The sequence below is a fragment of the Alteribacter natronophilus genome (assembly GCF_006007885.1).
In the GTDB taxonomy this organism is placed as follows: Bacteria; Bacillota; Bacilli; order Bacillales; family Salisediminibacteriaceae; genus Alteribacter; species Alteribacter natronophilus.
In genome coordinates, this window is the sequence record NZ_VCRO01000005.1 from 1 (window position 1) to 114956 (window position 114956).

122 protein-coding genes and 1 pseudogene (1 of these 123 running past the window's edge) are annotated in these 114956 nt (G+C 48.1%); 23 read left to right on the forward strand and 100 right to left on the reverse strand.

Annotated elements, in window-relative coordinates; translation table 11 throughout:
- Positions 1 to 378: 378 nt before the first annotated feature.
- Complete coding sequence (locus tag FGB90_RS15095; protein ID WP_138811694.1) at positions 379 to 1257, reverse strand: nucleotidyltransferase-like protein; 879 nt, start codon at positions 1255 to 1257, stop codon at positions 379 to 381.
- A gap of 186 nt (positions 1258 to 1443) precedes the next feature.
- Between FGB90_RS15095 and FGB90_RS15100 the strand changes: the two genes are divergently transcribed.
- Positions 1444 to 1791 (forward strand): YgzB family protein, encoded by a 348-nt coding sequence (locus FGB90_RS15100; protein ID WP_138811695.1) that lies wholly within the window; start codon positions 1444 to 1446, stop codon positions 1789 to 1791.
- A gap of 131 nt (positions 1792 to 1922) precedes the next feature.
- Here the strand turns inward: FGB90_RS15100 and perR are convergent, their stop codons facing one another.
- The 8 genes from perR to FGB90_RS15135 form a co-directional block, all read right to left on the reverse strand.
- Positions 1923 to 2357 carry a peroxide-responsive transcriptional repressor PerR gene (gene perR, locus FGB90_RS15105; protein WP_138811696.1) on the reverse strand — a complete coding sequence of 145 codons (435 nt, stop codon included), beginning with the start codon at positions 2355 to 2357 and terminating at the stop codon, positions 1923 to 1925.
- A gap of 97 nt (positions 2358 to 2454) precedes the next feature.
- On the reverse strand, positions 2455 to 2766 hold the full coding sequence (locus tag FGB90_RS15110; RefSeq protein ID WP_138811697.1) for a cyclic-di-AMP receptor: 312 nt from the start codon (positions 2764 to 2766) through the stop codon (positions 2455 to 2457).
- Positions 2767 to 2817: 51 nt separating this feature from the next.
- A complete protein-coding gene (locus tag FGB90_RS15115; RefSeq protein ID WP_138811698.1) occupies positions 2818 to 3777 on the reverse strand; it encodes a D-2-hydroxyacid dehydrogenase in 960 nt (319 codons plus the stop codon).
- 186 nt (positions 3778 to 3963) lie between these two features.
- The gene (locus FGB90_RS20150) at positions 3964 to 4089 is read right to left on the reverse strand and encodes a hypothetical protein (protein WP_281280062.1); all 126 of its coding nucleotides are present in this window, start codon (positions 4087 to 4089) and stop codon (positions 3964 to 3966) included.
- 30 nt (positions 4090 to 4119) lie between these two features.
- Complete coding sequence (locus FGB90_RS15120; RefSeq protein WP_138811699.1) at positions 4120 to 5319, reverse strand: hypothetical protein; 1200 nt, start codon at positions 5317 to 5319, stop codon at positions 4120 to 4122.
- A gap of 6 nt (positions 5320 to 5325) precedes the next feature.
- Positions 5326 to 5784, reverse strand: coding sequence for an RNA polymerase sigma factor (locus tag FGB90_RS15125; protein ID WP_138811700.1), 459 nt, complete (start codon positions 5782 to 5784; stop codon positions 5326 to 5328).
- Positions 5785 to 6015: 231 nt separating this feature from the next.
- Positions 6016 to 7125, reverse strand: coding sequence for an aminopeptidase (locus FGB90_RS15130; RefSeq protein WP_138811701.1), 1110 nt, complete (start codon positions 7123 to 7125; stop codon positions 6016 to 6018).
- A 21-nt stretch (positions 7126 to 7146) separates the two neighbouring features.
- A complete protein-coding gene (locus tag FGB90_RS15135) occupies positions 7147 to 7680 on the reverse strand; it encodes a hypothetical protein (protein WP_138811702.1) in 534 nt (177 codons plus the stop codon).
- A 161-nt stretch (positions 7681 to 7841) separates the two neighbouring features.
- Here FGB90_RS15135 and FGB90_RS15140 point away from each other — a divergent pair, with 161 nt between their 5' ends.
- A complete protein-coding gene (locus FGB90_RS15140; protein WP_138811703.1) occupies positions 7842 to 8654 on the forward strand; it encodes a hypothetical protein in 813 nt (270 codons plus the stop codon).
- A gap of 32 nt (positions 8655 to 8686) precedes the next feature.
- On the opposite strand, the gene FGB90_RS15145 is transcribed toward FGB90_RS15140, so the two are convergent.
- Entirely contained in the window at positions 8687 to 9181 is a 495-nt protein-coding gene (locus tag FGB90_RS15145) for a hypothetical protein (RefSeq protein WP_138811704.1), read from the reverse strand.
- A gap of 107 nt (positions 9182 to 9288) precedes the next feature.
- Between FGB90_RS15145 and FGB90_RS15150 the strand changes: the two genes are divergently transcribed.
- Positions 9289 to 10077 (forward strand): hypothetical protein, encoded by a 789-nt coding sequence (locus FGB90_RS15150; RefSeq protein WP_138811705.1) that lies wholly within the window; start codon positions 9289 to 9291, stop codon positions 10075 to 10077.
- Between the two features lie 48 nt (positions 10078 to 10125).
- Here FGB90_RS15150 and FGB90_RS15155 read toward each other — a convergent pair whose 3' ends face one another.
- The 39 genes and pseudogenes from FGB90_RS15155 to FGB90_RS15340 all read right to left on the reverse strand — a co-directional run bounded on the left by FGB90_RS15155 (position 10126) and on the right by FGB90_RS15340 (position 48962).
- Complete coding sequence (locus FGB90_RS15155; protein WP_138811706.1) at positions 10126 to 11133, reverse strand: metallophosphoesterase; 1008 nt, start codon at positions 11131 to 11133, stop codon at positions 10126 to 10128.
- Positions 11134 to 11145: 12 nt separating this feature from the next.
- Positions 11146 to 12933 carry an ABC transporter ATP-binding protein gene (locus tag FGB90_RS15160; protein ID WP_138811707.1) on the reverse strand — a complete coding sequence of 596 codons (1788 nt, stop codon included), beginning with the start codon at positions 12931 to 12933 and terminating at the stop codon, positions 11146 to 11148.
- An 11-nt stretch (positions 12934 to 12944) separates the two neighbouring features.
- Positions 12945 to 14111 (reverse strand): nucleotidyltransferase domain-containing protein, encoded by a 1167-nt coding sequence (locus tag FGB90_RS15165; protein WP_171051865.1) that lies wholly within the window; start codon positions 14109 to 14111, stop codon positions 12945 to 12947.
- Entirely contained in the window at positions 14089 to 14589 is a 501-nt protein-coding gene (locus tag FGB90_RS15170) for a lasso peptide biosynthesis B2 protein (RefSeq protein ID WP_138811709.1), read from the reverse strand. The genes FGB90_RS15165 and FGB90_RS15170 overlap by 23 nt, the downstream gene beginning before the upstream one ends.
- A 2-nt stretch (positions 14590 to 14591) precedes the next feature.
- Positions 14592 to 14885, reverse strand: coding sequence for a lasso peptide biosynthesis PqqD family chaperone (locus FGB90_RS15175; RefSeq protein ID WP_138811710.1), 294 nt, complete (start codon positions 14883 to 14885; stop codon positions 14592 to 14594).
- Positions 14882 to 15814, reverse strand: coding sequence for a phosphoenolpyruvate carboxykinase (ATP) (locus FGB90_RS15180; protein ID WP_138811711.1), 933 nt, complete (start codon positions 15812 to 15814; stop codon positions 14882 to 14884). Before FGB90_RS15180 ends, FGB90_RS15175 begins: the two co-directional genes overlap by 4 nt.
- 76 nt (positions 15815 to 15890) lie before the next feature.
- Complete coding sequence (locus FGB90_RS15185; RefSeq protein ID WP_138811712.1) at positions 15891 to 16061, reverse strand: paeninodin family lasso peptide; 171 nt, start codon at positions 16059 to 16061, stop codon at positions 15891 to 15893.
- Positions 16058 to 18022 (reverse strand): asparagine synthase-related protein, encoded by a 1965-nt coding sequence (locus FGB90_RS15190; protein WP_138811713.1) that lies wholly within the window; start codon positions 18020 to 18022, stop codon positions 16058 to 16060. The genes FGB90_RS15185 and FGB90_RS15190 overlap by 4 nt, the downstream gene beginning before the upstream one ends.
- Before the next feature lie 86 nt (positions 18023 to 18108).
- Positions 18109 to 18261, reverse strand: coding sequence for a paeninodin family lasso peptide (locus tag FGB90_RS15195; protein ID WP_138811714.1), 153 nt, complete (start codon positions 18259 to 18261; stop codon positions 18109 to 18111).
- Positions 18258 to 20198 carry an asparagine synthase-related protein gene (locus FGB90_RS15200; RefSeq protein WP_138811715.1) on the reverse strand — a complete coding sequence of 647 codons (1941 nt, stop codon included), beginning with the start codon at positions 20196 to 20198 and terminating at the stop codon, positions 18258 to 18260. The genes FGB90_RS15195 and FGB90_RS15200 overlap by 4 nt, the downstream gene beginning before the upstream one ends.
- A 128-nt stretch (positions 20199 to 20326) precedes the next feature.
- Entirely contained in the window at positions 20327 to 21361 is a 1035-nt protein-coding gene (galE, locus tag FGB90_RS15205) for a UDP-glucose 4-epimerase GalE (protein ID WP_138811716.1), read from the reverse strand.
- Positions 21358 to 22116 (reverse strand): hypothetical protein, encoded by a 759-nt coding sequence (locus FGB90_RS15210; RefSeq protein WP_138811717.1) that lies wholly within the window; start codon positions 22114 to 22116, stop codon positions 21358 to 21360. Before FGB90_RS15210 ends, galE begins: the two co-directional genes overlap by 4 nt.
- Before the next feature lie 14 nt (positions 22117 to 22130).
- Positions 22131 to 23894 carry an ABC transporter ATP-binding protein gene (locus FGB90_RS15215; RefSeq protein ID WP_138811718.1) on the reverse strand — a complete coding sequence of 588 codons (1764 nt, stop codon included), beginning with the start codon at positions 23892 to 23894 and terminating at the stop codon, positions 22131 to 22133.
- A 5-nt stretch (positions 23895 to 23899) separates the two neighbouring features.
- Complete coding sequence (locus FGB90_RS15220; RefSeq protein WP_138811719.1) at positions 23900 to 24949, reverse strand: glycosyltransferase family 2 protein; 1050 nt, start codon at positions 24947 to 24949, stop codon at positions 23900 to 23902.
- A gap of 27 nt (positions 24950 to 24976) precedes the next feature.
- Positions 24977 to 26155 (reverse strand): glycosyltransferase, encoded by a 1179-nt coding sequence (locus tag FGB90_RS15225; RefSeq protein ID WP_138811720.1) that lies wholly within the window; start codon positions 26153 to 26155, stop codon positions 24977 to 24979.
- Positions 26121 to 27362, reverse strand: coding sequence for a glycosyltransferase (locus tag FGB90_RS15230; protein ID WP_138811721.1), 1242 nt, complete (start codon positions 27360 to 27362; stop codon positions 26121 to 26123). Before FGB90_RS15230 ends, FGB90_RS15225 begins: the two co-directional genes overlap by 35 nt.
- Before the next feature lie 22 nt (positions 27363 to 27384).
- Positions 27385 to 28374, reverse strand: coding sequence for a hypothetical protein (locus tag FGB90_RS15235; protein WP_138811722.1), 990 nt, complete (start codon positions 28372 to 28374; stop codon positions 27385 to 27387).
- A gap of 14 nt (positions 28375 to 28388) precedes the next feature.
- On the reverse strand, positions 28389 to 28805 hold the full coding sequence (locus FGB90_RS15240) for an FAD synthase family protein (RefSeq protein ID WP_138811723.1): 417 nt from the start codon (positions 28803 to 28805) through the stop codon (positions 28389 to 28391).
- Positions 28802 to 29974: a CDP-glycerol glycerophosphotransferase family protein gene (locus FGB90_RS15245; RefSeq protein WP_246056220.1), complete on the reverse strand. Its 1173-nt coding sequence runs from the start codon at positions 29972 to 29974 to the stop codon at positions 28802 to 28804. The genes FGB90_RS15240 and FGB90_RS15245 overlap by 4 nt, the downstream gene beginning before the upstream one ends.
- A gap of 18 nt (positions 29975 to 29992) precedes the next feature.
- The gene (locus FGB90_RS15250) at positions 29993 to 31006 is read right to left on the reverse strand and encodes a glycosyltransferase family 2 protein (RefSeq protein WP_138811724.1); all 1014 of its coding nucleotides are present in this window, start codon (positions 31004 to 31006) and stop codon (positions 29993 to 29995) included.
- A 12-nt stretch (positions 31007 to 31018) separates the two neighbouring features.
- A pseudogene (locus FGB90_RS15255) lies at positions 31019 to 32201 on the reverse strand (glycosyltransferase).
- Entirely contained in the window at positions 32198 to 33325 is a 1128-nt protein-coding gene (locus FGB90_RS15260) for a glycosyltransferase family 1 protein (RefSeq protein WP_138811725.1), read from the reverse strand. Before FGB90_RS15260 ends, FGB90_RS15255 begins: the two are co-directional and overlap by 4 nt.
- Positions 33312 to 34451, reverse strand: a complete 1140-nt coding sequence (locus FGB90_RS15265) for a DegT/DnrJ/EryC1/StrS family aminotransferase (RefSeq protein ID WP_138811726.1) — start codon at positions 34449 to 34451, stop codon at positions 33312 to 33314. Before FGB90_RS15265 ends, FGB90_RS15260 begins: the two co-directional genes overlap by 14 nt.
- Before the next feature lie 28 nt (positions 34452 to 34479).
- Complete coding sequence (locus FGB90_RS15270; RefSeq protein ID WP_138811727.1) at positions 34480 to 35139, reverse strand: acetyltransferase; 660 nt, start codon at positions 35137 to 35139, stop codon at positions 34480 to 34482.
- On the reverse strand, positions 35136 to 35759 hold the full coding sequence (locus FGB90_RS15275; RefSeq protein ID WP_281280063.1) for a sugar transferase: 624 nt from the start codon (positions 35757 to 35759) through the stop codon (positions 35136 to 35138). The genes FGB90_RS15270 and FGB90_RS15275 overlap by 4 nt, the downstream gene beginning before the upstream one ends.
- A 4-nt stretch (positions 35760 to 35763) precedes the next feature.
- Positions 35764 to 35916 carry a hypothetical protein gene (locus FGB90_RS19765; RefSeq protein WP_171051866.1) on the reverse strand — a complete coding sequence of 51 codons (153 nt, stop codon included), beginning with the start codon at positions 35914 to 35916 and terminating at the stop codon, positions 35764 to 35766.
- A gap of 12 nt (positions 35917 to 35928) precedes the next feature.
- On the reverse strand, positions 35929 to 37002 hold the full coding sequence (locus tag FGB90_RS15280) for an EpsG family protein (RefSeq protein WP_138811729.1): 1074 nt from the start codon (positions 37000 to 37002) through the stop codon (positions 35929 to 35931).
- Positions 37003 to 37027: 25 nt separating this feature from the next.
- Positions 37028 to 37924 (reverse strand): glycosyltransferase family 2 protein, encoded by an 897-nt coding sequence (locus tag FGB90_RS15285; protein ID WP_246056207.1) that lies wholly within the window; start codon positions 37922 to 37924, stop codon positions 37028 to 37030.
- 16 nt (positions 37925 to 37940) lie between these two features.
- Positions 37941 to 39047, reverse strand: a complete 1107-nt coding sequence (locus tag FGB90_RS15290; RefSeq protein ID WP_138811731.1) for a glycosyltransferase family 1 protein — start codon at positions 39045 to 39047, stop codon at positions 37941 to 37943.
- Positions 39032 to 40186, reverse strand: coding sequence for a glycosyltransferase family 4 protein (locus tag FGB90_RS15295; RefSeq protein ID WP_138811732.1), 1155 nt, complete (start codon positions 40184 to 40186; stop codon positions 39032 to 39034). The genes FGB90_RS15290 and FGB90_RS15295 overlap by 16 nt, the downstream gene beginning before the upstream one ends.
- 10 nt (positions 40187 to 40196) lie before the next feature.
- Complete coding sequence (gene galU / locus FGB90_RS15300) at positions 40197 to 41075, reverse strand: UTP--glucose-1-phosphate uridylyltransferase GalU (protein WP_138811733.1); 879 nt, start codon at positions 41073 to 41075, stop codon at positions 40197 to 40199.
- 30 nt (positions 41076 to 41105) lie between these two features.
- Entirely contained in the window at positions 41106 to 42950 is a 1845-nt protein-coding gene (locus tag FGB90_RS15305; protein WP_138811734.1) for a nucleoside-diphosphate sugar epimerase/dehydratase, read from the reverse strand.
- A 295-nt stretch (positions 42951 to 43245) separates the two neighbouring features.
- Positions 43246 to 43911 (reverse strand): CpsD/CapB family tyrosine-protein kinase, encoded by a 666-nt coding sequence (locus FGB90_RS15310; protein WP_171051867.1) that lies wholly within the window; start codon positions 43909 to 43911, stop codon positions 43246 to 43248.
- Positions 43892 to 44617, reverse strand: coding sequence for a YveK family protein (locus FGB90_RS15315; RefSeq protein ID WP_171051868.1), 726 nt, complete (start codon positions 44615 to 44617; stop codon positions 43892 to 43894). The genes FGB90_RS15310 and FGB90_RS15315 overlap by 20 nt, the downstream gene beginning before the upstream one ends.
- A gap of 357 nt (positions 44618 to 44974) precedes the next feature.
- The gene (gene bcp / locus FGB90_RS15320) at positions 44975 to 45442 is read right to left on the reverse strand and encodes a thioredoxin-dependent thiol peroxidase (protein WP_138811737.1); all 468 of its coding nucleotides are present in this window, start codon (positions 45440 to 45442) and stop codon (positions 44975 to 44977) included.
- A 59-nt stretch (positions 45443 to 45501) separates the two neighbouring features.
- Positions 45502 to 45930 (reverse strand): potassium channel family protein, encoded by a 429-nt coding sequence (locus FGB90_RS15325; RefSeq protein WP_138811738.1) that lies wholly within the window; start codon positions 45928 to 45930, stop codon positions 45502 to 45504.
- Between the two features lie 433 nt (positions 45931 to 46363).
- Positions 46364 to 47149, reverse strand: a complete 786-nt coding sequence (locus FGB90_RS15330) for an ABC transporter permease (RefSeq protein ID WP_138811739.1) — start codon at positions 47147 to 47149, stop codon at positions 46364 to 46366.
- 3 nt (positions 47150 to 47152) lie between these two features.
- On the reverse strand, positions 47153 to 47944 hold the full coding sequence (locus tag FGB90_RS15335) for an ABC transporter permease (RefSeq protein ID WP_138811934.1): 792 nt from the start codon (positions 47942 to 47944) through the stop codon (positions 47153 to 47155).
- A gap of 4 nt (positions 47945 to 47948) precedes the next feature.
- On the reverse strand, positions 47949 to 48962 hold the full coding sequence (locus tag FGB90_RS15340) for an ABC transporter ATP-binding protein (protein WP_138811740.1): 1014 nt from the start codon (positions 48960 to 48962) through the stop codon (positions 47949 to 47951).
- Between the two features lie 179 nt (positions 48963 to 49141).
- Between FGB90_RS15340 and FGB90_RS15345 the strand changes: the two genes are divergently transcribed.
- Both FGB90_RS15345 and FGB90_RS15350 read left to right on the forward strand, forming a co-directional pair.
- Entirely contained in the window at positions 49142 to 50428 is a 1287-nt protein-coding gene (locus FGB90_RS15345; protein WP_138811741.1) for a glutamate-1-semialdehyde 2,1-aminomutase, read from the forward strand.
- A gap of 271 nt (positions 50429 to 50699) precedes the next feature.
- A complete protein-coding gene (locus tag FGB90_RS15350; protein ID WP_138811742.1) occupies positions 50700 to 51779 on the forward strand; it encodes an aromatic acid exporter family protein in 1080 nt (359 codons plus the stop codon).
- Positions 51780 to 51967: 188 nt separating this feature from the next.
- Here the strand turns inward: FGB90_RS15350 and FGB90_RS15355 are convergent, their stop codons facing one another.
- The 6 genes from FGB90_RS15355 to fabL form a co-directional block, all read right to left on the reverse strand.
- The gene (locus FGB90_RS15355) at positions 51968 to 52510 is read right to left on the reverse strand and encodes a hypothetical protein (RefSeq protein WP_138811743.1); all 543 of its coding nucleotides are present in this window, start codon (positions 52508 to 52510) and stop codon (positions 51968 to 51970) included.
- Between the two features lie 194 nt (positions 52511 to 52704).
- Positions 52705 to 54450: an ABC transporter ATP-binding protein gene (locus tag FGB90_RS15360; RefSeq protein WP_138811744.1), complete on the reverse strand. Its 1746-nt coding sequence runs from the start codon at positions 54448 to 54450 to the stop codon at positions 52705 to 52707.
- A gap of 137 nt (positions 54451 to 54587) precedes the next feature.
- Complete coding sequence (ntdP, locus tag FGB90_RS15365) at positions 54588 to 55115, reverse strand: nucleoside tri-diphosphate phosphatase (RefSeq protein WP_138811745.1); 528 nt, start codon at positions 55113 to 55115, stop codon at positions 54588 to 54590.
- A gap of 70 nt (positions 55116 to 55185) precedes the next feature.
- Positions 55186 to 55650, reverse strand: a complete 465-nt coding sequence (locus FGB90_RS15370) for a DUF3939 domain-containing protein (RefSeq protein ID WP_138811746.1) — start codon at positions 55648 to 55650, stop codon at positions 55186 to 55188.
- A gap of 659 nt (positions 55651 to 56309) precedes the next feature.
- Complete coding sequence (locus FGB90_RS15375) at positions 56310 to 56525, reverse strand: gamma-type small acid-soluble spore protein (RefSeq protein WP_138811747.1); 216 nt, start codon at positions 56523 to 56525, stop codon at positions 56310 to 56312.
- A 127-nt stretch (positions 56526 to 56652) separates the two neighbouring features.
- Positions 56653 to 57405, reverse strand: a complete 753-nt coding sequence (fabL, locus tag FGB90_RS15380; RefSeq protein ID WP_138811748.1) for an enoyl-[acyl-carrier-protein] reductase FabL — start codon at positions 57403 to 57405, stop codon at positions 56653 to 56655.
- 137 nt (positions 57406 to 57542) lie between these two features.
- Between fabL and yfhS the strand changes: the two genes are divergently transcribed.
- Both yfhS and FGB90_RS15390 read left to right on the forward strand, forming a co-directional pair.
- The gene (gene yfhS / locus FGB90_RS15385) at positions 57543 to 57764 is read left to right on the forward strand and encodes a mother cell protein YfhS (RefSeq protein ID WP_138811749.1); all 222 of its coding nucleotides are present in this window, start codon (positions 57543 to 57545) and stop codon (positions 57762 to 57764) included.
- 134 nt (positions 57765 to 57898) lie between these two features.
- Entirely contained in the window at positions 57899 to 58861 is a 963-nt protein-coding gene (locus FGB90_RS15390; RefSeq protein ID WP_138811750.1) for an NADPH:quinone reductase, read from the forward strand.
- Between the two features lie 78 nt (positions 58862 to 58939).
- Here the strand turns inward: FGB90_RS15390 and FGB90_RS15395 are convergent, their stop codons facing one another.
- From FGB90_RS15395 to ggt, 3 genes are read right to left on the reverse strand one after another with little or no spacing between them, the layout of a single operon-like run.
- The gene (locus FGB90_RS15395) at positions 58940 to 59473 is read right to left on the reverse strand and encodes a chromate transporter (protein WP_138811751.1); all 534 of its coding nucleotides are present in this window, start codon (positions 59471 to 59473) and stop codon (positions 58940 to 58942) included.
- On the reverse strand, positions 59470 to 60018 hold the full coding sequence (locus FGB90_RS15400; RefSeq protein WP_138811752.1) for a chromate transporter: 549 nt from the start codon (positions 60016 to 60018) through the stop codon (positions 59470 to 59472). Before FGB90_RS15400 ends, FGB90_RS15395 begins: the two co-directional genes overlap by 4 nt.
- 25 nt (positions 60019 to 60043) lie before the next feature.
- Positions 60044 to 61660 (reverse strand): gamma-glutamyltransferase, encoded by a 1617-nt coding sequence (gene ggt / locus FGB90_RS15405; protein ID WP_138811753.1) that lies wholly within the window; start codon positions 61658 to 61660, stop codon positions 60044 to 60046.
- Between the two features lie 174 nt (positions 61661 to 61834).
- Here ggt and FGB90_RS15410 point away from each other — a divergent pair, with 174 nt between their 5' ends.
- Positions 61835 to 61993 carry a DUF1540 domain-containing protein gene (locus FGB90_RS15410; RefSeq protein WP_138811754.1) on the forward strand — a complete coding sequence of 53 codons (159 nt, stop codon included), beginning with the start codon at positions 61835 to 61837 and terminating at the stop codon, positions 61991 to 61993.
- 502 nt (positions 61994 to 62495) lie between these two features.
- Here the strand turns inward: FGB90_RS15410 and FGB90_RS15415 are convergent.
- The 3 genes from FGB90_RS15415 to FGB90_RS15425 are packed head-to-tail and all read right to left on the reverse strand — an operon-like array spanning position 62496 to position 64717.
- On the reverse strand, positions 62496 to 63257 hold the full coding sequence (locus FGB90_RS15415) for an SDR family NAD(P)-dependent oxidoreductase (protein WP_138811755.1): 762 nt from the start codon (positions 63255 to 63257) through the stop codon (positions 62496 to 62498).
- On the reverse strand, positions 63254 to 64351 hold the full coding sequence (mutY, locus tag FGB90_RS15420) for an A/G-specific adenine glycosylase (RefSeq protein ID WP_138811756.1): 1098 nt from the start codon (positions 64349 to 64351) through the stop codon (positions 63254 to 63256). Before mutY ends, FGB90_RS15415 begins: the two co-directional genes overlap by 4 nt.
- 48 nt (positions 64352 to 64399) lie before the next feature.
- Positions 64400 to 64717: a hypothetical protein gene (locus FGB90_RS15425; protein ID WP_246056208.1), complete on the reverse strand. Its 318-nt coding sequence runs from the start codon at positions 64715 to 64717 to the stop codon at positions 64400 to 64402.
- Positions 64718 to 64876: 159 nt separating this feature from the next.
- Between FGB90_RS15425 and FGB90_RS15430 the strand changes: the two genes are divergently transcribed.
- On the forward strand, positions 64877 to 65857 hold the full coding sequence (locus FGB90_RS15430) for a metal-dependent hydrolase (RefSeq protein WP_138811758.1): 981 nt from the start codon (positions 64877 to 64879) through the stop codon (positions 65855 to 65857).
- A 110-nt stretch (positions 65858 to 65967) separates the two neighbouring features.
- Here FGB90_RS15430 and FGB90_RS15435 read toward each other — a convergent pair whose 3' ends face one another.
- Positions 65968 to 66249 (reverse strand): YfhJ family protein, encoded by a 282-nt coding sequence (locus tag FGB90_RS15435; RefSeq protein WP_138811759.1) that lies wholly within the window; start codon positions 66247 to 66249, stop codon positions 65968 to 65970.
- Positions 66250 to 66345: 96 nt separating this feature from the next.
- Between FGB90_RS15435 and sspK the strand changes: the two genes are divergently transcribed.
- Together sspK and FGB90_RS15445 are read left to right on the forward strand one after the other, a co-directional pair.
- On the forward strand, positions 66346 to 66489 hold the full coding sequence (gene sspK, locus FGB90_RS15440) for a small acid-soluble spore protein K (protein WP_138811760.1): 144 nt from the start codon (positions 66346 to 66348) through the stop codon (positions 66487 to 66489).
- Positions 66490 to 66516: 27 nt separating this feature from the next.
- On the forward strand, positions 66517 to 66678 hold the full coding sequence (locus FGB90_RS15445) for a YpzG family protein (protein WP_138811761.1): 162 nt from the start codon (positions 66517 to 66519) through the stop codon (positions 66676 to 66678).
- A gap of 77 nt (positions 66679 to 66755) precedes the next feature.
- Here the strand turns inward: FGB90_RS15445 and FGB90_RS15450 are convergent, their stop codons facing one another.
- The 3 genes from FGB90_RS15450 to recX form a co-directional block, all read right to left on the reverse strand.
- Positions 66756 to 67070, reverse strand: coding sequence for a YfhH family protein (locus FGB90_RS15450; protein ID WP_138811762.1), 315 nt, complete (start codon positions 67068 to 67070; stop codon positions 66756 to 66758).
- 185 nt (positions 67071 to 67255) lie between these two features.
- On the reverse strand, positions 67256 to 68929 hold the full coding sequence (locus tag FGB90_RS15455) for an L-lactate permease (protein WP_138811763.1): 1674 nt from the start codon (positions 68927 to 68929) through the stop codon (positions 67256 to 67258).
- A 210-nt stretch (positions 68930 to 69139) separates the two neighbouring features.
- Complete coding sequence (gene recX, locus FGB90_RS15460) at positions 69140 to 69967, reverse strand: recombination regulator RecX (protein ID WP_138811764.1); 828 nt, start codon at positions 69965 to 69967, stop codon at positions 69140 to 69142.
- 123 nt (positions 69968 to 70090) lie between these two features.
- Here recX and FGB90_RS15465 point away from each other — a divergent pair, with 123 nt between their 5' ends.
- From FGB90_RS15465 to FGB90_RS15485, 5 genes are all read left to right on the forward strand, one after another.
- Entirely contained in the window at positions 70091 to 70996 is a 906-nt protein-coding gene (locus FGB90_RS15465) for a TIGR01777 family oxidoreductase (RefSeq protein WP_138811765.1), read from the forward strand.
- Positions 70997 to 71369: 373 nt separating this feature from the next.
- Entirely contained in the window at positions 71370 to 71495 is a 126-nt protein-coding gene (locus tag FGB90_RS15470; protein ID WP_138811766.1) for a YfhE family protein, read from the forward strand.
- Between the two features lie 19 nt (positions 71496 to 71514).
- Positions 71515 to 71688, forward strand: coding sequence for a YfhD family protein (locus tag FGB90_RS15475; protein WP_138811767.1), 174 nt, complete (start codon positions 71515 to 71517; stop codon positions 71686 to 71688).
- Between the two features lie 130 nt (positions 71689 to 71818).
- Complete coding sequence (locus FGB90_RS15480) at positions 71819 to 72016, forward strand: PLDc N-terminal domain-containing protein (protein ID WP_246056209.1); 198 nt, start codon at positions 71819 to 71821, stop codon at positions 72014 to 72016.
- Positions 72017 to 72105: 89 nt separating this feature from the next.
- Positions 72106 to 72978, forward strand: coding sequence for a hypothetical protein (locus FGB90_RS15485; RefSeq protein ID WP_138811768.1), 873 nt, complete (start codon positions 72106 to 72108; stop codon positions 72976 to 72978).
- Positions 72979 to 73094: 116 nt separating this feature from the next.
- Here the strand turns inward: FGB90_RS15485 and treR are convergent, their stop codons facing one another.
- The 5 genes from treR to FGB90_RS15510 all read right to left on the reverse strand — a co-directional run bounded on the left by treR (position 73095) and on the right by FGB90_RS15510 (position 78961).
- Positions 73095 to 73811, reverse strand: coding sequence for a trehalose operon repressor (gene treR / locus FGB90_RS15490; protein WP_138811769.1), 717 nt, complete (start codon positions 73809 to 73811; stop codon positions 73095 to 73097).
- 61 nt (positions 73812 to 73872) lie between these two features.
- Complete coding sequence (gene treC, locus FGB90_RS15495; RefSeq protein ID WP_138811770.1) at positions 73873 to 75555, reverse strand: alpha,alpha-phosphotrehalase; 1683 nt, start codon at positions 75553 to 75555, stop codon at positions 73873 to 73875.
- A 207-nt stretch (positions 75556 to 75762) separates the two neighbouring features.
- Positions 75763 to 76512: a FixH family protein gene (locus FGB90_RS15500; protein WP_171051869.1), complete on the reverse strand. Its 750-nt coding sequence runs from the start codon at positions 76510 to 76512 to the stop codon at positions 75763 to 75765.
- Positions 76513 to 76657: 145 nt separating this feature from the next.
- Entirely contained in the window at positions 76658 to 78064 is a 1407-nt protein-coding gene (gene rlmD, locus FGB90_RS15505; protein WP_138811772.1) for a 23S rRNA (uracil(1939)-C(5))-methyltransferase RlmD, read from the reverse strand.
- 18 nt (positions 78065 to 78082) lie between these two features.
- Positions 78083 to 78961 carry a DNA-3-methyladenine glycosylase family protein gene (locus FGB90_RS15510; protein ID WP_138811773.1) on the reverse strand — a complete coding sequence of 293 codons (879 nt, stop codon included), beginning with the start codon at positions 78959 to 78961 and terminating at the stop codon, positions 78083 to 78085.
- Positions 78962 to 79244: 283 nt separating this feature from the next.
- On the opposite strand from FGB90_RS15510, the gene FGB90_RS15515 reads away from it, so the two are divergent.
- Entirely contained in the window at positions 79245 to 79610 is a 366-nt protein-coding gene (locus FGB90_RS15515) for a GAF domain-containing protein (protein WP_138811774.1), read from the forward strand.
- A 120-nt stretch (positions 79611 to 79730) separates the two neighbouring features.
- Here the strand turns inward: FGB90_RS15515 and pdaA are convergent, their stop codons facing one another.
- The 4 genes from pdaA to FGB90_RS15535 all read right to left on the reverse strand — a co-directional run bounded on the left by pdaA (position 79731) and on the right by FGB90_RS15535 (position 83368).
- On the reverse strand, positions 79731 to 80540 hold the full coding sequence (gene pdaA, locus FGB90_RS15520) for a delta-lactam-biosynthetic de-N-acetylase (protein WP_138811775.1): 810 nt from the start codon (positions 80538 to 80540) through the stop codon (positions 79731 to 79733).
- A 194-nt stretch (positions 80541 to 80734) separates the two neighbouring features.
- Complete coding sequence (locus tag FGB90_RS15525; protein WP_281280064.1) at positions 80735 to 82303, reverse strand: fumarate hydratase; 1569 nt, start codon at positions 82301 to 82303, stop codon at positions 80735 to 80737.
- A gap of 232 nt (positions 82304 to 82535) precedes the next feature.
- Positions 82536 to 83174 carry a histidine phosphatase family protein gene (locus FGB90_RS15530; protein WP_138811777.1) on the reverse strand — a complete coding sequence of 213 codons (639 nt, stop codon included), beginning with the start codon at positions 83172 to 83174 and terminating at the stop codon, positions 82536 to 82538.
- Entirely contained in the window at positions 83171 to 83368 is a 198-nt protein-coding gene (locus tag FGB90_RS15535) for an SE1561 family protein (protein WP_138811778.1), read from the reverse strand. Before FGB90_RS15535 ends, FGB90_RS15530 begins: the two co-directional genes overlap by 4 nt.
- A gap of 155 nt (positions 83369 to 83523) precedes the next feature.
- Between FGB90_RS15535 and yfkAB the strand changes: the two genes are divergently transcribed.
- On the forward strand, positions 83524 to 84663 hold the full coding sequence (gene yfkAB, locus FGB90_RS15540) for a radical SAM/CxCxxxxC motif protein YfkAB (RefSeq protein WP_138811779.1): 1140 nt from the start codon (positions 83524 to 83526) through the stop codon (positions 84661 to 84663).
- Positions 84664 to 85430: 767 nt separating this feature from the next.
- Here the strand turns inward: yfkAB and FGB90_RS15545 are convergent.
- The 3 genes from FGB90_RS15545 to FGB90_RS15555 all read right to left on the reverse strand — a co-directional run bounded on the left by FGB90_RS15545 (position 85431) and on the right by FGB90_RS15555 (position 88149).
- The gene (locus FGB90_RS15545; protein ID WP_138811780.1) at positions 85431 to 86261 is read right to left on the reverse strand and encodes a YfkD famly protein; all 831 of its coding nucleotides are present in this window, start codon (positions 86259 to 86261) and stop codon (positions 85431 to 85433) included.
- 71 nt (positions 86262 to 86332) lie between these two features.
- Complete coding sequence (locus FGB90_RS15550) at positions 86333 to 87652, reverse strand: MATE family efflux transporter (protein ID WP_138811936.1); 1320 nt, start codon at positions 87650 to 87652, stop codon at positions 86333 to 86335.
- A gap of 116 nt (positions 87653 to 87768) precedes the next feature.
- A complete protein-coding gene (locus FGB90_RS15555) occupies positions 87769 to 88149 on the reverse strand; it encodes an OsmC family protein (protein ID WP_138811781.1) in 381 nt (126 codons plus the stop codon).
- Positions 88150 to 88345: 196 nt separating this feature from the next.
- Here FGB90_RS15555 and FGB90_RS15560 point away from each other — a divergent pair, with 196 nt between their 5' ends.
- Entirely contained in the window at positions 88346 to 89557 is a 1212-nt protein-coding gene (locus FGB90_RS15560) for an MFS transporter (protein WP_138811782.1), read from the forward strand.
- Between the two features lie 156 nt (positions 89558 to 89713).
- Here the strand turns inward: FGB90_RS15560 and FGB90_RS15565 are convergent, their stop codons facing one another.
- From FGB90_RS15565 to FGB90_RS15640, 16 genes are all read right to left on the reverse strand, one after another.
- The gene (locus FGB90_RS15565; protein WP_138811783.1) at positions 89714 to 90994 is read right to left on the reverse strand and encodes a TRAP transporter large permease; all 1281 of its coding nucleotides are present in this window, start codon (positions 90992 to 90994) and stop codon (positions 89714 to 89716) included.
- Positions 90991 to 91479, reverse strand: coding sequence for a TRAP transporter small permease (locus FGB90_RS15570; protein ID WP_246056210.1), 489 nt, complete (start codon positions 91477 to 91479; stop codon positions 90991 to 90993). Before FGB90_RS15570 ends, FGB90_RS15565 begins: the two co-directional genes overlap by 4 nt.
- 30 nt (positions 91480 to 91509) lie before the next feature.
- Complete coding sequence (locus tag FGB90_RS15575) at positions 91510 to 92532, reverse strand: TRAP transporter substrate-binding protein (RefSeq protein ID WP_138811938.1); 1023 nt, start codon at positions 92530 to 92532, stop codon at positions 91510 to 91512.
- Positions 92533 to 92607: 75 nt separating this feature from the next.
- Positions 92608 to 93138 carry an FAD synthetase gene (locus tag FGB90_RS15580; protein WP_138811784.1) on the reverse strand — a complete coding sequence of 177 codons (531 nt, stop codon included), beginning with the start codon at positions 93136 to 93138 and terminating at the stop codon, positions 92608 to 92610.
- Positions 93139 to 93230: 92 nt separating this feature from the next.
- The gene (locus FGB90_RS15585; RefSeq protein ID WP_138811785.1) at positions 93231 to 94004 is read right to left on the reverse strand and encodes a 2-keto-4-pentenoate hydratase; all 774 of its coding nucleotides are present in this window, start codon (positions 94002 to 94004) and stop codon (positions 93231 to 93233) included.
- A gap of 13 nt (positions 94005 to 94017) precedes the next feature.
- Positions 94018 to 95037 carry a 4-hydroxy-2-oxovalerate aldolase gene (dmpG, locus tag FGB90_RS15590; protein ID WP_138811786.1) on the reverse strand — a complete coding sequence of 340 codons (1020 nt, stop codon included), beginning with the start codon at positions 95035 to 95037 and terminating at the stop codon, positions 94018 to 94020.
- Positions 95034 to 95948, reverse strand: a complete 915-nt coding sequence (locus tag FGB90_RS15595) for an acetaldehyde dehydrogenase (acetylating) (protein WP_138811787.1) — start codon at positions 95946 to 95948, stop codon at positions 95034 to 95036. The genes dmpG and FGB90_RS15595 overlap by 4 nt, the downstream gene beginning before the upstream one ends.
- A 66-nt stretch (positions 95949 to 96014) precedes the next feature.
- Positions 96015 to 96797, reverse strand: a complete 783-nt coding sequence (locus FGB90_RS15600; protein ID WP_138811788.1) for a 2-keto-4-pentenoate hydratase — start codon at positions 96795 to 96797, stop codon at positions 96015 to 96017.
- A 27-nt stretch (positions 96798 to 96824) separates the two neighbouring features.
- Positions 96825 to 98312 (reverse strand): aldehyde dehydrogenase, encoded by a 1488-nt coding sequence (locus FGB90_RS15605; RefSeq protein WP_138811789.1) that lies wholly within the window; start codon positions 98310 to 98312, stop codon positions 96825 to 96827.
- A gap of 106 nt (positions 98313 to 98418) precedes the next feature.
- Positions 98419 to 98880, reverse strand: a complete 462-nt coding sequence (locus tag FGB90_RS15610) for a RidA family protein (protein ID WP_138811939.1) — start codon at positions 98878 to 98880, stop codon at positions 98419 to 98421.
- The gene (locus FGB90_RS15615; protein WP_138811790.1) at positions 98873 to 99883 is read right to left on the reverse strand and encodes an amidohydrolase family protein; all 1011 of its coding nucleotides are present in this window, start codon (positions 99881 to 99883) and stop codon (positions 98873 to 98875) included. The genes FGB90_RS15610 and FGB90_RS15615 overlap by 8 nt, the downstream gene beginning before the upstream one ends.
- Positions 99880 to 100437 (reverse strand): 3-hydroxyanthranilate 3,4-dioxygenase, encoded by a 558-nt coding sequence (locus FGB90_RS15620; RefSeq protein WP_138811791.1) that lies wholly within the window; start codon positions 100435 to 100437, stop codon positions 99880 to 99882. The genes FGB90_RS15615 and FGB90_RS15620 overlap by 4 nt, the downstream gene beginning before the upstream one ends.
- 46 nt (positions 100438 to 100483) lie before the next feature.
- On the reverse strand, positions 100484 to 101233 hold the full coding sequence (locus FGB90_RS15625) for an IclR family transcriptional regulator (protein ID WP_138811792.1): 750 nt from the start codon (positions 101231 to 101233) through the stop codon (positions 100484 to 100486).
- Between the two features lie 66 nt (positions 101234 to 101299).
- Positions 101300 to 102784, reverse strand: a complete 1485-nt coding sequence (locus FGB90_RS15630) for a 4-hydroxyphenylacetate 3-hydroxylase family protein (protein WP_138811793.1) — start codon at positions 102782 to 102784, stop codon at positions 101300 to 101302.
- 13 nt (positions 102785 to 102797) lie between these two features.
- Entirely contained in the window at positions 102798 to 103280 is a 483-nt protein-coding gene (locus FGB90_RS15635) for a flavin reductase family protein (protein WP_138811794.1), read from the reverse strand.
- A 547-nt stretch (positions 103281 to 103827) separates the two neighbouring features.
- Entirely contained in the window at positions 103828 to 104619 is a 792-nt protein-coding gene (locus FGB90_RS15640; RefSeq protein ID WP_138811795.1) for a VLRF1 family aeRF1-type release factor, read from the reverse strand.
- Positions 104620 to 104865: 246 nt separating this feature from the next.
- On the opposite strand from FGB90_RS15640, the gene FGB90_RS15645 reads away from it, so the two are divergent.
- Positions 104866 to 105711 carry an AraC family transcriptional regulator gene (locus FGB90_RS15645; protein WP_138811796.1) on the forward strand — a complete coding sequence of 282 codons (846 nt, stop codon included), beginning with the start codon at positions 104866 to 104868 and terminating at the stop codon, positions 105709 to 105711.
- Between the two features lie 380 nt (positions 105712 to 106091).
- On the opposite strand, the gene FGB90_RS15650 is transcribed toward FGB90_RS15645, so the two are convergent.
- The 3 genes from FGB90_RS15650 to FGB90_RS15660 all read right to left on the reverse strand — a co-directional run bounded on the left by FGB90_RS15650 (position 106092) and on the right by FGB90_RS15660 (position 108546).
- Positions 106092 to 106568: a hypothetical protein gene (locus FGB90_RS15650; protein WP_138811797.1), complete on the reverse strand. Its 477-nt coding sequence runs from the start codon at positions 106566 to 106568 to the stop codon at positions 106092 to 106094.
- Positions 106569 to 106802: 234 nt separating this feature from the next.
- A complete protein-coding gene (locus tag FGB90_RS15655) occupies positions 106803 to 107774 on the reverse strand; it encodes an MBL fold metallo-hydrolase (protein WP_138811798.1) in 972 nt (323 codons plus the stop codon).
- Between the two features lie 319 nt (positions 107775 to 108093).
- Positions 108094 to 108546, reverse strand: coding sequence for a hypothetical protein (locus FGB90_RS15660; protein ID WP_138811799.1), 453 nt, complete (start codon positions 108544 to 108546; stop codon positions 108094 to 108096).
- 171 nt (positions 108547 to 108717) lie between these two features.
- On the opposite strand from FGB90_RS15660, the gene FGB90_RS15665 reads away from it, so the two are divergent.
- Positions 108718 to 108861: an FbpB family small basic protein gene (locus FGB90_RS15665; RefSeq protein WP_138811800.1), complete on the forward strand. Its 144-nt coding sequence runs from the start codon at positions 108718 to 108720 to the stop codon at positions 108859 to 108861.
- 203 nt (positions 108862 to 109064) lie between these two features.
- Here FGB90_RS15665 and FGB90_RS15670 read toward each other — a convergent pair whose 3' ends face one another.
- The 3 genes from FGB90_RS15670 to FGB90_RS15680 all read right to left on the reverse strand — a co-directional run bounded on the left by FGB90_RS15670 (position 109065) and on the right by FGB90_RS15680 (position 111094).
- Entirely contained in the window at positions 109065 to 109394 is a 330-nt protein-coding gene (locus tag FGB90_RS15670; RefSeq protein ID WP_171051870.1) for an SCP2 sterol-binding domain-containing protein, read from the reverse strand.
- Between the two features lie 294 nt (positions 109395 to 109688).
- Entirely contained in the window at positions 109689 to 109967 is a 279-nt protein-coding gene (locus FGB90_RS15675; protein WP_138811802.1) for a DUF4282 domain-containing protein, read from the reverse strand.
- Between the two features lie 374 nt (positions 109968 to 110341).
- Positions 110342 to 111094 carry a lysophospholipid acyltransferase family protein gene (locus FGB90_RS15680; RefSeq protein ID WP_246056211.1) on the reverse strand — a complete coding sequence of 251 codons (753 nt, stop codon included), beginning with the start codon at positions 111092 to 111094 and terminating at the stop codon, positions 110342 to 110344.
- A gap of 147 nt (positions 111095 to 111241) precedes the next feature.
- On the opposite strand from FGB90_RS15680, the gene FGB90_RS15685 reads away from it, so the two are divergent.
- On the forward strand, positions 111242 to 111520 hold the full coding sequence (locus tag FGB90_RS15685) for an acylphosphatase (RefSeq protein ID WP_138811803.1): 279 nt from the start codon (positions 111242 to 111244) through the stop codon (positions 111518 to 111520).
- A 294-nt stretch (positions 111521 to 111814) separates the two neighbouring features.
- Here FGB90_RS15685 and FGB90_RS15690 read toward each other — a convergent pair whose 3' ends face one another.
- Positions 111815 to 113134, reverse strand: a complete 1320-nt coding sequence (locus FGB90_RS15690) for a lysine N(6)-hydroxylase/L-ornithine N(5)-oxygenase family protein (RefSeq protein WP_138811804.1) — start codon at positions 113132 to 113134, stop codon at positions 111815 to 111817.
- A 232-nt stretch (positions 113135 to 113366) separates the two neighbouring features.
- Here FGB90_RS15690 and ade point away from each other — a divergent pair, with 232 nt between their 5' ends.
- Positions 113367 to 114956 carry the 5' portion of an adenine deaminase gene (gene ade / locus FGB90_RS15695; RefSeq protein ID WP_138811805.1) on the forward strand. 150 nt of this gene lie beyond the right edge of the window, so 1590 of the gene's 1740 nt are visible here — the first part of the coding sequence; the start codon lies at positions 113367 to 113369; its stop codon lies off the right edge, out of view.

The following is a 114956-nucleotide window of genomic DNA, read 5'->3' on the forward strand; positions in this document are numbered from 1 at the left end:
TAGGCACGCCGCCAGCGTTCGTCCTGAGCCAGGATCAAACTCTCCGTAGAAAGTTCGATGTCTCTGACATCAAAATGAAAATTTATTGACGGGATATTTAAAATATCCCATGTTTCGCTTGGCTTCTGTTTAGTTTTCAAAGGCCACTCGACATTTAACAGAAAAGAAGTAAAAACCCGCTGTTGAATGTCATTTTATTTTGTCGCTCTGTTTTGCGGCGACTTTTATAATTTAACACATCGGCAATCCCGAGTCAATAACTTTTTCAAAAAAAGTTTTGGTCTGTTTTGCCGCTGGTGCCCGTTGCGCTGATCTCTCAACGCGACGATATATAATGTACCACGCAGCAAAACGAACCGTCAACACTTATTTTTATTTTTATAAAAAAGTTTTACCCGCCTCGTAATAACGGTGATAGATTGCGTTCCCTTTCGTCTTTACACGAACGATATCCACGTACCCTTTCTGAACGAGATATTCCAGAAGAATAGTAAGGTCGAGGGAATACTCGCTTACTTCGAGACTTGTTTTAAGTTCTTCTATAGACCACGGTTCATCTTTAGAGGCCATCAGGTTCAATAAATGAGCACTGCCCAGCCTCGTTTTGGATGTCAGCTCAAATTCATTGGCAATCAGAAGGAGATCAAGTTTCTTTTCTATCGGCTCCTCCCCCGTTACAAGTTCTGAATAAAGCTTATGAATTTCAGGTTCGATCTGTTTAACCTGCTGCCAGACTGTCACTTCAGGATAAAAACCGTGTTCGATTACCGAAAGACGAGCCAGGTGGTGAAGAGCGTGAAGGATCTGATTGTAGGAATCAAGGTAGTGACCAGCCTGAAAGAGAGCCCTTCCGTCTGTAAAACGCCGGATCAGTTTGGCAAATTCCACTCCCATTCTTAATTGACGTTCCTCGACAGGGAAATCAAACATCTGCTCCCGGAACTCCCTGACGAATTCATTCCGGTCAAAAAGAACTTTTCCATTCATGACCCAGTCGAACACCCGGCGATTGCTGCTGTTAATCAGCCATACATTCAGCTGCTCGGTGTGCACGAGATGCATTGCCACCTTATAACCATCGTATGTGTAATGTTTCGTTTCCCACATAGGCTTGTCCTCGGATACAATGACCAGGAGCACGACATCAAAGTAGTCGGTAACCGCATCATTCATATCCTTTCCTTCTACAAGCATTACGCCCAGTGTATGTAAATCACTTGTTCTGTCCTGATAAAGCTGGCGCAGAAAATCATCCATAGTAAATCCTCCTGACTCTATATAAAAACAATTGTGCAGCTGCTTTAATGTAAGTTCGACGAAGGAAGGAAAATCCCTTCTCCCACATATAAGGAGCTTAAATTTTACAATAAGGTGAACACATCTGACCAGTAGTTATCCCTATTTGGCTTATGATATAATTATTTTTCGGGAGGTATCGTTTTCATGGGAGCAAAGTATACGAATAAAATAAACAGGATCCGGACTTTTGCACTTGTGCTTGTTTTCGCCGGAATCATTATTATGTATCTCGGGATTTTCTTTCAGACGAACGCCATGCTGATGACAGTGTTTATGCTGCTTGGTTTTCTTGCCATAATCGGGAGTACAGTAACGTATTTCTGGATCGGAATGCTTTCAACCAAAACCGTTCAGGTCGTCTGTCCCAATTGCGAAAGGCATACAAAGGTTCTCGGCAGGGTGGACGCGTGCATGTACTGCGATGAACCCCTTACGCTGGATAAATCACTTGAAGGTAAGGAATTCGACGAGTCATATAACGCAAAGAAATAGCAGTTCAGTTCAGACCCGGCTCAGGTGCCGGGTCTTTTCTTATGCTCAGTTATCCACGAAAACCAACAACAGACTTTAATAGAGCCTGAACAAAAAAACAGCCGAAGACAGTATGTCTACGACTGTTTATATTAATGCTTATGCTTCTGGCACTCGGGACACGTACCGTAAATTTCCATACGGTGATTTTTGACACGGAAATCCGTGACATGTGCCGCAAGTGTCTCTACTTCATTTAGACCAGGGTAATGAAAGTCCACAATCTTACCGCAGTCATCACAGATGACGTGGTAGTGATCGGTTGTGTTACTGTCAAACCTGCTGGAGGAATCCCCGTAAGTGAGTTCACGTACCAAGCCTGCTTCTTTAAAAACCCGAAGATTATTGTAGACTGTTGCGACGCTCATGTTAGGGAATTTCCCTTCCAGTGCCTTATAAATCTCATCCGCTGTGGGATGGCTTTCTGCATCGAAAAGAAATTCAAGTATAGCATGGCGTTGAGGCGTCATACGCACTTTCGTACTTTTTAAAGACTGCAAGGCTTCTTCCAGTCGATGATTGGCCATTTCTCAACACCTCTTCTTCATAAAAGCATTCTTACTTTATAATATTTATAATTAGTATAGCGAACAATTCCCATGCTTGTCAACGGATAGGGGCCGTTCAGCCATTTTTGCCATGAAAAGCCGTAAGAAGCGGCAGGCTGTCCTTTGCGTCAATGACAAAAGACGTGTAGCGGCTGTCTACATCTTTCGCTTTTCCTTTTTTCGCTTCGTGTTCCGTGCAGATCTCTTTCATGTCCTTTTTCAGGGCTGCTGCGTCACCGTCTTTCACCCCGAAGAGAAACGTGGTGCTGCCTTTTTTAAGGAAACCACCGCTGCTGGCAAGCTCTGTCATGCGGTATCCTTTCTTTTTCAATCCTTTTTCCAATGCGTCGCTGTACCGGTTGTGCACAACGCAGATGACCAGTTTCATTTCATCAACGCCCCTTTATGTTCATTCTCCAAGCGGCTTTCTGCGACTGCTTCAATACCCTTTAGAGACATCAATTTTATTGTGATAATTCTTCCCCGATCCAAGAAACTCCTTCAGGTTTTGCTCAAAAATTCCGATTGCCCTTGGCTGGTATCCAGGGGAAATACCGGATATGTGAGGAGTGACAGTGACGTTTTCCATAGTCCAGTAAGGGTGCCCTTTCGGTAGGGGTTCCTGTTCAAAAACGTCCAGTACGGCGTGGGCCAGGTCTCTGTCTGTAAGAGCCTCAATCAGATCCTCTTCTTTAGTAACGGTTCCCCTTCCCATATTAATGAATACAGCATTGTTTTTCATTTTCCGGAAAGCATCCCTCGTCAGAAGCCCTGCAGTCTCTTCTGTGTGTGGCAGAACAGACACGAGAAAATCCGAGTTCTTCAGGATGCGGTCTAATTCACTGAAGGTCAGTGTCTCATCGAAATGATCGGCAGGACGGCCACTCCGGTTAAGCCCAATCGTGTGCATCCCGAAAGCTTTTGCCAGGCGGGCTGTTTCACTGCCGATTGCTCCTGCCCCGAGAACCCCGAGGGTGCAGCCGTTCAGTTCTGTCATAGTCAGTTTACGGCTCCACACCTGATCTCGTTCCTGTGAAAGAAGTTCTTTTGCTTTTCTTGCTGTCTGGAGGATGACGGAGATGGCGTATTCCGCCATAGGAGTGGCATGAATCCCCCTCGCGTTGGTTACAAGGATCCCTTTTTCCCCGATCGCCTTAAACGGCATCTTCTCCATTCCTGCAGAAACGACCATAATCCACTTCAGATTACCGGCTTTTCTGATGTGATCAGGCGTGAGGTCTTCTCCGTATGTAATGAGTATATCCGCTTTTTTGAGGTCGCCTGACTGCTCGGTTCCTTCTATTGTATCGTGCCAGGTAAACGTGACTTCGGGAAAAGCACCGGTGAGCCCGTTTTTTAAATTCTCCTGAAAATCTGCTGATGTGGTGACAAGTGTCATTTGGCTCCAGACTCCCTTCTCCTTTTTACAGTACTTGGACAATTTTTATAATCGTATCATAATGCGCGTTACGAGGACAGACGAAGGCCGGCAGGAATCAGCCGTCCTGATGCAGAACGCCTGTCTGACCTGTAAAAAAAACAGCCGCCCCTCGCAGGGACGACTGTACTTAATTACTTAATACTTTCATCGTTCTTTACGGGGCTGCCGGCGGCTTTGCCTGATCTTTCGGGCAAAGCTGACTTCCCTGCACTCATCTTCCATTTCCTTCATTCTCATAAGAACCGTCTCCCGATCGTGATGGATCAGCATGATGTCCGCCTCCTTTTAATGATGAGGTGTCTAAAGTGACAGTTCACCAAAATTGGATATGGCCGGCCCTTCTTCCTTTTCACCAGCTGCATGTACATCGCCTTCTTTCAGTCGAAGCAGGGTCTGGACGGCACCTTTCACCTCTTTATTCGGAACTATAATAGAGCCCGCAAGATCGATGGCCTCCACATTCGAGCGTAGAATACCGGCATCTGTGCTGTCATCCAGTCGAAGCGTCCCGGTGACAACGAGCGTCACTTTTCCTTCAAACGCTTCAAAGTCTTCACGGAACCACTCTTCATCTTCGATTAATGCGTATTTTCCGCTGTACGTAAGCACCTCTGCCTCGAGCGGGTCACAGCGTTCGAAGACCAGGTCCTCAACATCTTCATGGCAGACGATAACCGAGGACGACCGGATATCGCTGATGGATGCCTCGAATGCCTCCCGGGTCACATCCCGGTCAAAAACCACAGGTTTCTTCGTAAAAATCCTGCCTTTTTTAAAGCGGCGGATCGAGCGGCCAGTAAGAACCAGCGTTTTTGAAGCGTACACATAACCATCCGGGATCACTTCTGTAACACCGTTAATGAGCGGATTTTTCCTGAACAGGTCCGGTTCCTGTGATTCATTCAGACGAACGATTCCATTCACTTGAAGATCTTCAATCTTTTCTGCAAAGAGATTCATATCGAGATCATCAGAAAGGGATAAAACCCCATTAACGGTCAGACTCACCTTCGTATCAACGGAATGGAGGTAGCGGTCAGTCAGTTCATGGCTTCCGTTAATTATACGGGGCCGGTCTCCTTCATACGTCCTCACTCCTCCAGCGGTGTCTTTTGTCCGCTCGTGCAGGGCACCGGACACAGCAGCCGGTGCAAAAAGTGATCCGTTAATAACAAGCCCCTCCACCTTATCCCTGATGTCTTCTGCCGTGACGTCCTTCGTAATCACAGCCTGCCCGTTCACGAGAAGAGTAAGGGGTTTTTCCACCGTGGAAAAATAACTGCGGTCGAGCGTTACCTGTCCGTTCAGCACCGTGAACTCCTTTTTTATTTCCATGGTTTTTCCGATGTTGCCAATATTAAGGGCCGTGATCAGGTGAGCCGTTTCCGGCTTATAAAGGACGCATCCAACGTTTTCGATCTTCCCGATATTTGCAATCGATGTTTCTGTTGCACTAGTTAAGTTAAGCAGTCCCACGTTTCCGATTCGCTGTTTTCCCATCGTTCATCACTCCTCCAGTTTTTTCCGAAGCTGTTTTACCGCCCTGCTGAGCTTATACCTGACCGTTGCCGGTGGCAGTCCCAGCTGGGATCCGATCTCCTGACTCGTTAGTCCAATCCAGTACCGCTTAAATACGATGTCGCGCTGTTCGTCGCTCAGGGAACTGAGCAGATCGGTGACCTCCACGGGACTCAGTGCCTGCTCCCGGATCGGAAAATCGTATTCCTCCTCCCACCCGGTGACCCGCTTTTCCCTGCGCCTCTCGTCAATCAGCTGATTTTTCATGACTCTGAAAAACCACGCCCGCTGTTTGTGAACCGGGAGCCCTGCAATTCCCGGGTTCGCCAGTGCTTTTTCCAGCGCCAGCTGAACGAGGTCATCGGCTTCCTGCCTGTGACGGGCGATAGATCGGGCAAAGCGGTGCAGGTCATTTTCAAGTGTGCGGTACATCGTTCTCACGTCCATCTGCTCCAACTCACTTCATTTTTTTGTGACCTGTCATTAAGATAACGGATGAGACGGCACAAGTGTTTGAAAAAAGTGAAGTTTTTTAAACCTGTCCACTTACGGGCAAAAAAAAGCGAGGCACAGAGGCCTCGCATCAAGATTTATTATTATTGAAGAGGGATTGGGATCACCTGTACTTTACTCTATGCCCCTATCCCGAAAGTGTCATGGTCAAGCGCCCTTAAGGGCTTATTTTAATTGATCAGGGTTCAGTCCGGCCAGTTCATCCAGGACAAATTCCCCGTCCTTTCTTACAAGGACATCATCAAAGTAGATCTCCCCGCCGCCGTACTCGGGACGCTGGATGAGCACCATATCCCAGTGGACAGCCGAGCGGTTTCCGTTATCCGCATCCTCATAAGCTTCCCCCGGTGTAAAATGCAGGCTGCCGCCGATCTTCTCGTCAAACAGAATGTCCCCCATAGGATGCAGGATGTAGGGATTCACCCCGATGGCAAACTCCCCGGCAAAACGTGCCCCTTCGTCCGTATCGAGGATCGCTTCAAGTTTTTCCTTCTGATCAGCGTCAGCTTCCACAATTTTCCCGTCCTTAAACGTGAGCTTCACGTTCTGGTACGTGACTCCGCGGTATGGGCAGGGAGTGTTGAACGCAATCGTGCCGTTAACGCTGTCCTTAACCGGTGCGGAGTAGATTTCCCCGTCCGGAATGTTCGCCTCGCCCGCACACGGCACTACAGGAATGTCTTTTATGGAAAAAGTCAGATCCGTACCCGGCGCGGTAATACGGACCCGGTCTGTCTTCTCCATAAGTTCCTTAAACGGTTCAAATGCCCGCTCCATTTTCCTATAGTCCGCCGTGCAGACGTCGAGAAGGAAATCGGTAAATGCTTTTGTGCTCATCCCTGCTTTCTGTGCCAGTGCCGGCGTCGGGTAATTGAGCAGCACCCAGCGTCGGTTATTTATGTAGAATTCCTGTACCGGCTTGAACACCTCTCCCCGGAGTTTAAACTTTTCGCTCGGCACTTCCGCCATTTCGGCGTCGTTTTCCTCGGCAATAATGGCGATCACGGCATCCACGTCCTCATAGCGCTTCATTGCCCAGGCAGCGGACGTTTCCAGCTGTTCTTTTTCGTACCCCATGCTGAGATGGCGGCCGATCTCGTCATCAAGGAGCTCAGTGTAGGGATAGGCTCCACGGGCGTAAACCTGGTCGATGAGTTCTGTCATGAGCGGTTTTGTGGCGTAATGGCCTTTGATCAGCACACGCTCGCCTTTATTTATTTTTATGGAATGGTCGAGAAGCACCCCGGCCAGTTTTTCAATCCGTGCGTCTTTCATGATGACTCGCTCCTTTTTTGGTCAATTCTCTTCTTCAGCGCTCCTCTGGAGGACCTTCTGGGGAAAGCTGAGTTCAGTTCCTGTCTCATATACGGCACCATCAGAGATCCATGACATCTCCATATAGCCTGAAATACCTGATCCGCCGAAACCGCCGAACCTCTCTTCCCATTCCGCCTGGGCTTTCTCTGTACAGAAGTCGCACACTTCATGGATGGCTACGGATCCGTCAAAGTCTTCGATCTCCAGCTCCTGATAATACATGACTCCGTAAGGGTTGTGAAACTGTATGAACACTTCAACTGCTTCCACTTCACCGGTACTGTCCTCATCTTTGTATGTCAGGTCAATCCCGATTACCGTTTCTTCTGCTTCCTCATAATCTGCCCAGTACGACAGATCCCATTTGCCCGGCCCGCCACCCATACTGTAAAGTGCCGGATTGGTTCCGGTCCAGTCCCGCTCTGCTTCCTCTTGAGCTGCAGGTTCCTGGAAAAAGAACATGGCACCGGCGATGATTCCTACAATCAGTATAATCGGTAAAAACTGCTTCACTCATGCCTCACCTCTTTTTTCCTTTCTCTATCCTATCAGAATTCATCTGGACTTTGGTGTTTTAAGGGAGTATTTATCTTAATTTTCCATAAGTGGTGTTACCGGGAACTGGAGGCGTGGTACGATGATAGGTGTAATAGAGAGAAAGGACTGACGAACTGATGAAACGTTTTTTTACATACATGCTCGTTCTGGGGGCAGGGGTACTGGCTTCAGGCTGCAGTGAGGATACGTCAGGAAGCGAACCTGACTTTGAAGGAAAACTCGTACCCGGTCATCAGGCAGGGAACATGGTTACAGTTTTCGTGGAGGACAGTGTGGACGGCACTGATTACGATCTCTCACATATACGGAGCGGCCGGCATGACGTGCTGGAAGACTACGAAGTGGAAGCCTACCGGGTTTTAATGGACGATGACACGGTCATAGCGTTTGCGGATTCCGATAGGGAAATCCCGTTGAACGGCCAGGATCTTCTTACTTATTCCTCATGGTTATTTACCATGGGGCAGGATGCATCCATTTCGGTACGGGAGGATTTTGAACCTGTCGTTTCCACTCACCTTGACTCCCGAAGTCCTTACTACTGGTCCCTGATCCCGATCCTGACCGCCGATGTGATTGAAGTTGAGCCTTTGGATCTCGATACTCTGATCGGCACGGTTACACACATACCCCATCACGAGGATGAAACTTACGTGAATATTCTTTCGTTCACGGAAGATTCCCTTTACGGAAACGCAGCCCAGGAGATTCAGACGAGGACTTATGAATATTCCGATCGCAATCAGCATGTCATGTACATTCAGGCAGCGGGAAAAGAAAACCTGGCCTTTTTTGACCATATGTTCGAGGAGTTTCCGAAGTACGTCGTTATAAAGAATGGGGAGAAATTGTATGAATCCGAGGATATTGAGGACATTTTCCGTTTTATTGAGGACGATCTCGGTCTGGAAAAAAACAATGAGTTCTAGCTTTGAAAAGGCGCCCTGATGCGGGGCGCCTTTTACTGTCCGTTCTGTTCAAGGTCGATAATTTCCCTGACTGGAATCGTTTTGCCGCCGTAACTGTTTCCGGTGACCTGCCCGCCTTCGGACCAGGTTAACTGAATATTTATTGGCAGGTTCTGCCGTTCAAAACGTTCCGGATCCTCGCAGAACTTGCAACGCTCCTGGTATTCAAAGACGCCGTCGAAATCCTCGGTGACGGTTTCCTGAATAAAGAACCCGTTTACAGGGTCAGCAATCGTCAGGATAAATTCGAACTGTTCCAGTTCCCGTGGCTCAAGATTGTACTCGAGGTCAACGCCAATATCGGCACCTTCCTCACCCTGGGCAAGAAAGACTGTAATGTCCCACGCATCGGCACCTGTTTCCGATGTGATCGTCCGCTCCCAGTGGCGCTCCTCTGTTGCTCCGTCTTCCATGGGGTCCTGAAAAAAGAAGATGGCACCTGCGATCAGGGCTGCAATCAGGATCAGGGGTAAAATCTGCTTCATCATTTCACCTCAGCACGAATTCAGTATGTATGATCTCCATAATAACAAAACATTTCGAATCTTGGTAATTTTTTGGTACGATGAAGCAAAAGGTGTTTTAGGAGGCAGTTATGAAGTGGATCGCAGCAGGAGCGGCACTCCTCTTACTCGCCGCATGTGCGGACAACGAGGAAGGAGAAAAAAATATCGAAGGTACATTAAATTCCATTTCCGTGAGGGACACCCTGCTTCCGGTTTTTGTCGGGGACAACCTGAGTGAAGAGGACTATCAGAATTTTCACGAAGACGCCACGATTGCCGATGATTATGAAGCAGAAATGTACCGGGTGATGGTGACAGAAGACACCGCTATTTTTATCGGTGACGATGAGGTTGAGATTGAAGCCGAGCTTTCGTATCCGGTTTCCGATTTCTTTAGGATATTTATGCAACAGGAGGTTTCGGCAAGGGTAAATACCGTTGAGGAATTCGAGGAGGAAGTCATGACAGATATTGATTACCTCGTCCATCAGCGTCCGGATTTTACTCCGATTTACACAGCAGAGGAAATCTACCTTGGGGCAATGGACATGGATCTGATTGTAGATGGCTATCAGGAGTATCTTGCGGATTGGGATGAGGCGTACAGCATTCTCGCTTTTGCCGACCTCCCCTACAGCCAGGCAAATATCGATGATGTACGTGGCGAATTTGAAGATTATCATTATACGGGTGAGGGTTTCCTTCTGGTGGATGTGTATTTCAATACAGAAGCAGGGATGTTTGAGGACGAGGTGGATGCGTTTCCGTACTACATGTTTTTAAACGACAGCCGCGTAATCCTGGAAACGTCCGATGCGGATGAGCTTCACCAGATGCTTGAGGAGGAAGGATTCGAAGAGATGAGAAGTATCAATTAAAAAGTGCACCACAAATAAGGCGCCTTCCATCCGTACTGGAAAGCGCATTTACTGTGCTCCGTTTACCTGAAGCAGACTGATTTCCGGAGGGTTGAACAGACGAAATCTGAGAAAAGGGACAGGTCCGCTGCTGCCGAGGCCGGCACTGGCATACTGCTTCGTGTTTTCATACTGCCAGGGACCTGTAATCCGGTCCTGTGGCGGAAAAAGACCGTACCGGTGAAAATAGGGCTCGGGAATAAACGGTGCACCAAGAAACGGAAAACGAAACTGCCCGCCGTGGTAGTGACCGGCTAATATCAGATCGAATTCCCTGTATTCGAGGTGGCCGTACTCCCTGATCTGGGTCATGCGCTCGTCCTGAACCGGGTAATGATTCAAAGCGATCACCACTTCTTCGCTGCCGGTGCGGCCGAGAAACTCCAGCTCTTCTGCCAGAGACTCGTGATGGGCCAGATAAGCATCATACTGAGGGTGGCCGACGTCGATCCGGCCGCCTTCAAGATGATTCAGACTCTGCCTCACGTTCCCGATCGCGTACTCAAAATACACAAAATGATAGGTAAAGCCGTCGGTGTGACTGAGCGAATAAACAGATTCCACAAGATCCACCCCGCGGCTCTCCATTTCCGTGATAAAGTTACTTTTCTCAACGGTCCCGTCTTCACGAAGCACATAACTGTACGGATCGGAATTTCCCGGGACGAACAGGGCATGATCCTTATTTTCAATCCGGTCGATCAGATCAAAATAGGGATCCGTGTTCGTACTTTCAAGTCCATCGAGCATATCACCGGTAAACACGATCACATCGTACTCCAGCCGGTTAATCCTGTCTGCAAGACGCTGCTGGTTTTCTCCGAATGTTTTTTCATGGAGATCGGTGACGTGAAGGATCCGGATCTCCGCTCCTCCTGCCACCCGGATCAGTTCAATCTCCTTTTCCGCCGTGACGATCCGAGTGTTGTCCCAAACAGTAAAAAGAACGAACACGATAACAATTACCGCTAACCCCAGCCACACCACCCGTTTTCCCCCTGCACGCTTCATTTTCATTTACACCACCGGTTATGTTGCCTGCATCTGGTTTCTGAGAAGACTTCTGAACACACCGCTCTTTTCACCTGCAAGCTTCGTATATTCCCCGTTCTGAATAACTTTTCCGTCTTCAAGGACGATCACCTGGTCGGCATTGCGGATCGTTGACAGCCGGTGGGCGATCACGACGATGGTCATCTTCCCTTTCAGACGGTCGATCGCCGCCTGGATTTTTTTCTCGTTCTCCGTATCCAGTGCGCTCGTCGCCTCATCGAGCACGAGAATCGACGGCTGGCGAAGAATTGCCCGGGCAAGCACGAGGCGCTGGCGCTCCCCGCCGGAAAGGCGGATCCCTCTATCCCCGATCAGGGAGTCGAGTCCGTCCTCAAGCTTGTCCACAAATTCAGCTGCCGAAGAAAACTCGAGCGCTTCCCAGATCTCCTCCTCCGTGGCATCCGGCTTCATGAGCATCATATTCTCCCGGATCGTCGCGTTAAACAGAAACGGATCCTGCGGCACATAGCTGATCGCTTTTCTTAGCGAAACGAGTGTGTCGGAGGTTAGCGGCTTTCCGTCAAACAGCACCTCGCCGGTTTCCGGCTGGTTCAGCCCCATCAGAAGGTCTATGAGGGTACTCTTCCCCGCACCCGAGCGGCCGACTACGGCCGTCATCCGGTTGGCAGGGAAAAAGGTGTTTACATCGTTCAGTGCGAGTTTATCTGCATCTCTGTTATAACGGAACATCACGTTCCGGCAGGTTATGCCCTGCTGAAGGTTCAGAGGTTCTGCATCGTCTGAATCAGAAAACTCGCGAGCATTTCTGCACTCGTGCTGCATGGCTTTGACAGCACGGAAGGCTGGGATCATCGTTGAGATTTGCTCCAGAGATGCCTGAATCCCGGCGACCCGTGGCCAAAGACGTCCGAAGATGACAAGAATAAGCATCAGTTGCGCAAGCTGTGCGGAAAAAAGCGTGATGGCCAAGTAAACAAATACGGCAATCAGAACTGCCGACGCTGTCTTGTAGTAAAGCTGTGAGGTGGTTTTCACTTTTGTAAAATCGATCTGCTCGTTGCGGATTCGATCTGTTAAATCTCTGTACCAGGACATTCTCGACTCTTCCAGTGTGTTACTTTTAATATCCTTGATCCCGTTTACCTGATCAGTTATTCCGGCTAGATAGGTCTTACTCAGTTCGTAATTCTGGCTCCCCAGAGCAAACGCCCGCTTTACAAACTTCCGCGAAAAAAATAACAGAATAAGACCAAATAACAGTACAAAAGACGTGATCGTTGGCGACAGCCAGAAAGCAAGACCAATCTGAATGAAAGTAAACACCAGACCCGCAAGAAACTGCAGAATGGAGTAGGTGCCGGCGCTTGCGCGTGCCAGTTCCGAGGTCAGTACATTTATCAGATCCGATTTACGATGCTTAATAAAAAAACGCCAGTTGGCATGCAAAATGGAATCATACGTCTGAATTCTCATATGCCTGAAAAAGCCGTGCTGAATTTTGGAGTTGCGTACCGTGATCAGCTTTTGCAGCACACTCTGTCCGATCGAAATCAGCACGTAGATGCCAAGAATTGCAGGAAGCCCCACTGCAGGAGGAATGGAGCCGATCGTGTCAAAAAGCCCAGCCACCGGCGTCCCCGCTGCGTCCAGTTCCACCAGACCTGTCATGGCGATCATCGGAATGAGCATCAGAATGCCGACACCTTCAAGCAGGCCGATTCCGGCCATGGCAAGCATATTTACATAAAGTCCTTTTCCTGCATAATCGTGCATCTGACGGACGAAATACAATAAGGCGTCCATTCTGATTCCTCCTAAGTAAGCGCCTGTTTTCTTTTCTTTCTCCAGAACCAGAGAAACGGCCGAAGCGGAAAGTACAAAAAGTGCAGCCCTTTTGGTAGATGAAAGAGATCTGCATCCTCCGGATAAGGGTACATAAAGCTGAGAGTAAAAAGCAGTTTCTGCCGTTGTGACATTAATGAAAACAAATACTGTTTGTGATAATCGGCTATCTTCTCAGCCAATGGCTCATCATGAATATTAATCATCGTTTCCATGTAGAAGGCTGCCTTTTTTGCCTGTTTCACAGCACGGATGGTTTTCAGCTTATGGATATCTGTCGGGCAATGTGTATTAAACAAACAAGAAACGAGCAGAAGAGCCTGTCCTCCTGTACTGGCTGCCTGATTGGCGGAAATAATCCGCCCGGCCAGCTTCCAGTCCATTTCCTTATCAATGAGCTGCCTGATATCAAAAAGCCACCGGAGTCTGGACCAGCCGTGCCGCGCTCCGTGTGTACTCAAATAGTAAAACAGATCCTCCTTGCTGAGCATATACACCGGGTGAGTTGTCAGAGTACTTGTCCGCCGCCTTTCCCAAAGCTCTTTGAAAGCCGGTTCCTTACCTGGTCCCGGGTGAAGACGCCAATGAATTTCCACTTTAACGCCAGTCTTCGGGTGGATAAAGATGGTATGGTAGTGCCGCCACTTCCAGTCACCGAGAATGGTGCGGATGAACTCCTTTTCGCGATAACCGAGATCAAGCACAGTCTCTTTCACTTTTTCATAGTCTTCGAGTTCCACAAGCAAATCTATATCATGGGACGTTCTCTCACTGGTACTGCCGTACAAATCCTGTGCCAAAACCGGCCCTTTGAGAAAAAGAGCCCGTAGGCGCCTTTCGGAAAAAGCTTTGCTGATCGTTTCCATCTGCGAGGTTAGAAACAGCATATTAAATGCATTTCGCTTATATTCCGCAGCGAGCGTCTGCCGGATCCTTTCGGGTACCTCAACAGCAGCTTCCTTCAGTCTTGTATGTACGAGCGGAAACAGACGGTGGTGAAAGCAATGGTGCAGAAATGAGTCCCAGGAAAAAGCATGATCATTGACTGCTTTTGAGCTGTCTTTTCCGTTAAGAAGATCGATCATCACGTTCAGTTCAGGCGTTAATCTGTTTTTGTCAATTACAGACTCTCTCTTCATGGGACTCTCCTTTCGTACTCGTTTTTTGTGCATACATCGCCACCACGGTAAACCGCTCTTTTCCTTCCTTCCCGGTAACGATAAAGGGCCCGCTTCTGAGCCAGGCATGAGCTGCCAGCTTCCCATCCGGATCCTTTGCCGTCCCCATGTATAGTGTACTATCTATGCCTCTGCGCTCCAGCATCCTTTTGGCAGCCAGCGCTTTGACCATACACTGACTCTCCCAGAAGGTATAACTGGTCATCGCATGAACGGCGACTGATACCTCTTTCACTGACTTTACCTGGGTTGCCTCAACCTCCCCCGGCGACTCTTCCATATATTTACCCAGAGTTGGAGAAAGGCGGGAAAACGGCCTCCCTTTCTGCCATCGTCCAAGGGCCAGGCACACATAAGCCTCTGCATATCTCTTCTTTGAAGGAAGCGGCAGATTCCAAAATGCCCTTAATTTACGAATCAATACAGCTGCTTTCCCCATCGCTACTTCACATCAATCAGGTTTTCTTCATCCAGCTGTGTCAGAAATGCCGTTACCTGTTTTACGCATTCCTCTTCGGAGACGTCGTACTCATTACAGAGACTAGTTACGACGTCACGCACAGCTGCCGGCTTTTCAATCAGCTCCCAGATTGCGCCTCCGGTTTCACCGAGGTTGTAATACTTTCCATTTTCTACACTAAGCATTACTTTATCCCCGTCCATATCACTGGCAATATTCCCGGGCTTCTGAGTTACCTGGTGATCAAGGGAAATAGTCTGTTTTGCAATCATCAGTCTGCCTCCTCATCAATGGTGGATAATATCGCTTCACATACTTCGTGAGCTGTAAAACCTTCAGACGGCCGTTCGAGAGCAAAGAAAGATATTCTACTCACCAGTTTGGCTGATGTCTTAAAATGCCAGTCCATTAACCCGGCCTCTGAAAGGAAAAAATTGCGGTACGTATGGCGAAACAGCAGGTTTAATCGTTCCAGTTTATTCACAGGCAGGATGGTGATTTTATCAATGTCTGTTTTGACAAGCTCCACTACTCCTGCGAGCGGAACGCTCTGTTTTGAAAATTGCGAGGTTACCGGAACAGCATACTTTGTATCCCGGTCCGCAAGCGGTCTGTAAAGTTCCGGGCTCTCCCCGAACGATAGGAGGCTTTCCTGCCAGAGCTTCTGTTGCGGGTAGGCAGGTGTAACATACGGCTGCCCATCTTGATTCATACTCACAGGAATCACATCGTCACTTACCAGGCTGAAGCCTTTTTTAAGAAAAGCTGTGGCTGTCGTGGATTTACCAGCACCGGAATGACCGACCACGGCATACGCTTTTCCGTTTATTTCAACCGCACTTCCGTGAAGAGGAAGGATTCTGCGGTGCATCAGCACTGTTCCCATACACGTTCCTAGAACGTAAAGACGGATTTGATCTTCAACCCCGTCCGCAAGCGGCATGACTGTGATCTCCCTGCCTTCGCTGATTGAAAATATGGCCACATCCGGAATTTTGAATCCAACAAGCCCTTCTTTTACAAAATAGGACCTATCCGAACTTGCATGCTCTTCCCATAACCTCGTCAAATCACCGATTTTAATTGTGATGTCTGCTTCATTCTCCTGTTTCACTTCTGTTTCTTTTGCCTCGGGAAGCGTGACCTCACTCAATATATTGAACCCGAATGCCTGATATGATGTTCGAGAAATTGTTTCAATCATTGCGATGCTTCCTTCCCCGCTTTCGTTTAGTAAATGGTTCCCTTATACTCAATAGCATAAGGGAAGCCCTGTTTTCTCAGCTGGTTGATGAGATACACCGATTATCAGGACGGTTGTTTGATCTGCCCTCGTGCGTTACAGGTGGGTCTTCAATGTCAGAACAATCCGGAATGGCATTCCCTTTACCTGTATAAGTATGAGTCACGTCCAAGACATCAAGTCCCGGCTCAATCCACTGCTTTTTCATAATTTCACCTCCTTTCGAGTTTTATGTAAGAACCGGTGCACTATAAGCACTCTTGTAACTGTTTTAAAGGCATCTGTAAACAGAACAGACTCATCGGAGCTGGCTTCCACTTTCTGAATGGCCAGCTCGAATTTTTCGCGATCTGCATATTCAAGAGTTACCGGATCCGTTGCGGCTTCGTAAAGTTCATTTATAAATATAGGCCATTTGTTTCTCATTCTGTGAATGACATCGGCGCCCTGAAGCCCCTTATTCTGCTGATTCATAAGAACACTGTCTGGAAGAAAGCCTTTCATCGCTCTCCTTAGGATCGAGCGGCTCAATCCATGATTCACGTACTGTTCAGGCGGGATGGACAGGCAGAACTTTACCACCCTCAAATCGTTGGTCGGATCCCGGTCCCAGACCCCGTAACGGTAAGACAGCTTCGAAAAAAGCGTGCCGGACTTATTCCAGCTGAACACGTTATTAAAATGACGCCTTCTATATTCGTCATCTGTAATAGAAGGAGAATAAATCTTGTTGATTCCAACCTCTTCAACTTTCTCAAATACATTTGTCTCTCGAGCCAGTTCTGGATTAATCCACGAGCCTGTTTCAACTTCTGCTTTCATTTTGCTCACAAGATTCACTGCGATCTGCCTTGCAAGAAAAGGAATCATCACTCTTTTACCGGTACTGAACTGGCGGCAGTAGTCAGTCAGTTCTCTGTTCAGGACACTCCACTGAAGTGTTTTCAGCAGCCTCTGATAATAATCGTAGGCCACATTCAGGTTCCCCCAGGAGATCGAGTAGTTTCCCCTCGCCCCGTTTAGAAGAACATTAACGCCTTTTTCTGCTGCTCTTTCAGGAATTCGTTTCATCCAGAAGGCATTTTCGAAAAACTTGTACGGCATTTCCATTACATCAAGCATGTCATCCAATTCCGAATAAGGGCTCATCCCCTCAAAATCAAGAAATTCCGGTTCTGTACTGCCGATGTGTGTGACCGTTGTTTTTATGTTGTCTGTTTCATCCGGCACAAAATAGGAAGGTGTCCAGTTTTCGAACTCAGCTACCGGAACGTAACTGAACGTGTACAGTTTTTTGTTCTGTTTTTTCAAACTCGGGGCTGCCAGGCTTGCCACGGACCCCGAATCAAGTCCGCCGCTCAGGTAGGAACCGATTCTGCCCCGGCTTCTCAGCCTGTCATTCACGGCCCTTCCCAGCACCTCCCGGAAGGCCTCCTCGTATTCACCATCACTGGAAAGATAGAGCTGTCTTCGGCTTTCAAATGTCCGGTACCTTCGAATGGTAATCCGTCCTCTTTCAGCAAGAAGGAAATGGCATGGAGGCACCTGACCAATATCCTCGTATACGGTCGCACTCATATCAATGGCTTCCACCAGGGTGGAAATCGCAATAAACTCCGCCATCCACTGTCTGTTGATCCGGTCAGACACACCGGCCATATGAAGCAGCGGTTTCATTGTCGATGAGAAGGCAATGCGTTCCTCGTTTTTCGTGAAATACAGCGTTCTTGTACCCGAGTAGTCTCTGGCAGCAAATACTCGTTTGTTCTTTTCATCCCAAATCAGGAACGCAAAGTCGCCTATCAGATGCTTCGGCGTCTCAACGCCCCACTTCCGGTAGGCCATCAATATGAGCCGGCAGTCGCTGATGAGGTGATGCATGTCCTTTTTTACCTGAAGACTGGCGAACAATTCATCCCGGTTATCCAGGATCACATCAGCAGCAATCGTGAGCCCGCTTTCTTTATCTGTGAGTGGCTGAAATTCTCCTTCAGACTCCGGTGTGATCCACTGGTTAAGAGAGCACATGAGTGCCGTATCACTCTGCCATGAAGAAGCCATTTCTTCATTGAACCTCGGTACAAAGGTAAAGAATGACCGTTTCCCCTGTTCTGCGGCATCTGTTCCCAGTAGACCTTTCAGCCTCGCCATACCGAAAATTGCACTCATCTGCTCTCTCACCACCTTTTATAACGAACACCCCACTTGAAAAAAATCCCCCCTACCCTCGGTCCGAATAGGGGAGGCAAATAAACTTAACTTCTTGAGATTAGAGGATTGCCGTTTTCATCCGTTGGGATATCAGTATCGTCCTCAAAATCACTATCAAATTTACTGTAATTCAGCCCGCCTGCTGTCATCTTTACGTTAAGTACATCCAGTTCCGGATCTGACCATCTTTTTTTCATATGCCCACCTCCTTTCGGTCAAAGGTTCTTAAAAAGCGATAGACGATCAGTGCACGCAGAAGAATCCTGCATTCAGGAGCATGAATACGCATCGCTGTAGCTCTTTGTGCGGTGCCTCCAGTGATCACCTCTTTCAGCGTTTCAGTATGGAAGTAGTCTGCAAAAGGGCTATCGATCAGACTTTGTACTTCCCTTCTGATCGCAGGCATATCGGCCTCAATCCGGTGCAGCCAGTCTGCGCTCTGCTGCCCCCGAGTGGTCTGGTCGAGCCTGATGGCATCTGGCAGAATGCCTTTTGTCGCCCTCCTGACAAGTGCTCTCCCCATTCCTCCCTGTACGTACTGCTCGTGTGGCAACGACAGACAAAACTCCACCACCCGGCGGTCATTTGTCGGATCCCGTTTCCACACCCCGTGGCGAAGTGACAGCTTCGTGCTCAGCGCGTTGCCCGTATTCCACGGATGAAGCCTGGTAAAAAGAGCACTGCGAAGCTTTCGGGGGTCCCTGGACTGAAACCACCCGTCTGCTTCGAAACCAAATGACCTGCACTTTTCGTCCATCTTAAACTGCCTTGAAAATTGGCGTTTCACTATTGTAAGCGGGTTTTCCTTAGTGCCTTTGTTAAACAGGGAAGGAAAACCGGTTTTCACAAGGTACGGAACGGTAGTGTATCTCGAGCCCCCAGCATTTTTACTGTAGGCATCCAGTTCTTTTGCGAGCCGGATCCACTTAAATTTCTTTAAAAGCGTTGAATAATAGAAATGTGCAGCCCCCCAGGAAATCGTAAAATTCCCCTTGTCTCCATTAAGCAGAACTTTAAGGTCGAGCTTCTCCGCCTCCTCAAACATTCCCTTGATCCAATAGGAGTTTTCATGAAACTTATAGGGCATCTCCATCACATTCAGGAAATCATCAATTTCCGAATAGCTGCTTTTTCCCTTGAAATCAAAGTAATGGTCTTCGATATTCCCGGCAAACGTAACAATCTTTTTGATGTTCGCTTTTTCATTCGGAACCAGATACCCCGGTGTTTCCAGGTGATAGTCAGATACGGGAACATAGCTGAGTGTAGTTAATGGCTCCTTTGACAGCTTTGAAGCAAAACCCACAACCGATCCGGAATCCAGCCCCCCGCTCAGCTGCGATCCTACTTTTCCTCTGGTGCGCATTTTTGAGCGGACCGACTTTTCAAACACGTCCTGAAAAGCTTCGATATACTCATCATTCGTTTTTAATTTCAGCTGTTTTTTAGGCTCAAACGATCCATATTTATCACTGAAGAGATTCCCGTCTTTCAGGGAGATTGTGTGAAAGGGCTGAATCTGTTCAATTCCTTTGTACGGCGTGGCTTTCGCATCCAGCGTGTCGTTCATGTTCACGAGCGTCAGATTTTCCGCCAGCCATTCCTCGTTTAATTCCTTCTTTATAATGGGCAGGGAAAGAATCGCCCATGCGGTAGTAGCAAAAGCAAAAATACCATTTTTAAACATGTAGTAGAGCGTCCGGTAGCCTGAAGGGTCTCTTGCGCCAATCAGCTTCTGCTCTTTTTCATCCCAGATTACGAAAGCAAAATCACCAAGCAGATAATCCGGACATCGGTCGTTCCACTTGGCATAGCTTAACAGAATCAGCTCGGTATCAGTGATCGTCTTCCGGCGGTGTTTTGGCACGTTCAACAGGGAAAACAGCACTTCGCGGTTATCAAGGATCGCATCTGCCGCCACTGCCAGTTGCCGTTCACTATCGTAATAGGGATTCTGCTCCTGAACCGACTCAGATGTGATCCACTGCTGATGACACCCCAGGAACACATTCTCGTTCTTCCAAACCTGCACATTATCAACGGGAATAGAGGGAAAAGAACCTGCCATTTTTTCAATATACTCTGGAGGTCCCGGTTGCCTGTCTAAATGAAACATGCCATAAATTGCGCTCATCGTTACCTCCTGACTGCCGTTCTACATTAAGCACCGATTTGTTCTTGATAAAGAACTATTTAAACTAAATTTATCACCATTCCGAATTGATGTCAACGAAGAATAGTGAACATTGTGAATCTTTTTTACTATACTGTAATTTCTTTTTTTGTGACTTCATAACCAGTCGGGTTAAGGGTCTGCCATTTCCATGTGCTCATGCACATATCATCAATTCCGAAGGTTGCTTTCCACCCGAGATCCCGTTCTGCTTTCGTTACATCTGCATAACACTCCGCAATATCTCCTGCTCGTCTGTCTGCTATTTTGAAAGGAATTGTCTTTCCGCATGCTGCTTCAAATGATTTAACAAGCTCCAGAACGCTGCACCCTCGACCAGTGCCTAAATTATAGGCTTCAATTCCTCTATCGGTTACAATTTTCTCAAGAGCTCTGACATGTCCAAGGGCCAAGTCGACAACATGAATATAATCCCTTACGCCGGTACCGTCCCGCGTAGGGTAATCATCACCAAAAACCTGAAGCTCAGGCAGCTTCCCGACAGCTACCTGGGAGATATAAGGCATAAGATTGTTCGGAACACCGCTCGGATCCTCACCGATCAGGCCGCTATTGTGGGCACCAACAGGATTGAAGTATCTGAGAAGCGCAACACTCCAGTTACTGTTCGACGCAGCAGTATCCCTGAGAATCTCCTCAATAATTAACTTTGATCTGCCATAGGGGTTGGTCGCTGATAGAGGGAGATCTTCAGTAAACGGCACCAGGTTGTTCTCCCCGTACACAGTTGCCGAGGAACTAAAAACGAGGTTACGGACATTGTATTTGTCCATAACCTCGCACAGAGTAACCGTTCCTGCTACGTTATTATGATAGTATTTCAGTGGCTTCTCCACAGACTCGCCGACTGCTTTCAAGCCAGCGAAATGAATCACGGCATCAATTTCGTTCTGATAAAAGATACTTTCCAGCGTTGCCCTGTCCTGAAGATCCGCTTCGCAGACTTCAATAAATTTTCCCGTTATCTCCCCTACCCGTTCCAGCGCTTCGGGCTTGCTGTTAGAGAAGTTGTCCAGCACGAGAATATCATGACCTGCGTTCAGGAGCTCAACGCAGGTGTGTGTGCCGATGTAACCGGCTCCTCCAGTGATTAGGATTTTCATTGCCTGCTTACCTCCTGCTCTTTATTTCGTTTTAATAAATTTTTTAACCTTAGCAGATCTTCTTCAAGTCTATATACATTATTTTGTTTGCTGGGTCTTTTATAAGTATAAAATCCTTCAACATCAATATTTATTATTTCATTCCTTTCTTTACTGAAAACTAGATTATGGAGCATCCAATCCCCACCAAATGAAACATGTGTACTACTAACTTTTTTAATATTAATTAAAAATCGCTCTATTGCATTAATTAGTATTATAGGATCTTGATGATATCGTCCTCTCTCTTCCTGAATCATCACTACTGCTAAGTTTTCTCCTTCTAGAAAAGGTGAAGTGTAACTACCAGATTTCCAAACCTTATTAACGGTTGCAACATGCATTCCTAAGCCAGCTTCTTTACTCATTTCCTTCAATAAGTTGGAATACTCGAAGTACTGATCTGCTGAGGAAATTCTTTTTGCCATATTATAGCTAAAGATATTATCTTTTCTTATTACTTTTACTATTGTTTTTCTGTCACTACTAATAAATATTTTGAATATACCGTTTTTAATGTCCTCCTCTAATTGAAGGTCTTTATAACCTCTAATTGTCCTCATATAAGTAAAATATAATGAGTTCCACACTTTACGTGAAATAAAATAAATCCTTAGTAATACTTTGTAAATTCTATTTTTAAGTTTGGAACTCATTAAATATATACTTGGGAAGTTATTTTTTAACTGCAACTTTTTTTTGTCCATTATTTCCATGTGCTACACCTCAACTAAATTACTTTTTTATTTTTCCTTTCCGTAGAAACAACTCCCCCTCGACTTACTTTAAATACAATGTCACAGTTTTCAATAGTAGATAACCTGTGAGCAATTATAATAAGTGTCTTTTCCCCTTTAAGACCGTCAATAGCTCTCATGATTTCTTTTTCCGTTTCGTTATCCAGTGCAGAAGTAGCCTCGTCCATAAAAAGAATCTCCGGGTTATGGTACAGGGCGCGGGCAATACCAATGCGCTGCCTCTGGCCACCGGAAATTCTTACTCCCCTTTCACCTACTTGAGTGTCGAGCTGATCAGGAAGTGATTTTACAAATTCTTTCAGCTGTGCCTGCTCCAGTGCTCGCCAAACCTCATTATCATCTACCATGTGACTCTCCAGTCCAAACGCTACATTCCCTCTAATTGAATCATCCGAAAGAAAAATATACTGTGGAATGTATCCGATCTTTTTCTGCCAGGTTGATTTGAGCTCTTTTAAAGGTCTATCATCTACAAGAATTTGTCCTCGCTGAGGCTCAAGCAGGCCAAGGATAATATCAACCAGAGTGGTTTTTCCTGCCCCGGATTCACCTACAAAAGCTACAGAATGACCAATTGGAACCGTGAGGGAAACATCATTTATTGCATTATTTTCCTGACTTGGATACCTAAAATCGATGTTTCGTAACTGAATGGATCTGTTAAAGTACCTTTTACCTTTATTGATTTTGATGGAAGTATTTTTTTGTTCGTTGTCTGAGGCATCTGCAATTAAGTCTTCATACACTACTGCTAGTGCTGGGTAGCTGTAGCGAATTGTCGTAATCATAGCGACAACACGATTAATCGATGGCATCAACCTAAAGGCAGCCATCGCGAACAGTGCCATTGTCGAAACTACCTGTGCTGTATTTGTTCCCTGAAAAATAATAATAAGCATTGTCAGAAGCACTACAGAAACGAGAAGAGTTTCAATAAACAGCCTTGGTACCTGTTCAAGCATTTTCATATAACGGCTGTTGTTCGCTTTAATCTGGCTTTGCTTCGTATAGGCATTAACAAAAAAGTTCTCCTTACCTGATACTTTGACCTCTTTACTGGCGCCCAGACCCTGATTGACCCATTTAATCATGGTACCACTAACTTTCTGCTGCTCACGGCCCAGCGTACTGATCTTCTTCCGGAAAATCCGGAAAAATAAAAAAACACTTCCACCCAAAAGGACTGAAGCGGTCAGTGTTGCCAATGGAGCTGTTATGAATAATAAGGTCAAAATACAGGCAATAACAAGGATCTCTGTGAACAACTGAAAGCTCGAAAGGAGAATTCCCTGAAACACCTTTGATACCTCGCCATTCACATTTCGGAGCAGATCAGCTGTGTTCCTCTGAAGATGAAATGTATATGGCTTGGTTAAATACTCTTTCAGCAAGTTTCTCGACATCTTAACCTGCTGATTCAGGATTACTCGGTACTGGGCATAATGAAAAAGCAGCAGATATGCGTTTTTAATAATAAATACACTGAGTAATCCTGCCACTGCAAATAGGAGAAATTGGTTAGCTGATTGAAAGTTGAATGCATTATAAATAAATGAAAGAACAGCCTGCTCCTGAATTAATGAAGGATTAGTAATGATACCAACAAAAGGTACTATTAAACCGATCCCAACAGTTTCAAGAATGGCAGCAAAAATCATCATGATAAATAACAGAGATAGTTTTTTCTTTTCTTTTTTGTTGAATAAGCGAAGAAGCTTCCTTGCATTATTTATCATTGTTTCTACACCTCTTGTAATGATTTTTGTGACCTTCTTAATCTATCCTGTAAATAAACTTTTGAGGAAACAGATAATCTAAAAAAACTCACTCTTTTTAACAAGATTAATAGTTTAAGATACCGATAATAAAAAGATGGGGCATGATAATGGTTCAAATCATGTTTAAATTCTTTACTGTTTATTATTGTGTTTATAATTGCTTTTTTCTCATTATCCGTGGGAATAGCAGAGCAGATAACTTCCTGCATGTAGGATAAAGTTACGTTTGTAAAATGGTTTTTTACTATTGCATGATGTTTAGTGAGATTATACTTTTCGCACAATTGCAGCATCATTCTTTTATTATCAGTAATATAGTCAAATAAATCCGGTCTGAATACTTCTGTTAAAGAGCCTCTCTGACGTCTGTAATATAAGTAATAAGGAAAATCTATGAACGCAATTTTTTTTACGACTTCAATCAAAGCAAAGTTTAAATGAGCATCTTCGCTGTGTGTTTTATCCGTATTAAAATAAATATTGTTCTTATTAAATATAGACCTCTTATACAGCTTATTAACACTGGAAATAAAACTGTAGGTCTTTCCCTCCAGCAATGATGGCAGCAACCGGTTCTTTATTTGCTCTTCGTTTAAGCACTTGTATTCATCCATAGTTTTGGATACAGAAGTTGTATTTAACACCAGGTTGATTGTTTTTATAGGGCATACTGTAATATCAGCATTGTGATTCTCAGCTGCATCACACAATTTTTCATACATTTCAGGATGGACTTCGTCATCAGGATCAATAAACGCAATATAATCCCCTTTGGCTTGTTTAATCCCGGTATTTCGAGCTGATGAGACGCCCTCATTTTTTTTATGAGTGACCTTAATTCTGCAATCTTTTAAACTATAATTATCACAAATAGTTCCACTATCATCCGTGGAGCCATCATTAATCAGTAAGATTTCAAGGTTAGGATAAGTTTGTTTCCTAATAGATTCAATGCATGCCCCAAGATATTGATCGACGTTATAAACGGGAACAATCACACTAATTAACCTCATTAACTCCCTCCTCTCAGGGACAAAACACTAAATAATCTTATCGAAGTTCATTTGCTCAATGTCTTTATTTTCAGCTAATCCATTCACAAGTCTTTGTTGAAGTAATTCATCCTTTAACAGTCGGACTATTCCCTGGTACAAACCTAGACTTGTAATTTCTACAATAAGTCCATTTCTGTTATCCTGGAACTGCTCTCTGGCTCCATTTACATCAGTTGTTACAATCGGTTTTTTAAAACGTGAAGCTTCCAGTGTAGTGATGCAATATCCCTCATAACGTGATGGCTGTACGTATAGGTCACAATCAGCCATATAGGGATAAGGGTTGGATTTCAGCCCTAAAAGAATAAAATGATTTTCAAGGTTTAACTCTCGAATCAGTGCCTGGTAATGACTCATTTTTTTTCCTTCTCCAACCCAATACCATTTAAATTCAATACCATCTTTAAGTAGTAAGGATGCTGCTTCTATTGCAAGATCAGGACCTTTCTCGTAAGAAAGTCTTCCCACAGTTAATATTTTTCTTCCATCAAATTGATCTGTATACCCCTCTCCTGCTTTTGAGAGCTGATTTAACATTTCCCCAGAAACGATATTAGGAAATATTACCGAATTATTTTTTATTGGAGGGATAATATCAATTAACTTATGACTCGCTTCTTCGGACACAACTAAAATTTTATCAAATTTTGGATAGTTCCTTTGAGCATAGAAAGCGCTAAACCCAATCTTGGTTATATCAAAGTGAATCCATTGATATTTCTTCTTGGCTTTTATTTTGCTCAAAACAAGATAGCTTATGAAGTCCATTGGACCTGCATAAGCTATCGCTGATTCATATTCCTTCTCATGTTTGAACTTTCTGGTCAAGTAGCTAAAAAATATCTCTTTTCGTTTCATTACTTTTGACAATAAATAAAATACTGAGAATGATACTCCCTTAACCCATTCTCCCTTTTTAACGAGTTTAAGAGCAGTTTGTTTTGGTGGGTCATTAATTAAAGGTTTGATATTTTTATAGCCGTCAACATATTCAACATTTACGTGACTCGGAACCTGATCCAGGAATCCACCGTACTTTTCAAGCAATAGTAAGGTAATTTCATATTTCTCTGTGGGCATCTCAGATACCATGTTTAGAAAAGCTCTTTCCGTACCACCGATATTCATATTAATGAGCATAAACAGCACTTTCTTTTTCTTCACTGTTATCAACTTCCTGTCCCTCAATTAGTTGATAAAACTTGTCCAGTTCTTCAATGTTTCCTTTCTTTTCTTTTTTCAGATACTCAACAATTTTCTTATACAGTGCTCTGTTGTTTAGTAATTCATTAATTCCCTCCGCAACACTCTCTCCGTCCATACCCGTCACCAAACCATTCTTCCTTTGCACCATCTGATTATAAACAGCATCAAATTCAGTAGTCACAACAGGTATGTTAAGCATTCGTGCCTCTGCAATAGCAAGGCCAAAACCCTCAAACCGAGAGGTCTGTACGTACAGATCTGCATTTGCGATGTAGGGGTAAGGGTTTGATTTAACTCCGAGTAAAATAAAGTGATCTGATAAACCATATTCCTTGATTTTATGCTCAATTTCCTGCTGCAAAGGCCCTTTTCCTAACGCATACCAGCGAAAATGGAGGCCGCTTTCCTTAAGTTGTTTGCAGGCATCCAGGGCAATATCGTAACCCTTTTGATTTGCGAGTCGCCCAATAGTCAAAATTCTTACACCATCAAAGCCATCCTCATATCCTGTGCCGATCTTAGCCATTCTATTGATAAATTCAGGGTTATTTATATCATAAATAACGTTCATTTTGTTTTTGTAGTTTGGAAAGGCTTCAAGAAAGACTTCTTTGGTTGAATCCGAAACTGCTACAATCCTGTCATAAACATCGTAATACTGCTTTTGAAACGCCTGTTCTTTTTCATCAAGCCTGTAGCTGACATTCACCCATGCAAATTTCTTCTTCGCCCTGATTTTTTCTGCTACATAAAAAGTCGGAACTCCCTGGGCGTAGCTAATCGCAATATCATACTCTTTTTTGTTTTGTTTAAAAGCCCGTGAAGTACTTTGCCAGAATATCCTGGCTTTTTGAGAGTTTCTATACTTTCCGGTCCTCAACTTGAGCGTAAACTCCAACCGTGAACAAAGGTTTCTGTATTCAGAGTTAATAAAAGTGTTAAACAATGCTATATTCATTGGTAATTTACTGTAAATCGAATAGGCGGCTGGATCTAAGAGGTTTACTTCTGGTGGAACTAATTCTTCAAGTTCCCCTCCATGACCAAACAGAAATAGATCAACTGAGTATTTTTCAAAATCCAATAAAGATAACAATGTTACAAGACTCTTTTCTGCTCCGGCACATTCTAGTGAGTCTATTACAAAAAGAATGTTTTCTTTCATTAAATCACCTCATTTCAAATACCTATTTTTTTGATAGTTGTTCATATTTCTCTATGCTATGTACAATGTGACTGGTAAAGTCACTTGCAAAATCTCTCTCATCAAATTGCTGCAACCTCAGCAGAACATCCTCTAAAAAAAACAATTTCATGTACCTTTTAGGCTCATCTTTATTGAACTCTAAAGCCTTCACATTTGGGTTTTCAACATCACCAATCTTTAAGTACTGGCCAAACCGGGGAAACCTTGTTAGAAATTTGATTAGATCAAAACGTGTACTTCTATATTCCGTAAACTCCCAATCAATTAATCTAAAGAATTTTTTATCTTCAATCATGTTATCAGGTTTTATATCACCATGGCTTAAAGATAAGTAAATCTTAAAATCATTACTACCAGCTAGGATTGAATCTTTTGTTTTATATAGAAAATCACTTACATAATTTACATCTGGTTTTTTAAGTAAATGCTGGTTCTTAGTCATTATCTCAAGCGACTTAAAAACAATACTATCAACATACTTATCGTTCTCAACAACTTTAATTCTGGATTGAACCTGGAGTCGGTTGAATGTTTGTTTTATCTTTTTGAGTTGTCTAATGTTATGTGGATTTAATATTGGATGATGTCCATTATAATAAATCCCCTTAACCCATTTCCCTTTAGGATCTACCCCTACGATTTCTTCAAACTCTTTATACCGATGCCGATATCTTAAAGCATTCTCCTGCTGTCTGGTTTCACTTTGAACAACCGTCAAAATGCTGCTATTGTTCAGATCAATCAACTTGTAATTGTTGTTTCCAGTTTTAAAAACTATATCACTTTTATATGGAATACTTTCTGTTACTCCAATCCAGTATTTAATAAGGTATATAAAGGTTGCTTTAATTCTTTTCATGTAGTTTTTTGGTACTAATGGTTTACAGTTAAAAATCACGAATGGAACTTTGTATTTGGGAATCTCTCTATTTATCATGACATTTTGAGTAAGAGCCCTATACTTATTCAATAATCTTTCACACCTTACACCCTCATTTTCTCTTTCACAATCGTCGACGACACGCCTTTCGTGTAAGGCAGGTAAACGAGCTCCACGCTGACCTCTTTAAATCGTGTCTCCAGTTCGCTGAACAGGTGACTGCCTTTCCAGTCGTCGCCGACGAACATGGCGTCGAAATTTAGGACTTCCCAGGCACCGAACTTATTGCGGTCCAGCTGGGGAACGACCATGTCGACGTATTTGATTTCCCGGACGATCTCTGCCCGTTCTTCAAAGGGAATGACGGGGGTTTTATGTTTATATTCCTGGACGAGTTCGTCGGTGCTCACACCTACAATCAGTGTGTCGCATTGCTCCTTGGCCTTTCTCAGGATGTTCAAATGTCCAACATGGAACAGGTCAAAGACCCCCGTTGTATAGCCGATTTTGTATTTTTTCACGATGGTAGTACCTCCCTGTTTTCGATTACTGCCTGCATGTGTGCGGTCAGTTTTTCGCTTGCCTCTCCCCGTTCGAAGGAGCCGATTTCCTTATGAAATAGTTCCATCCTCTGTTTGTAGGTATTTGAATCATACTGTTCAATGGCGGCCAGAAGCTGATCGGTTGTTTCGGTTTTAATGAACGGAAGCTGATTGATATCAAAATAAAAACGCCGGTCGTTTTTCACGTAATCGTGAAGATCCGGCGTGTACATGAAACATGGTCTGTTTGTGATGGCAAAGTCGAACATTAGTGACGAGTAATCTGTTATGAGAATGTCACTTACACTGAGCAGCTCCTGAATATCATCGTAGTCCGTGGCGTCTTTTACCCGTTCGCCGTATACGAGCTGGCTGGACATTCCCGCGAGGTGGGGATGCAGCTTTACTAAAAACGTCCACTCTCCGCCGAAATGTGCTTTCAGGCGGTGAAGCACCTGATCATATTGGATATCGTAAACATCGAGCCGATTGTCTTTTCGGAACGTTGGCGCGTAAAGGACGATTTTATCTTCTCTTTTCAGATTGAACCTTCTGCAGACCCGGTCTTTCACTTTTGAATCTCCTTTAATGAGAAGATCGTTTCGCGGTGTTCCGTGCTCAAATAGAAACCCCTCAAACCAGAAGGAGCGGTCGAAGATGGCTGTACTGTACCGGCATCCTGATAAGAGAAGATCAATTTTCTCAGAGTCTTTCTTCGCCGTCTCCACGTAGTGAGCAGGAAGTGATTTCTGCGCATCCTTTTCAATCTGTTTTAACCGCAGTGAACTGTGCCATGTCTGAATGTAGTACTGGTTTTTCCGCTTTACGAACAGATCTGTTGTCCGGAAGTTGGTAAGCACGATTTTAGACGTACAGAGTTCATAAAAGTACCGGAGCGACATGACTTTTACTTTTCTCACCCCTTCCTGAGGGCCTTTTTCCTCCGGACTGTTGAAGGCCCAGACGAGGTCAAAGGTTCCTTTCGGGTAGTGCTTCAGAATGTGTTCCGTTACGTACTTAGGGTTGCAGCCGTACTGACTGCCGTAATAGCTCGTAAGAAAAACTTTGTTCTTCCTGATCGGCAGCCGGTTGAAAACGGAAATCATAAAGAGCGCTGCTTTTTTTCTTACGTGATCTTTTATTCCCACCAAAAACCGCCCTCCTTATCATCTCACTTTTTCAAGTGGTACTTCTTTTTCCGGAAGAAGTTTCCGGAGCATTTTTCGACCGGCTAAAAAACCGATATTGGCATACGGATGAACGAGAAACAGTTTTAACTGGTTACTCAGTTCGCTGTCTCCGGAGACCGCTTCCCTGATCTGTTTCTGATGCTCCAGTATGCAGGACCGGATTTCCTTTCTCCGCTCGCTCCCTGTTCGTTTTAAAAACAGCAGGTTGTAGTGCATCAGGCTTGTCTGAAAGAGCATCCGGCAGGACTCTGGAAGAAAGTGAGGATAGTGCTGCTTCAGAAAAGCATGCCGTTCCTTTAAACCGTCCAGAATATCCAGGTTTCTCTCTGTATAGGAAGCGACGATGCTGTTCTCCCGCTGCCGGTAGTACACCAGCGGATCGTGCAGGAGCACAAACCGCTTCACCTTCTGCATAACGTGGTGGGCCCAGAATACGTCCTCAAAAAGGACGCCTTTTTTAAACGGGATGTCCTTTATGAGTGCGGTTTTGTAAAGCTTGCCCCAGGCAAAGTTCTTCACCTTTTCGTTGATCACAAGTTCGTACATGAGCCCGTCGTTTTCAAATACTTCCTCTCTTCCATTCTTGTCGTAGACGCGGTTGTCAAAGAGAGAGTAGAAGTTATGGGCGTAATAAAATGCCGACTGAACCACGTCTGCATCGTTTGACTTCAAAGTGGTGAGGAGATTTTCCACAGCCCGTTTTCCGAGCCAGTCGTCACTGTCGAGAAACATGGTGTAGGCCCCGGTCACATAAGTCATTCCGAAGTTCCTTGCATCCGAGAGGCCGCCGTTCTTCTTATGCAGGGCTATAATCCGGCTGTCCCGTTCTGCGTATTCGTCGATCATTTTGCCGCAACGGTCAGGAGAGCCGTCATTGACGAGAATAATTTCCAGATTTCTGTATGTTTGTCCAGTCACGCTGTTTATGCATTGATCGAGGTAGTTTTCGACTTTATAGACCGGGATGACGATGCTTATTTTTTCACTCATGACAGGCCTCCTTTACGCCAGCGTATAAAGCTTCAGCAGTTCCTCATGATTACGGTAGTCTCTCTGCAGGCAGTTGGCGGATAGTTTGTGACGGAGCTGCTCGTTTGTGATCATCACTTCGAGCCCGTCTGCAATGCCCTTCGGTCCCTGGTTGCAGACCAGACCGTCCACCCCGTCCCGTACCTGGCTGCCCGCTGTCGGATAGTTTGTGATCAGAACCGGTTTGCCGAGAATCTGTGCTTCCCCGACAGTAACGGCCTTCCCTTCGTAACGTGAGGGCTGCACGTAGACGTCAGCTTCTTTCATATAGGGATAGGGGTTTGTTTTTTTTGCCTAACAGAAAAAAGTGGTCCTCCAGACCATACGCGGCGATCGCCTCTCTGATGGCAGCTTCGTCGCCGCCGTAGCCGACAACGTACCATGCCACGTCCGAATAGCCTTTCTCGATCAGCAGTTTAAGTGCTTTTACCGCCTGATCGATGCCTTTCGCGTGGGAGAGGCGACCGACCGTGACAAACTTGAACCGGTTATCCCGGTTAAGGGGCTCAGGTTTCTCTTCACCGGCAAGGTTTCTGACCATGTCCGGGGATGTAATGTTTTCAACCACATGAACCTTCTTTTTCAGGATCGGATATTTTTTCAGGAAGGCGTGCCGGCACTGATCGGACACAGCTACGATCGCATCAAAAGCGCTCCAGGTTTTCAAATCCCGCTCAACGTCTGTATCCACGGTGGAATAATCGGTATGAATCCAGGCAATTTTCGTCTTTGCCTTCACTTTATATGCCACAAAGTCGTGTGGCCACAGGTAGCTGATGGCGATGTCGTACGGCTTCCCGACACTTGGCAGGTGAGGCAGCGCGTATTGCCACATGTACTGCATCTGCCGGTAGCCGGTTTCTTCGGCCCCTGACCTTGCTGCTTTGTACCTGGCACAAAGCCTGGCACTGGCGAGTGAGAAGAAGCCCCGTTTGAATGTTTCGCCAATCGAGAGGCGGAACGTTTTGTATTTCGGACATTCCTTTAACAGCCTTGGCCCCTGCGGAAGCAGATCCATAAAATCACCAGTATGGCTGTACAGCTTTAAATCCACATCATATCGGTCGTAATCGAAGTTTCTCAGCATACTGATGAGGCTTCGTTCCACGCCGCCCACTTCAAGATCAAAAGATGCAATCAATACGTTTTTCTTCATGGCTGCCTCCATGACTTGCGGTAGATTTTAGCGAGCGTCTGAATGCCCTGGTCCACGGAATAGGCGTTCTGCACAAACGCCTCGCTTATCTCATTCGGACCGGGTTTCAGCTTATTTTTAAATGCAAGAATCTGTTCTGCCCACTTTTCCGGTGCTTCGTGCAGAAACCGGCGGGCCATCAGACCGAGGTCCAGATCCGCTTCAGGCTGGATGGCTTCCGATACGACGCAGGAGACGCCGCTTGCCTGAGCTTCCAGAAGCACGAGGCCAAGCCCTTCGTAAATGGAAGGAAACACAAATGCATCCATTGCGTTAAGCAGATTCGGAATGTCGTTACGGAGTCCTGCGAACCGGACGTGCTCCGCAAGGTTCTCCTCGCTCACCTGCTGTTCAATTTCAAGCCTTAAGTCCCCGTCACCAACAAGAAGCAGCACGGCTCGCGGCTCTTTTTTCATCAGTTCCTTAAATACCTTAAGAAGAAAACTGTGGTTTTTCGGTTCGATCATCCTGCCTATGTGACCGACTACGAACCGGTTTTCCAGATCGAATTCCTGTTTCACCTTTTTCACAGCTTCAGCATCTGGATTCATGTACTGTTTAAATGGAATTACGTTTGGCAGGTAGCGGTAGTGATCGCTGCTGAGTACGTTTTCTCCAAACAAAAATCCTCCAGCGTGACTGCTGCAGGCCATGTAATCTGTCGAAGTGGCCCTGATTAGCCGCTTCATGCTTCCTGTATACAGTTTTCGGATGATCGTCTGCCGGTCATCATCTGTGGTGTGGGCGTGGGCAATTCTCACCTTTACCCCTGAAATTGCTGCGGCTGCATTGGCAATTCCGCAGTGAAACAGGGTGTGGGCATGCACCACGTCATATGGCCCGTACGTTTTCATCGCATGAACGAGGTCCATGATGCCGTACGTCTTCGACAGCCTGATTACCCTGCCGCCGAGTGATATGATCTCCCTGTCATAGTCAGCCTCTTCGCTGCTGTAGGACACGAAATCAAACATGATCTTGTTCCTGTCCATATGCCGAAAGACGTTCATGAGCATCGTTTCCGTACCTGCACGGTTCATCGCCCCCACCACGTGGAGGACTTTTAACGGCCTACGATGTTGCATATCTTATCTCCTGCAAATCAGCCATGTTGAATACACTCTTTACACACGAGATCACCCGCTGCTGATCCTCTGCCGGCATATTAGTCCCTGACGGCAGGCAGATGCCAGTTTCAAATAAACGTTCTGATACGCTCTGGTCACTGTGTGCATAGTAGCGGCACTTATCAAACAGAGGCTGAAGGTGCAGCGGCTTCCAGACCGGCCGGGCTTCGATATTTTCTTCGGCAAGCGCTGATAACATATCATGGGGCGTTACCGGACAAACTTCAGGATCAAGAGTGATCGCGGTAAGCCACCGGTTTGACATCGTACCCCCGGGCTCCGGCATAAACGTTACGCCTGGAATATGAGCGAGTTCAACAAAGTAACGTTCAAACACACGGCGTTTCTGGGCTACCCGCTGATCGAGAATGGCGAACTGGCCTCTGCCGACACCGGCGAGAATATTGCTCATCCGGTAGTTGTAACCCACCTGGCTGTGCTGATAGTGGGCGGCCCGGTCCCTGGCCTGCGTGGCAAGAAATCCGGCACGCTCAAGGGCATCGGTGTCATCTGATACGAGCATGCCTCCGCCTGAAGTGGTGATGATTTTGTTGCCGTTAAACGAAAATATCCCGAACTTCCCAAAGCTGCCACTAGCGCGCCTTCCGTAAGTGGCACCGAGGGATTCGGCAGCATCTTCTATGACCGGTACTTCATACTCCTCACAGAGCGCCGTTATTTCTTCCATCTTTGCGCTCTGTCCGTAAAGGTTCACAACGATGACGGCTTTCGGAAGCTCATTTGCCTCATAAGCCTCCTCCAGTGCCTGTTTCAATGCTTCAGGTGACATGTTCCATGTCTCGGGCTCTGAGTCAATGAAAACCGGTTCCGCTCCCTGATAGACGATCGGGTTGGCGCTTGCCACGAAAGTGAGCGACGAACAGAAGACCGTATCTCCCTTTTTTACATCAAGGAGAATAAGCGCCAGGTGAATCGCAGCGGTGCCTGAACTGACCGCCAGTGCTCCCTTCACCCCGATATAGTCCGCGATCTCTTTTTCGAAGGCATTAATATGGGGCCCTACCGGGGCAATCCAGTTTGTTTCAAATGCTTCATCGATATAGCGCTGCTCTGATCCGTTCATATGGGGGGCCGCCAGGTGAATTTTCGGTTTAGATGTAGTTTTTAACACCCTGGTTTTCACCTTCTTTCCTTGTATGTCGTGCCGGAACCCCTACTGCCGTACAGCCGGCGGGAACATCTTTAATGACCGTCGCCCCTGCCCCGACTGTGGTCCAGGTCCCGATATTAATCCCGGGGATCACGGAGGTTCCAGTTCCAACCTGTGTGCCTTCTTCAATCGTCACACCACCTGCAAGAGCAGCTTTCGGGCAGAGATGAACAAAATCTCCGATGATGTTATCATGCTCGACGATCGCACCGGTGTTAATGATCACGTGATTTCCAACGGAGGCATCCGCCTGGACGACAGCCAGCGGCATGACAACCGTCCCTGTCCCGATCCTGGCGTATGAACTGATAACAGCAGAAGGGTGGATAATTGTCGCGTACCGCTCATCGGGCAGTCCGAGCATGGAGACGATTTCCTGTCTGGACCGGTTGTTGCCGATTGCGACTGCAAGCTTCAGTTCCGGATTTTCCTCAAGGACTCTCTTTACCGCCTGAACCGGTCCTTTTACAATTCCATCCACCACAAGGACTTCCTGGTACAGATCATCGAAATAGCCGACAACTTTACCCGCATTGTTCTTTTCAATCATATCTGTAATGACCTTACTGTGGCCGCCCTGTCCGACCAGTACGATCTTCATGATGATCCCCCCCTCACTTTTGCTCCTTCTCCCCGAAAACGTTCTGCCGTGACATGTCCTGTCTGGTTAATCCCCTCGGAGCGGAACACTTTATACACCGTCATCAAAAGAATCTTCAGATCAAGGAAAAAAGACTGATTTGTTACATACCAGAGATCGTATTTGAATTTTCTTTCCCAGCTGATCCCGTTTCGCCCGTTCACCTGTGCCCACCCTGTGATTCCCGGTTTTACGTCGTGACGCCGTCTCTGCTCATGTGTATACAGCTCCAGGTACTCCATCAGGAGCGGCCTCGGTCCAACAAGACTCAGATCGCCCTTCAGCACATTGAGGAGCTGGGGCAGTTCATCGAGACTGTACTTTCGCAGAAACTGCCCAAAGGGCGTGAGCCGCAGCTCGTCCGGCAGAAGATTACCGGCACGGTTCTTCTCCCCTGTCATCGTCCTGAATTTCAGAAAGTAAAACGGCTTTTCATAAAGACCCGGACGCTTCTGCCTGAAAAACACCGGTGCTCCGAGCTTCCACCTCACCAGTACCGTCAGCAGGATCATGACCGGAGATAAAAAAAGCAGTAAAAAAAACGCTGCGGTAAAATCGAACGCACGTTTGACGGCTGTCACCCCCCTACACAGCTTTTTCAGCTGTATTTACGTATTTCTCAAGTTCCCCTTCGATTTCTTTCACCAGCTCAACTGCTGTGGCGTTCTCGTTCTGTTCCGCTGTCCGGCAGGTTTTCAGCAGGATGGCTTTCAGAACTTCCTGATCGAGATATTCCATATGCATCACCTTTTAAAAGAAGTTGCTTCGGTACTCAATATTCAGTGCCAGGACGTGCTCATAATAAAAGAAAAGAAAATAGAAAATCAGAATCAGATAATAAACAAGTTTACGGTCCTTTTCGGCAAACAGCTTCACGATCCAGGCCACCAGAATGAGCTGATAGAGTCCAAAGTAGATTGTGAACCTTGCAAAAATCCAGTTCTGGGACGCAACGATCATAAACAGAAGATTAAGGACGCAGAGATTGACGATGAAGTCCCCGTTGGGAAACAGCTCTCTCAGCCGTTCTCTACCAAGATAGGCAATCAGAAGTGGTGCTCCATAGACGAGAACCCGGAGGATACTTGCCCCTCCCTCTGAAAACTCCGCATAGTGACCGTACTGACTGTCACCGATCGCAGAAAAAAGAACTTCCGAAAAATAGCCGTAACCTGCAACCATAATCAGCCCGGCAAGCAGAATGCCAAACGTCACCTGACTCCAGGCCGGACGTCTCACGATAAAATAGATAGGAATGAAAATGAGAGCGCTCTGATGAAATGCCGATGCAATGAGAACAACGATGGTGAACTTCTTCCAGCTGCCATCCATAATGTACTTGGTTGCCGCGAAAATAATGGCTGCAGCCAGGAACTGTCTGATTCCGTTCATCGAGACAAGGAACAGGCCGCTTGTGATATAGACGTACAGACTCAGTTCAAAAACACGGGAATATTTGTAGAGAACCATCACAATGAGCACGTTTGTAATCAATGCCGTTACAAAAATAAGAATTTGCGCATCCCCTGAAATCTGCTGCAGTAAATACTGCATAACCGCAAAGCCGAAATCCTTCTGACTTACTGCATCTTCCAGCGTAAACACATTCGTTTCAAACGCATGGCGGTAATAGTAAGTGTCACCGATATTAATCCTGAGTCCGGACACGACGACCAGTGTCATCATGGCAAAAAAAGCAAAGAACCTGTTCGGTCTGACCGTCACCGGCTCAAACACGGATTGTTCAAGCCCGGTACGGGCACTTACACGGGATAAAAAAGAAAAACTGAAAACAAGAGCGAGATTGGCGTAAAGGATTGCCATGAGTGTAATCCTTTCTTTCCGTTTCTTATAAGGAAGAAGCTGACCTCTGTTTCGTCAGTACATGAAAATATAAAAGCAGCCCGGGCGGAATTGCCAGGACTGTAAGCAGAGGTGCAGGCGTGTCTCTTAAAAAGCTGCTGTTCTTCTCCAGAAAACTGCTGGAAACGTAATGTATGGCCTGCCTGTATTTAAATTTTAAATCAACGAACGGAAGCTTCATCAGTTCCTTCCGGTAAAATGAAAAGCCTTTTGGATTTCTGTAGTACTGGCTTAACATGTTCATGGATGAACCGTCCTCCAGGTATTCAACCACACACAGCGGTTCATTGAGCAGCAGAAGTTCGTAGTCCTCATCGAGCCGGTAATACTTGTAGGCCAGCCCTACGTAGCGCTCTCCCCTGAACAGCGGATATGGATATTTCTTCGTAAGTTCCGTGCGGTACACAAGCTTTTTGTCTCCGGTTACCCCGTATTTATAGTAAAGATCAAATAAGGTGGACCGGCTTACATCCTCGGGCAGCTTTGTTCCGATGATGTTTCCTCTCCGGTCAAGATCCAGTCCGGCAATCCCGCTCACACGACTGCTTCCATATGAAGACCAGAACGAGAGGATCTTTTCCACCGCTCCTTCAGCCAATTCGTCATCCGAATCGATGCACACATTCAGTTCTGTATCAATAAGTTCATAAGCTGTATTATGGGCGCCGTGCATGCCCTGGTTCTGCTGATAATGATAACGGATATCTATAAGACCTTCTGCAGTCCACGATTTCACCAGATCGGCCGTGCCGTCCGTTGAACCATCGTCGATGATGAGCCAGACAAAATCTTTCCGTGACTGTCTGAGCAGGCTTAAATATAACTGCGGCAGACAAAATGCCCGGTTGTAGGTTGGGGTAAATACTGTAAGTGTTTTTTCCACCGGCTTCCTCCTTTCCTTACACGGTGAGATAGAATCCCTGTGACCAATCGGCTGTGTGACGGATGTCATACCCGCTTGCTGCCAGAGGCTGGTGTGACAGGTTCCGATCAGGGCGTATCTCTGCCATTTTTCTCACTTCATCGATCCACCTTGAGCGGTCATGCAAAGGAAGAAACCGGACGAGCCCCGCGCCCATATCCACTTCACGTGAAATTACGTCTGAGATCAGGCAGGGAAGCCCTGCTCCCTGGGCTTCCACCAGAGTGACCGGGAGCCCTTCATGAAGGGAGGGAAACAGAAACAGATCCATGCCCTGAAGCAGTCGCTGTATGTCCTGTCTCACACCGAGAAAATGGACGTCCTCTGCGAATTCACTGCTGTTTACCTTTTTTTCAATTTTTGTTCTCAAATCCCCATCTCCGGCCAGAATTAATTTGGCCCGGGGTATTGTTTTCCTGATCTCCACAAACAAATCGATCAGATAGGCATGGTTTTTCTGATGATTAAACCTGCCCACATGTCCAATTACAAAGTCGTTCTTCTGAAGACCCAGCTCTTCTCTTACTTCCTGGTGCGCGTGTTCCGAGTAGGCAAACTCATCACACCTGATTCCATTTTTAAGAATCCGGAAATTGCGTTCACCCGCACTGTTAAACAGCCATCTTCCCGCCAGATCAGAACAGGCAAAAAAATGAGTTGCCGAACGGTCAATTTGTTTTCCTGCATACCATTTGTACAGTTTTACTGCTGCATTGCCTTCGCTTCCCGTATTATGGCTGTGGGCAATTCGTACTTTAAGTCCGTTCCGCTTCGCTTCTCTCAGCACAATCCCGCTCATTTTATCCAGATGGGAATGAACGATCGAGTATTCCGGATGAGCTGAGAAAAAGCTGTTCAGCGCTTTCTGAAATCCAAAATGGCCGGCTTCCGTGATATATGGAATCCTGTGAATCCGCCCTCCCATACTCTCAATTTCACTGTCGAACATCCCTTCTTTGCACGTGAGAAAATCAAACTGTACTTTTGAGCGGTCGATGTTTCTGTAAAGGTTCATGAGGAGGGTTTCGGCGCCTCCCCTGTTCATATTCACAACTACGTGTAATACTCTTACTGGATTGCCCACACAGCCTCCTCCATTTCATTCATGTACTTTCTGTAGAGCTGTTTATTTTCGTTTAGAACCAGGTTCAGGGAATACCGCTCCATCATGCGTGCCCGGGAGTGTTCCCCGAGTGTACGGCGCAGTTTTTCGTCCCGGGTGAGAAGCGTGAGTTTTTCTGCGAAGGCCTGATGATTGTCAGGCGGCACCGTCCAGCCGTTTACGCCCTGTTTAATGAGCTCACAGTGGCCGCGGTTTTCGGTGGCCAATACAGGCAGGCCGCACGACATCGCTTCCATGATATTAACCGGCAGGCCTTCCCGGAAACTCGAGCCGACCGCAATGTCACATGCAGGAAGAATCCTCACAATGTCTTTTCTGAAGCCGAGAAAATCTACCCGGTCCGAGACGCCGAGTTTTCCGGCCAGCGCTCTGCACTCCTTTTCAAGCGCCCCTTCCCCGGCAAGCAGAAGACGAGCTCCGGGGAGCTCGTCTTTAAGTAAAGCTAATGAATGAATAAGGAACTGCTGATTTTTGTTTTTATTAAACTCTGCTGCGTAAAAAAGCAGCAGATCGCTCTCTGAATACCCCAGTTCCTTACGTATCTCGCAGCGCTCGTATTCATCAGCCGGACGGTACTTTTCCGTGTCCACCCCGACACCGTGTACATGGGCGATTGTCCCCGCCGATAACCGGTGCATTCTTGCTCTCTCGTAATCTTCTTCGTTGATCGTCACGAGGCAGTCGGTTAAATTCGCCAGGAGCTTTTCCACCGGATAGTAGCAGAGCCAGTTCGCAGCAGGTGCTCCTTTACAGAAGTGGAACCCATGAGCCGTATAGAATGTTTTTGTCCCGTTTTTCCGGGCACGCCTTGCTGCGAGTCTGCCAATGACACCGCCAAGGGGGGTGTGACTGTGCACGATCGCGAACTGTTCCCGGTCCACGATCGCCCTCAGCTCCCGAAGTGCTCCCAGGTTTGCCAGCCGGAACGGAGAGCGCTGGATCGGAATGTCGTACTTTACATCGGTGTAGGGAAGCTTCATCGTTCCTGATGCTGCCACGTGAACCTCCCATCCCTGTTCCTTAAACCATTTCATGTATGGAAGATGAAAAGCTTTAAAGTGATAATCGACCGTTGCGCAAAGAAGGATTTTCTTCTGCATGGCGGGCCTCCTATTTGACGAGCTGCTGTTCCATCACTTCAGTCAGGTAATCGAGAAGCTCATGGCGGAGATCCTCCCGCTGCAGTCCCATATCGATCATCGTTTTTATAAAGCCCATTTTCTCTCCCACATCGTAGCGGGTTCCTCTGAAATCATAGGCGTAGACAGCTTCCTGAAGCTTCAGACGGTCGATCGCATCAGTCAGCTGAATTTCGCCTCCTGAGCCCGGCTGCTGTGTTCCGAGGATGTCAAAGATGGCCGGGTTCAGTATATACCTGCCCAGAATTGCCAGGTTGGAAGGTGCCTCTTCCTGAGCCGGCTTTTCCACAAGGTGGCTGACACTGTAAAATCGTTCTCTCAGCTTCTGGCCGGCTACAATTCCATAACGGGATACTTCATGATCCGGTACCGACTGAACGCCAAGCACTGACGCGTTGTAATGACTGTACTGTTCGATAAGCTGCTTCAGGCACGGTTTTTCTGCCTGGACGATGTCGTCACCGAGCAGCACTGCGAACGGCTCGTCTCCGATGAACTTACGTGCACACCAGATGGCATGCCCAAGTCCTTTCGGCTCTTTCTGGCGTATGTAGTGGATGTCCACCATTTTCGATGATTTCTGTACTTCATCCAGAAGCACTGTCTTTCCTTTTTTCAGCAGTGTCTGCTCGAGTTCAAAGGAGTTGTCGAAATGATCCTCGATCGCCCGCTTTCCTTTCCCGGTTACGATAATGATGTCCTCGATGCCTGATGCTACAGCTTCCTCGACAATGTACTGAATGGTGGGCTTGTCCACAATCGGCAGCATTTCCTTTGGCATCGCCTTTGTGGCCGGCAGAAAACGTGTACCGAGTCCTGCCGCCGGAATGATTGCTTTTTTTACTCTCACATGATTCCCTCCCCTGAAATATACAGTGCCTTACACTTCCACCGGTACCATTTCTTTTTCTTTTCCGGCCGGTTCCCCGTTTTCTTCCGGTTTATAATTAGCCAGAGAAAGCAGTTCATTCCGCAGCTCATTTTTGCTTAACCGGTCGTAGGTGACTATCAGATTTTCGATTTCACGAATCAGCACCTGCGATGTTTTTCCAATGTGAATTTTCGGATAGATCTGCTCTTCATGAACTTCATGGTCATTCAGCAGTTCTTCAAACAGTTTTTCCCCGGGCCTCATTCCCGTGTAGGTGATCCCTACTTCATCTTCTGAGTACCCGGAAAGCTTGATGAGGTTCTTCGCAAGATCCACAATTTTTACAGGATCACCCATATCAAGGACGAATGTTTCACCGCCTTTTGCCAGGCTCCCTGCCTGCAGCACAAGCCTGGATGCCTCTGGAATTGTCATGAAGTAACGGACCATATCCGGATGGGTGACGGTGACCGGTCCGCCATTCTGAATCTGTTTCTTAAATAAAGGAATCACACTTCCGCGGCTCCCCAGGACGTTACCGAAGCGAACCGTGATAAAGTTCGTCCTGCTTTGCAGGTTCATCTGCTGGACGATCATTTCCGCAAGCCGTTTGCTCGCTCCCATCACGCTTGTGGGGTTTACCGCCTTATCAGTGGAAATCATGACGAAAGAAGAAACGTGATGATCGGCTGCGGCAAGAGCGACATTCCGTGTTCCGATCATATTGTTTTTGACCGCTTCCTCAGGGTTACGTTCCATGAGCGGGACGTGCTTATGTGCAGCTGCGTGATAAACGATGGACGGCTTATGAACCTTCATGATCTGATGGATCTTCTCTTCATCCTGGATGTCGGCAATCTCTGTGACGTACTGAATGTTATGGTGACCAAAATGTGCTTTAAGCTCCATCTCAATCGAATAGATGCTGTTTTCCCCGTGACCAAGCAGAACGAGCTTTTCGGGTTTGAATCGTGTGATCTGACGGCAGATTTCCGAGCCGATTGATCCTCCAGCACCCGTCACCAGTACGACACGGCCTGAAAGCTGTTTGGATATTCCTTCAATATCGAGTTTCACCTGTTCACGTCCGAGGAGGTCCTCCACCTTCACTTCCCTGAATTGAGAGATGGAGACTTTGCCTGAGACGAGATCTTCAATCAGAGGAAGAATCTGCGTTTTTGCCGGCGTCTTACTGCACTCTCTGAAGATGTGTTTCAGCTCTTTCTTTTTCAGTGAAGGAATCGCAATTACGATATTTTCAATGTTTAACTGCTTTACTGTTTTCTCAATTTCCTCAGTCCCACCTGCTACAGGAACACCGAGGATATCCAGGTTGTGAAGCCTGGGGTTATCATCCACAAATGCGACCGGGTGCAGGTTACTCTGGCTTTTGTTCAGAAGCTGCCTGGCAATCATCGTCCCCGCAGCACCTGCTCCGACGATGAGTGTCCGTTTTTTCTCTTCTTCCCGGTTTACCAGGTACGAATCCCTGAACATGCGCCAGGCAAACCGCGTTCCGCCAATTGCAAACAGCTGAAGAAGCCAGACGACAACGAGAAACCTGATATGAACCGTCTGAGTGATCAGCGCCTGTGCCACAGCCGTTAATAGAACCGAGAGGGACACCGTTTTCAGGATGATCATCAATTCTCCGGTACTGGCGTATTCCCAGGCTTTTTTGTAGAGCTTGTACTTATAGGAAAAGAAAAAATGACAGCCGATGAGTATGAAACCGGAAATCACCAGAACCGACGACACTGACTGATTCAGCAGAAGGCTGCTCAGGATCACTGCTCCTGTAATCAGCAGCGCGTCTACTAGCACAAGCAGCGATACTCTGCTTTTATAAGCCATATAAATCCCTCCTTTTTTTATCACTATCGTTTTGCTCATTTAATGCTTTAGAACAGCCCGGATCATCCTGAACATCGATCCGGACCGCAAAAAACATTAAATGAACCGGGCATTCAACCCGTCCTCACGCCACACTACCGATGACTAGCATCTAAGGCTGATTAGCCCACAGCATGGCCGAGTGCCTCCGTTGGTAACGGTAAGGAGACATTCCCGAAAGCGAACAATATAACGTCTTTTGGTTCGTAATAAAGAACAAAACTGTTAAAAAAATAGCCGTATTTAACCGGAATTTCTATTCCTTCCTGGAAAAGAAACTGCGTCTGCGGGCATTCATAATAATGCCGAACAGTTTTGTATTGGTCATCTCCAGGATCTTTTTTGCTTCCAGAGCAACTTCATCCTCTGTCCGCTTGACTCTGAGAACCATGATGGCACCATCGCAGCGCCCTGCAACGATCTTGGCTGTTTCCCCCTCCAGCACCGGAGGAGAATCAAGAAGGACGTAATCGTATTCCCGGGAGGATCGGCTCAGAAGCTCGTCCATTTTTCTGGACTGAAGCAGGGCATCAAGATCATAAGGCACAGGACCGGTCGTGATGATCTTCAGTCGGGCATTGTCCGTCTGGTTGATGACATCCTCCACATTTTTCTGACCGGAGAGAACGTTGGTGAGTCCGACTGTATTCTTTACCCGGAAGATTTTATGAACAGAAGGATCCTTAACATCAATGTCGATCAGGAGAACGGACTTGCCGCTCACTGCAAGATTAAGGGCCATATTGGCAATGACTGTTGATTTACCCTCGTTGTATCCCGGGGAAGTGACGAGAATCGTCTTTGTGCTGATTTCATAACTGGCGAACTCGATATTGAGACGGATCCGGTCAAATTCCTCCGAAATTCTTGATCGGGGATTCGTGGCAAGCTGCGGAATCCTTCTATCCTTTAGTAGATTCACCAATGGTTTCACCTCTTACTGCATGGGCTTTTTTCTGTCTCCTGGACAGCTGCATGGTACGCCTGGTCATTTTAGATACATCCCCGATCACAGGAACCTGGAGCATTTTTTCCACTTCACGCCGGTGTCTTACACGGTTGTCGATGCTGTCAAGGAGAAAGATAAAGCCGACAGCCGTGAAAACCCCGAATATTGCTGCAGCGTAGATTATGTTGCTGCTTGTCGGATTAATCGGGAGCTGATTTGCGCTGTAGGAAGCTGCTGACAGTGGTTCAACATCGGTAAAACCAAGTGTTTCAGCCACCACTTCCTGATACTGCTCAGCAGTGGTGTTGGCGATCGCTGCTGCCATTTCCGGACTGCCCGCTCTTGCGGTAATCATAACGATCTGTGAGTCACTCACTGCAGTAACATCAATTCGTGAGCTGAGAGCATCCGGTGACATGCCGAGATCCAGTTCACTGATGACAGCCTCCATGACCGGCGGTTCAGTAATGAACACTCTGAGTGTGTTCATGTAACCGGAACTTTCCGGAATCATGATCCGCGCTGTGGAATCGTAAACCGGCTCCGGCTGAATGGACTGGTGATACATGTATCCGGCAGATGTGGTAACTGCGGCAAAAAGTATGATTATCCAAAGACGTTTTTTCAGAAGGCTGTAGATTCTTTTAATTTCAATCTCTTTGTTTGCATTCGTCTGCAAGCGGTTCACCTTCTTTGCAAGGGGTAATGGCTGTTCTGTTTTGTTTTGTTCTACATATCGAACGGGTTTATTATTAGTCTGTCACTGCGACTGCTGATTACTAGGTTCCCCTTACTGCCGGATAGTAACTTTTGATTTGATACTATCCATTCTAGTTCTTGATAAAGAACATGTCAACAATATTCTGAAATTTAGTGGTGATATTTTCCTGGTTTTTCAGGAGCTGAAGCGCAGATTAGTCCTGCATGAGGTGTTTTCTCTGATTTTTGCCCTTGGGGATTAGGTAATACTATCTAGACTAAACCAATTTTGATTTCCTTAAAAAAGAAGAACGCCCCCTGCCGGGAGCGTTTCTTCTTATTTTTGTTCTCTAAGGAAGTCCAGCGCTTCCTCCACGTGTCCCTTTACTTTCACTTTGCGCCACTCTTTGATGATGTTTCCTTCTTTGTCGATGACAAATGTGGAGCGTTCGATCCCCATGTATTCCTTGCCGAAGTTTTTCTTCAGCTTCCAGACGCCGTATTCTTCCGAAACTTTGTGATCTTCGTCTGCAAGGAGCTGAAACGGAAGACCGTGCTTGTCGATGAACTTCTCATGGCGGTCAACCGGATCCGGACTGACGCCGAGGATGACGGCATCTAGTTCCTCGAAGGATTCCTGATTGTCACGGAAGTCACACGCCTGCGTCGTGCAGCCCGGTGTCATGTCTTTAGGATAAAAATAGAGAACAACGTATTTGCCTTTGTAATCAGAAAGGTTAACAGTTTTTCCGTCGTTTGCCTGAAGGGTAAATTCCGGTGCTTTCTGTCCAACTTCTGCTGTCATATGTATCACTCCTCATTCCTGATTTGTTCACCTATAAGGATACCCAAGAATGAGCGGAGCTACAAACGTTTTGGTCTGTTCTCGTTATAGACTACTGTGGTGACAACGAACGCTGCCGGGAGCAGATATCCGATGAGCGCCTGCATCATGGCAATCCAGCGGCCGATCCCCTGGGGAGTGATATCCCCATAGCCGACGGTCAAAAGCGTAACTGCGCTGAAATACATCACGTCCTCCACAAGGTGTACGAGGGGACCCTCGAGGCGGCCGGCCCCTTCCACAAGAACCGGAAATCCTTTAAAGTGAAGGCTCAGGTAAAGACACCCGAAGCCGGTTATAACAGTCGCGTATACGAGCAGAAGTACGAGAAAGTTCTTAAAGGACACACGCCGCCTCTGTGGCGGCTGATTGCGTATAAGCAGCAGCATGCTCATAACGATTCCTGTGATGGATGTCAGGGTGACGAGCCATAAGAGAAGGGTTCCCATCCGATTCACCTCCTTGTCCAGTTTATGTGGACAGGTGGTGGTTTAGGACAGGAACCCTGAGTGGGGTGCTGCTGGGAAAGCGGGTGGTTTATTGTCTTTAGGGAATTTTTATTGTCCTTAGGCAGCTTTTATTGTCCTTAAGGAGTTTTTATTGTCCTTAGGCAGCTTTTATTGTCCTTAAGGAGTTTTTATTGTCCTTAGGCAGCTTTTATTGTCCTTAGGCAGCTTTTATTGTCCTTAAGGAGTTTTTATTGTCCTTAGGCAGCTTTTATTGTCCTTAGGGAGTTTTTATTGTCCTTAGGGAAATTTTATTGTCCTTAGGGAAATTTTATTGTCCTTAGGCAGTTTTTATTGTCCTTAGGCAGCTTTTATTGTCCTTAGCTTAAAAACCGCTCCCCTCCCCCTCAAAAAGAACCGTTCCGCGAAGCCAGGCCTAGTTCCCCGCCCCGCGGTACCGCTTGACGCCTTCGTTCCAGGCGAATACGGCGATCGTAATAAACACGAGCCCCATCACAGGAGTCAAAAAGGCATAAAAGTACCACTCATCCCGGCCGAGGAAAAAGGCAGCCGGATACACGCCGACGAACGCAAACGGCAGAATCCACGTCAGCACGTAACGGATTACCTGGTTGTAGATATCCACCGGGTACCGGCCATAGTTGCCGATGTTGTACATCATCGGCATAATGTCGGTACGCGAGTCGGACCAGAAGCTGATGCTCGCAAGGATGATGAAGATCCCCGCGTAAATCAGTGCCCCGCCTGCCACCATCAGGATGAACATAAACGGATCGTACCAGCTTACAGTCAGACCGAGCTGTGAACCGGCGTAAAACATAATCGCCACACCGGTAATCACACCGAACATGGATTCAAGCTCCATCCGCTCAATGATAATCTGGAACAGGCTGTGAATTGGTCGGGTTAGCACCCGGTCCATTTCCCCTTTGACGATGTACCGCTCGTTAAAATCCCAGATGTTAAAGAACGAACTGAAAATGGCATACGGCACGAGGAAAAAACCGTAGATAAAGATGATTTCCTCACGGCTCCACCCGCTCAGAAGCGTCGTGTGACCGAATACGACGAGGATGAAGATGAGGTTCACCGCCTGGAAAAGGATGTCCGAGAACAGCTCGACCACTAGGTCAGACCGGTAGGTGAGCCGGGTTTTCATATACTGTGAAGCGTACTGGAAAAAGATCGATACGTAAAACACAGGCTACCCTCCCTGCACGATGAGCCGGCGCCTGGCCGTGACCCATAGTATTTGAATCGGTACAATCAGAATCAGACACCAGACTGCCTGCTGAAACAGTGCCGAGTACACTTCCCCGCCTGTGAAGCCTTCCGTAAAAATCATGGACGGAATGTAGCTGATCGCCTGAAACGGCAGGAACGCCATGATGTCCTGGGCCCACAGCGGGTAAAAACTGATCGGCAGAAGCAGTCCGGAAAACAGATCAATGACCACACGCTTTGCCCGGATCAGGCCGGTGTTATATAGAAGGAAAAACGTTAAAATACCTGTAAGCAGGTTGATTTGGGTGTTCACGATAAAACTGAATATGAGCGAGATGAAGAAAAAGCCCCAGACCGACACCTCGGCTGAAAAGCTGATCGGAAACGCCAGCCAGACGATGACCATTCCCGGTGCCGAGAAAAACAGCAGCCTGAACAGTCCTTCACCGAGGCCCTGCATCGTTTTCATTCCCAGATAGTTGTACGGGCGGATCATCTCCACCGCCACTTTTCCCTCCTGAATCTCCTGGGCAATTTCGCGGTCGATGTTGTTAAAGTAAAACGCACGTGCCATCCAGGCAATCGCCACATAGGTGGTCATCTGCACGACGCTCAGCCCCTGGATCGACTCCTGACCGCCGTAAATCGCCTGCCACAGAAAGTAGTAGGCGCCGATATTGATGCTGTAAATAAGAATTCCGCTGTAATAGTTCGTCCGGTACGCAAGCATCATTAAAAACCGGATCCGTAGCATTTCCAGATACATACTGATCCTGCTACCCATGGCGGTGCATTCCCTCTTCGTAGATGTTGCGGATAATCTCCTCGGTGGACACCTGGTTGAGCTTCACGTCGCTGATGGAATGGTGACTCATGACCACACTCATTACTTTTGAGACCGTGTCATCGTCTCCCTCCACAGTCGCCTTCCACCCGCGGAGCTTTTCCGCCGCGCGCCATTTCACGGGGAATTCTGCAGTAATCTGCTCCAGCTCTTCTTTTGCCACGGGCTTCTGAAACTCAAACTCCACCTGTTTCCCTTCGACCCAGTTGTTCTGGAGCGCTTCGAGACCTCCATCGTAAATGATCCGCCCTTCATCGAGCAGCACGACTCGGTCGCAGAGCGCTTCGATGTCGCTCAAATCGTGGGTGGTAAGGAGGATCGTCGTTTTGTACTTGCGGTTGATTTCCTTTAAAAACTCCCGGATCTTCATTTTCACGAGCACGTCGAGGCCGATTGTCGGCTCGTCGAGAAAAAGAAGCGGCGGATTGTGGATGAGCGCCGCTGCCAGTTCACAGCGCATCCGCTGACCAAGACTGAGCTTGCGGACCGGTTTGTCCAGGAGCGGCTCAATCTCAAGCGTTTCGATGACTTGCTTCATATGAGTGTCGTAGTGCTCGTCGGAGAGCCGGTACACTTTTTTCAGCAGCCGGAACGACTCCTGGACGGCGATGTCCCACCAGAGCTGGGACCGCTGTCCGAACACCACTCCGATCGTGCGGACAAAGGCCTCCCGCTGGCGGTGAGGGTCCATCCCGTTTACCTGCACTTCCCCGGCGGTGGGGGTTAAAATTCCGGTAAGCATTTTAATGGTCGTCGATTTACCTGCACCGTTCTCTCCTATGTAGGCCACCATCTCCCCCTGCTTCACCTGTAAATCGATATCATCAACGGCGCGGAGCACCGTATAGTTGCGTGTTAACAGATCGCGGAAAGCACCGCCCAGCCCCTTCCGGCTGGAATAAGACTTGAATTCCTTCCGCAGTCCGTGAACATCGATTACGTTCATCGGACATTTCTCCTTTCCTTTCTGCGTTTTCACAGCCTTATTAGTGTACCGGAAGCGTCCGGTTCCTTCAACAGACCGGACCCGTAGACCGTAAACAAGTGATTCCTTTTTTTCCCGGAAGAAGAGGTTGATCGGTGTGCTAGAATGAGGGATAGATGATGTTTAGAGGAGGAGTACATATGAAATTCACAGAGTCAGAGCGGCTGAATGAAGCTGCCCAGGAACATATTCTCGGCGGTGTGAACAGCCCGTCACGCTCATTTAAGGCAGTGGGCGGCGGATCACCTGTATTTATGGACCGTGCGGAAGGTGCATACTTCTGGGACGTGGACGGCAACCGTTACATTGACTATCTTGCAGCGTACGGCCCGATCATCACCGGCCATGCCCATCCCCATGTAACGAGGGCGATCCAGGACGCAGCAGCGGACGGTGTGCTCTACGGGACACCAACGCGGTATGAAAACAAATTTGCCTCCATGCTGAAGGAAGCGATCCCTTCACTTGAAAAAGTACGGTTCGTCAACTCCGGGACAGAAGCAGTGATGACGACGATCCGGGTGGCGCGGGCCTATACAGGCCGCGACAAAATCATCAAATTTGCCGGCTGCTACCACGGTCACTCGGACCTGGTGCTTGTAGCTGCCGGATCGGGCCCGGCCACTCTCGGCAGTCCGGACTCCGCCGGGGTGACAAAGAATATCGCCAAAGAAGTAATTACGGTGCCGTTTAATGACATCGACGCCTTCCGTACGGCGATGGACCGCTGGGGTGAGGAAATTGCCGGTGTCCTCGTGGAGCCGATCGTCGGAAACTTCGGTATTGTCGAGCCCGCCGAAGGATTTTTAGAAGCGGTTAACGAGATTACACACGATGCAGGTGCCCTCGTCATTTATGACGAAGTAATCACCGCGTTCCGCTTTATGTACGGCGGTGCACAGAACTACTGCGGCGTGGAGCCCGACATGACTGCACTGGGAAAAATTATCGGCGGCGGCCTGCCGATCGGGGCGTACGGCGGACGTCAGGATATTATGGAAAAAGTGGCCCCCCTCGGACCTGCGTACCAGGCGGGAACGATGGCAGGGAACCCGGCTTCGATCCGTGCCGGGATTGCGTGTCTCGAAGTACTGAAAGAAGAAGGTGTTTACGCCCACCTCGACGAGCTTGGCGCCATGCTTGAAGAAGGAATCCAAAGGCACGCGGCAAAACACGATGTGCCAATAACACTGAACCGCCTTAAAGGGGCACTTACTATTTACTTCGGCGTTGACGGCGTGGTCAACTACGATGAAGCGGAGAACAGCGACGGGGAAATGTTTGCCCGTTTCTTCAGACTCATGCTCAGTCAGGGAGTAAACCTTGCACCGTCCAAGTACGAAGCATGGTTCCTCACCACCGCTCATACGAAAGCGGATATAGAAGAAACACTTAAAGCAGTCGATTACGCCTTCGCAAGACTGTAGCATACACGTTGATTTAAAAGCAGAAGCCCTGTTCCCGGAGCTTCTGCTTTTTTACAGCCCACTGGGATCAAGGTGTGTTTACAAAAACACTCAAGTGGAAAACTGTGTGTACATCAGTGCACTTGCCAGATCCGGGGAACCGTTGTATATTACTTGAGTTACTGTCATACGTTTTTTAAAGTGCTGCTCGTTTACCCGACTGGCAAAAACTAAAAGGAAAGCAGGCCTTACTCTACTGGCTGCTTCAGATAGAAAGGAACATCCGAAAACTATGAGGCTTGGCGCACGAATTTTTAAAACAGGCCTGGCGATCACTCTCGCCCTCTATATTGCAACATGGCTGGGACTGGAGCCGGCTGTATACGCAGCCATGGCAGCTGTTTTCGCCGTGCAGCCGTCAGTCTACCGGAGCTTTATGACAATTCTGGACCAGGTTCAGGCGAATATCATCAGTGCCGTGCTTGCAGTTATTTTTGTACTGTCATTCGGTCATGAACCTTTTGTCGTAGGTGTTGTTGTAGTGCTGGTGATTGCCATTAACCTGAAACTAGGCAAAGAGCAGATTATCCCGCTTGCCGTTGTCACCGCTATTATTATCATGGAGGCACCGTCGGAAAATTTCATTGAATTCGCTGCATCCCGATTCTTCCTTGTTATGATCGGGGTCGGTGCGTCGTTTCTCGTGAACATGATTTTCCTGCCGCCTAAGCACGAGAATCATCTTTATCACAAGATTACCGATGCAAACGAGGAAATCATTCAGTGGATCCGTCTGCTGACCCGGCATGAAGCAGAATACAACACACTGAAAAAAGATCTGAAGAAACTGAAGGATGCCATGGTCAAAATGGACAATATTCTTCTTTTATACAAGGACGAGCGGACATATTTTAAGAAAAATGAGTATCCGCGCATGCGTAAAGTTGTGCTTTTTCGCCAGATGCTCTACTCGTCCAAGAAGTCACTCGATATTCTCCGGAGTCTGAGCCGGCATGAAAACAACATGCAGCGTATGCCCGATGAACTTCAGGACTTTATCCGTGACCAGCTCGATGACCTGACAAATTATCACGAACGGATCATGCTTAAATATAAAGGCAAGGTCCGTCCCCAGACGACCGATGAACTGTATGAGGAAGTGGATATCGGCAAACGGCAGCTCACGGACATTTTCTTCAGACTTCACGAAGACAAGGGAATGGACAGGGACGACTGGATTCACTTCTTCCCTGTAGTGGCTCTCATAGTCGAATACAGCGAGGAGCTGGAACATCTAGACCGTCTCGTTGACAGCTTCTTTAAGTATCATAAAGAAGATAATGAAGTGAAGATTTCCGAACGGGATTCGTAACAGCATCCGACTGCAGTGTGGAAATCAGAAAAAAAGCACCGCCCTTTTCCTTAATGTGTGCAGTGCAGAGGTACAATTATCAACAAGCTAAATCAGAAATGATTTAGCTTGTTTCTTTTGTATGTTATCAATGTTTTTTATACTCTTAAGGAGCATGGCCCGTAACGTAATTAGTATTTAACTATGAATCAGGAACCATATTCGTTTTCCAGCGAATCGTAGTCAAGCCATTCCACATATTCCTCCGTCCCATCTTCCATAACAAACTTTACATCCAGATCATCCTGATTGTGAATACTGAACCAGTATCTCTTTTCATTTTCAACTTCGATAATTTCCGCTCTCTCGTCTCCTACATGTACTTCAGAAATCATTTCATCCTGGGTAGCCCCTGCATATATGTATGGAAAATTGGATGTCACTGACCAGTTCACAAAGTCTTCCCATTCGGCTCCGGTTGTCTGCCCCCATCTCCAGCTGCCGTTATCAATTTCGAAGTAAGCGATAAATATCTGTTCGCCATTAGGGTTTGTTTCCTCAAATACGGCAATAGCATCATCTTCCTGAACAACATTTTCTTCATGATGTACAAGTGTATACGGACGTTCCCCTCTGTCCTCATACCTTTCCATTTCTTCATGAAAAAACTCTTCAAATGACTGCTCCCGAAAACACCCGGCTAAAAAAGCAACTGACGACAAAACGATCAGGCATAGCTTAATTAAATTCATACTTCTCCCCTTTTTCTTTCTATTCAAAATCATCGTTGATTTTAACACAAAAAACCATTCCCCTTAAAGTGCACACAAAAAATCGCCTGACTTAATCACCAGGCGATTTTGTTTGTTATTTTAAGTTGAAGTATTGTGGTAATCCTGTTGTCTGCTGATAAAAGGCTTTTATGCCAACAGTCCAATTCCACTCCCTACTGCAGCTGCTGCACCTGGAAAAGGCGGTGGTAGGCTCCGCCTCTCGCCATAAGTTCGACGTGACTGCCCTCTTCCACAAGGCGGCCGTTTTCGATGAGAAAAATCCGGTCGGCGTGGGTAATGGTGGACAGGCGGTGAGCAACAATAAAGGTTGTCCGGTCTTTGGCGAGCTGGAAGAGCGAGTCCTGAATAAGCTGTTCGCTCTCAAGATCGAGAGCGGACGTCGCTTCGTCGAACACGAGGATCTCAGGGCTTTTCAAAAACACGCGGGCGATGGCCACACGCTGTTTCTGGCCTCCGGAGAGCTTCACTCCCCGTTCGCCGATGCTTGTGTCGTATCCGTCAGGCAGGTCCATAATGAAGTCGTGGGCATTGGCTGCTTTGGCAGCCTGAATCACTTCTTCCTCTGTGGCATCCGGGCGCCCCATGAGTATGTTGAACCTGATTGATTCACTGAAAATAATATTATCCTGAAGCACCATCCCGATCCGGTCCCTCAGGGTACGCACTTTGTAGTCACGGACATCTTTACCATCGATGAGAATCCTCCCGTCACTCACGTCGTAAAAGCGGGGAATCAGGCTCATGATCGTACTTTTCCCGCCGCCGCTCATACCGACAATGGCGATCGTTTCACCACTCTTCACATGAAAGTGAAGATCTTTCAGGACGAGTTCATCGTTCTGCTCGTAATTGAAGAACACGTGGTCAAACGTAACTTCCCCTCGGGGGTTCTTCATCGGAACGGCGTTCTTTTTGTCCTCAATGTCGTAAGCCTCGTCTGCCAGTTCAAACATCCGGTCCATGGATGCAATCGACTGGGTGAGTGTGGTTGAGGAGTTTACGAGTCGGCGAAGCGGGTTGTAAAGCCTGTCCATGTAAGCGACAAAGGCCACCATCGTTCCGACCGTTACGTTCCCCTGGATTACCAGCGTTCCGGCAACAGCAATAACGAGTACCGGTGCAAGGTCTGTCAGGGTGTTGATTACTGCGAACGTTTTTGCGTTCCAGCGGGTGTGGTTCAGCGCTTTTGAAAGGAAGTTTTCGTTCCTTTTGTCAAACTGACGTTCTTCATGGTTTTCCAGAGCAAAGCTCCGGATTACGTTCATACCCTGGAGCCGCTCATGAAGGTGTCCCTGGACTTCCGCAAGAGCCTGTGACCGCTCACGGGTCAAAAAGCGGAGCCGGGTGTAAAAGTACTTGATGGCGAGGCCGTAAAACGGCAGTAATGCCACTGCCACAAGCGTAAGCCACGGATCCATTGTGAGCATGATGATGATGGCTACAATGATCGTGAACATATCGAGCCAGATGTTCATCATTCCGGTAATGATAAAGTTCTTCGTCTGCTCCACATCGTGGATGACACGTGAAATTACCTCTCCTGATTTGTTGTTCGAGTAAAATCGGAGACTCAGCTTCTGGAGGTGGGTAAACAGCTGGTTCCGGATATCGTACAGGATTTTACTTCCGGTCCACTGGGCAAAATACTGACGGTAATATTCCACGGGCGGGCGGATAAAAAGAAAAATAAAAAAGACAATTCCCATAAGCCAGTAAAGCTCGCTCAGCTGCTCACCGGTCGTAAGGTCCTCCGCTCCGACAATATCATCGATGACAATTTTCATTAAAAGCGGGATAATCAGCGGGATGCCGAACTTGAGCATTCCGATTATGACGGTTATGAGAATCTGTTTCCAGTATGGTTTTACAAATTTGAGATAACGTTTAATACTGTCCATTTGCGGTCGATCACTTCCTGTCTGATAAACGTGCGTTATGACTAGTGTTCCCATGGGTGCAGAACGCTTTGTCAGGTATTTTTGTGAAAAAAAGAAACCGGCCTACGCAGGGCGTCAGCCGGGGGCCGGGTGTTCTATCAGCGGTGCTGAAGAAAACGCTCGTACCAGTATTCAATAAACCCGGGTTCAAACGGGCCTTTTCTCTGGCTGATCCACTGGACCAGCTCATCCACACTGTGGCGGAGGATGGCGTCCACCTCTTTAGGGTAATTCATCCTCCTGCTGTGCATTGCATATTCATCCTCGTCCAGAAGCTTATACGTCATGTCCGGATATACCTTAATATCCAGATCATAATCAATGTACTTGAGTGCTTCCTCATCATACGTAAAAGGGGTCCCCAGGTTGCAGTAATAATATATGCCGTCATTTCGTATCATACCGATTGCATTGAACCAGTGATGCGCAGTGAAATAACATATTGCAGGTTCTCTCGTCCTCCATTGGCGTCCATCCGATTCTTTTACCAAAATCCGGTCGTTGCCGCCGATGACTTCATGGGACGTCCCTTTCAGAACAATGGTTTCTTCCCAGATGCGATGAATATGGCCATTATGCTTGTAGCTGTGAACCTGTATGCTGCTGCCATTCATGGGAAAACTCAATGTTCTACTCCTTTCTTCTGTGTCGAACATTCCAGGACGCCTATTCCCTTTAACATTCAAAAACACGACTTTACTTTTTTTCCTCCGGCTCACGATGTGTGACCATCCGGTCATGGGGGTGCAGGTAAAGATCAATGGGCGGCTCTTCCCTTAAGTAATCCTTGATCTTGTAAATGCTCACTTTCCTTTTCGGGTCGTCTTCTGCAACCGGTTCTGTGCCTTTTTCCAGATAGTACTGATCACATGCCACCTGGCATTGATCAATCCACCTCGGATAGTCGGGATCTTCGAATATCTCAAAGGTTTCCTTCGACATGTAAAAAGGCCGGTCCGGTTTGCAATTGAGCTGGTCGTAGAGAAGGTGACAGTCGATTTCATTGTTATCCTTAATGATCGTACGCAAAGATAGAGCAGGATTCAACTGTTTTGCATAGGCGTTGACTGCCTGACGCATTTCATCGATGTGAATTTCTCTGATTTCAGGTTCTTTGATCTCCTTACGATTGTTTCCACCTTTAGGCTTTTTGAACCACACAGACTTCCCTCCCTTATTGAGTACGGGAACCACATACGCTGCCTTTAAAATTCTGTTATTTTTCTTATTATACTATTGATTCAGTCAATTTTAAACAAAAGATGGACGCTGCAAGGTGTGTGTACGTCGTCTGGTCTTCCCGGCCGCCTTGCGGCTCCGGCTTTCCGGTATGTAAACATGCCATTGAGTTTTACCGCTCGCCTTGCGGCTCGCGGATGGTGGGGGGCTCTTGACTGGTTTTGGGGCGCTTTTTTTCGTAGGTGGCGGCGCGCGTTTTTTATTCCCTCCGCCCTGCCGCAGGCTTTTGCCTGCGCCTGCTGTGCTCTGCACAGCAGACCCGCCGTAAGATCCGGCTTTCCGGGCGTGTGAACAATTCTCACCGCTCGCCTTGCGGCTCGCGGATGGTGGGGGGCTCTTGACTGGTTGTGAGGCGCTTTTTTTCGTAGGTGGCGGCGCGCGTTTTTTATTCCCTCCGCTCTGCCGCAGGCTTTTGCCTGCGCCTGCTGTGCTCTGCACAGCAGACCCGCCGTAAGATCCGGCTTTCCGGGCGTGTGAACCCGCCCTCCCTGCCGGATCTTACGGCGGGGCAGGTCGGTGGGAATAAAAAACGCGCTTTGTCCACGGGGGACAAAGCGCGCCGGACTGGTCAATAGCAGGTGTTACTGCTGCTGACGTCCTTGTTGTTGCTGCTGAGCAGATGCTTGACCTTTACGTTGAGCAGAAGCCTGGTTCTGCTGTTTTACTTGCTGAGCATCTGTTTCGCTCGCGAACTCCTGGTTGTGCTGGTTCTGAGCGTTTTGCTGCTGCACTTTTTGAGCGTTTGTTTGAGCAGCTTGACGTTGAGCCTGCTGCTGTTGCTGGTTTTGCTTACGCATGAGTATCACCTCCACAAACATTATCTTGTCCTGTGGGGTGGATTTTATCCTGAAAAAATCAGCGGATAAAATTAATTGTTATGGCAGGTTTTACTGTGAATTCGCATCCCTAAAACAAGCATCTTTTTTAAGTCAGAAGGGAAATGCCTCCGTCTACAATTACAGTCTGCCCGCAGATCATTTTTGCTTTATCGGAAAGAAGAAAAACAGCTGCGTCAGCCAGATCGTCCGGTTCCACGATCCGGCCGGCCGGTGTTCGTTTACGGGATTCTTCGAGCAGTTCGTCCCTGTTCGGGAAGTGTGTCAGTGCGTCCGTGTCCACTGCGCCGCCGGATACGGCATTGACCCGGATTCCTTTTGGCGCCAGTTCCACTGCCAGATAACGTGTTAGCGCCTCTACTGCCGCTTTGGAAACACCAACCGTGGTGTAATTTTTCAGGTATCGTTCAGCACCGAGAGAGCTCAGGCTCACGATCGCCCCGCCACCGCTTTTTTCCATCCGCCGGGCGGCTTCCTGGGAACAGAACAGCATGCCTTTGTTGTTAATGTTCATTGTCCAGTCCCAGTGTGATTCCTCCAGCTCCATTACCGGACGCAGAACACCTGATGCTGCGTTGTTAACAAGAACATCCAGACGGCCGAAATGCTCATCGATCTGAGCAAACATATCCGCCACTTTGTCCTGTTTTGCAATATTGGCTTTAACTGTCAGCACTTCAGCTCCGAGCGCACGGATTTCTTCTGCCGTTTCCTCTGCCTTGCTTCGGCTTCTTGCATAGTTAATAACAATGTTATATCCCTGACCGGCCAGTTTTTCGGCAATTCTTTTTCCAATACCACGGCTGCTTCCCGTAATCAGGGCAACTTTTTTTTCGCTCATTTCATTTCCTCCTGTTTCCTTTACTGGCTTGTATGTACTTCACTGCACTTCATTATATCGCATATGTCCACTTCACTCTAGAAACACTAACACATGACGGTGCAGAAACGCTTAAACCGGAAAAGGGGATGACTGAAATGTATGTAGGTCGGGATATGACTGAATTATCCATGATGGGAAAGCAGGACTGGTCTGATAAGGAGCTTGCTTTTTTTCACCATAATCTGCAGCAGATTGCCCCGTATCTCAATTCGGAAGGGCTGACGATTCACAGGGAAATCGTTAAGGAAATTATCAGCCGCGGCGGAATGCGTCAGGAGGCCGACTGGACGAGCGGCAGCCGGGTGCATTACGACTGAATCATCAACCGGGAAACCGGCACCGTTTAACCCGGGGCAGCACAGCTGTCCTGGTTTTTTATGTGGGTAAAACGGGAACACAAACGATGATGGAGATGGTGTAAAATAGAAGAAAAAAGGGAGAGTGAATTTCAATGAGAGCTGTTGCATTCAGCCGTTACGGCGGACCCGAAGTCCTGGAAGTCATTGAAAAGGAAAAACCTGAAGTAAGTGAAAACGATGTTCTGGTGAGAGTCGGGGCAAGCGGTATTAATCCGGTCGATACATACTTTCGGAAAGGGATCCGGCCTGTAGCCGATTTTCCATCGGTTCCGCACTTTGATCTCGCAGGCACTGTCGTAGAGACGGGAAGCAAAGTGACGAACATGAAAGTGGGCGACCGTGTCTGGGCAACAAATGTACCGGGTACTGCTGCAGAATTCGTGGCTGTTCCATCGGAGAAACTCTTTCTCATCCCTCCCCATATAACGGAAGCTGAAGGAGCAGCAGTCGCAATGGCGTTTATGACTGCCCACCTGAGCCTCCATTACCGGGCTGGACTGAAAAAAGACGAAACGGTGCTGATCTATGGAGGTGCAGGGTCAGTAGGGAACGCGGCCATCCAGCTTGCTAAACTGGCTGGTGCCACTGTGATTGCCACTGCCGGTTCGGAAGAGAAGAAGGACCTCTGCAAAGAATCCGGCGCTGATGATGTCATTCTTTACCACGAGGAAAATACTGTGGAAAAGGTCGTTGATCTAACCGGGGATATGGGTGTTGACGTCATACTCGACATGTCCCTCAGTGAGAACATGGAAAGTGATCTTGAAATGATTAAAACAGGCGGCCGTATTGTGACCATCGGATCTCCTGAAAACAACGCCCCACAGCTTCCATGGCGCAAACTGAACCAGAAGCACGCGTCACTGATGGGCGTTCTTCTGTTCACTGCACCGCCTGAGGAACTCCGTCATGCAGGAGAAGCGATCAGTACGATGCTCAACGACAGAACAATTACTCCTCACCTGGCTGCAACCTATTCCTTTGAAGAAGCCTCACAGGCACACGAGGATCTGGAGGCAAAAAAATACAACGGCAATCTTGTACTCGTACCCTGACTTTATATAAAAAACCGCACGGCAGATCAGCTTTCGATCTGCCGTGCAGTTTTTACATGCTGTCCTTTAACGAATCAGCTAAGGAGCCAGAAACAAAGCCCCGTATACGAGCGATCCCAGAATCACAAACGCGGGATGCACCTTCCATTTTTCCAGCAGGAGAAAACTTACCCCTACAAGAATCACTGTCTGAACGATTCCGTTATCAAAATAGGACGTCTCAAAAAAGCGGAACGCCATAATACCAAGAAGAACTGCAATCGTGGGGCGTACAATCATGCTGAGCAGCTTTACTTTCGGTGAGTCCTTAAACTTATAAAGAATACCAAGAAGCGCGATCATCAGGATCAGCGACGGAGCGATCGTGGCGAAAAGCCCGACAGCAGCCCCGAGGATGCCGCCCTCCACGAATCCGATATATCCCGCCATTTTCGTGGCGATTGGCCCGGGAAGAGCGTTACCCAGTGCAAGAACCTCACCGAACTCCTCCACAGTCATCCAGTCGTAACGGTGCACCACTTCATATTCAATGAGCGGTATGGTAGCCGGGCCACCGCCGTACCCCACGATCCCAGGAATAAAAAATGCAAGAAAGATTTCCCAGTAAGTCATGCGTCACCGCCTCCCTTCGTACGTTTCAGAAATACAAAGAGAAGCAGGCCGGCGATCACAAAGGCCGGATGCAGCCCGAGTGCTGTAATGAGAAGAGCACTCAGGATTACCAGAAGAAGGCTCCACCCTAAGCCGAGTCCTTCCCGTGACTTTGTGAAAAACTGCCACGTGAGCACAGCAAGCATCACACCTACAACCGGCAGGACGCCATTCGTCATACCCTGTACCCACGGATATTCTCTGAACGAGGCGAGTGAGACGAGGAGGACAATCATGAGCACCACGGTTGGCACCACCGAAGCGGCGATCGCATTGAGCATGCCTGCGGTCCCCGCAACCCGGTAGCCGATGTAGCCGGCCATTTTCGTGGCAATCGGTCCCGGCAGTGTGTTTCCCATAGCCAGGATGTCCGAGAATTCCTCGTCTTTCATCCACTTGTATTTTTCCACCACTTCCTTATGAATAAGCGGAATGGAAGCCGGGCCACCGCCGTAGCCGAGCATCCCGATTCTGAAAAAAGCCATAAAAATCTGTCCCTGTGTCAACCTGGTTCCCTCTCTTTACTTATCTCTAGTAGGCAGATACACTGCCGTCGGTCCGTGATTCGGTACCGCCTGCAAGGACACCTGTTTCAGGATTGCGCCAGATAATCTGGCCGCGGCCGAATCCGCCGCCCATATGAGCCACCTGAATGTCATGGCCTTTACGTGTAAGCTGCTGTGCTACCGGAGCACCGAAGCTCTGCTCAAACATCACGGTCCGGTCTTTCATCCACTGCCAGCGCGGGGCATCCAGTGCCGCCTGTGGGTTCAGGCCGAAGTCCACCGTGTTCATGACGACCTGCATGTGACCCTGAGGCTGCATAAATCCGCCCATCACACCAAACGGTCCAACCGCTTCATTATCTTTCGTCAAAAAGCCGGGAATGATCGTATGGAACGTGCGCTTCCCTGGTTTTAACGCATTGTCGTGCTCGGGGTCAAGACTGAAATTGTGTCCCCGGTTCTGAAGGGCAATACCTGTTTCCGGTACAACCACACCTGAGCCAAAGCCCATGTAGTTACTCTGGATAAAGGAAACCATGTTTCCTTCCCCATCCGCTGTGGCAAGGTAAACGGTTCCGCCTTTAGGAGGTTCGCCTGCTGACGGATACATAGCATGTTCGCCAATCAGGTCTCTTCGCTCCCGCCCGTATTCAGGGGAAAGAAGAGCGTCACTCGTCACACTCATTTCCGATTCCTCCGTCACATAGCGGTGACCATCGGCAAACGCAAGCTTCATTGCTTCGATCTGGCGGTGAAGCGTATCCGCATCATCACGACCGGCTGAAAAATCATCGTCTTTCAGCATATTCAGCGCCATCAGCGCAACAATACCCTGTCCGTTCGGAGGAATTTCCCAGACGTCGTAGCCTTTATAATTTACTGAAATAGGCTTTACCCATTCCGGTTTGTATGAAGCAAGGTCCTCTTTGCGGATAAAGCCGCCGTGTTCTTTCGAAAAGCTGTCAATCCGGTCGGCCAGTTCTCCCTTGTAAAACGCTTCGGCATTTGTTTCCCCGATCAGCTCAAGTGTACGGGCGTGCTCTTCTGACTTCCACATTTCCCCGGCTTCAGGAGCCCGGCCGTCAGGAGCAAACGTTGTAAACCAGTGGGCAAATTCCTCCCCGTCGAGTTTTTTACGGAACGCCTCTTCGGCACGCTTCCAGAAATAAGCAAGTGTCGGACTGAGGGGATAGCCTTTTCGAGCGTATTCAACCGCCGGAGCCAGCACGTCCTTTAATGGGAGTTTTCCGAATTTCTCCGACAGCTCTGCCCATGCTGCAGGTGCTCCAGGCACAGTTACAGGCGTTAACCCGAACGTTGGCATTTCCTTGTGGCCTTTTTCTTTAACAGCGTCAATGGACAAAGCATTTGGAGCCGGACCGCTGGCGTTAAGACCGTGAAGCTCGCCTTTTGTCCATACAAGTGCAAAGGCATCACCGCCGATGCCGTTTGAAGTAGGTTCAACTACTGTCAGACATGCAGCTGTAGCTATCGCTGCATCAATGGCATTGCCGCCTTTTTTAAGAATATCAAGCCCTGCCTGGGAGGCAAGTGGCTGGGATGTTGCCACCATCCCGTTCTGTGCGTATGTAACCATTCTCTGTGAAGCATATGGATAATGCTGACTGTCAAATGAAACCATTGTGAAACGCCCCTCTCAAATCTTTTTATTCATCCTACCATATTTCGGGTTCCGAATAAATTGAAATGTGTGGAAATTCAGAAGTCCAGGTCCGAAATCCCCTTTACTGTCAGGTAATCACCAGTATATTTCTTTTTTTCGGGCAGAAGCTAACAGGAAGGGAGGTGAAGCGTGATGGCACAGGATGTTCTTTGTGAAGTGTTCAACTGCGTGCATAACAGAGAGGGAAAGAAGTGTGAAGCGTCTGAGATCTTTGTGGTCAGTCACAAGGGGAAAAGCGCCTCCACTCAGGAGGAAACCGACTGTAAAACGTTCGAACCTGCCGGGCTTTAGTTTGTAAAAGGAAAACCTCCTGCTTTTCGCGGGAGGTTTTTTTGTAATGATTGAGCGAGGGGGCCTGATTGTTGAGAGTTACATCACTTGGCCTCGTTACCCTCGAGTTATGATACGATTCGGGGCTAATCGCATCATTTCACCCCGTTTCCCTCCGGTTTTAATACGATTCGGCGCTTATCGTATCATGTCACCACGTTTCCCGCGGGTTTTAATACGATTCGGCGCTTATCGCATCATGTCACCCTCGTTTCCCTCGGGTTTTAATACGATTCGGCGCTTATCGCATCATGTCACCCTCGTTCCTCTCGGGTTTTAATACGATTCCGCCCTAATCACATCATGATTCCCTCTTTTCCCGCAGGTTTTAATACGATTCCGCCCTAATCACATCATGTCTCCCTCGTTTCCCGCGGGTTTAATACGACTCGGCGCTTATCTTTCGCTTCCGGCGGGTTTTGATACGACTCGGCACCACTCGCTGTCCTTTGCCTCCAGCAGCTTAGAAATTCATCCGTGACTGTCCGCCGTCGACGTTCAGTGTGGCGCCGCTTACCCAGCGTGCTCGTTCTGATGCCAGGAAAACAGCCACGTCTGCGACTTCCTCCACGGTTCCGAATCGCCCTGCCGGAATTTCAGCCTCCACATAGGCTTCAATCTTTTCAGGGTCAGCCTCGAGTTTTTTCTGCCAATTCCCGGTCGGGTGCAGAATGGCACCTGGAGCCACACCGTTTACCCTCACGCCATCCTTGATCATTTCATCGGCAAATGCTTTTGTAAAACTGATCATCGCCGACTTGGCACTGTTGTATGTAGGCTTCCCGCCTGATTCGCGGCCGAAGATGGAGCTGATATTGACGATCGAACCTCCCCCGTTCTCTTTCATAGCCCCACCGGCCAGCTGACTGAAATGAACAGCGGACATAAAGTTAAGGTCCATTGCCTCCTGAAATTCTGTAAGGCTTGTCTCCATCACAGAGCTCCCGTTGCTGCCGCCAACATTATTGACGAGCACATCGATGCGGCCAAAGTGATCTGTAAACTCCCGGAAAACGCGGTCACGGTCGGCTTCACTGGTTAAATCCCCCTGAAACTGAGCCGTATTACCGCCGAGTTCCTCCGCGGCGTGACTGAGACTCTCCTTTGTACTTGCAGCAATTCCCACTTCTGCTCCTTCTTCAAGAAACGCTCTGGCGATCGCTTTTCCGATCCCCTTTGATCCACCTGTAACGAGCACCTTTTTTCCTTCAAGGTTCAGTTTCATTCGTTCATATCCCCTTTCAGTGTATAATCAATAATTTTCTGGTGCGGGACCGGAAATGGGAAAAAGTCCACGTCCTCCCGTTTTACCCAGCGCAGCCCGTCCCGATCCTGCGGCAGGGAGCCTGGTATTTTAACCTTATATACATCAATCTCCCAGACGATATGGGAAAACACGTGCCGGACGTGTTGAACGTATGTAAATTCCTCAGCAGTTACACCAGGGATACCGAGCCCTGCAAGGTACTCAATTATTCCGCTCAGATCTTCCGATTGGTCCTCGCAGTTTGGAAACTGCCACAGCTTGGCCAGCAGGCCTGTATCCGGGCGACGCTCAATGAGAATGTCACCATTCCCGTTTTCAATAACAGCCGCCTTCATGCTTTTTGCCACCGGCGGTTTTTTCTTTGCTTTTACCGGAAGCAGATCCTGCACGCCTTCCTCCCTTGCCCGGCAGTGTTCCTGTACCGGACAGATCAGGCACGACGGGGAGCGGGGAGTGCAGATGAGTGCACCAAGTTCCATAAGTGCCTGGTTAAAGTCAGACGGTACCGTCCGGGTAACAAGCGACTCTGCTATTCCTTCAAAGCGCTTGCGGGTGCCCACTTTGCTTATATCATCGTAAATTGCCAGGTTACGTGACAGCACCCGCATGACGTTCCCATCCACAGCCGGCTCCGGTTTATCGTAGGCAATGCTGAGAATGGCCCCTGCTGTATAAGGCCCGACACCTTTCAGGCTGCTCACCTCTTTTTTCGTATCCGGAACCCTGCCGCCATAAGTGCCGCTCACTTCCCGGACAGCTGCCTGCAGATTCCGCGCCCGCGAATAGTAGCCGAGCCCTTCCCATGCTTTCAGCACAGTCTCTTCTTCAGCATCCGCAAGGGCTTCTGGGGTTGGGAATAGACTGATAAAACGTTCAAAATAAGGAATGACTGTATCCACGCGTGTCTGCTGCAGCATTATTTCCGAGACCCAGATTTTGTACGGATCCTTCTCTTTTCGCCACGGCAGATCCCGTTTGTTTTCACGGTACCATGCAGTAAGGTCATCGCAGAACCGCTGCTCATTGAAAGTCTGTAATGCTTGATCGCTCATAAAATGCTGTTCCTTTCATGATGTATTTTGACGGCCGCATCCGGCTTTTTATCCCTGCACATCCTTCTGAACAAATGCCCAGCAGTGAACCTTCCGGAGCCCGCCTTCCACGTAGTCCTCCAGTTTTGAAAATAAAGGGTGCTCTCTCTCTGTACAGCGGAGCTTTTTCATGGCATGGTAGTGACTCATCGTAGGAAGACGGAACATCTCCACGTAAAGTCCGGGCTGGTCGGCAGCCTCATACCAGTCGGTTTCCTCGGCGCCGTATTCAGCCAGTGCCGGAAGCAGGTCAGCCATGAACGTTTCATACTCGTCTGTCCGGTCACTTTTCACTTTATACTCAAGAAAAATCTGTAAATTTTTCATTGGAATTTCTCCTTTTGAAATAGAGTGTTTTCGGGTATGACTATAGAAAGCAATATGTGAATTTCGTTAAAACAACGTAAAATCCGGACAAATAGACGAAAGTATCAATATAGTAAGTGTAACAGTAATGACTTAGCGATTCATCAAGGAGGTACACTGATGGACACGGGAACCCACGTCGTTATGGGGATTGCAATCGGAGGCCTGGCGACTCTTGATCCTTCCGTTTCGGGTAATCCGGCGATGGTACAGGCAGTCATGGCAGGTGCCATCATCGGCTCACAGGTCCCGGACTCTGATACAATCCTTAAACTGAAAAACAACGCATCGTATATCCGACACCACCGGGGCGTGACCCATTCCATCCCTGCATGGTTTATTTGGCCGACCGTAATTACCCTTATGCTGGCGATGATGATTCCGGGTATTTCCCTGATTACTCTCTGGCTCTGGACATTTCTGGCGGTCTTCCTCCACGTGTTCGTGGATATTTTTAATGCGTATGGTACGAAAGCATTTGCACCCTTTAAACAGAAATGGATGGCCCTTGGCATTATCAACATTTTTGATCCATTTATTTTTTCAGCTCACATCGTGGCGATTCTGTTCTGGCGCTATGGATTTGACCCGGGATGGACTTTCCTGACCATGTTCGGTGTAATCGCAGTCTACTATGTCTGGCGGGTCATGGAGCAGCGTAAAGTCCGGCGCATGTTCAAGTCCTATCATCCAGACGCCACGCACATATTTACATCTCCTACATTCCGCTGGAGTCAGTGGCATGTGGTCGTCCGGACAGCTAAAAAACTTTATGTAGCCCAGGTCAGGAAAGGAAAGGTCAATTATTTCGAGACCTATCCCTTTGAACCGATCCCCGATCATCCGATCATTAACGCTGCCAGGAAAGATAAGAACCTTGCTTCCTTTCTTTCCTTTTCCCCCACCTACCGCTGGGAAATTCACCGGGAAAAGGAAGGTTACATGGTTAAATTCGTGGATCTCCGCTACAGGAGTAAAGGCTACTACCCGTTTATTGCCATTGTGAAGCTCGATGAGGATCATGAAATCACCGGTTCCTACACCGGCTGGATTTACAATACCGATACTCTTCAGCGAAAGCTGACAGTTGCCACCGGTTAATACGAATTCCTCCTCTAACGGCAGGAAAGCGGAGCAGCTGGTCATATAAAACAGGGGTGCTCCCGGAAATCCGGGCGGCACCCCTGTTCTGTATTGTGCTGTCTGTTTTTTTAATGCAGCATCTGCCGGCTCGTCGTGCCACGTTCTTCAAAATGCTGTCTGAACTTCGGGTTTTCAAGCATGATTTCATGAAGCCGGTTTCCGTACTGGTTGATCCACTGAAGCAGAACCATCTCTGTTACTTCCTTGCCCCGGTACATCCTGCCTGCTTTGGCATAAGTGGACTCGAAGTCCTCCCAAAGCAGCTCCACCCAGGTACGTGCTTCCGTTGACGACATATAATTATTTTTTTCAAGCAGTCGGCTTGTTAAACGGTCGTAATAATCATTCATTTAAACCAGATCCTCCTTTTACAGTTTTTCCAAAGGATGAATGGATTTCTGTCTTCACAAACTAATCGTGCCCCGTCAAAAAAGGAGGTTCATTCCTTGAGAAATAAAGCAAAAGGTTTCCCGAACCGCATGCGGTTGTCCAAAGAGCGAAGAGCAGAGAGTCAGCATCAGTCGAAACGTCCTAACGGTGAGATCAACTCAAGCCCGAATGCCCGTATGCATTCCTCGGACCAGCACTAATCTGTATCAGCACTGGAGGTGCCCGTAGTGGGAAAAGGAACAAGGAGACAAAGGTTTGGCCTGAAGTACAGCGATCCATTTGAAGATCCCCGTGCCAATCCCAAGCATGCTTTTCATCAAGTGAATGGTGAGTCACAGCAGAGTCTGCACAATCAGATTCTTGAAGTACAGACGAGAAAGCGAAGCTGACTGTGCCTGAATGAACCAGCCTGAAGAGAAAGGCCCTGCGCCTTTCTCTTTTTTTTGTGACAGGAGCGGGATACAATTTACTCTTCTTTTTCCAGAAGCGAGATCGGTACAGCCTCTTCTTCCCTGCTGTCACGCCGCTTTCCCCATGCAAAAACTCCGTTCATGTAACTTATCGTGAACGTCTGGTCAGGTTCACCGGCAAAACGGTACGTATTCCCGGGTTCAAAATCGTCAGGATCCATCAGGTAAGCTTTTGCCATGGCCATCTTGCGCTCATAAACTGCATACTCATTGACAATCCCCATCTGCTCTGCTTTCTGGGCTTTTTCTTTTAACTGTGCAATTTCCGTACGCAATTCGTGCTCGGTCATCCGGCTGTATCTTCGTTCCATATTCGCGTCATCGTCCTTTTATTAAAGTGGGTATTATCCATTATAAAAAATGACAGTACAATTGAAAAGACTATCGCACGATAAAGTTATTGAAAATAGTTTCAGCAGAACGAATAACAAACCCCCGGATCCATGAAAAAGACTGCAGCGCCGGGCTCTGCAGTCTTCTGTACGGTAATGTGGAATCAGAAAAACAATATCATAAGAAAACCGGTCATTCCCGCAAAGACAGTATAATAAAGCATCGGCAGAATTGTTTTTCTGATAACAGCTCCTTCTTTTCCGACAAGTCCCGCTACCGCCGCTGCAGCCACGACGTTAAGCACACAGATCATGTTACCGGCATTCGCACCAATCACCTGGAGGGCTGTCACACGAGAAGGATCAAGGCCCGCCTGATCTGCTGCGCTGAACTGAAACAGCGTAAACATCATATTACTGAATGTGGCACTTCCTGAAATAAACGAACCGAGAGCACCGACAAAAGGGGCTGCAAGAGGCCAGGCACCCCCAAACACCGCAGACGCTGATCCTGCAAGTTCGAGCGGCATACTTTCAAGACCTGCCCCGTTAACACCTGAATTAATGAATATACGCACCATCGGAACTGCTGTAAATAGTGTAACGGCAGTACCGATTAGAGCTTTTGCCGAGATTCCCGCCGCAAGAGCGAATTCCTCCTTTTTAAGCCGATGAAGAAATACAGCTGACGCAGCTGCGATTATGAACACAAAACCGGGGATATAGAACGGCTCAAGCGTCTCGCTTATCCCCGTACCTAAAATATTGTTCCATTCTACCGTTATGGACTGGAGCCAGCCCTTAAATGGAAGGGCGTCCAGCCTGGTCGTAACGAGCAGTAATCCTACAAGAATATACGGCACCCATGCCATAAGAAACGATGGCCGCTCTTCCTTCTCCCGCTTTGCAGAGGCATTCACACCTTTCCCAAGCCATTCCGGGTCCCACTGCTTCCGTGGGGCAAAATTCCAGGTTTCCTCCGGCAGAAGCCATCCTTTTTTAGCTGCAGGCACCACAATCAGAAGCCCTGTAATACCTCCGAATATGGCAGGGAATTCCGGGCCGAGAAACCAGGCAGTCAAAAAGGCAGGCACCGTGAAGGCTGCTCCGGCAAACAGGGCAAATTTCCAAATGGCAAGCCCTTCTTTCCATGAACGGTTTTCTCCAAAGAAACGGGTCATCATCATAACAAGAATAAGGGGAAGCAGCGTACCGGTTATAAGGTCAATCTGCATGATCTGAACGGCAATCTGCTGGATAAATGAATCCATGCCGCCAGCTTCAGTTACGTAAGGCTGAACAGCAGCAGCAACACTCCCTCCTTCATAGAGACCCTGTTCAACACCAACTGTTACGGGGGTGCCGACAGCACCGAACGAAACGGGGGTACTGTCTGCAATCAGTGCCAGGGTTACCGAAGCAAGAGGCGGGAAGCCGAGTACGATGAGAAGCGGGGCAACAATGGCTGCGGGAGTGCCAAAACCAGCGGCTCCCTCAAGGAACGCCCCAAAAAGCCATGCAATAATGATTAGCTGTACTCTCCGGTCCGGACTGATACCTGTAAAACCGTTACGGATCGTATCAATGGCTCCGCTTAGCCTCAGTGTATTAAGAAGGAGCACAGCGCCAAAGACAATGTACAAAATGGAGAGACCGATCATAGCCCCCTCAAAAAAGGAAGCTGTTATTACAACGAGAGGAACCTGCCAGTACAGAAAAGCAAGGACCGCAGTCGCCCCAAGGCTGATTGTCATGGCTTTTACAGCAGGGAGTTTAAGTACAACCAGGAGAATCATTACGCTGATAACGGGGGTAAGTGCAGCAATCGCTGTAAACATATGCAGGTCTCCTCTTTCCTAACGTTTTTTATAAGTATATTATACACCTAATTGCTCAGTATTTCACAAATTAATTTTGACAAATGTCTGAATGTTTCATTCCTTTACTGTGTGTTCACTGCCCAGGAGGGCTTTCCGGCTCTTACGCTGCCGTACCTTTAGTCCGTTCCTGTCTTCTGATAAAAAAAGAGGCCCACTTCAGAGCCTCCGTTAGTCTTCTCCCATCTGTTCCTGTTTCCACTCTTCAAGCCAGCGGTCAATTTTCTCGAAAGGAAAACCCCGTCCGTAAAGGTACTGCCTAATCCGCCGCTCCTGCTCCCAGCCTTCATATCGGTCGTACTTACGTGCTGCTTTTTCGCCCTGCTTCCCGAGTGCCTCCAATTCCGCTTCTTCCTGCTCACTGCTGAAATCCAGTTCCTTGACCACTTCAGCAGCAAGTCCTGACGGAAATCCTTTCTGAACGAGAAACTGGACAAGCTTCTGTTTTATCTGCTGAATCGACTGGTTCCGGTAGGAACGCTGCTTCTTTTCTGCCAGTTCAAAAGCCATTCCGTACTGCTCCTCCTGGGAAAACTGCTCAAGCGCACTGTCAATATGTACATTGGCGACCCCCTTTTCCCTCAGCTCCATCCTGATTTTCAGAGGTCCTTTTTTCTGGGTGTTTTTTTTCGTTCTGACATAGGATTCGGCGAAAGCTTTATCGTCAAGAAGATTCATGTTTATCAGCCGCTCCAGAATCTCTTCAGCCTGATCGTCTTCAATTTCCTGCTCCCGCAGATAATCATCGATCTCTTTGACCGTACGCATCCTGAATGAAAGAAAATGGAGCGCACGGCTAAAGGCCTTGCTTTTTTCCTCGTCCTTCGAGATGGCGGCAATCTGGTCACTTGTAAGAGTGACTCCTTTCTGGATACCGTGCTTGACGAGTACATCCTCGTTTACAGTAAATCCATACTCATCCTTACCCTCTTTCTGGAAATAAATATGATAGCGGTCATTACGCTTCTTATGGAGTTTTATTTTTGATACCTTTCCCATTGCCGTTCACCTCTTTTCATCATCGTATCACAGTTGGTCCGGGCCATGTTTAGAAGGATTTTGAAAAAGGAATGAGGAAAGATAAGCATAAGAATATGATCGAATGGAAGCGGGAGTGAGAACATGAAAATTGCCATTGCCGGCGGTTCGGGGTTTATTGGAACTGCTCTTACCGAAAGGCTGACTGCCTCGGGCCATGAAATATTCATTCTGACAAGAAACAGCGGCAATAAACCGCAGAAAAATGGCGTCACCTATGTGGAATGGCTTAAGGACGGAACTGAGCCGGAAAAGGAAATCAGCGGGGCTGATGTGATTGTCAACCTTGCAGGTGAAAACCTGAACAGCGGCCGCTGGACTGACGAAAAAAAGAAAAAAATTATGGACAGCAGAATTGATGCTACCCGCTCGGTCATGAATCTGATCGAAAATCTGGAATCTAAGCCCGAAGCGCTGGTAAACGCCTCTGCTGTCGGTTATTACGGAACTTCGTTTACAGAAACCTTTACTGAATCCCACAGTGAAAGCGGGGACGATTTCCTCGCCGAGGTCTGCAGGCGCTGGGAGGAAGAAGCGAGCCACGCAATAAAATCCGACCTTCGGGTAGCCTACATGCGCTTTGGCATGGTTCTCGACCGCGATGAAGGGGCGCTGCCCCAGATGCTGATTCCCTTTAAGCTGTTTGCCGGCGGACCTGTCGGTACAGGAAAACAGTGGATGAGCTGGGTTCATATTCAGGACGTAACTGGAGCACTTCAATATGCCATTGAGAATAAGGAGCTTTCAGGCCCCGTTAATGTCACGGCCCCCGAACCGGTTCAAATGAACGAGTTCGGTAAACAGCTGGCTGATGTCATTAACCGTCCCTACTGGCTCCCTGCTCCAAGCATCGCCCTGAAAGCAGCCCTCGGTGATATGAGCGTTCTCGTACTTGAAGGTCAGAAAGTTGTTCCGGAAAAACTGATGAATTCCGCCTATTCTTTTCATTACCCGGCTCTAAAGCCGGCACTGGAAAACCTGCTTAAATGAGGCTGGGACATGTGGAAAGTGTTTAGATTAGAATCCGAACAAAAAGCTGATAAGCGGATGAAATATTCGCCGACTCCTGCGGGAGGAAAAGCGCAGGTGAGACCCCGCAGGGCGAAGCACGCGGAGGCTCAGCCGCTTCCCGCGGAAAGCGGCGAATATTTCAGGAGCGATTTACCTGCACCGCTTATTGGCTGTTCGGATTTTCGTCTGTAAAAATACTTCTGTCCCAGCCACTTTTTTGTTTGCCTGTGCATTCCGGACAGTACAAGCAGAACCCCCTCTCCTCCTTCTTCCTCCCATGACCAGAGATTCCCCCGTATATTCCGGATTATTTTTCCACATACTAATAATAGAAACAGCTGGAGGTGAGCAGATGGAGAGCAGGAAACGCCTGGTGAAAGAAGAGCGCAGAACGATGAACAAAGCCCAGGAAGTGGCATTTCTTGGCCAGTTTAAAGCAGCAGACCGGGCAGCAGCCAGGGGACGAAATACAAAATAAATGTCAGGAGGACATACATATGCCTAAGGAACCGAAACGCCAGCAGGGACGCCAGGAAACACACAATACAGAGGACAACGAGATTGTGGAGTACTCCGAAGAACTGGCTGACGCAGAAGACAAAAAAGCGATGGCGCGTGCTCAGGCAGCAGACGAGCGTGCCGCCGGAAATGAAAAGCCTGAACAAAAATAAAGTCCGGGAGGGTGAACGGGAAATGAAAAACGTTTCTCATTATGTTCACCCTTTTCCCTTTCCCGCACAATTCTCATTCTGGTCATAACTGGGCAAAAGAGGTATGATGGAAAGAGAGGGAGGGTTAAAGTTGGATGCAACTTTCGTACTTATACCACTTTTAATCATTCTTGGTTTGTTTCTGCTGAATATTTTTACAAGCATCTGGGCCTACCGCGATTCCCGGCGGAAGGGAGCAAGTAAGGAATATTCACTGCTCATTCTGCTTGGTACACTGTTTTTCCCGATTATAGGTCTCATCATATACCTGATTATCCGCAACGATTAACACCGTGAATACAAGAGACGCAGCGTTCAGGAACACCTTGACTACATATCACCCGGCATATGCCGGTACGCGAAAGGAAAGGTGAAACTATGAAAAGTCTGCCTCAGAGTTTCCTCGGAAAGAAAGTTTATATGGATGGCCGCACCCGCAGCTATACAGTCCGCTATGAGGAGCATATCGCAAAAAATAAAACGCACGTAATCCTGTTTGAACAGGAGACACCCGTGATCTTTGCCGTCCTTTCAAGCGAAGGGAATTTTCTTGATTCGTTCTATCTTACAGGAAAAAACAATCAGGCTTCCGCCAACGCCCTCGAACGTTACAAGGAAATGACCGAACGGCGTAAATCACGGCCCATGACCCAGGACGACCTGAGAGATGCCCTGAAAACCGAACCCAATGCCAAAATGAAAAACGAAAACATTCTCAAACATCTGATTGATGAGCATCTTGAAGATATTAAGCACCAATGGCCTTCAAGGCTTATACTGATGCAGAAAACAGAAGGCCGGCATGATGAATCCCTCGTCATGCTTGCCCTCCGGGAAGCTCTTCACATGGCAAATGCCCAAAAGTCTTTCAGCTACCTGACTGCACACAGGCTTGACCAGTCAGTGCCGGAACTCGGGTTCATTATGCACGAGTACCCTGATCTTCTGCCGGAAATCTGTGAGTACTACCTGGAATACAATGAAGTAAAGATCGTACGCCAACTGCTTCTCAATACGGCAGCTTCCGTACCTCTCGACCAGAAGGAGCTCATTGAAAGTCTCCTCAGTATGGCCAGCAGGATTGACCATATTCACTATTCCAGCGTATTGAAAAGTGTCCTTTCCGTTCTGTTTAAACGGGTTAAGCAGGACGCAAAAACGTCACCGAAAGCATGGCTCACCAGCACAGTGTCCGACCGGAAAACAAGACTCTCCATTGCGGCTGCTCTTAAAAGCCAGAAAACGGGTTAATGTTTCAGCAGCTAATAGTTGTGGATTGGAAAGCGTCCGCCTGGAGTGCCGCTATTTAAGTCAATAATCTATGATAAAAAGGATGCCCGGGCTGATTGCCCGGGCATCCTTTCTGATTATCCATGTGTGCGTCTTGCAAAGTCCACAAACCGGAATTTATCCGGACGGTGCCGGGATTCCGTATACTGAAACAGGCTTGCATCATCGAAGTAAACGTAGTTCTTAACGACCACGATGTTGGAGAACCCGTCCAGATCGAGAAAGTCACGGTCTTCTGCAGTCGGCTCGATCACCGTAATTTCCTTTTTGGCAAAGCTGATCGTCATGCCGAGAGTGGATTCAATGTATTCGTAAATAGAATGAGCGCAGATTTCCTCCGTCAGTTCACCGATAAATGCTTCGTTGAAGAAATCCTTGTCCAGTATTACTTTCTCCCCGTCAATTTCACGGACACGGTGAACCTCCCAGACTTTCCCGCTGCTCTTCATCTGAAGCTGATCCCGGATAAATGAACCAGGCTCGATCAGATCGAGCTTTTCAACGTGGGTCTGGTGATTATCACCGATCTTTTTGGCCAGTTCCTTAAAACTGACGAGACCGGAGATGGGAAAATCAAACTTCCTTGCATCAAGAACGATGGATCCTTTTCCCTGGACTTTCTGGATAAAACCGTTCTGTGAAAGCAGATTCAGGGCTTTACGGATGGTCTCCCTCGAAGTGTCATAGGAGGACATCAGTTCATGTTCTGAAGGGAGCTTCGCCTGAGGCTGGTATTCTCCCTGCTGGATCCGATCGGCAATATCCTTATAAATCCTGATAAACTTATTCTGCATACAATCACCGCTTTACGAAGATAAGGGCCTGACATTATATGGGTTAATCCTTACCAGTTTATCATGCTTTTTTAAAATGATAAACGACCGATTCGTAGGGACGAAGGGTGAGTGAATCCGGACTGTCCTGTGAGTCATTGTAATTGGAAATAAGAATACCCGCCTTCATACCACTGACGTCCACTGGGTTTTCAAAGGATGCTTCTGTTCCGTAGAAATTATTGACTACAAGAAGTTTTTCATCCTCTGTTTCCCGCACGTAGGCAAAGACGTTTTGATCTTCAGGAAGAAGCAGCTTATAGTTTCCGTGTGTGATGATGTCATATTCTTTTCGAAGGCGAATGAGCTCACGGTAATGATAATACACCGAGTTCCTGTCGGCGAGTGCAGCTTCAGCATTGATCGTCTTATAGTTTGAAGCAACATTGATCCACGGTGTGCCGTTTGTAAAACCTGCATTTTCCGTATCATCCCACTGTACCGGAGTTCGGGAATTGTCCCGGGATTTCTGCTTGATGCTCTCCATAAGCTCGTCTTCAGCCACACCTTGTTCACGCTTGATTTTGTAAATGTTGAGCGTTTCCACGTCACGGTATTCCCCGATGGAATCAAACTTCGGATCGGTCATGCCGAACTCTTCTCCCTGGTAGATATAAGGGGTACCCTGCATCATGTGAATCGTAGTGGCAAGCATTTTTGCAGACTCGTTATGGTACTCTGTGTCGTCACCGAAACGGCTCACTACCCGTGGCTGGTCATGATTACACCAGAACAGTGCGTTCCACCCTCCGCCTTTATGCATTTCTTCCTGCCAGGTGGAGAGAATATTTTTGAGCTGGAGAAAATCAAACGGCGCTGCGGTCCACTTTTCCCCGTTCGGATAGTCCACTTTCAGATGGTGAAAGTTAAAGGTCATGGACAGTTCGTTCCGGTCCGGCCGGGTATATTTTATACAGTTGTCAATCGTTGTTGAGCTCATTTCACCTACAGTGAGCACGTCGTACTTCGAAAATACTTCGCGGTTCATTTCCTGCATAAACTCATGAACACGGGGACCGTCTGTATAAAATTTCCTTCCATCCCCCGGCGGGACAGAGCCGTCATCGTCCGGGAAGTCCTGGTCTTTTGAGATCAGGTTGATAACATCAAGACGGAAGCCGTCTACACCTTTATCGAACCAGAAGCGCATCATGTCATACACGCGCTCACGGACTTCTTCGTTTTCCCAGTTCAGATCCGCCTGGGTCACATCAAACAGGTGAAGATAGTACTGGCCGGTGGCTTCGTCGTACTGCCACGCATTCCCGCCAAACTTGGACTGCCAGTTGGTCGGTTCGGCGCCGTCGACCGGGTCTTTCCAGATGTAATAGTTCCGCTTCGGACTTTCCTTTGAGGACGCAGACTCCTGGAACCACTCATGCTCGGTGGACGTGTGGTTCACAACGATGTCCATAATAATTTTCAGACCGCGTTTGTGTGCTTCATTCAGAAGACGGTCGAAATCCTCCATCGTCCCGTACTCTTCGTGGATACTGAAGTAGTCACTGATATCGTAACCGTTGTCTTTCTGAGGTGATTTGTAGATTGGAGTAAGCCAGATCACGTCCACACCCAGATCCTTTAAGTAATCAAGCTTCTGAATAATCCCGTCTATGTCACCGACACCATTTCCCATTGTATCGTTGAAACTCTTCGGATAAATCTGATATACGACGCTTTTCCGCCACCATTCATTCATCTGCATCGGATAAACCTCCAGAATTTTGTCTCTTTCAATCTTCCCCCAAAAACCCCTGGTTGAAACCGCATTCCCCGGATTTGAGGATGTGTCTCGAGTAGAATTATAACTTGTATATACATGGTGGTCAACCTGCTGAACGGGCCGCATACACCGTTGGATGCGCACGGAAAAAAAGGCCCGGATTAAAAATCCGGAACCTCGTAAATGATCTTATTGTGTTTCCAGGCCTTCCTGGCCGACTTCAACAGTGTCACGGAGTTCTTCGCTGACGTCCTCTTTTTCCATATCTATAATCACCTCGTACTCCCCTGGTTCAGGAAACGCATATTCAGCCTGGTACTCACCGGGCTCCATTTCCTGTGCATCAACCGAGCCGGAGTGACCTTCATCTCCCTCAATCCTGAAGCTGACATCAGCATCTTCCCACGGTTCGTCTTCCCAGTTAATCTGCACTGTAAGTACTGCCGGTTCAGCTGCCCCAAGCTCATCCTGGACTCCGAAAGAAACGAACATTTCAGGTGGAAGATCCTTGGCTTCACTGTCTTCTCCCTGATTGATCGTAATTGCCCCCACCTCAATTTCCGAGATGGTGGCCGTGGTTCTGCCGTTAACCTCTGCCCGGGACTGAACGTAGAAGAACCCGGTATTTTCGAAGATGTGCATTTTTTCATACATGCCATCCCCTACCGGTTCAGCTTCAAGGACTTCAGCTGAAGGACTATTGCCGTGCTGCCAGACTTCAAAAGTAACTTCATCTGCCTGTTCCACGGGCTCGCCTCCCCGAGTCAGCCTGACGAGGAGCGGCACTTCATTTCCAGCCTCCTGCCGGGGTTCAAAAAGGACCTGAATGGTGACAGGCGGTTCATGCTCTTCAGCCGCATTTTCCTGCTGATTGAGACATCCCCCTGTCAGGATGGAAACAGCCAGAATCACCGCCGGAAGCACTGTTTTTTGGAGCATTTCACAATTCCCCCATACGTAAATGCTTCCCTTCACTGATTTCCTGCATCTGCCTCTAACGGAAAGCATTTCTTTTTACTAAGTTTACCCATGATTACCCTGTGCGACACATACTGCTGTCTGCCTGCGAAGTATCCGGAAGGAACTATTTCCCTTCCTTAAGGACAAACGAGGAAACTACTTCCACCTGTGCCGTCTGTGGAAACATATCTACAGGCTGAAGCTGTTCCAGCCGGTAGCCTCCTTTAACAAGGACATTAGTATTTTTTGCAAGTGTGGACGGATTACACGAAACATATACGATACGTTTTGGCTTAACCCGTCTGATCGTTTCCAGAAGCGAATCATCGAGGCCGCTTCTCGGAGGATCGACAACGAGGACATCGGGTGTCCAGCCTTCCTTTTCCCACTGCGGCAGCCATTTCTCTGCTTTTCCTGTTTCATAAACCGCATTTACCCCAAGGCGTTCCGCATTTTTCCGGGCGTCTCTGATTGAGTCTTCAATCACGTCCATGCCCCTGATCTCCCCCGCTCCGTCAGCGAGCCAGAGTCCAATCGTCCCGACCCCGCAGTAGGCATCGGCCACTTTTTCCGTGCCTGAAAGGCGGGCAGCTTCTTTCGCCATATTGTACAGCTTTTCTGTCTGAACCGGATTAAGCTGGAAAAAGGCCCTCGCAGACAGGTCGAAGCTCAGATCTCCAAGCTCTTCACGGATTTTTTCCTTTCCTGCGATTACCCGGGTCTCGTCCCCGAAAATGAGCGATGTTTTTCTGCTGTTGATATTGTGCACCACCGATTCAACAAAAGGAAGCCGCTCCTTTACACGCTCGAGAATCAGTTCTTCTTTTGGAAGATCCTTAGTAGCAGTTACCAGGACAAGCTGCACCTCGCCTGTTTCAAACCCTGCACGGGTCACGATGGTCCGCACAACTCCCTGGCGCTTTTTCTCATTGTATGCCGGGATATTAAGCTGTTCGAGAATCTCTTTTACCGTCCGTGTCACTTCATCGGTTTTCGGATGCTGCACAATACATTCGGGAATATCAATGAGTCTGTGGCTGTCCGTCTGATACAGACCGACTATCAACTTGCCGTCGTCATTACCTGCCTGCATCTGACTCTTGTTTCTGTATCGCCACGGATCCTTCATGCCAACAGTCTGTTTAAGTTCAACCCGGCCGAAGCTGACCTTTGTATAACGTTCAAATGCCTGGCGCACCACATCGCGTTTTTCACGCAGCTGCCCTTCATAGGAAAAATGCTGGAGCTGACATCCGCCGCAGTGATCATAATACGGGCACGGAGCCTCAACGCGGTCCGGCGAGGCTTTCCGGATTTTCCGCACACGTCCTTCGGCAAACTTTCTGTGCACCTTAGTGACCTCACACACAATCTCCTCGCCCGGCAGTGCCCCCCTTACAAAGACAACCTGCCTCTTATAATAGCCGACACCTTCTCCGTCGATCCCCATCCGTTTGATGGTGAGGGGAAATCGTTGTCCTTTTGTCATTGTCACCTGTGAAGGTTTATCTTTACTATGCTGTTTCTTCATTCGTCTGTTCTCCTCCGTTTAAGATGGACCGTTACCGAGACTGTTCCACAAGTAAAGTGTCGCGTAGCTTCTGTAAGGTGCCCACCTGGCAGATGTTTCTTCCATATATGAGATGCCCGGCTTTTCCCCGAGGCCGTGTTCTTTTTTCAGTGCGTTCTGGACTCCGATGTCACCAACAGGAAACAGGTCCTGGCGGCCGAGCCCGAACATCATGAAGTTTTCGGCAGTCCATCGCCCGATGCCTCTCCTCTTTGTAAGAAGCCCTTCGATTTCACTGTCTGTAAGCAGATGGAAAGTTTCGGGATCCGCCCCTCCGCCTGCAATCCATTTCGCTGTGTCAATGATATATTCCGCCTTTCTCGTGCTGAACTGCATTGATCTGAGTTCATCTACACCAATGCGGCTCACCGACTCCGGTGACGGAAAAAACCACAGCCCGTCCTGTTCCGTACCAAATGCCTCTACAAAACGGTTCGTGAGAGTTGCGGCAAAAGCCATATTCAGCTGCTGGTGAATGATCGTTTTGATCAGACTCCCAAAAAGCTGTGCGTCACGGATAAAAGGAACACCGTAATTTTCCCTCACGGTCTCTTCCAGGCCGTTTAAGGAAAGGTGCTCTGCGATCCTCGCCAGTGGAGCATCAAACTGCATAATACCGGTCACCTGCTCCAGCAGTCTTCCTTCTTCGTGCTGCTCGACTTCGGCCGAGAGCAGGAATTCCGGCCGGTCGGTTGTCCCTGCTGCCGTGACCGTTACCACTGCAGGTCTCCCGTTAAATAGAATGCCCAGTCTGAGCGACCGCCTGTCCATTTCCGGCTCTGCCCACGGGTCCGGGGCCAGACGTCTGAGAGCCTGGTCAAAATTGTAAGGTCCATCCAGCTTTATCTTTCTTTCCACCGAAATCCCGCCTTTCCTGCGCTTCCCACATCATAACATATCCCGGCTTCCTTAACTTGCCACCCCGCATCAGGCCTCATGTTTGTTACACTCGTATGGAGAGAAAATCACGGCACTGTTCCAGGACGGAAATAAAAAGAAGAGCCGCTTTTCCGCAGGCTCCAGAACGCTTTATGGATAAGCATGAACCATATAGGGACCAGAACAGGTGAAAGCCCGTTCTCCATTATAAACCGTCTGGATCGGGGCAAAACAGGGCCATTATAAAAGGGAGAGGTTTTTTGTGTCAATTGCAACAGACGTAGCATCCTTGAAAATTATGGCAGACATCTATCAGAGAAAAAGTCTGTCCGACATCCTTCAAAAAACAGTAGACAGCCTGCATGAGCATGTTTCCTACATTGACTGGGCAGGCATTTACTTCGTGGAAAACGTTGATGAAGCCCGCCTTATGGCTGCTTCCGATGAAGAGACGGATCTCAGCTGGGAATCCAACGCCGAGCTGAAGTTTCCACTTGAAGACGCAGAGAAAAACATACTCGGCGTGCTTGTTGTTAAAAGTCGCGAAGCGATCTGCTTCGACGTGACTGATGTTTCCACCCTTGAGGAAATTGCAGCAGGCCTTGCTGAAATCAGTTTCTCCAACTGAAAAACGGGTAAAAAAACCGGCAGCTAACCTTTTCGGATGGCTGCCGGTTTTGTGTTTCGCATGCTGTTATTCCACTGCATGGGGACGCTTTCCGCCGGCAGGGTCTTCAGCCCCCAACTCCTAGTCGTCCCCTTCCCGAAAAGGGGTCACGCTGTTTTCCGCCTCTATATGGTCGAGGCTTTTAAACTCGTAGCCCTGGTCGCGGAGGTCGTCAATTACTTTCGGCAGTGCTTCTGCATTGTCGCTCGACACGGAGTGGAGGAGCATGATGGCTCCCGGGTGAATGCGGCGCATGATGGAATCATAGGCGTACTTCCATCCTTTCTGCCGGTTCACCTCCCAGTCCACATAGGCAAACGACCAGAACACATTTGTGTATCCGAGCTGCTGTGAGAGCGCAAGGCTCTTTTCACTGAAGGTACCCCGGGGAGGCCGCAGATACTGCATCCGGCTGTCGCCCGTCACTTCGGTATACAGGTCTTTCAGGTTCTCAAGCTCCCGTTCCAGTCTCGCATCACCCACTTCCGGAAGGCTTGGGTGATGGTAGGAATGATTCCCTATAATGTGACCTTCCTCGACCATCCGTTTGATCAGATCTCTCTCTGTATCCAGATAGTGACCAGTTACAAAAAATGCAGCAGGTACTTCTTTTTCCTTCAGCACGTCGAGCACCTTCGCCGTATACCCGTTTTCATAACCGTTATCGAAGGTAAGATAGATCTCCTTTTTCGACGTATCCCCGATATAGAAGCCGCCGTACTTCTCCAGCAGTTCTTCGTAGTGAGGCTCAGTCGATGGCGGTTCATTGTTCTCCTTCGGCTTAAAATTCCAGTTGTATACCTGCGTGCTGAAAGCAGAGGCTGTATCTGTCATAAGCAGAAGCACCATCAGTATGACCGCCGCAGCTGCATACCAGCTGTTTCTTTTCATCTGAACCGGCCCCTTTCTTCGTTGATTGTTTGTATGTAGTATGAGCTTGGCGGCTGTGATTCATGCGTTACAGAACATGCGCTGCCGCTCTGCAGCCGGGACCTCAGCTCAGTAATGCTCCACGGCGAATCGGAAAATTTGAGGCAGGTTACAAAAAAAGCGGCCCCTTTACAGGTGACCGCTTTAATGGCTGTTTAATATACTTTTTCCTTATGTTTTGCAAGCCGCTCAAGAGAGCTCAGTTCCACATCCTTATGGAGACTGTTCCCGTGGGCATCCATCGTCACAATCGCCCGGAAGCCTTCAACGCGGAGGTGCCACATCGCTTCAGGAATGCCGAATTCCATCAGATCCACACCCTCAACGCCTTTAATGCAGTCAGCATAGTACTGGGCTGCTCCGCCGATGGCGTTCAGATACACACCGCCGTGCTCTTCGAGTGCCTTCAGCGTTTTTGGTCCCATACCGCCTTTTCCGATGACGGCGCGGATGCCGAACTTTTTCATTATGTCGCCCTGGTAGGGTTCTTCACGGATACTCGTTGTCGGGCCTGCCGCTTTTACGTGCCACTGGCCTTCATCGTCCTTGAGCATGACCGGGCCGCAATGGTAGATCACCTGGCCGTTCAGATCGATCGGCGCCTCGTTTTCCATAAGATGATGATGTATCGCATCACGGCCTGTATGCATCATGCCATTGATCACGACCACGTCACCGACACGGAGTTCGCGGATCTGCTCTTCTGTGATCGGTGCCTCAAGTACAACTTCCCGGGCCTGTTCCATGTCTTCTTCAGCTGTGGCTGCCACTTCATCTTCAGGGAAAGTCACTTTTTCCCCGTTTTTATACAGCCACTCGTTAATAGCGCCGGTCTGCGGGTCAACCTTCACACCGAGACGGCGGAACGCCCAGCAGTTATAGGCAACAGATACGAAAAAGCTTGCCGGCAGACGGTTCGCCGCGCCGACTTTACAGCCGAGAAGGGTAGCCTCTCCCCCAAAGCCCATCGTACCGATACCGAGCGTGTTCGCTTTTTCAAGAATGTAATCTTCAAGATCAGCAAGTTTTTCATTAGGGTTTACATCGTCTGTTTCCCGGAACAGCTGCTCTTTTGCAAGGGCGTAGCTGGAGATCCGGTCACCGCCGATACCGACACCGATAAAGCCTGCGCTGCATCCCTGCCCCTGCGCCTGGTACACAGAGTGGAGAATACACTTGCGGATTCCGTCAAGGTCACGGCCCGCACGTCCGAGGCCTTCAATTTCCGCCGGAAGGCTGTACTGGATGTTTTTGTTTTCACAGCCGCCGCCTTTCATGATAAGGCGTGCGTCAATTTCGTCCTTTTCCCACTGCTCGAAGTGGATGATCGGTGTTCCTTCACCGATGTTGTCCCCGCTGTTTTCTCCTGTAAGAGAATCCACAGAGTTCGGGCGAAGCTTTCCGTCCTTAGTTGCCTGTTTAACTGCTTCGTGAATATCCCGCTTCATTTCGATCTGGTTCGCGCCAACCGGAACCTTAATCTCAAACGTCAGCATCCCTGTATCCTGACAGATCGGCAGCACATGCTCGTCTGCCATTCCGATGTTTTTTGTAATTGTTGCAAGTGAAAGTGCCGCTGTGGTACCGGCGTTCTCTTTCTTTTTCGCACGGTCAACAGCCCGTCTCACATCATGAGGCAGGTTCGTCGATGTTTCCACAATCAGCTCATACATGCTTTTCTGAAAATCACTCACTGTCCAACACTCCCCGTTTCTCGTTGTCATACATCTGCTATTATACTATGAAACCCCTTTCACGAAAAAGGGCGAATTCACGGCAGGACGCGTCAGGATCCTGAAGCTTTTTGCACGACAAAAAAGCACCGCAGCGCTGCGGTGCTTTCATTACGGTCATCAGTATGGTATTTAATAGGCTCTGTTAAAGTTCGTTGTTGATTTTCGCTCACTGCGCTCCAATCAACTATTAAATATCAACATTAAGATTTAACAGAGCCATTTAATAAAGAACTGTACTGGATTTCAGGTCTTTTTCCCGCTCCAGATGAGCGGTCTGATTGACGTAATGGAATTTAACCTGGCCGTTCTGGCGCCACTCCACCTTAGTAATTCCGGTGTTGCCGATCATAAACGGCCGGTTCAGTTCACCCCAGTTTTCACCTGCAATGAGGTACATGAGATAAATGGAAATAAAGCCGCCGTGGGAAACGAGGGCCACTTTTTTACCGCTGTAAGCCGCTGTAAGCTGTTCTGTCACTTTGGCACAGCGCTTTGTGATGTTCTCCACTGTTTCCGCTCCTTCGATTCCCGAGGTGAGAAGCGAATCGATTTTCAGATCCGGAAAGGCCACAGTCATTTCATTACGCGTTTTTCCTTCAAGAGGGCCAAGACCCACTTCACGGATCTGCTCCCATGATACTGCCTCAAGGGGATGCCTTGCAGCAATCGCTTCAGCCGTTTTCCTTGCCCGGCCGAGGTCACTTGTGAAAATGGCGTCCAGATGTGTATCCTTTAACGCTTCCCCTGCGAAATCTGCCTGCATTTCCCCGAGCTTTGACAGGGGGAATTCCGCGTGGCCCTGGATGATGCCTTTTTCATTTGCCTCGGACTGTCCGTGCCGGATCAGATATACAATCATGCTTCGGTTTCGTCCCAGTCCTGCCGGTACTGCTTTGCCTTGTTCTCAAGGTCGTCAAGCATTTCGATGATCCGGTCAATATCTTCCACACCGACTTTTTCAGGATCAATGTTATCAAGCATTGTCATCAGCAGCTCAATGCGCTGGTGAAGGTATTTCATCTGTTCTTGTTTATCGTATACAGGTCCGCCCATAAAGTAGTGGGTCTCCTTTCGTATCAGCCAGTCAGATTTAATCTTTTTTATTGTACCAGAGGCTGCGAAAGGTTCTCAACCGTATTTCGACAAACCTCGGGTGGTGACAGGTACGTGCCTGCCATGTATGATGTATTCTGAAGGAGCGTAATAGAATGTATACATTTAAACCAATCACCACTTCCTATGATCCATGGGAAGCGTATGAAGACATAAAGCAGTTCGGAGAGCCCCGACTGACAAACGTGGAGCTGACGACAACAACGCTGTGCAACATGCGCTGCGAGCATTGTGCTGTCGGCTATACTCTGCAGTCGAAGGATCCTGATCCTCTCCCCCTGGACCTTCTGATCCGCCGTCTGGATGAAGTAAAGGATCTTAAAGCCCTGAGTATTACCGGCGGTGAGCCGATGCTGAATATGACCTCAGTAAGGGAATACGTCGTCCCGCTGCTAAAATACGCCCACGGGCGCGGTGCCCGCACCCAGATCAACTCAAACCTTACCCTGCCGCTTAAGCGATACGATCTGATCGTTCCTTACCTTGATGTGCTCCACATTTCACATAACTACGGCAGTGTGGAGGACTTCAAGGACATCGGCTTCGCAGTAATGGACCGGAAGCCCCCTGAAGAGCAGCGTGAAAAGTACTTTCACCGGATGGTTGAGAACAGCCGGGCTCTGACCGCACAGGGTGTGATGGTATCAGCGGAGACGATGCTGAACAAGCGTACCCTTCCCCACCTTGAAAGCATTCACGACCAGATTGCCGAGATGGGGTGTCAGAGACATGAGGTGCACCCAATGTACCCCAGCGATTTCGGGAGTGCACTGGAAGTGGCATCTCTTAAAGACATCCGTACCGGCATTCACCGTCTGCTCGACCACAAGCGGGACGACGTCTGGATGCTGTTCGGCACACTGCCTTATTATCCTTGCAGCGATGAGGCTGAGGATCTCAGGCTTCTCGAAAGGCTCTATGCAGCGGACGGCGTGACGGTGAGAAATGATCCGGACGGCAGGTCTCGTGTGAACATGAACATTTTTGACGGGACGATTAACGTAACGGATTTTGCTGATGCCCCTGCTCTCGGAAATATTAAAGACACTACTCTGGAGGAAGCCTACGGTACATGGCGTGAAAGTGACCTTTCCAAAACCGTCGACTGTCACTGTCCGGCAGTCGAGTGTCTCGGACCGAACATCCTCGTAAAGGATGCCTATTACCGGGACGTGGATTTTACGGCGCGTGAAACCCGGATTTCGAAGGCAGGCGCTGAGGCAGGGAAGCTGTAGGCGGGCATGGGGTTATAATGTTTACTCCGGCTTTATCGTATTACTTCTTTGCTTCTGACGGGCGTTTTAATTCGATTCGGGCTTTATCGTATTACTTCCCGTGCTTCTGATGGGCGTTTTAATTCGATTCGGGCTTTATCGTATTACTTCACGTGCTTTTAACGGGCGTTTTAATTCGATTCCGGCTTTATCGTATTACTTCCCGTGCTTTTAACGGGCGTTTTAATTCGATTCCGGCTTTATCGTATTACTTCCCGTGCTTTTAACGGGCGTTTTAATTCGATTCCGGCTTTATCGTATTACTTCCCGTGCTTTTAACGGGCGTTTTAATTCGATTCCGGCTTTATCGTATTACTTCCCGTGCTTTTAACGGGCGTTTTAATTCGATTCCGGCTTTATCGTATTACTTCCCGTGCTTTTAACGGGCGTTTTAATTCGATTCCGGCTTTATCGTATTACTTCCCTGCTTTTACCGGGCGTTTTAATTCGATTCCGGCTTTATCGTATTACTTCCCTGCTTTTACCGGGCGTTTTAATTCGATTCCGGCTTTATCGTATTATTTCCCGTGCTTCTGATGGGCGTTTTAATTCGATTCCGGGTTTATCGTATTATTTTCCGTGCTTCTGACTGGCGTTTTAATTCGATTCCGGCTTTATCGTATTACTTCTCGTGCTTTTGATGGGCGTTTTACGGGCTTCAATTGATTCCATCCCAAAAAAAGAACTGTCAAAGCCTCGTAACAAAAGGCCTGACAGTTCTTTTTGGTTTATTTAGGCTGTGGCGACGTAATGAATTTGAAATCAAGGTAGTCCTGGATCGGAATCCAGGCGCCGATTCCCTGCTGGGTCACGTTTTTCACTTCGAGCCAGCGCTCGTCACCTTTCATGCGAAGATAAACTTCACCGTAAGTGACTTTCCCTTTTTCGTTAACCGCAGGAACATAGGCATGCAGGTAGCCGACGTTTTTAGTCGGAACATTATACGTTCGCTCCGCTTTCGTGCCGTATCCGATCACAGTCTGAAAGCTGAGCGGCAGCCTGGTCTTTTCAGCCGCCTCGAGCATCATCATTTTCTGGACCATATCCGCATTGGCAATGTCTGCTGTGAGACCGCCTTTAATCTTTTTCTGCTGTTCCTGCACGAACGACATGGACTTAACTGCGGTCCCGCCGCGGTTATCCGCATAATTGGTATTTACTTTTTCAAACTCCCAGTTCACGGTCGTCTCATCACTGTCGTAGGCAAGCGGCCACTGGCCGAGGTAGATGGATACATTCATTCCGAGGGCCAGCTTAGAGCCCTTGATCGTCGATTCGTTAAACATTTTAATAAGGTCGGGGTTTGCAATCTCAATGTCCGTTGTATCAAGCAGCTCCGATGCCAGGTCACTTGGGTGAAGACGCGGGAGATCCTGTGTCGGATTCGGGTAGGTATTTTCCTTTGAAATACTCATGGCTGAATCAGGAATCAGTTTCTGCTCCTGCTTTTCATCAGGCTTTTCAGCGCCTCCGTCTTCGTCTCCTTCGGCAAAAGCGTAGGAAGTAAAACTCAGTAAACCAATCAGAATCGCAAGTGAAAGGATAATCAGTCGTTTCATGGTGTCCTCCTTTGAAATGGTGCGTAACTGTAGTTTTTCAAAGGAAAAATAAAATTATCCATAAATGTCTGTTACTGATTGGCTTTTTCCTCTTCCTCGAGGATTTTGATCTCGTGCCAGCGCCCGAACCTGTAGTAGCCCACAGCAATAAGGCTGCTGATGACAAAGCTTGCGGCCATACCGATCGGGATCCCGTTTTCCCCGTACTGGGATGCAAAATAGAACGTCAGCGGATAGCGCAGAATCCAGAACGAAATCGTGTTGAGCACAAACACCTGAAACATGGCGCCTGCAGCGCGAACAATGCCGTTCAGGACAAAGTTGATGCCGAGAAACGGGTAGAAAAAGGCAATCGTTTTTACATAATAGGAACCGAACGCAATTGTGTCCGGATCGTCTACAAACAGGCTCACGAGAAATTCGGCGTTCAGGAAAACGAGAGCCCCGATCGACGTGGATACAATAACGATGAGGACCATCCCGCTTTTCGTTATATCGGACACCCGTTCCCAGAGCCTCGCGCCTATATTCTGACCGGCCATGCTGTTCACGGCGGCTCCCAGCGTAAATGCCGGAAGCATAATGAGCATATCCAGACGCTGGGCCGCTCCGAACCCTGCCACGACATCTTCCCCAAACCTGGTGACAACAGTCATGATCGCAAGTACACCACCCGAAATCACCATCATAGACATCCCCGATGGAAGCCCCAGTTTAAAGATCATCTTCAGAAATTTCATTTCCGGGAATCGTGGACGTGAAAAAGGCACGCCTGCCTTCCAGATTGAGAACAGAAGACCGTAAAAGAACGCGGTTCCCTGTGACAGAATCGTTGAATAGGCTGCACCTGCAATCCCGAGTCCGAGGAAGTGGATAAACACCGGGGTGAGCACCGTGTTCAGGATGACGGCAACAAGTACGAAACGAACCGGTGTTTTGCTGTCCCCCAGCGCCCTGAGTACCGTGCCGATGAAGTTATACCCGAACAGAAACACAATTCCGATAAAATTGATCTGAAGATACGTGGTGGCAAGGGGCAGGATATCCCCCGGAGTCCCCATCCACCTGAGAATGGTGCCGGACAGGAAAAAGCCCGTCAGACCCAGGGCGATCGTGAGCGACCCGAGCACCACAACAAAAGCATTAAGGGAATCCTTCAGCCCTTCCGGATCATCGGCTCCTTTCTGCTGGGATAAAACCGTAAGCGCCGCCGTGTTGAGCCCGATGATAAATGAAAGAATCGTAAAAACAACAGTTCCCGAGATCGCAATAGCCCCAAGAGCATTGGCTCCAAGAAGGTTACCGACCCACAGACTGTCGATAATCTGATAGGACGACTGAAGCATATTCGTTAAAAATATCGGTGAGGAAAACAGAATCATCTTTTTCATGATGCTGCCTTCGGTGAAATCATACTGGGTTGTTTTACCGTGCACAGTCTCCCCCCCTCACTGCCTTCCTGAGCTGAAAAGGAAGACGGCATTAACCGCCTTCCCTGAAAGTACGTTTACACGAGCGTAAATGTTTCTTCAATCTCCACACGGCCTTCAACTGTCTGAGCCATCGGGCAGTTTTTACGGGCAAGGTGCACAGCCTTTTCCACCCGCTTTTCAGAAAGGTTTTCTCCTTTAATCGTGTAGTGAAGCGTAATTTTTGTGAGACGGTTCGCTTCTTCCGGTTCCCGCTCCACCTCTGCGTCAATGGTAATATCCTCCACTGTCATCCGCTGTTTTTCCATGACCTTGCGGAGCACTCCGCCGCTGCAGACGGCGATGGAACTTACCATCAGCTGGAACGGGCGGAACCCGTAATCCTCATTTCCCGATACTGTAAGCTTTCCGTATGCCGTTTCTGTTTCAAATGCCTGATCCTTCATTGTAAATTTCATCTCTTATCACCTTAATTCTTTTATAAGTTATGCTTTATTCTACCCTTTTTACCGCTGGTGCGTCATCTAAAATACCCCTTTGCTTTTTTGCCGGTTGGTTCTACAATGAGTAGGTGTGCAATTTGAGCTGAAACAACCAAATAAAATACAAACCCTCTAATTAAAATAAAACCTTAAAAGAAAGGAGCCCTGCCCCATGAATGAGTCATTGCATCACAGCCGGGAAAATAACCCGGTTTTCAGGTACTGGGTTCTGGTCGGCATGGTTCTTATTGCCGGTTTCTCACAGGGGATGCTGCTGCCGGTCCTTGCCGTTATGCTTGAACAGGCCGGGGTTTCTTCCTCGGCAAACGGACTGAACGCTGCTGCCCTGTATATCGGGATCCTCCTCATTTCACCGTTTATCGAACGGCCGGTCAGGACGTTCGGCTACAAACCGGTCATTATTACCGGACTGATTCTTTTAACTGTCTCACTCATGCTGTTTCCGTTCTGGCAGGCGTTCTGGTTCTGGTTTATTCTTCGTGTCATCGTGGGGATTGCCGATAACCTGATTCACTTCTCCACCCAGGTATGGATCAGTACAACCTCATCGAAGGAAAAACGGGGCCGGCAGCTCGCGATGTACGGACTCGCGTTCGGGATGGGCTTCGGTCTCGGTCCGCTCATGACCAGTCTTCTGGCCGTACATGAATTTCTGCCGTTCATTATCGCATCCGTATCAAGCCTGATCGCCTGGGTGTTTATCCTGTTTCTCAGAAACGAATGGCCGGACAATGATCTTGGCACTGCCGGACAGATGAACACGCTGGCCCGTTACAAAAAAGTACTTCAGCTTGCCTGGTTTGCCTTTCTGCCGAGCTTCTGCTTCGGCTACCTGGAAGCCTCACTCCACGGCAACTATCCGGTCTACGCCATGCGGACCGGCATTGAACTGGAATGGGCTGCGGTACTTCTCTCCAGCTTTGTTTTCGGCAGCCTGATCACCCAGATTCCACTGGGAATCCTGAGTGACCGGATCGGCCGGAGTAAAGTTCTGAAAATCATCATTTCACTCGGACTCGCAAGCTTTGTGACGATGAGCTTTGTGGAATCGAACATGTGGCTGCTGCTCGGCTGCTTCATTGTTGCAGGTATGCTGCTCGGCTCTCTTTTCTCCCTGGCGGTTGCCTACATGGCCGATCTCCTCCCTGCTGCACTTCTGCCAACAGGCAACGTCATGATGGGCGTCATGTTTGCTCTCGGGAGTATGACAGGTCCGAGTGCAGGCGGGTGGTTTATCGAAGTGATCGGAGACGGCGCGATCTACTATTCTATCAGCGGAATTCTGGTCGTGATGCTTGCCGGCGCTTTTATCTTTGATTTTACAAACAGGAAAGCAGGAAAGGAAGCATCAGAAGCGGCATAAAGCCGGACTGAATCTCCTTTGATGAAACGGTAAAATAAACAGGTGCCCGGGTTCAAGCGGACCACGGGCACCTGTTTTTATTTCGCTCTTTTCGTAAAGCTGTTTTCGGAAAGATTGTTGTTTTATTCCACTGCAGGTGGACGCTTTTTGGAAATATCAGTATCCCACGAGTCTTGGAATAAACATAACCGCATCTTCCCAGTACGTAATAATCAGGAGAATGAAGATCCCCATTCCGAGAAACGGCAGTATCGATTTTACGAGACTTTCAAACCTGACTTCGGCTATGGAGGAGACGATAAACAATCCCGTGCCCACCGGCGGGGTCAGTAACCCGATCGTCAGGTTAATACAGACGATAACCCCAAAATGAATCGGGTCTATTTCAAAAGCAATGACTAACGGCATCAGCACCGGAATCAGTATAATGAGCGCAGCAATGCCATCAAGAATGGCGCCAAGCAGAAGGAGAATTAAATTCAGCATGAGCAGGAAGACAATCGGGTTTTCAGTCATGGAAAGCATTCCATTTACGATCATTTGAGGCACCTGCTCGAATGCAATCATCCACCCGAATATATTGGCCATGGCGATGAGAAAGGTCACTGTTGCTGTACTCACCACCGTACTGTACAAAATGGAAGGCGCTTTCCTGAGTTTCAGCTCCTTATACCAGAACGTGCCGATCATGTATGCCAGCAGGCAGGCGATCGCAGCTGACTCGGTCGCTGTAAAAGCTCCGCTAAGAATCCCGTATACAATGACAAAAGGAACGGACAGGGCAGGAAGGACATTGACCGATTCCTTAAGAATTGATTTAAACGGAGCTCTCTCGCTTTTCGGAAAGTTAAATCTGTAGCCGAGAACTGCAATCAGTGTTATAAAACCAAGTCCGTAAATAATCCCGGGGACGATTCCTGCAATAAACAGCCCGCCAATCGATGTTCCCGAAAGTGTACCGTAGATAATAAAGATCATACTCGGCGGGATGATCGGTGCGACGATGGACGAGGACAATGTAAGTGCAGCCGAAAAATCACGCTGATATCCCTCCCGCTCCATCTGCGGCACCATGACTTTACTCATCATCGCAGCCTGGGCATTGGCGGACCCCAGAATCGACGCCAGGAACATATTCGAAAGAACCGTAACATAAGCGAGTCCACCTCGAAAATGCCCGATGACGACCCTCGTAAATTTAACGAGACGGGTCGTAATTCCCCCTCCGTTCATAATCTCTCCGGCTAGCATAAAAAGAGGAATTGCCAGAAGTCCGAAGTTATCCAGCCCTGAAAACAGCCGCATCGGAGTGGAATCCAGCAGAACAGGATTCCCTACGAGAATAAAATAAAGAATGGTTGTAATCCCCAAAACTAATGAAATTGGTATGCCAATTAACAGAAAGACGAAAAAAAGGAGAATTAACAGTGTTGTCATTTCGCTTCATCCTCCTTGTACACCTTAACCAGATTGGAGGTAATATGTATTAGAGCGCATGTAAAACCAAACGGAACAGCAGAATAGGGAATCCACATCGGAATGTTGATGGAATTGGCCCGCTGAAAGCCGACACTGGATGACGTAATCCACGTAAAGCTGTAGTAAAGCATGACGATCAGAAACAGAATAATGATCACGTTGGCTGCAGCCAGAAGTGCCTTGCGGACAGCCGGGGGTACATAATCAACAAGAATAGTAACGGAAGCCTGGGCATTGTACTTCAAACCCAGGCTTCCTCCAACAAAACTGATCCAGACAAGAAAGAAGATGGACACTTCGCCTACCCATGAAAGAGGAGCATTCAAGAAATGCCTGAACAGCACCGAAATCGTTAAAAACAACGCCATCAGGAAGATAAGAACAATGGCCAGTCCCTTTTCAAATTTTGCAACTCTGTCACTTAGCGCATTCATTACATTCATTGTATGACTCCCCTTTCCCCTGTCCGTGCTTTATCTGAAAGTATCGATAAACTCCTGAATAAGCGGATCCTGCGGTCCATAGTTTTCATCGAACTGCTCGATCTGTTCGGCAAACACTTCACTGTCCAGTTCATAAATGGTCATTCCCGCGTCCGTAAGCTGCTGTTTGAAATCCTCTTCCTGAGCGGATCTCGTCGTTACGGCGTGATCGGCAGCTGCTTCGAAAGCGTCCCGTATAATCTGCTGATCACCCTCCGTCATTCCTTCAAACAAGTCCTGATTAACAAGAGCGACCGAAGGCCATACCATATGATTGGTAACCGCACCATAATCGACTACTTCGTGGTAATTATTCGTAATCGTTGCATCCAGATCCATGTCCATTCCGTCAATAACTCCAGTCTGAACAGCAGCATAAACTTCCGGCAGAGGCAGACCTTCTGATGCAGCTCCTGTGTAACGGTAGAAGTCCTGGAGCGGAGGACTTGGAGTCACACGAAGTGTAAGGCCTTCCATATCTTCAGGTGACTGAACCTCCCTGTCTCTGAACAGCATGACCCGCTGCCCTGCAAACAGGTAATCAAGACCGATCAGCCCCTGTTCCTCAAGCGTCCCAAGAATATCTTTTGCAACGTCCGACTGTCTGGCTTCGTGGGCTTCTTCCAGTGTTTCAAAAGCGTAAGGTGTAAACCATGCGGAAAAAGCATTCGATCTGGAACTTAAATAGGCTGCTGTAATTAAACCGAAATCGATGGACCCGGCCTCGATCTGCTGAACCATATCCCCTTCTGTTCCGAGCTGGCTTGCCGGGTAAATTTCAAGTGTCATCCGGCCGTCAGACATCTCTTCCAGTTCCTCCCCGAACCTTTCAGCAGCTTCGTGCCACATATGTGAGGTAGGAGTGATATGAGCCAGTTTAAAAGAATATGTTTCTTCGGAATCACCTCCGCCACCCTCGGCACTTCCTGAGTCCGCATCGGTCTCAGCATCTCCACACGCTCCTAAAGCCCCTGCCATAACGGACAGCATTAAGAAAGCAGACAATCGTTTCATCACTTTCACTATAATTCCCCCTATAGTCGCTTTTGGAAAAAATTTCATCCTTACACTCCATAGTGCGTTTGACCTTTAAACAGGCCACCCAAGGAGAGACACAGCTTCCTGATTCTTCCCTGCTTCCAGAAGCCCCCTGATCCTTGTAGAAGAAATAGTTGTTCCACGGGAACAGAAGATGGTTCGGCATTCACAGACTGAAAATTGCCGGTTCAGCATTGCCACGTCTCCTTCACGATTTCTGCCGAACCTGAAATCACGCCCCACGTGAACCTCCTTCGGGTTGAAAACCGACAGATCACAGAGAAATTGTGCAGCACTCCGGGATATATAATCTTCACAGAACCTGGCAACGATGACATAGTCAACACCAAGTGACTGTATACGCCTGATCTTCTCTTCAAGTGGAGAAATGACTTTTACTGATCTGAAAAAGGCTTTAGGCGGAGGATCAAAAGTAAATACTGCACTAGGGATCCGGTGCTTCCTGCTGCTCCTGACCATTTTTCCAATGAGTTCCTGATGACCGCGGTGCACACCGTCAAAAGCCCCTATTGCCATCATGCACCCTTTTGTTCGGTCCGGACTGCCTCCGTATACTTTCATCTCAAGTTACCTCCGGCTGAAAATCTTTTTCGATTTTTTCTCTAAGCTGTTTTCGGAATGATTGTTGTTTTATTCCGCTGCAGGCGGGCACTTTATTCCGTAACAGTCATGTCAAGGGTTCCGAGGTTTTCATAATCAACCCTGATGGTGTCGCCCTCCTGGACATTGACGGCTTCGGTAACGCCGCCGGTGAGAATCACCATTCCTTCTTTCAGGCCGATCCCTTCCTTACTCAGCATCCGGACGAGTTCAGCCACTGAGCGGACGGGATGAGCAAGTACGTCCCTGCCGTATCCCTCATGCTGAAGCTCATTATTGCGGCTGATCGTTACTTTGAGCTTGTCCCACTCCGTGTGGTATGGCGAAAAAGCCTGATTTCCGAGAAGGAATTTGGTGGAAGAGGCATTGTCCGCCACCACATCCTCAAGCGTAAATGAGAAATTTTTGTACCTGCTGTCAATAACCTCAACGGCCGGGACGATGCATTCCGTTGCAAGCCAGACGTCCCGCGGCTGAACCCGGTCTCCTTTTAGATCCTTTTTCAGGATAAAAGCCAGTTCAGGCTCCACTTTAGGGTGTATTAAACCTTTCATTGAAAGCTCAGGGCTATCCATTTCCATCACTGATGTGAGACGGCCGTATATGGCCTCATTCACTCCTACCATCTTCTGCTTGGCAGCGCTCGTAAGCCCCATTTTCCATCCGACAAGCCGTTCGCCCCGGCTGCCTGCTTCATCTATACATATTTTCTGAATTTCATAGGCATCGTCCACTTTGAGGCTAGGGTAATTTAACGTAACCTTTTCCATTTCGATTCCATTTTTCTGGTGGTAGTCTATATGCCGTGCAATCTCCTGCAAGTTCATCCTATTGTCCCTCCTAAATCAGCGCTTCCTTCTTTTTAGCAAGTTCTGCTGCTACATCCACAATCATGTCCTCCTGGCCCCCGACCACTTTACGATTACCGAGTTCTACGAGAATGTCACGAATGTCCAGATTATATTTGCGGGCAGCCTTTTCCGAGTGCAGGAGAAAACTGGAGTAGACACCTGCATATCCGAGAATCAGGCTTCCTTTCTCGATTTCCTGCGGTTTTGGAAGAATTGGGGCAATGACGTCCTGTGCAAGATCCATCATTTCGTAGAGATCTACCCCAGTACTGATGCCCATTTTATCCAGAACGGCTATAAGAACTTCGGTCTGGGTGTTCCCCGCACCGGCTCCCAGACATCTGATGCTTCCATCGACCCTTGTTGCTCCTTCTTCAATCGCCGCGAGCGTGTTGGCCATGGCAAGTGATAAATTGTTGTGCCCGTGAAACCCGATGTCTGCGTGAAGCGACTGCCGGAGTGCACGGATGCGTTCAGCTGTCTCATGTGGAAGCAGTGTACCTGCCGAGTCCACTACATAGACGGTGTCAGCGCCGTAACTCTCCATTAACTGGGCCTGTTTCACCAGTTCTTCCACAGGTGCCATATGGGCCATCATGAGAAAACCGACTGTCTCCATTCCAAGTTCCTTTGCTGCGGAAATGTGCTGCTTCGAGACATCAGCCTCAGTTACGTGTGTAGCAACCCGTACCATACCGGCTCCTTCACGTGCTGCGTCCCGCAATTCATGAACCGTACCGATTCCCGGAAGAAGCAGAACTGAGATTGTGGACTTATCACAGACAGAAGCGGCAGCACTTATCAGTTCTATTTCATGAACTGCCGATTTGCCGTACTGAAGAGATGAACCGCCCAGTCCGTCCCCGTGAGACACCTCGATATAGGGGACGTTGGCTTTATTCAGCCCCTTTGCCACTCTTTTTACCTGATCCGCTGTAAACTGATGGGCAACGGCATGACTTCCGTCACGGAGAGCAACCTCTGTTACGAAAATATCTCTTTTTTTCATGTGTGCCTCCCCTCTGCCTCTGCAAACCCGGCAGCAGCTTTTCCCAGCCTGATTTCAGCCAGCTCCTCTGCTACTTTAACAGCGGCAGCGGTCATAATATCCAGGTTGCCTGCGTAGGTTTCCAGGTAATCTCCCGCTCCTTCCACTTCAGCAAAGACAGTGACCGCGTTTTTGTCAAAGACAGGTTCCGAGCGAAGACGGTAACCCGGTACATACTTCTGCACTTCATTTACCATTTTGTAAATGGAGTCAGTAATCTCCTGTTCTTTCATCCGGCCTTCAGCGACCTCACAGTAGATCGTATCCCGCATCATGATTGGAGGCTCGGCAGGGTTTAAAATAATGATGGCTTTCCCTTTCTTCGCTCCGCCTACCTTTTCAATTCCTTTGCGGGTTGTGATCGTAAATTCATCAATATTGGCTCTTGTACCTGGTCCGGCACTTTTACTTGCAATCGTAGCTGCAATCTCTGCATAATCGACCGGACTTACCCGGTTTACTGCGTGCACAATGGGGATCGTCGCCTGCCCCCCGCATGTAATCAGGTTCAGAGACCTTTCCCGGGTGTAATCTTTCATATTTACAGAAGGAACTACCGAAGGCCCTGCTGCAGCAGGTGTTAAATCAATCAGCTGTTTATCCATCCCTTCAAGTGCTTCAACATGCCTGAAATGAGCTTTTGCAGATGTGGCATCAAAAAGGATGTCCGCCAGTTCCGGCCTTTCGAGAAATCCGTCGATGCCGTTTACGATGACTTTGAGGCCATTTGCTTTCGCCCGTTTCAACCCGTCAGAGTGACGGTCAATTCCGATCATTGTTGTTACTTCCAGTGTTTTTGAGCGCATAAGTTTCATCAGAAGATCGGTTCCGATGTTCCCGGATCCTATGATTCCGACTTTAACCTTTTCCAAAATGACACTCCCCTTGTATTTTGTTGTCTGTCAGAGCGTTTCTGCCGGTTTACCGGAGACACGGTTTCAATTACTGAAGGAGACGGTCACGTCACCGAGTCCACTGAAGACCGCTCTGATCGAATCTCCTCGATGAACATCAACGGCAGCGGAGAGGGCTCCTGACAGCACGATGTCCCCCTCACGAAGCGAAGCACCGTACTCGTAAAGCTTTTCCCCGAGCCAGGCTACGCAGGCTGCCGGGTGACCGAGCACGTCTCTGCCTGTGCCGGAATTTATTAGTTCTTCGTTTTTAAAGAGCTTCATTTCTGTTTTTTCAAGGTCGATTTCTCCAGGCTTGTATCCTTTACTTCCCAGGACAAACAGGCCGCACGAGGCGTTGTCCGCGATCGTATCCTGCAGTTTGATTTTCCAGTCCCCGATCCGGCTGTCCACAATCTCAATGGCCGGCACTACATAATCCGTTGCATCCAGGACATCATCGATGGTCAGATGCTGTCTGTTCAGGCTTTTTTTCATGACGAACGCAATTTCTCCTTCTGCTTTCGGCTGAAGGAGCCTGCCAAACGGAATAGTGCTGCCGTTTTCAAACTCCATGTCCTCGAGCAGATGTCCATAATCAGGCTCGTCCACACCGAGCAGTTTCTGCATGGCAAGAGAGGTCAGGCCGATTTTCTTCCCGACCACCCTGCGCCCCTCACCCGTTTTCCGCTGGATCGTTTCAAGCTGAACGCGGTAAGCGTCCTTAATCGTAAGGTCCGGCTCCAGTTCTGTTAACGGAGCAGCACCATTTCTTTTCTTTTCGGCTTCAAGAAGAACGTCCGAAAGTTCCTGTACACTCCTGTTCATAGATTGCCCCCACTCCGTTTCCCTGTCCTATAGTTTGACCGTGACGTTTGACAGTTCACTGTAAAACTCGAAACTGTGGGCTCCGCCTTCCCGGCCGACACCGCTCTCTTTCATACCTCCAAATGGGGTCCGCAGATCTCTCAGGTACCACGTGTTGATCCATATAATGCCTGCCTCGATCCGGTGCGCCACACGGTGGGCCTTTCGAAGGTCGTTTGTCCAGATCGAGGTGCCCAGCCCATAGCTGGTATCATTTGCAAAACCGACAGCTTCCTCTTCTGTATCAAACGGAATAACGGTGACCACAGGTCCGAAAATCTCTTCCTGAACACATCTGGCCGACTGCTTCAGTCCCGTAACGATGGTTGGCTGGACGTAATACCCTTCTTCAAGCCCCTCAGGCATTGCAGTCCCCCCGGTAATAATTGTGCCTCCTTCTTCCCCGGCCAGATTGATATAGTACTTTACGCGCTCGTAATGCTCACGGCTGACGAGCGCGCCAACATTAGTACGTTCGTCAAATGGATCTCCCACCGTCATTTCTTTTGCTGCACGGCTGAATTTTTCAAGAAATTCGTCATAGATTCTGCTCTCCACGTAAATTCTCGAACCGGCCAGGCATACCTGACCCTGATTTAAAAAACTGGATTTGAGCGTGGTTTCAATTACCTCATCAAGGTCTGAATCAGCAAATATGATGTTAGGATTTTTCCCGCCCAGCTCAAAAGACAGCTTTTTCAGTGAAGGGGCCGCTGCCTGCATGATCGCCGTACCGGTCTTTGTATCACCTGTGAACGTGACTGCGTCTATATCAGGATGAGTTGTAATGGCTTCCCCTGCAGATCCCGGACCAAAACCATGTACAAGATTGACGACACCATCAGGGATACCCGCCTCACTGCAGAGTTCTGCCAGCTTTGTCGCAGTCATTGGGGTCCATTCCGAAGGCTTCATGACTGCCGTGCTTCCGGCCGCCAGACACGGAGCCAGTTTCCATGTAAGCAGGAGCAGGGGAAGGTTCCATGGATTGATCATCCCCACGACACCAACCGGTCTTCTCACTGCATAATGCAGGGCTTTCTGGTCCTGCTGATAGGCTTCTGTCCCCATGGAAGTGAGGTAATCAGCAAAAAAGTAAAAATTGTGGGCTGCACGGGTAATGTCCATTTCAAGAGCGAGCCTGTATGGTTTGCCTGTATCCACGGCTTCCAGATAGGCGAGCTCTTCCCTGTTTTCCAGGATCAGATCGCCGATTCTGCGGATAACTGAGGAACGTTCAAAGGAAGTCATCCTCCCCCATGGTCCCTGCAATGCTTTTTTCGCTGCAGATGCGGCGAGATTCACTTCCTCCTCACCACCGACCGCAATTCTGCCTATCTCCTTTTCTGTAGCCGGATTAATATTACTGACGGTTTCTCCTGACAGGGAATCCATAAATGCTCCGTTGATAAAATGCCTGCAATTGACAGGCTTATATTTGTTAAGACTTTCATGCTCCATGACTCGTGACTGCATGGTAATCTTCCTTTCAGGCGGTATTCTTGCGCAGGAAACCCCGCTGAAAGCCGCTTCCTTGCAGACAGATCTTCAGGATAGCGGCTTTCTCAGGGGCGGGAACTGCTCAGTCCTCCACTTCCACAACAAGTTCAATTTCAATTGCCGTACCATTTGGCAGCTGGGCCATGCCCACAGCCGAACGGGCATGTTTTCCTTTTTCACCCAGAACATCGTTCAGAAGATCCGATGCCCCGTTCATCACTTTCGGCTGACCGGTAAATGTTTCGGTTGAGTTCACAAAACCAAGCAGTTTGACAATCCGACTGATTTTGCCCAGGTCACCGATCTCGTGCTTGAGTACGCTCAGAAGATTTAACATGGACTGTCTTGACGCTTTGTAGCCTTCATCTATAGACAGGTCGTCTCCCAGTTTTCCGTGGTATTCGTCAACTCCCTGGCCCGAGGTAAAAATGAGATTGCCCGTACGGACACAGCTGATGTAGTTCCCCGCTGACTGGCGTGGCGGTTTTAACTCCAGACCAAGTTCGGCTATTTTCTCCTCCGGTGTCAGCGTCTCATTAACCATTTTCAAGCTGCCCCTCTTTTACCCCAAGAAGCTGGAGGGCATTTTTGTAAAGAAGCTTGTCCTTTATTTCATCAGACAGGTCTTCCATCTGATCGATCGTTTTACCCGGAGGTGATTCCTTCAGGAGAAACGGATAGTCGGATCCCATTACAATCCGGTCCTCACCGAATTTTTCGATTAAATATCTTGTATTTCTTTCGTCATAGGTCAGCGCATCAAAATAGAAGTTTTTTACGTACTCGCTTGGCGGTTTTTCCGTCACCCGCAGGTCGGGCCATACCCGCCAGCCCTGGTCCAGCCGCGGAAGAATGTAAGGGAATGAACCGGCCCCGTGAGCAAACCAGAAACGGAGATTCGGACATTTTTCCACCACACCGCCCCAGATCAGACTGGCTGCGGCGAGAGCGGTCTCACTCGGCATACCTACGGTGTACATGAAATTGTGCCGGGGCGTCCGGTCTTTCGCCATCGTTTCCCACGGATGGATGAAGACGAGAACATCCCACTCCTCGGCTTTTTTAAAGAACTCAAGAAATTCCGGTGCATCAAGGTTTTCCCCGTTTACATTCGTGCCGATTTCAATCCCCGACAGCCCCAGCTCATGGACACAGCGGTCCATCTCTTTGATGGCGGCTTTTGGATCCTGCATCGGCACGGTGCCAAGACCGATAAAACGGTTCGGTCGGTCTTTGACCATTTTTCCAATGAAGTTATTCTGGAGCTGAATCATCTCCAGTGCCTGGTCCACCGGGGCCCAGTAGGAAAAAGTAACCGGAATCGGTGAGACGACCTGCATGTCAATCCCTTCACGGTCCATATCCGCAATGATTTTCTCCGGTGACCAGACCTGGTCCGTGACCTTCCGGAAAAGCTTCCCGGAGACCATGATGTCTGCTTCTGACTCGCTTGTCTTCACGACAACCGGCCACCTGTCCTGCCCGTACTTTTCCTGAAAATCAGGCAAGTCCGGTGGCATCACGTGTGTATGAGCGTCTATTCTCATTTCACAGCACCCTCTTCTTCCGGCTGCCAGACATCCACTTCCTCAGGCATTACGTGTCCACACTTATCGCACGTTCGAAGTTCCCTGCTTCCATTAAATTCCTCAATCGCTGCTTTTACCTGGGTTTCAATATTGGTCAGCTGCACTGTTGCTCTGTGCATTTCATGGTTGCAGTTATCGCAGAACCAGACGAAGTGCTCGAGCTCACCTTTGGCACGTTTTCTTTCCAGTACGATGCCGTACGTATCAGCCACGCGGTGCGGAGAATGAGGAACATCAGCAGGAAGCATGAATACCTCGCCTTCCTTTACCGTCACCACTTCACGCTCACCTTTATCGTTAATGCACTCCACGTAGCAGTCGCCTTTCATCTGATAGAAAAATTCATCTGAAGGATCAATGTGGAAATCTCTCCGGCGGTTAGGGCCCCCCAGAAGCATGGCGATGAATTCGGAATCCTCCCACAGCACTTTATTGTTTACCGGCGGCTTTAGAAGGTGCTTGTTTTCCTCGACCATCTGCATTAGGTTAAACGCTCTTGATTTCAGATCCATTTAAAATTCCTCCTTGGATTTTGGAAAAGTATTTTTGTAACCGCTTTCAAATTGAATCAATATAACCCAGGTCCCTGGAGATTGAACTGGCGGTTTTCCTGACGTTCTGAATAATTTCATCACGCCGGCTTCCCTCCATGTAGCTGACCGGTCCCACCATGTTCAGCGCTGCAACTGTCTGACCGGTGTAGGATTGAATAGGAGCTGCAATTCCGTACAGTCCGAGCTCGTTCTCGTTGTTACTGATCGAGTACCCCTGTTTACGGATTTCCCTGAGCTCAGCCCTGAATTTTTTCACACAGGTGATCGTATTTGCTGCACGCTGTGTCAATCCTTTTGATATCGTAGGCTGAATGTAGGAAGGATTGTAGGATAAAAGGATTTTACCTGTGCTCGTACAGTAGGCCGGCTTCCTGGACCCGACAAATGTAGGGACCGGAACGGAATCTTTTGCAGAAACTTTAAGCACAAATCTGACTTCACCCGCATCAAACATGCCAATATGGACGGTACCGTTATACTTGTTGATTAACCCCTCCACGAGAGGAATCGCCTCATTGTAAATATCCTGCTGGTACATGACATGGTTGCTCCATTCAAGAAGCTTCCACCCCAGCCTGTACTTCTTTCGGCTGTCCTGAATAAGAAGGCCTTCTGCACAGAGCGTTTTTACCAGATGATGAACCGTACTCACGTTCATACCGAGCATTTCTGCAATTTCCCTGTTACCGAGAACCGGTTTTTCATTGGTAAAACAGTCTAAAATCCTCGTAATCTTCTGAACCGACGATATCATTCCCCGCACCCCTTAATGTATGAACATATGAACTTAACCCCCGGACTACCGTTCGACATTGATTTTTCAGTTGGTTTCAGTCATTCTCGTCTTCAAGGGCGGTGAGCCTTTTAATGCATCCCTCACGTTGGAAAACGTCTGCTTCTTTTTATACTGGTTATAGAAAATGGCACGCTTGCGGATCGGGTCACCTGTATAATAGCGTTCGTACTGAAGGAGACGCTGCCCGAACGCTTCTCCACAGAGATCCCACGCCAATTTGAAAATGTGAACTCTCTCTTCGGCAGAAACCCCTGCACGGCCGCCGTAATATTTGTCCAGGTGGGATCGGAGTTCCTCGTTTTCAAAGTCTGCGCCGGTTGGAGACATGAGAAGTCCTCCTGCACCGATAATCTGCATGACTTCAATGGCCCGCGGATACATGGTCGGAAGCATTCCTCTGATCGTTTCAAGAGGAGCAGCTGCCGGTCTCACTTCCCCTGTAGGCAGTGTTTCGTATTCCCGTTCGGCAGTTCTCAACAGTGAGCGGATCGTTTCCACATTCTGAACGAGTTCCCCCAGATCAGTCTGTACATTGAGATACTGATCAACGCCGATTGAATCCGCCAGTTTACAGGCGACTTCAGTTGCAAATTCCAGCTTTACATACCCTCTGACTCCTGACTGGTGAGCCGGCTGCTGGTTAATGCCTGTCTTTGAATACAACAGATTGCCTGCTTCCACATTGTTATACATGAAGACCCGGTTCCATGGTACGAGCACGTCATCAAAAGCCAGCACGGCATCCATTTCCTCGAACCTTGAAGCAAGCGGGTGATCGAACAGAGACCGTTTGCCATCCTGCATCTGCTCGCGGCAGATGAGCTTAAGTCCCGGAGTGTCCACTGGAACTGCAAAGGCGAGTGCGTATCTTTCATCGCCCGGCGCAAATCCCGGAAACGAGTAGATAATCACTTCGTCTGTCACCGGAGCCAGTGTGGCAAGCATTTTCGCTCCCCTGACGATCAGCCCGTCATCGGTTTCCTTCACCACACCAAGGTGTGTAAACATATCTTCCTGTTCGTAGGAAGCTTTGCTCCTGTCGTTCTGCGGGTTAATAATGGCATGCGTTAAAAACAGGTCGTTCTTTTTTATATAGTTGTAGTAGCTGATGACGTTTCCTGACCAGTCCGGGTGGTATTTATCCAGAAACTCCGGGTTGCCTGCCATATTCGTGACAACTGTATTCAGGAAATCAGGCGTACGCCCCATGAGACCGAATGTGGCTCTTGCATACACCTCAAAAGCCCGGCTTCGCGCCTGAATATCTTCCGCACTCTTCGGCAGAAGAAAGGAGTTGTTTGCCCGCTCTCCCGTCTCGCTGCAGACATGGGTAATCTGATCCTGGTATTCCGGGTCGTGCTGGAGATCATAGAGCTTTGCAATTTCTTTAATCGGCTGCTGAAACACGGGATGATTATAAACATCCGTTATCCGCTCTCCGCCCATCCAGACTTCCGGCTGCCTGGACTTTATGGCGCTAATGTACTCGTTTCCTGTTCTGATTCCCATTGCACTACCTCCGTTATTGGTTTACTCTCTGGTTTTCTCTGATCTGATCGTTCAGGAACTTTCCTCTGCAGAACATGAGCGGTTCACCATTACCGTAGGAAAACTCCTTTATTTCACCCAGGTAAAGAATGTGGTCGCCCGCCTCATGACGCTGCCACGGCATACATTCAAAATTGGCGAGCGCACCTTTGAGCCGGGGGCCTGTGTCTGTCTCCTCCCATTCAACCTCGAACCCTTCCTGCTCTTTGCCGGCAAACTGCCAGGCCGTCTTTTCCTGATCGGACGAAAGAATGTTCACAACAAACGGACGATCCTCCAGCATGCTGCAGGCTTTCGCCTTTTTATCGATGGATACAAGCAGTAAAGGGGGATCAAGAGAGACGGAAGTAAATGCGTTCACGGTGATTCCGTGATACCGGTCATCTTTTTTCCATGTCACAACCGTGACACCGGTTGCAAAATGACCGAAACAGTTTCTCAGTTCACGTACGTCCATTCCAACACCTCCAGTTAGTCTCAGCCGGTTCCGTGTCATTTCAGAATGAGAATGATTTATTATCTCTCATCTTTGGATACCGGAATTTAACCATAGTATAGATTACACAATGTTCTAAATAATTAAAAAAATTCATATTCTGAAATTCGTACAAAAAAATTAATATTTATGTCAGGGATTCTGTCAAATTGATTTAAATTTTAAAATATTTTGAATTAACTTCATTTTACCTTCTCTGTTTTTGTCGTATCAACAACTATTTGTGATTGCAGGGAAACAGAGTATTTTTGTAGGCTCTGTTAAAGTTCGTTGTTGATTTTCGCTCACTGCGCTCCCTTTCCGCGGGCACCACTGCAGCCTCCTCGGAAAAACCGCCCTGCGGGGTCTTCCGTTGGTGCTTTTCCCGCAGGAGTGTCGCGCGTTCGCTCCAATCAACTTTTAAAAATCAACATTAAGCTTTAACAGAGCCTTTATGTAAGGGGGAACTTCATCAAAACAAAAGAGCGACTCATAAAAATGAGTCGCTCCGTAAGGATTTTCTGTGAAATTAAAATACGTTGGCAAGCACCTGTGACGGCTTGGCATTTGCCATATTCTTGTGTACAGACTTACCGACATTTACCCGCAGCTGGGATTCGAGGGTTCTTGTCATTTCCGGCTCCCCTACAAGATAAACGGTTTTCCACTTCCGGTCCCGGTTCATCTGTTCGATATTTCCGGCAATATCCTTGTAAAAGCGCTGCATATTCTCCTCAAAGCGCTGCTGGAATTTATCCACGTGACTTGCGCCCGACTGAATGAAGTTGGTTGCCCCCATTCCATCCTTGAACGTCCATTTTTCAGCTTCAGGATCGAATGTATAGGTGCGCGTGTCGTTCACTTCTCCGAGGGAAGTATCGATAATACGGATTTCATCCATATTTGTAAGGACAATTCCCGAAGTCGGATACTCCTCCTGAAGTTTTTCAAGCTGGTCGGTTACCGGGCTGTTTTCCCAGTGAAACTGTGTTTCCACCGGGAGCTGCAGATAATGAACCGACCAGAGATCCCTCTCCTCAGAAGCGAAAATGACGACGCTTTTCTGCAGGTTCGTCTGGTTCCCGTGAATTTCCTTCTCCACTTTATCCTTGATTTTCCGGTAGTTCTTGAGCGGCTCGTCATTCGTGCTCGCTTCTAAGTATTCCTCGAGTTTTCTCAACCCGTTTTTCAGCCGGATCTTCCATTCACCTTTCTGCTGGTCCTGGTTTGACCGGTCCGTATTTAAATAAACGCTCAGTACGCATTTTCCTTCTGGGCATTTGTAATCCTTTAGAGTTTCCAATTCCTTAGCTAGTGCCATGAATGAACCTCCTTTAAAAGCTTGTAATAGGTATGTAGCCTGAAACAGGGGTGCTCAAACTACAATTTGTTCATTATATGTACTCGGAACCGGGGGATGGTATGTGTAAATTTTTCAATGAATGCCGGGGCAGGGATAGGAACGAGCCGTTACGAAAAGGTATAATATCCTGCAGAAAGGAACACAGGATGTCGGGTTAATAGCGGTCAGCCCTGCTAAGCTGTTCTATGAAGGGAGGTCACCGGTATGGAGTCACTTGAGAGGCTGAATGACGCACTTTCGTTCATCGAGGAAAATCTGGAAGAGAGCATCGATTACAAAGAGGTGGCACGGATAGCTTGCTGTTCGGAATTTCACTTTAAGCGGATGTTTTCATTTCTGGCGGGCATTACGCTCTCCGAATACATCCGTAAGCGCAGGCTTACTCAGGCAGCATTCGATCTGAGGGCCGGGAATGCAAAAGTACTGGATATCGCCTTAAAGTATGGATACGCTTCACCTGATGCCTTTGCCAGAGCGTTTCAGAATCTGCATGGCATGACGCCCAGTGTAGCTCGCAAAAGTGGATTGTCTCTGAAGGCATATCCCCGGATGACCTTCCAGTTAACCGTGAAAGGGGCTGGGGAATTGAATTACCGAATTGAAGAGAAAGAAGCATTCCGCGTGGCAGGAGTAATGAAGCGCATTACACTGATCTACAGCGGGACAAATTCTGATATCAGCGAAATGCTTCAGAAAACACCGCAGGAAACATTCGAAAGAATTAAAAAGCTGTCTGATTTGGAGCCGTCCGGGATCATTCATGTGTGCACCAACTTTTCCGAGGGAAGAGAAGACAATGGTGAACTGGATTATTACATCGCAGCTGCAACGTCGAAGCCATGTCCCGAGGATTTTGATGACCTCGAGGTAGAGGCAGCCACCTGGGCTGTTTTTGAAGTGAGTGGTGACTGGGAGAAAGTTCAGGAGGCGTGGGGTCGAATCTATGCCGAATGGTTTCCATCATCCGGCTTTGAACTCAATAAAGGGCCTGAAATTCTTGCCAGTACAGACCGGTTCAGCGAGATATGGATACCTGTAAAGAAGAAATAGAGCACGATAAGAAAAGCACCCGGCTCCGGGTGCTTTTCTTGTGGTCACAGGCCTAGTGGTAGCTGTTGCGTCCGTTTGCACTGCTGCTTGTCTTGTTGTTTCCGTGGGGACGATGCTTGTTGTTGTTTTTTACGTTATGATTCTGTTTGTTTTTACTCAAGAGAAAAACCTCCAATACCATAATGTAAACACCTGTGATCACGAAAAGGGGATCACATCGTGAGTGTGCGATCCCCTTTTCAACCTGCTCCCCATCCACTCTCCATCAACAGCCATTGCCTGGTCATTGCGCCTCCGGCAAAGCCATACAATGACCATAAGAAAGCTTCATCTGCGAAGTGCAGGGCGTTAAGAGCTGCGTCTGTAGCCCTTCCGCAGGATTAGATTGTGTCTTTTGTTTCTCCGTTATCCTTTTCGGATGAAGGTAATTGTTTCCGCCCGGATTCTTCCCCACTCTCAAGGGGAATGACATCTTCGGATGGAAGTGCTTTTTCCGTTTTCTGCTTCAGCTGGGAAAAGCTCTGTTCGAATTCCTCTCTTGCTTCCTGGATCGTTCCGAGAATATCGTACGTGTGCTCCTTCAGATGCTGGGATGTTTCAACAATCGTCTGAATGTCCTCGGAGGCATCCTCCACGATTTCCGCTACCCGTTCTGCGGAAGCTTTAATGTGGTTAACAAAAGGTTCCCGGTTCTCCCTGATAAAAGTCAGAAGTTCATTCGTTCTGTCATTGAGAGTTTCGAATGTGGCCGTTACCTTTGTGCGGGCCGTTTTATTTGATGCAACATAAAGCAGCCCGACTGCCGCTCCGGTAATAAGTCCGCCGTAAATCCAGTTCTTTCCTGATTTTCCGCTCATAATCCGCCTCCTCATCATCTTGCCATGTTCTTCATTCTATCTTACCAACATTTAACCGCAATGAAAACTTGACTTCCTCCTTTTCCGGCAAAAAATGAGGTTTTTCCGCTTCCACCCCCTGTTTAATGGGGTATACAGATTAATAGCCTGTTCCCTGAAAAAACAAACAGGATCCGGGAAGCAAGCATTGTTTTCTTCCGGACCCTGTATTAACGACATGAGCCGAGCGAACAATCAGTCAACTGCCCTGTAATAAAAAACGCCATTCTCCTGTCTGACTGTCATCTCTCCGTTTACTTCAAGCAGGTCGAGGTGTCCGAGCGTTTCCGACAGTGTCAGCCCCGGCTGCTTTTTGTACATCTGGGGATAGAGCCTCACACAGATCTCAAAGGCTGTAAGAGTTTCACTACCGGCAAGGTTCTTTATGGCTGCGGCTTTCTCCAGCTGTTTTCCCAGTCTCTCCTCAATCAGCTCAGCCGGGTTATCCACAGGCTCTCCGTGTCCGGAGAATGCCCGTCTCACATGACGGCACTTTTTCAGGGAGTCCCGGTACTGCAGGAGTGTTTTAGGACGGTCTTCTCCTTCAACGTAGGGAGCTTCGATAATGGCGTTGGAGGAAATATGTTTAATCAGATGATCCCCGGAAATAAGTACCCCGTCCGACTCCCTGAACAGGGAGATCTGCGATTGTGCATGCCCGGGAGTTTCTATAACGCTCCAGCCCGGAAGTCCCGGAATTCCGTCGTTTTCCTTTAACACGCCTGCCATATTGCCCCGGCTCGCATAGCCGGCATAATAACTGTTTGCACCCTCAATCATCTTTCTGACGGAATCCGGCACCCCATGGGAACGGTAAAGATCACTGAAAAAGCGGGCTTTATGTTCATGAAATGAATGGTTATTTTCCAGCCACGGCAGAAGTTTTTCATGGCCGTAAAGCGCTGCATGACTGAACATTTCCGTCAGGCCGATATGATCAGGATGATGATGCGTCAGAATAAGAACTTCAATGTCCTGGGGACGATAACCGAGCCTGCCGAGCTCTTCAGTTATAACACTCCGTGCCTCCTCAGTATTCGGTCCCGTATCCACCAGCGTGAGTGCTTCCCCCTCGATCACATACACATTGACCGGTCCAACAAGAAACGGTGTCGGAATGGTCAGAGCGTAGACCGAAGGAGCCACTTCCTTCGTTTTTACCAACATGGCGCCTCCTCAAAAAATGAATACTCATTCAGTTTGTTTTCTTTATTTTATCCGAATTCACCGTTTTTGTCATGGAAAATATACGCAGGCTGCGCTATACTGAAAACTTCACTTTTTCCCCAGATGGAAATATCCACAACCACTCCGTTTCCGGGGAAAACCGCTGAAGACTCGCGATCCAGAAAGGGTCAGCTTGTGGATACTTTTCTGTGGATAAACTGCAGTTTAACATGTGGAAAATGTGGGTAAAGCTGTTCATACACCAGAGTGAAAGTCCACAGACTGTTGATAACATTGTGGGTAATGTGAATAACCTTGTTTATGTCCCCATGCTTCTGATCAGGAGGTAGTTCAGTTTGTGGAGATGCAGGTGTTCATCCGAAATAAAAGGGAAAATCACCGGCTGGTACTGGTTCGGCACGTACATATATAAGTACGTATACAGCTGAACGGTCCGTGATTTCCGTTCAAGCAGGAATCCAATGGCATCCTGATACGAATCAGGTATTGAAAAGTCCGGTTCCTCCAGCTTTACAGAAGTTCCGCTCAGCTGTTTATAGATCTGTCTGAGAGTGTCACACTGTGAGCGTTCCTCGGTCCGCATGCCATAGATCAGGCGCTCGGCAGTCTCATCCCGTGACATACCGATTACGTAATCGAGAAGCACTTCATCCTGGCTCTCGCGGCCGATTACCTGTCTCAATAACCGCAGAACTGCCTCCATCTGCCTGGCGGAAGTTCCCCCATAACTGTGGTAGGAATTAGGATACACGTTTTGATCTCCACCTTTTTTCAGCTTCTTCCCCATTGTATGTGGACAGTGAACAGAATATTTTTCAACATTGTTCGCAAAATTGTAACAATTGCTGTCAAGAAAACCGTAGATTTTCCTTTATAATAATTATCAGAATAGTTAGAAACGAAGTGAAAGGAGTAATCATATATGCGCAAGCGATTTCACCGGAGTTTTGAGGAACTCGTTGAGGAAAACAGAGATCAGCTTCTCAACGATCCTGACGCCATTTATCAGATAGAGAAGAAAGTCGATGACAGGCATGCTGAGGAAAGTACCACGTCCAAGGAATAAATTGAAAGCGCTCTCTGAACTTATCAGGGAGCGCTTTTTTTCACCAGAATACCTGTGCCAATTCGAAATAAAAAGCGAAATAAAAAAAAGCCTCTTTAATATCCGTAACCGTACGTTGTCACTGATAGCACAATGACAGCCGTCATCGTGCTATATACAATCGCACCGGATCGGAAATAAAAAGAGGCTTTTTTTATTGTGGATCAGGCGTAGTGTTTCAGCAGCGTCTGCAGCTTCAGTGCGTGGGAAAGGTCTCCCTTTACTTTCAGCTTCCCGCTCATATACGCCATCGTCGGGTTCAGGTCACCCTCAGCAAGCTTAAGAAAGTCCCTGTCCTTCATCTGCAGGGTAATGTCGGTATCTCCGGATTCCCCTTCGATATAATCAGCCTTTTTATCCCGGATCTGAAGCTGGTAAACTCCTGCTTCTTCTCCGCTGAGGTTAAAGGTATACCCTGCGTTCACACCGTCCAGATACTCGGGATTCCCGTTCATTCTGCCTGTCAGTTCCGAAAATTTCTCTTTTACCGCCATATTGCCATATCCCCCTAAGTAAAAATGAATAGTCATTCACTTTACTACTAATACGACAAAAACCGGTTAATTCCTCTTAAAGAGCTTAATATTTTTTTAACCTGATGAGTGGGGAAGTATTCTCCAGGTTTGTGTGCTGAGAAACTTTTCCTTTCCGGTGCGCTCCGTCGACTGTTAAGGTACACTTAGTTATATTTAGTTTCTTCCGTGGTTATGAGCGATTATAACGAGGAACAAAGTCACGTATTGTTCCCTTTAAAAAAAACACAGCGGTCATCCGCTGTGCTCCGGTAATTATTCAGTGGGCGTGTTCCTGTGTTCAGCAAGACGATCCACTTTCGTATTAATGCTGTGAAGAGATTCCTGTACTTTAAAAAAGATAATTAAAAGTTCGCAGTAAATACGGACGAGGAGTGGTCCCACTACAATGACAAAGAGTCCAATCAGTACGGAAACACCGCCATCAAACATCGTAATAAATCCCAGCAGAACGGAAAAACCTGCCCCAATCCAGAAAATAATCTTAATAATCATTGGTGTAATCATCCGGTTAAAATTGAGAAAATCCTGCATGTGCTGCACCTCCTTTACTCCTGTAACTTTATACCAGGTGAGAATAAAGTGCTATGCGTCACCTGTAATCAGGAGGAAAAGTCCCGGTTCGTGGCAGTCGGTCGCTATTATTTATGGGACTAATATGCAATCGTGACTCGGGTCCGGCCAGGGAACTGGCCAGTCGGATCATTACATGCCTATTTTTTCTGAGTTATGGTGTGGGTACAGGCCCGTCATTTCATTACACCTCTATTTATCCCGAGTTATGATGCGGCTACGCGGCAGCAGGATCATTACACCACTCTTTTCCCGGGTTATGATATAACTCCACCATACTTATAGCGTCCCCCGCTTCAACCCTGAAAAAAGAAAAGAGGCCTCACCGGCCCCTTCTACACACTTTCTTTTGTTACACTGCTTTTATCCAGCTTTGCTGCGATCTGTTCCTGCACGCTGTTCGCGATCTGAATTGTATCCATATCCTTCTGGCTCTGATGAATCCTGATCGGCTCCGAAACTGTCACCTTCACGTCAGCCGGCTTCATGAGGTTTTTGTTTGCCTCCATAATTTTATACGAACCATCGATTGTAACCGGAAGAATGGCCGCACCGGATTTCAATGCCAGCTTGAAACTTCCCTGCTTAAATCGCCTCACAGGACCGCCTTTACTTCTCGTGCCCTCCGGAAAAACAACAAGATTATGGCCGTTTTTAAGCTGCCTGACACCGTCAAGGATGGCTTTAATCGACTGACGCCGATCCTTTCTGTCCATAAACACACAGCGAAGTTCTTCCATCCATGACGCTATAATGGGCAGTTTTTTCACTTCTTTTTTTGAAATAAACCCGGTCTTGAGACCAAGATAGCCCAGTATAATCGGAATATCAAAATTCCCCTGATGGTTGCATACGATCAGGACAGGTTCGTCATGCGGAACATTTGCCTTTCCCTCTACATGGATTCGGGCACCACTCAGCCTGACAAGGCTCTGTGCCCATTTTTCTGCCTCTTTGTGCACATTCCGGTCTGCTTCTTCTTCCCGTCCTTCTGCCCGAAGCTTCCTCACACGCCTGAGTACAGGAATGGTTTTCAGGAGGTAAAGCCAGAAGTAGGCAAACCAGATTAAGGTTCTGATTATACTCATATACTCGTTTCGCCTCAGTTTTCCTCTGAATTCTTCTGCTTTATTATAACAGAGTGATGCCCGGTATGCGGCTTATTTTTCCGATGAGTGAGCTTCCTGCCGGGAGGGTAAACCAGTAACAGAACATCGATTGAAGGAGTGAGGATTATGAAACGCGTACAGGGAATTGTCCATGGAAAAGTCCAGGGCGTAGGTTTTCGCCACTTTACGAAAGTAACAGCTGCCGAACACGATATTAAAGGCTGGGTCCGTAATCTTTCCGACGGGACAGTGGAGTTTGAAGCAGAGGGACCGGAGAGCAGCATCCGCCGTTTTATTGAAGACATTAAAAAAGGTCAGCGGCCGGCTAAAGTTGAGAGCGTGGAGACGAACGACATTCAGCCTCTGAAATCCGAAACACGGTTCAGGCAGCGGAAAACGAGATAAAAGGACTTATTGTGAACAGTCTGGTTCCTGTTAACACTTTCAATTACAAAGAGGCTGAGCCAGAAGTGTTTTCCAGACGAAAATCCGAACAATCAATATGCGGCGCAGGTAAATCGCTCCTGAAATATTCGCCGCTTTCCGCGGGAAGCGGCTGAGCCTCCGCGTGCTTCGCTACTTAAGGGGTCTCACCTGCGCTTTTCCTCCCGCAGGAGTCGGCGAATATTTCATCCGCTTGTCAGCTTTTGTTCGGATTCTCATCTAAACACTTTCCTTATGTCCCAGCCTCTTAACTGTTTAATCCTCTTCAGGAGCACCGAAAGACTGGAAAACGGTGCGATCCTGATCAGGATAAATTTCCCTTCCGGCAACCTCATTTATAATTTTCATATTGCGGTGAACGGCAAGGCCGAGGTTCGTTGCCCCGGCGCCGTGGGAGTGTTCGATATTTGTAACTGTAAAAAAGTTATTCGGCCTTTCATCCCTGAACACGAGCCGGTAATCACGGGTCACTTTGAAACGTTTATCGTCCTCCCACTCCAGATCATCTGAGAACTTCTCCAGCCATTCGGGAATATTCGGTTTATAACCTGTTGCAAGAACAATTTTATCTGCAGGAACCCGGTACTCCCTTTCCTCCATCCACTGGCGGCAGGTAACCTGGTATCTGCTGTTCCCTCCGGTTTCAATCTTTTCTACATCGCTGGATGAGCGGATCGTCACAGGGGCCCGGTCTTCCCCGATCGACTTGTGGTACATCAGATCGTATATTTCATGAAGTGTCTTTTCTTCCACCCCGTTGCGGATATGGTAGAGATTCGGCAGCTCTTCCTCTCTTTTATCAAATGGGAGCCGGTGAAAATAATCCACGTACTCAGGTGAAAAAATCTCCTGACCCACTTTTCCCGACTCGAGCTGGAAGAAACCCGGTGAACGGGTAACCCAGTGGAGGCGGTAGCCGAAATGGTTCTGTCGCTGAAGCAGATCAAGGAACACTTCCGCAGCGCTCTGCCCGGACCCCACTACAAGAATGTTTTCCGCATCACTAAACGTATCACGATGACAAAGATACTGACTCGTATGAACGACATCCTGCACAGGAAATTCGTCAAAGCCATCCGGTACCATCGGGACACTTCCGGTTCCCATTACCACATGTCTGGTAATGTACTTTTCCGTCACCTTCGCTTCACGGTCCTCCACTACGACTTCGTATAAATGCTCACCGTTCCTGTGAAGATCCCTTACGTCCGTCACACGCTTCCCGAAGTGACAGCTGTTAAGCTGGCCGGCTACCCACTGGGCATAATGGTTATATTCCGTTCGCGGGATGTCGAAGCGGTTAAAAAAGAAAAACTTATGAAGCCTGTTTTGTTTGTGAAGGTAATTAATAAATGAATACGGACTCGTTGGATCGGCAAACGTCACCAGATCCGCCAGAAACGGCACTTGAAGATCTGCTCCTTCAATGAGCATTCCCGGGTGCCAGTTGAATTCTGCTGTTTCGTCAAAAAAAGCAGCTGTTATGTTATCAACAGGATCCAGAAGAGCGGCCATTCCCAGATTAAACGGGCCGATTCCAATCCCGATTACATCGTATGGATCAGTTGCTGTCATGTATTGGTCCCTACTTTCCCGTCCGCTTATTTCTTCTGCGACCATATGCCGCCGAAGGAAAAATTCAGTTGTGCTGATACAGTAATAAATTTTTGAAAATGCTTCGTCAGTTGTATCTGATTTTCTTGTTTTACCCTCTTTTCTCCCAATTTAAGCACGCACCCTCAGTTGACGGTCTTCCCCCGGCACATTAAACTGATACAAATCGACTGTTTCCGAAAGGGGATTCATCATGACAGTAAAAGATCAGATCACTTCGGCTAAAGGCGCTGTGCCAGCCGATACTGTAATAAAAAACGGTAAAATAGTAGACGTATTTAACCGCACCGTCATCGAGGGGGAGGATGTAGCCGTCAGCGGCGGCATGATCATTGGAATTGGCCGCTACGAAGGAAGGGAAACGGTTGATGCCGGGGGCCGTTTTATCGTTCCGGGTCTTATTGACGCCCACGTACATATTGAATCATCGATGATGACACCGCAGAATTTCAGCAGAACCATCGTTCCCCGGGGTGTGACTACAGCGGTTACTGACCCCCATGAAATCGCGAACGTACTCGGCACAAAAGGGATCTCCTATATGATTGAAGACGGAAAAAAATCCGCAGCCGACCTCTATACGATGCTTCCCTCGTCGGTGCCGAGCACACCCTTTGAGACGGCCGGGGCAGCGCTGACCTCCCGGGACCTCGCTGTATTCCTTGAAGATCACGCTGTTCTCGGTCTGGCGGAAGTAATGGATTATCCAGCTGTAGCAGAGGCATCCGATGATATGCTCCGGAAAATTACATTGGCACGTAAGGCGGGAAAGACCGTGGATGGCCACGCTTCCGGACTGCCGGAAACTGCACTGAACGTTTACAGAACCGCAGGTATCGAGACCGATCACGAGTGTACGACGGCAGATGAAGCACGGGAGCGGATCCGCCGGGGATTCTACGTTATGCTGAGGGAAGGTTCTGTGGCAAAGGACGTCCTCGCCCTGCTCCCTGCGGTTACAGAAGCGAACAGTCACCGTTTTCTTTTCTGTACCGATGACAAACATCCCGATGATCTTCTTGCTGAAGGCTCCATTGACCACAACATCCGGCTTGCTGTGGCGAGCGGCCTGTCTCCTGTTACAGCTATCGCCATGGCGAGTCTCAATACCGCGCTGTGCTACGGCCTGAAAACAAAAGGAGCAGTCGCACCAGGCTGCGAAGCAACTTTTTCACTGGTTGAGGATCTGCATGATTTCAGGGCTGATGAAGTGTACGTTAAAGGTGTTCTCACCGCCCGTAACGGTAAGATGATTGATGCACCCTCGGAAACCGCTCCGCTGCCGTCCGCACTGACCGGCACAGTCAGACCCGGTCAGGTTCAGGCGGAGGATTTTACAATTGAAATTGGCACAGAGGGCAATGCCAATATCATCGGTGTCCAGGCCAACTCCCTGATTACCCGACACCTGGTTGAAAAAGTGAACGCAGATGCATCCGGCCGTTTTATACCCTGTGTGGAAAAAGATCAGTTAACGATGGCTGTCGTCGAGCGTCACGGCAAAACAGGCGGAAAAGGTGTCGGTATCGTAAAAGGACTTGGCCTTAAAAAAGGTGCCGTTGCCACAACCATTGCCCACGACTCCCACAACATCATCGCGGCAGGGACGAATGAAGGAGACATTGCGTCTGCTGTAAAAGCTCTCGCAGATCAGGAAGGCGGCTTCGTGATCGTGCTCGACGGCAGCACGATTGCCTCTGTACCCCTTCCTCTGGCCGGCCTCATGAGCCTCAGCCCGGCACTTGAACTGGCAGAACAGCTGGAGGGTCTTCACAAGGCGTTT

Coding starts and splice junctions, on each gene's coding strand:
- FGB90_RS15630 (WP_138811793.1), bottom strand. CDS start 102,784: ATGGGAATCAGAACAGGAAACGAGTACATTAGCGCCATAAAGTCCAGG.
- FGB90_RS15360 (WP_138811744.1), bottom strand. CDS start 54,450: ATGGACAGTATTAAACGTTATCTCAAATTTGTAAAACCATACTGGAAA.
- FGB90_RS15160 (WP_138811707.1), bottom strand. CDS start 12,933: ATGGACGCCTTATTGTATTTCGTCCGTCAGATGCACGATTATGCAGGA.
- FGB90_RS15145 (WP_138811704.1), bottom strand. CDS start 9,181: ATGATGAAGCAGATTTTACCCCTGATCCTGATTGCAGCCCTGATCGCA.
- FGB90_RS15640 (WP_138811795.1), bottom strand. CDS start 104,619: ATGGCACTAGCTAAGGAATTGGAAACTCTAAAGGATTACAAATGCCCA.
- FGB90_RS15525 (WP_281280064.1), bottom strand. CDS start 82,303: ATGACAACGAGAAACGGGGAGTGTTGGACAGTGAGTGATTTTCAGAAA.
- mutY (WP_138811756.1), bottom strand. CDS start 64,351: ATGAGCGATCAAGCATTACAGACTTTCAATGAGCAGCGGTTCTGCGAT.
- treC (WP_138811770.1), bottom strand. CDS start 75,555: ATGCAGATGAATGAATGGTGGCGGAAAAGCGTCGTATATCAGATTTAT.
- FGB90_RS15355 (WP_138811743.1), bottom strand. CDS start 52,510: ATGAATTTAATTAAGCTATGCCTGATCGTTTTGTCGTCAGTTGCTTTT.
- FGB90_RS15565 (WP_138811783.1), bottom strand. CDS start 90,994: ATGACAACACTGTTAATTCTCCTTTTTTTCGTCTTTCTGTTAATTGGC.
- FGB90_RS15170 (WP_138811709.1), bottom strand. CDS start 14,589: ATGGGGAAAGCAGCTGTATTGATTCGTAAATTAAGGGCATTTTGGAAT.
- FGB90_RS15270 (WP_138811727.1), bottom strand. CDS start 35,139: ATGAAGATCGTACTGGTCGGACAGGGCGGCCACAGTAAGGTCATTACA.
- FGB90_RS15425 (WP_246056208.1), bottom strand. CDS start 64,717: ATGAAAAATTTACAGATTTTTCTTGAGTATAAAGTGAAAAGTGACCGG.
- FGB90_RS15600 (WP_138811788.1), bottom strand. CDS start 96,797: ATGAACAGGAGTGTACAGGAACTTTCGGACGTTCTTCTTGAAGCCGAA.
- FGB90_RS15410 (WP_138811754.1), top strand. CDS start 61,835: ATGGCACAGGATGTTCTTTGTGAAGTGTTCAACTGCGTGCATAACAGA.
- FGB90_RS15550 (WP_138811936.1), bottom strand. CDS start 87,652: ATGAAAAAGATGATTCTGTTTTCCTCACCGATATTTTTAACGAATATG.
- FGB90_RS15390 (WP_138811750.1), top strand. CDS start 57,899: ATGAGAGCTGTTGCATTCAGCCGTTACGGCGGACCCGAAGTCCTGGAA.
- FGB90_RS15095 (WP_138811694.1), bottom strand. CDS start 1,257: ATGGATGATTTTCTGCGCCAGCTTTATCAGGACAGAACAAGTGATTTA.
- FGB90_RS15655 (WP_138811798.1), bottom strand. CDS start 107,774: ATGTTGGTAAAAACGAAGGAAGTGGCTCCTTCGGTCTACGCTCTGACC.
- FGB90_RS15100 (WP_138811695.1), top strand. CDS start 1,444: ATGGGAGCAAAGTATACGAATAAAATAAACAGGATCCGGACTTTTGCA.
- FGB90_RS19765 (WP_171051866.1), bottom strand. CDS start 35,916: ATGGAATATCTCGATCAGGAAGTTCTGAAAGCCATCCTGCTGAAAACC.
- FGB90_RS15620 (WP_138811791.1), bottom strand. CDS start 100,437: ATGGATCTGAAATCAAGAGCGTTTAACCTAATGCAGATGGTCGAGGAA.
- FGB90_RS15220 (WP_138811719.1), bottom strand. CDS start 24,949: ATGAGGTTAATTAGTGTGATTGTTCCCGTTTATAACGTCGATCAATAT.
- FGB90_RS15210 (WP_138811717.1), bottom strand. CDS start 22,116: ATGGAAATAATGGACAAAAAAAAGTTGCAGTTAAAAAATAACTTCCCA.
- FGB90_RS15475 (WP_138811767.1), top strand. CDS start 71,515: ATGCCTAAGGAACCGAAACGCCAGCAGGGACGCCAGGAAACACACAAT.
- ggt (WP_138811753.1), bottom strand. CDS start 61,660: ATGGTTTCATTTGACAGTCAGCATTATCCATATGCTTCACAGAGAATG.
- dmpG (WP_138811786.1), bottom strand. CDS start 95,037: ATGAAAAAAAGAGATATTTTCGTAACAGAGGTTGCTCTCCGTGACGGA.
- FGB90_RS15250 (WP_138811724.1), bottom strand. CDS start 31,006: ATGAGTGAAAAAATAAGCATCGTCATCCCGGTCTATAAAGTCGAAAAC.
- recX (WP_138811764.1), bottom strand. CDS start 69,967: ATGGGAAAGGTATCAAAAATAAAACTCCATAAGAAGCGTAATGACCGC.
- FGB90_RS15560 (WP_138811782.1), top strand. CDS start 88,346: ATGAATGAGTCATTGCATCACAGCCGGGAAAATAACCCGGTTTTCAGG.
- FGB90_RS15120 (WP_138811699.1), bottom strand. CDS start 5,319: ATGGGAAAACAGCGAATCGGAAACGTGGGACTGCTTAACTTAACTAGT.
- FGB90_RS15435 (WP_138811759.1), bottom strand. CDS start 66,249: ATGAATGATTATTACGACCGTTTAACAAGCCGACTGCTTGAAAAAAAT.
- FGB90_RS15180 (WP_138811711.1), bottom strand. CDS start 15,814: ATGATTGAAACAATTTCTCGAACATCATATCAGGCATTCGGGTTCAAT.
- yfkAB (WP_138811779.1), top strand. CDS start 83,524: ATGTATACATTTAAACCAATCACCACTTCCTATGATCCATGGGAAGCG.
- FGB90_RS15195 (WP_138811714.1), bottom strand. CDS start 18,261: ATGAAAAAAAGATGGTCAGATCCGGAACTGGATGTACTTAACGTAAAG.
- FGB90_RS15535 (WP_138811778.1), bottom strand. CDS start 83,368: ATGGGCGGACCTGTATACGATAAACAAGAACAGATGAAATACCTTCAC.
- FGB90_RS15110 (WP_138811697.1), bottom strand. CDS start 2,766: ATGAAACTGGTCATCTGCGTTGTGCACAACCGGTACAGCGACGCATTG.
- FGB90_RS15570 (WP_246056210.1), bottom strand. CDS start 91,479: ATGAATGTAATGAATGCGCTAAGTGACAGAGTTGCAAAATTTGAAAAG.
- FGB90_RS15350 (WP_138811742.1), top strand. CDS start 50,700: ATGAGGCTTGGCGCACGAATTTTTAAAACAGGCCTGGCGATCACTCTC.
- FGB90_RS15470 (WP_138811766.1), top strand. CDS start 71,370: ATGGAGAGCAGGAAACGCCTGGTGAAAGAAGAGCGCAGAACGATGAAC.
- perR (WP_138811696.1), bottom strand. CDS start 2,357: ATGGCCAATCATCGACTGGAAGAAGCCTTGCAGTCTTTAAAAAGTACG.
- FGB90_RS15610 (WP_138811939.1), bottom strand. CDS start 98,880: ATGGTTAATGAGACGCTGACACCGGAGGAGAAAATAGCCGAACTTGGT.
- FGB90_RS15345 (WP_138811741.1), top strand. CDS start 49,142: ATGAAATTCACAGAGTCAGAGCGGCTGAATGAAGCTGCCCAGGAACAT.
- pdaA (WP_138811775.1), bottom strand. CDS start 80,540: ATGAAAAGAAACAGCTGGTATGCAGCTGCGGCGGTCATACTGATGGTG.
- FGB90_RS15675 (WP_138811802.1), bottom strand. CDS start 109,967: ATGCAGGATTTTCTCAATTTTAACCGGATGATTACACCAATGATTATT.
- FGB90_RS15605 (WP_138811789.1), bottom strand. CDS start 98,312: ATGCAGTCACGAGTCATGGAGCATGAAAGTCTTAACAAATATAAGCCT.
- FGB90_RS15455 (WP_138811763.1), bottom strand. CDS start 68,929: ATGTTTACAGCGATTGCTGCACTTACCCCCGTTATCAGCGTAATGATT.
- FGB90_RS15340 (WP_138811740.1), bottom strand. CDS start 48,962: ATGAACGTAATCGATGTTCACGGACTGCGGAAGGAATTCAAGTCTTAT.
- FGB90_RS15645 (WP_138811796.1), top strand. CDS start 104,866: ATGGAGTCACTTGAGAGGCTGAATGACGCACTTTCGTTCATCGAGGAA.
- FGB90_RS15555 (WP_138811781.1), bottom strand. CDS start 88,149: ATGAAATTTACAATGAAGGATCAGGCATTTGAAACAGAAACGGCATAC.
- FGB90_RS15415 (WP_138811755.1), bottom strand. CDS start 63,257: ATGAAACTGAACCTTGAAGGAAAAAAGGTGCTCGTTACAGGTGGATCA.
- bcp (WP_138811737.1), bottom strand. CDS start 45,442: ATGACAGCAGAAGTTGGACAGAAAGCACCGGAATTTACCCTTCAGGCA.
- FGB90_RS15375 (WP_138811747.1), bottom strand. CDS start 56,525: ATGCGTAAGCAAAACCAGCAACAGCAGCAGGCTCAACGTCAAGCTGCT.
- FGB90_RS15585 (WP_138811785.1), bottom strand. CDS start 94,004: ATGAACTTGCAGGAGATTGCACGGCATATAGACTACCACCAGAAAAAT.
- FGB90_RS15670 (WP_171051870.1), bottom strand. CDS start 109,394: ATGGCGGTAAAAGAGAAATTTTCGGAACTGACAGGCAGAATGAACGGG.
- FGB90_RS15260 (WP_138811725.1), bottom strand. CDS start 33,325: ATGCAACATCGTAGGCCGTTAAAAGTCCTCCACGTGGTGGGGGCGATG.
- FGB90_RS15325 (WP_138811738.1), bottom strand. CDS start 45,930: ATGGGAACCCTTCTCTTATGGCTCGTCACCCTGACATCCATCACAGGA.
- FGB90_RS15295 (WP_138811732.1), bottom strand. CDS start 40,186: ATGCAGAAGAAAATCCTTCTTTGCGCAACGGTCGATTATCACTTTAAA.
- FGB90_RS15545 (WP_138811780.1), bottom strand. CDS start 86,261: ATGAAACGACTGATTATCCTTTCACTTGCGATTCTGATTGGTTTACTG.
- FGB90_RS15650 (WP_138811797.1), bottom strand. CDS start 106,568: ATGAGCGGAAAATCAGGAAAGAACTGGATTTACGGCGGACTTATTACC.
- FGB90_RS15305 (WP_138811734.1), bottom strand. CDS start 42,950: ATGGCTTATAAAAGCAGAGTATCGCTGCTTGTGCTAGTAGACGCGCTG.
- FGB90_RS15635 (WP_138811794.1), bottom strand. CDS start 103,280: ATGGACGTACGTGAACTGAGAAACTGTTTCGGTCATTTTGCAACCGGT.
- FGB90_RS15185 (WP_138811712.1), bottom strand. CDS start 16,061: ATGAAAAAGCAGTGGATTGAGCCGGGACTTGATGTCTTGGACGTGACT.
- FGB90_RS15215 (WP_138811718.1), bottom strand. CDS start 23,894: ATGATAAATAATGCAAGGAAGCTTCTTCGCTTATTCAACAAAAAAGAA.
- FGB90_RS15115 (WP_138811698.1), bottom strand. CDS start 3,777: ATGACACTTGTCACCACATCAGCAGATTTTCAGGAGAATTTAAAAAAC.
- FGB90_RS15485 (WP_138811768.1), top strand. CDS start 72,106: ATGAAAAGTCTGCCTCAGAGTTTCCTCGGAAAGAAAGTTTATATGGAT.
- fabL (WP_138811748.1), bottom strand. CDS start 57,405: ATGAGCGAAAAAAAAGTTGCCCTGATTACGGGAAGCAGCCGTGGTATT.
- FGB90_RS15580 (WP_138811784.1), bottom strand. CDS start 93,138: ATGAAAGTATACGGAGGCAGTCCGGACCGAACAAAAGGGTGCATGATG.
- galE (WP_138811716.1), bottom strand. CDS start 21,361: ATGAAAATCCTAATCACTGGAGGAGCCGGTTACATCGGCACACACACC.
- FGB90_RS15130 (WP_138811701.1), bottom strand. CDS start 7,125: ATGAAAGACGCACGGATTGAAAAACTGGCCGGGGTGCTTCTCGACCAT.
- FGB90_RS15665 (WP_138811800.1), top strand. CDS start 108,718: ATGCGCAAGCGATTTCACCGGAGTTTTGAGGAACTCGTTGAGGAAAAC.
- FGB90_RS20150 (WP_281280062.1), bottom strand. CDS start 4,089: ATGCTGATCCATCACGATCGGGAGACGGTTCTTATGAGAATGAAGGAA.
- FGB90_RS15190 (WP_138811713.1), bottom strand. CDS start 18,022: ATGAGTGCAATTTTCGGTATGGCGAGGCTGAAAGGTCTACTGGGAACA.
- FGB90_RS15430 (WP_138811758.1), top strand. CDS start 64,877: ATGGACACGGGAACCCACGTCGTTATGGGGATTGCAATCGGAGGCCTG.
- FGB90_RS15625 (WP_138811792.1), bottom strand. CDS start 101,233: ATGATATCGTCGGTTCAGAAGATTACGAGGATTTTAGACTGTTTTACC.
- FGB90_RS15450 (WP_138811762.1), bottom strand. CDS start 67,070: ATGGAACGAAGATACAGCCGGATGACCGAGCACGAATTGCGTACGGAA.
- treR (WP_138811769.1), bottom strand. CDS start 73,811: ATGCAGAATAAGTTTATCAGGATTTATAAGGATATTGCCGATCGGATC.
- FGB90_RS15155 (WP_138811706.1), bottom strand. CDS start 11,133: ATGAAAATGAAGCGTGCAGGGGGAAAACGGGTGGTGTGGCTGGGGTTA.
- FGB90_RS15680 (WP_246056211.1), bottom strand. CDS start 111,094: ATGAGTATAATCAGAACCTTAATCTGGTTTGCCTACTTCTGGCTTTAC.
- rlmD (WP_138811772.1), bottom strand. CDS start 78,064: ATGAAGAAACAGCATAGTAAAGATAAACCTTCACAGGTGACAATGACA.
- FGB90_RS15265 (WP_138811726.1), bottom strand. CDS start 34,451: ATGAACGGATCAGAGCAGCGCTATATCGATGAAGCATTTGAAACAAAC.
- FGB90_RS15685 (WP_138811803.1), top strand. CDS start 111,242: ATGAAACGCGTACAGGGAATTGTCCATGGAAAAGTCCAGGGCGTAGGT.
- FGB90_RS15230 (WP_138811721.1), bottom strand. CDS start 27,362: ATGAAAGAAAACATTCTTTTTGTAATAGACTCACTAGAATGTGCCGGA.
- FGB90_RS15465 (WP_138811765.1), top strand. CDS start 70,091: ATGAAAATTGCCATTGCCGGCGGTTCGGGGTTTATTGGAACTGCTCTT.
- yfhS (WP_138811749.1), top strand. CDS start 57,543: ATGTATGTAGGTCGGGATATGACTGAATTATCCATGATGGGAAAGCAG.
- FGB90_RS15615 (WP_138811790.1), bottom strand. CDS start 99,883: ATGAGAATAGACGCTCATACACACGTGATGCCACCGGACTTGCCTGAT.
- FGB90_RS15575 (WP_138811938.1), bottom strand. CDS start 92,532: ATGAAACGATTGTCTGCTTTCTTAATGCTGTCCGTTATGGCAGGGGCT.
- FGB90_RS15140 (WP_138811703.1), top strand. CDS start 7,842: ATGAAACGTTTTTTTACATACATGCTCGTTCTGGGGGCAGGGGTACTG.
- FGB90_RS15150 (WP_138811705.1), top strand. CDS start 9,289: ATGAAGTGGATCGCAGCAGGAGCGGCACTCCTCTTACTCGCCGCATGT.
- FGB90_RS15690 (WP_138811804.1), bottom strand. CDS start 113,134: ATGACAGCAACTGATCCATACGATGTAATCGGGATTGGAATCGGCCCG.
- FGB90_RS15500 (WP_171051869.1), bottom strand. CDS start 76,512: ATGCTCCAAAAAACAGTGCTTCCGGCGGTGATTCTGGCTGTTTCCATC.
- FGB90_RS15530 (WP_138811777.1), bottom strand. CDS start 83,174: ATGATTGTATATCTGATCCGGCACGGACAGTCCGAGGCAAATGAAAAA.
- FGB90_RS15280 (WP_138811729.1), bottom strand. CDS start 37,002: ATGGCAATCCTTTACGCCAATCTCGCTCTTGTTTTCAGTTTTTCTTTT.
- FGB90_RS15200 (WP_138811715.1), bottom strand. CDS start 20,198: ATGAGCGCAATTTATGGCATGTTTCATTTAGACAGGCAACCGGGACCT.
- FGB90_RS15165 (WP_171051865.1), bottom strand. CDS start 14,111: ATGAAGAGAGAGTCTGTAATTGACAAAAACAGATTAACGCCTGAACTG.
- FGB90_RS15125 (WP_138811700.1), bottom strand. CDS start 5,784: ATGGACGTGAGAACGATGTACCGCACACTTGAAAATGACCTGCACCGC.
- FGB90_RS15395 (WP_138811751.1), bottom strand. CDS start 59,473: ATGACTTACTGGGAAATCTTTCTTGCATTTTTTATTCCTGGGATCGTG.